The organism is Salinispora goodfellowii, assembly GCF_059570675.1.
Genome location: NZ_JCANTD010000018.1, coordinates 1 through 104,697, shown reverse-complemented (window position 1 = coordinate 104,697; position 104,697 = coordinate 1). Strand labels below are relative to the sequence as shown.

Annotated in this window: 101 protein-coding genes, 3 pseudogenes and 1 riboswitch; of the genes and pseudogenes, 40 read left to right on the top strand and 64 right to left on the bottom strand. The window is 70.2% G+C overall.

Annotation, left to right across the window (positions count from 1 at the left end; all coding sequences use genetic code 11):
• Positions 1-231, top strand: a pseudogene (locus tag T398_RS17330) (hypothetical protein); the annotation flags it as partial.
• 141 nt (positions 232-372) lie between these two features.
• Here T398_RS17330 and T398_RS17325 read toward each other — a convergent pair.
• Positions 373-1,368: an amidase family protein gene (locus T398_RS17325; RefSeq protein ID WP_496448193.1), complete on the bottom strand. Its 996-nt coding sequence runs from the start codon at positions 1,366-1,368 to the stop codon at positions 373-375.
• Between the two features lie 437 nt (positions 1,369-1,805).
• Between T398_RS17325 and T398_RS17320 the strand changes: the two genes are divergently transcribed.
• Complete coding sequence (locus T398_RS17320; protein WP_496448192.1) at positions 1,806-2,111, top strand: hypothetical protein; 306 nt, start codon at positions 1,806-1,808, stop codon at positions 2,109-2,111.
• Positions 2,108-2,509 (top strand): hypothetical protein, encoded by a 402-nt coding sequence (locus T398_RS17315; protein ID WP_496448190.1) that lies wholly within the window; start codon positions 2,108-2,110, stop codon positions 2,507-2,509. The genes T398_RS17320 and T398_RS17315 overlap by 4 nt, the downstream gene beginning before the upstream one ends.
• A 197-nt stretch (positions 2,510-2,706) precedes the next feature.
• Here the strand turns inward: T398_RS17315 and T398_RS17310 are convergent, their stop codons facing one another.
• From T398_RS17310 to T398_RS17285, 6 genes and pseudogenes are all read right to left on the bottom strand, one after another.
• A complete protein-coding gene (locus tag T398_RS17310) occupies positions 2,707-2,880 on the bottom strand; it encodes a hypothetical protein (RefSeq protein ID WP_496448214.1) in 174 nt (57 codons plus the stop codon).
• 19 nt (positions 2,881-2,899) lie between these two features.
• Positions 2,900-3,064 (bottom strand): annotated as a pseudogene (locus T398_RS17305) (DUF4158 domain-containing protein); the annotation flags it as partial.
• 155 nt (positions 3,065-3,219) lie between these two features.
• On the bottom strand, positions 3,220-4,608 hold the full coding sequence (locus tag T398_RS17300; protein ID WP_496448188.1) for a cellulase family glycosylhydrolase: 1,389 nt from the start codon (positions 4,606-4,608) through the stop codon (positions 3,220-3,222).
• Between the two features lie 136 nt (positions 4,609-4,744).
• Complete coding sequence (locus T398_RS17295) at positions 4,745-5,254, bottom strand: hypothetical protein (RefSeq protein WP_496448186.1); 510 nt, start codon at positions 5,252-5,254, stop codon at positions 4,745-4,747.
• Between the two features lie 8 nt (positions 5,255-5,262).
• Positions 5,263-6,342 carry a DNA polymerase III subunit beta family protein gene (locus T398_RS17290; RefSeq protein WP_496448185.1) on the bottom strand — a complete coding sequence of 360 codons (1,080 nt, stop codon included), beginning with the start codon at positions 6,340-6,342 and terminating at the stop codon, positions 5,263-5,265.
• 80 nt (positions 6,343-6,422) lie between these two features.
• Positions 6,423-7,037 (bottom strand): TetR/AcrR family transcriptional regulator, encoded by a 615-nt coding sequence (locus T398_RS17285; RefSeq protein ID WP_496448183.1) that lies wholly within the window; start codon positions 7,035-7,037, stop codon positions 6,423-6,425.
• Between the two features lie 68 nt (positions 7,038-7,105).
• Between T398_RS17285 and T398_RS17280 the strand changes: the two genes are divergently transcribed.
• A complete protein-coding gene (locus tag T398_RS17280; protein WP_496448181.1) occupies positions 7,106-7,675 on the top strand; it encodes a hypothetical protein in 570 nt (189 codons plus the stop codon).
• 22 nt (positions 7,676-7,697) lie between these two features.
• Positions 7,698-9,020 carry a dihydrofolate reductase family protein gene (locus T398_RS17275; protein WP_496448180.1) on the top strand — a complete coding sequence of 441 codons (1,323 nt, stop codon included), beginning with the start codon at positions 7,698-7,700 and terminating at the stop codon, positions 9,018-9,020.
• On the opposite strand, the gene T398_RS17270 is transcribed toward T398_RS17275, so the two are convergent.
• Both T398_RS17270 and T398_RS17265 read right to left on the bottom strand, forming a co-directional pair.
• Positions 8,969-9,595, bottom strand: coding sequence for a GNAT family N-acetyltransferase (locus tag T398_RS17270; RefSeq protein WP_496448178.1), 627 nt, complete (start codon positions 9,593-9,595; stop codon positions 8,969-8,971). The two genes, T398_RS17275 and T398_RS17270, sit on opposite strands and share 52 nt — an antisense overlap.
• Positions 9,596-9,705: 110 nt before the next feature.
• Positions 9,706-10,344, bottom strand: a complete 639-nt coding sequence (locus tag T398_RS17265) for a class I SAM-dependent methyltransferase (protein ID WP_496448176.1) — start codon at positions 10,342-10,344, stop codon at positions 9,706-9,708.
• Between the two features lie 148 nt (positions 10,345-10,492).
• Positions 10,493-10,573: riboswitch (ZMP/ZTP riboswitch) on the top strand.
• 16 nt (positions 10,574-10,589) lie between these two features.
• Here T398_RS17265 and T398_RS17260 point away from each other — a divergent pair.
• Positions 10,590-11,546, top strand: a complete 957-nt coding sequence (locus tag T398_RS17260; RefSeq protein WP_496448174.1) for a bifunctional 5,10-methylenetetrahydrofolate dehydrogenase/5,10-methenyltetrahydrofolate cyclohydrolase — start codon at positions 10,590-10,592, stop codon at positions 11,544-11,546.
• Here the strand turns inward: T398_RS17260 and T398_RS17255 are convergent.
• Positions 11,543-12,031, bottom strand: a complete 489-nt coding sequence (locus T398_RS17255; RefSeq protein ID WP_496448172.1) for an Lrp/AsnC family transcriptional regulator — start codon at positions 12,029-12,031, stop codon at positions 11,543-11,545. The genes T398_RS17260 and T398_RS17255 overlap by 4 nt on opposite strands.
• A gap of 65 nt (positions 12,032-12,096) precedes the next feature.
• Here T398_RS17255 and T398_RS17250 point away from each other — a divergent pair, with 65 nt between their 5' ends.
• From T398_RS17250 to T398_RS17235, 4 genes are all read left to right on the top strand, one after another.
• Positions 12,097-13,011, top strand: a complete 915-nt coding sequence (locus T398_RS17250) for an EamA family transporter (protein ID WP_496448171.1) — start codon at positions 12,097-12,099, stop codon at positions 13,009-13,011.
• 233 nt (positions 13,012-13,244) lie between these two features.
• Positions 13,245-14,072 (top strand): class I SAM-dependent methyltransferase, encoded by an 828-nt coding sequence (locus tag T398_RS17245; RefSeq protein WP_496448169.1) that lies wholly within the window; start codon positions 13,245-13,247, stop codon positions 14,070-14,072.
• A gap of 47 nt (positions 14,073-14,119) precedes the next feature.
• Positions 14,120-15,247 (top strand): hypothetical protein, encoded by a 1,128-nt coding sequence (locus T398_RS17240; protein WP_496448167.1) that lies wholly within the window; start codon positions 14,120-14,122, stop codon positions 15,245-15,247.
• 218 nt (positions 15,248-15,465) lie between these two features.
• Complete coding sequence (locus tag T398_RS17235; RefSeq protein WP_012013503.1) at positions 15,466-15,807, top strand: RNA polymerase-binding protein RbpA; 342 nt, start codon at positions 15,466-15,468, stop codon at positions 15,805-15,807.
• 150 nt (positions 15,808-15,957) lie between these two features.
• Here T398_RS17235 and T398_RS17230 read toward each other — a convergent pair whose 3' ends face one another.
• The 9 genes from T398_RS17230 to kdd form a co-directional block, all read right to left on the bottom strand.
• Positions 15,958-16,473 (bottom strand): FxsA family protein, encoded by a 516-nt coding sequence (locus T398_RS17230; protein WP_496448212.1) that lies wholly within the window; start codon positions 16,471-16,473, stop codon positions 15,958-15,960.
• A 166-nt stretch (positions 16,474-16,639) separates the two neighbouring features.
• Positions 16,640-17,428 (bottom strand): polyprenol monophosphomannose synthase, encoded by a 789-nt coding sequence (locus T398_RS17225; RefSeq protein WP_496448165.1) that lies wholly within the window; start codon positions 17,426-17,428, stop codon positions 16,640-16,642.
• Entirely contained in the window at positions 17,421-19,037 is a 1,617-nt protein-coding gene (lnt, locus tag T398_RS17220; RefSeq protein ID WP_496448210.1) for an apolipoprotein N-acyltransferase, read from the bottom strand. The genes T398_RS17225 and lnt overlap by 8 nt, the downstream gene beginning before the upstream one ends.
• Positions 19,038-19,569: 532 nt before the next feature.
• Positions 19,570-20,907 (bottom strand): glutamate mutase L, encoded by a 1,338-nt coding sequence (locus T398_RS17215; RefSeq protein WP_496448163.1) that lies wholly within the window; start codon positions 20,905-20,907, stop codon positions 19,570-19,572.
• Entirely contained in the window at positions 20,904-21,296 is a 393-nt protein-coding gene (kal, locus tag T398_RS17210) for a 3-aminobutyryl-CoA ammonia lyase (RefSeq protein ID WP_496448161.1), read from the bottom strand. The genes T398_RS17215 and kal overlap by 4 nt, the downstream gene beginning before the upstream one ends.
• Positions 21,293-22,075, bottom strand: a complete 783-nt coding sequence (gene kamE / locus T398_RS17205; RefSeq protein WP_496448159.1) for a lysine 5,6-aminomutase subunit beta — start codon at positions 22,073-22,075, stop codon at positions 21,293-21,295. Before kamE ends, kal begins: the two co-directional genes overlap by 4 nt.
• Positions 22,072-23,634 carry a lysine 5,6-aminomutase subunit alpha gene (kamD, locus tag T398_RS17200; RefSeq protein WP_496448157.1) on the bottom strand — a complete coding sequence of 521 codons (1,563 nt, stop codon included), beginning with the start codon at positions 23,632-23,634 and terminating at the stop codon, positions 22,072-22,074. The genes kamE and kamD overlap by 4 nt, the downstream gene beginning before the upstream one ends.
• On the bottom strand, positions 23,631-25,196 hold the full coding sequence (locus T398_RS17195) for an amidohydrolase (protein ID WP_496448156.1): 1,566 nt from the start codon (positions 25,194-25,196) through the stop codon (positions 23,631-23,633). Before T398_RS17195 ends, kamD begins: the two co-directional genes overlap by 4 nt.
• Positions 25,197-25,201: 5 nt before the next feature.
• Positions 25,202-26,260 (bottom strand): L-erythro-3,5-diaminohexanoate dehydrogenase, encoded by a 1,059-nt coding sequence (gene kdd, locus T398_RS17190; RefSeq protein WP_496448208.1) that lies wholly within the window; start codon positions 26,258-26,260, stop codon positions 25,202-25,204.
• A 148-nt stretch (positions 26,261-26,408) separates the two neighbouring features.
• On the opposite strand from kdd, the gene T398_RS17185 reads away from it, so the two are divergent.
• Entirely contained in the window at positions 26,409-27,812 is a 1,404-nt protein-coding gene (locus tag T398_RS17185) for a KamA family radical SAM protein (protein WP_496448155.1), read from the top strand.
• A gap of 135 nt (positions 27,813-27,947) precedes the next feature.
• Here T398_RS17185 and T398_RS17180 read toward each other — a convergent pair whose 3' ends face one another.
• Positions 27,948-28,145 carry a CsbD family protein gene (locus T398_RS17180; protein WP_496448154.1) on the bottom strand — a complete coding sequence of 66 codons (198 nt, stop codon included), beginning with the start codon at positions 28,143-28,145 and terminating at the stop codon, positions 27,948-27,950.
• A 154-nt stretch (positions 28,146-28,299) separates the two neighbouring features.
• Between T398_RS17180 and T398_RS17175 the strand changes: the two genes are divergently transcribed.
• A complete protein-coding gene (locus tag T398_RS17175) occupies positions 28,300-28,920 on the top strand; it encodes a histidine phosphatase family protein (protein ID WP_496448153.1) in 621 nt (206 codons plus the stop codon).
• On the opposite strand, the gene T398_RS17170 is transcribed toward T398_RS17175, so the two are convergent.
• Together T398_RS17170 and T398_RS17165 are read right to left on the bottom strand one after the other, a co-directional pair.
• Positions 28,841-29,356 carry an Lrp/AsnC family transcriptional regulator gene (locus T398_RS17170; RefSeq protein ID WP_496448152.1) on the bottom strand — a complete coding sequence of 172 codons (516 nt, stop codon included), beginning with the start codon at positions 29,354-29,356 and terminating at the stop codon, positions 28,841-28,843. The two genes, T398_RS17175 and T398_RS17170, sit on opposite strands and share 80 nt — an antisense overlap.
• Positions 29,357-29,438: 82 nt before the next feature.
• Positions 29,439-30,581, bottom strand: coding sequence for an acyl-CoA dehydrogenase family protein (locus T398_RS17165; protein ID WP_496448150.1), 1,143 nt, complete (start codon positions 30,579-30,581; stop codon positions 29,439-29,441).
• 169 nt (positions 30,582-30,750) lie between these two features.
• Here T398_RS17165 and T398_RS17160 point away from each other — a divergent pair, with 169 nt between their 5' ends.
• Positions 30,751-31,668 carry a 5'-3' exonuclease gene (locus T398_RS17160; RefSeq protein WP_496448149.1) on the top strand — a complete coding sequence of 306 codons (918 nt, stop codon included), beginning with the start codon at positions 30,751-30,753 and terminating at the stop codon, positions 31,666-31,668.
• Positions 31,669-31,736: 68 nt separating this feature from the next.
• Here the strand turns inward: T398_RS17160 and T398_RS17155 are convergent, their stop codons facing one another.
• Entirely contained in the window at positions 31,737-34,505 is a 2,769-nt protein-coding gene (locus tag T398_RS17155) for a DEAD/DEAH box helicase (protein WP_496448147.1), read from the bottom strand.
• 88 nt (positions 34,506-34,593) lie between these two features.
• Here T398_RS17155 and T398_RS17150 point away from each other — a divergent pair, with 88 nt between their 5' ends.
• Positions 34,594-35,355, top strand: a complete 762-nt coding sequence (locus T398_RS17150) for an HAD family hydrolase (RefSeq protein WP_496448146.1) — start codon at positions 34,594-34,596, stop codon at positions 35,353-35,355.
• Positions 35,356-35,362: 7 nt separating this feature from the next.
• Here T398_RS17150 and T398_RS17145 read toward each other — a convergent pair whose 3' ends face one another.
• The 6 genes from T398_RS17145 to T398_RS17120 form a co-directional block, all read right to left on the bottom strand.
• Positions 35,363-36,283 (bottom strand): diacylglycerol kinase family protein, encoded by a 921-nt coding sequence (locus T398_RS17145; protein ID WP_496448145.1) that lies wholly within the window; start codon positions 36,281-36,283, stop codon positions 35,363-35,365.
• Between the two features lie 72 nt (positions 36,284-36,355).
• Entirely contained in the window at positions 36,356-37,306 is a 951-nt protein-coding gene (gene tatC / locus T398_RS17140; protein ID WP_496448143.1) for a twin-arginine translocase subunit TatC, read from the bottom strand.
• Positions 37,307-37,324: 18 nt separating this feature from the next.
• A complete protein-coding gene (tatA, locus tag T398_RS17135) occupies positions 37,325-37,630 on the bottom strand; it encodes a Sec-independent protein translocase subunit TatA (RefSeq protein ID WP_018215406.1) in 306 nt (101 codons plus the stop codon).
• Between the two features lie 181 nt (positions 37,631-37,811).
• Positions 37,812-38,060 (bottom strand): hypothetical protein, encoded by a 249-nt coding sequence (locus T398_RS17130; protein WP_496448141.1) that lies wholly within the window; start codon positions 38,058-38,060, stop codon positions 37,812-37,814.
• Between the two features lie 10 nt (positions 38,061-38,070).
• Positions 38,071-39,084, bottom strand: a complete 1,014-nt coding sequence (locus T398_RS17125; RefSeq protein WP_496448140.1) for a helix-turn-helix transcriptional regulator — start codon at positions 39,082-39,084, stop codon at positions 38,071-38,073.
• A complete protein-coding gene (locus T398_RS17120) occupies positions 39,081-40,073 on the bottom strand; it encodes a helix-turn-helix transcriptional regulator (protein ID WP_496448139.1) in 993 nt (330 codons plus the stop codon). Before T398_RS17120 ends, T398_RS17125 begins: the two co-directional genes overlap by 4 nt.
• Positions 40,074-40,230: 157 nt before the next feature.
• Here T398_RS17120 and T398_RS17115 point away from each other — a divergent pair, with 157 nt between their 5' ends.
• Positions 40,231-41,316 carry a DUF3866 family protein gene (locus T398_RS17115; RefSeq protein WP_496448137.1) on the top strand — a complete coding sequence of 362 codons (1,086 nt, stop codon included), beginning with the start codon at positions 40,231-40,233 and terminating at the stop codon, positions 41,314-41,316.
• A 7-nt stretch (positions 41,317-41,323) separates the two neighbouring features.
• On the opposite strand, the gene T398_RS17110 is transcribed toward T398_RS17115, so the two are convergent.
• Together T398_RS17110 and pafA are read right to left on the bottom strand one after the other, a co-directional pair.
• Positions 41,324-41,509, bottom strand: coding sequence for a hypothetical protein (locus T398_RS17110; RefSeq protein ID WP_496448136.1), 186 nt, complete (start codon positions 41,507-41,509; stop codon positions 41,324-41,326).
• 55 nt (positions 41,510-41,564) lie between these two features.
• Positions 41,565-42,923, bottom strand: coding sequence for a Pup--protein ligase (pafA, locus tag T398_RS17105; RefSeq protein WP_496448135.1), 1,359 nt, complete (start codon positions 42,921-42,923; stop codon positions 41,565-41,567).
• Between the two features lie 115 nt (positions 42,924-43,038).
• Between pafA and rfbB (T398_RS17100) the strand changes: the two genes are divergently transcribed.
• Positions 43,039-44,013: a dTDP-glucose 4,6-dehydratase gene (gene rfbB / locus T398_RS17100; protein WP_496448134.1), complete on the top strand. Its 975-nt coding sequence runs from the start codon at positions 43,039-43,041 to the stop codon at positions 44,011-44,013.
• A gap of 27 nt (positions 44,014-44,040) precedes the next feature.
• Here rfbB (T398_RS17100) and prcA read toward each other — a convergent pair whose 3' ends face one another.
• The 5 genes from prcA to arc all read right to left on the bottom strand — a co-directional run bounded on the left by prcA (position 44,041) and on the right by arc (position 49,653).
• Positions 44,041-44,817 (bottom strand): proteasome subunit alpha, encoded by a 777-nt coding sequence (gene prcA / locus T398_RS17095; RefSeq protein WP_496448133.1) that lies wholly within the window; start codon positions 44,815-44,817, stop codon positions 44,041-44,043.
• A gap of 54 nt (positions 44,818-44,871) precedes the next feature.
• On the bottom strand, positions 44,872-45,711 hold the full coding sequence (gene prcB, locus T398_RS17090; protein ID WP_496448132.1) for a proteasome subunit beta: 840 nt from the start codon (positions 45,709-45,711) through the stop codon (positions 44,872-44,874).
• A 150-nt stretch (positions 45,712-45,861) separates the two neighbouring features.
• Positions 45,862-46,077 carry a ubiquitin-like protein Pup gene (locus T398_RS17085; protein ID WP_018219802.1) on the bottom strand — a complete coding sequence of 72 codons (216 nt, stop codon included), beginning with the start codon at positions 46,075-46,077 and terminating at the stop codon, positions 45,862-45,864.
• 104 nt (positions 46,078-46,181) lie between these two features.
• Entirely contained in the window at positions 46,182-47,699 is a 1,518-nt protein-coding gene (gene dop / locus T398_RS17080) for a depupylase/deamidase Dop (protein ID WP_496448131.1), read from the bottom strand.
• A 172-nt stretch (positions 47,700-47,871) separates the two neighbouring features.
• Positions 47,872-49,653, bottom strand: coding sequence for a proteasome ATPase (arc, locus tag T398_RS17075; RefSeq protein WP_496448130.1), 1,782 nt, complete (start codon positions 49,651-49,653; stop codon positions 47,872-47,874).
• 171 nt (positions 49,654-49,824) lie between these two features.
• Between arc and T398_RS17070 the strand changes: the two genes are divergently transcribed.
• Positions 49,825-50,118, top strand: a complete 294-nt coding sequence (locus T398_RS17070; RefSeq protein ID WP_018219805.1) for a ferredoxin — start codon at positions 49,825-49,827, stop codon at positions 50,116-50,118.
• Positions 50,119-50,240: 122 nt separating this feature from the next.
• Here T398_RS17070 and T398_RS17065 read toward each other — a convergent pair whose 3' ends face one another.
• From T398_RS17065 to T398_RS17055, 3 genes are all read right to left on the bottom strand, one after another.
• A complete protein-coding gene (locus T398_RS17065; RefSeq protein ID WP_496448128.1) occupies positions 50,241-50,813 on the bottom strand; it encodes a hypothetical protein in 573 nt (190 codons plus the stop codon).
• 81 nt (positions 50,814-50,894) lie between these two features.
• Positions 50,895-51,851, bottom strand: a complete 957-nt coding sequence (locus T398_RS17060; protein WP_496448126.1) for a tRNA (adenine-N1)-methyltransferase — start codon at positions 51,849-51,851, stop codon at positions 50,895-50,897.
• Positions 51,852-51,855: 4 nt separating this feature from the next.
• Positions 51,856-52,944, bottom strand: a complete 1,089-nt coding sequence (locus T398_RS17055) for a M50 family metallopeptidase (protein ID WP_496448206.1) — start codon at positions 52,942-52,944, stop codon at positions 51,856-51,858.
• Positions 52,945-53,082: 138 nt separating this feature from the next.
• Here T398_RS17055 and T398_RS17050 point away from each other — a divergent pair, with 138 nt between their 5' ends.
• From T398_RS17050 to T398_RS17040, 3 genes are all read left to right on the top strand, one after another.
• The gene (locus T398_RS17050; protein ID WP_496448124.1) at positions 53,083-53,994 is read left to right on the top strand and encodes a RecB family exonuclease; all 912 of its coding nucleotides are present in this window, start codon (positions 53,083-53,085) and stop codon (positions 53,992-53,994) included.
• A 370-nt stretch (positions 53,995-54,364) separates the two neighbouring features.
• Complete coding sequence (locus T398_RS17045; protein WP_496448122.1) at positions 54,365-55,132, top strand: ABC transporter ATP-binding protein; 768 nt, start codon at positions 54,365-54,367, stop codon at positions 55,130-55,132.
• The gene (locus T398_RS17040; protein ID WP_496448120.1) at positions 55,132-57,681 is read left to right on the top strand and encodes an ABC transporter permease; all 2,550 of its coding nucleotides are present in this window, start codon (positions 55,132-55,134) and stop codon (positions 57,679-57,681) included. Before T398_RS17045 ends, T398_RS17040 begins: the two co-directional genes overlap by 1 nt.
• 96 nt (positions 57,682-57,777) lie before the next feature.
• On the opposite strand, the pseudogene T398_RS17035 reads toward T398_RS17040, so the two are convergent.
• A pseudogene (locus T398_RS17035) lies at positions 57,778-58,410 on the bottom strand (HAD family hydrolase); the annotation flags it as partial.
• Positions 58,411-58,769: 359 nt separating this feature from the next.
• Here T398_RS17035 and T398_RS17030 point away from each other — a divergent pair.
• On the top strand, positions 58,770-60,167 hold the full coding sequence (locus tag T398_RS17030; RefSeq protein WP_496448205.1) for an MFS transporter: 1,398 nt from the start codon (positions 58,770-58,772) through the stop codon (positions 60,165-60,167).
• Positions 60,168-60,225: 58 nt separating this feature from the next.
• On the opposite strand, the gene rfbA is transcribed toward T398_RS17030, so the two are convergent.
• Both rfbA and T398_RS17020 read right to left on the bottom strand, forming a co-directional pair.
• Complete coding sequence (gene rfbA, locus T398_RS17025; RefSeq protein WP_496448119.1) at positions 60,226-61,098, bottom strand: glucose-1-phosphate thymidylyltransferase RfbA; 873 nt, start codon at positions 61,096-61,098, stop codon at positions 60,226-60,228.
• A 184-nt stretch (positions 61,099-61,282) separates the two neighbouring features.
• A complete protein-coding gene (locus tag T398_RS17020) occupies positions 61,283-61,738 on the bottom strand; it encodes a helix-turn-helix domain-containing protein (RefSeq protein ID WP_496448118.1) in 456 nt (151 codons plus the stop codon).
• 192 nt (positions 61,739-61,930) lie between these two features.
• Here T398_RS17020 and T398_RS17015 point away from each other — a divergent pair, with 192 nt between their 5' ends.
• Complete coding sequence (locus T398_RS17015; RefSeq protein WP_496448116.1) at positions 61,931-62,179, top strand: acyl carrier protein; 249 nt, start codon at positions 61,931-61,933, stop codon at positions 62,177-62,179.
• 18 nt (positions 62,180-62,197) lie between these two features.
• On the opposite strand, the gene T398_RS17010 is transcribed toward T398_RS17015, so the two are convergent.
• From T398_RS17010 to rfbB (T398_RS16985), 6 genes are all read right to left on the bottom strand, one after another.
• Positions 62,198-63,172 carry an LnmK family bifunctional acyltransferase/decarboxylase gene (locus tag T398_RS17010; protein WP_496448115.1) on the bottom strand — a complete coding sequence of 325 codons (975 nt, stop codon included), beginning with the start codon at positions 63,170-63,172 and terminating at the stop codon, positions 62,198-62,200.
• A 62-nt stretch (positions 63,173-63,234) separates the two neighbouring features.
• Positions 63,235-64,218, bottom strand: a complete 984-nt coding sequence (locus T398_RS17005; RefSeq protein ID WP_496448114.1) for an acyltransferase domain-containing protein — start codon at positions 64,216-64,218, stop codon at positions 63,235-63,237.
• The gene (locus T398_RS17000) at positions 64,200-64,445 is read right to left on the bottom strand and encodes an acyl carrier protein (RefSeq protein ID WP_496448203.1); all 246 of its coding nucleotides are present in this window, start codon (positions 64,443-64,445) and stop codon (positions 64,200-64,202) included. Before T398_RS17000 ends, T398_RS17005 begins: the two co-directional genes overlap by 19 nt.
• Positions 64,411-65,739 carry a ketosynthase chain-length factor gene (locus T398_RS16995; protein WP_496448113.1) on the bottom strand — a complete coding sequence of 443 codons (1,329 nt, stop codon included), beginning with the start codon at positions 65,737-65,739 and terminating at the stop codon, positions 64,411-64,413. Before T398_RS16995 ends, T398_RS17000 begins: the two co-directional genes overlap by 35 nt.
• Positions 65,736-67,076, bottom strand: coding sequence for a beta-ketoacyl-[acyl-carrier-protein] synthase family protein (locus T398_RS16990; protein ID WP_496448111.1), 1,341 nt, complete (start codon positions 67,074-67,076; stop codon positions 65,736-65,738). Before T398_RS16990 ends, T398_RS16995 begins: the two co-directional genes overlap by 4 nt.
• The gene (gene rfbB / locus T398_RS16985) at positions 67,004-68,020 is read right to left on the bottom strand and encodes a dTDP-glucose 4,6-dehydratase (protein WP_496448110.1); all 1,017 of its coding nucleotides are present in this window, start codon (positions 68,018-68,020) and stop codon (positions 67,004-67,006) included. The genes T398_RS16990 and rfbB (T398_RS16985) overlap by 73 nt, the downstream gene beginning before the upstream one ends.
• Before the next feature lie 176 nt (positions 68,021-68,196).
• Between rfbB (T398_RS16985) and T398_RS16980 the strand changes: the two genes are divergently transcribed.
• From T398_RS16980 to T398_RS16970, 3 genes are all read left to right on the top strand, one after another.
• Positions 68,197-69,453 (top strand): DegT/DnrJ/EryC1/StrS family aminotransferase, encoded by a 1,257-nt coding sequence (locus tag T398_RS16980; RefSeq protein ID WP_496448108.1) that lies wholly within the window; start codon positions 68,197-68,199, stop codon positions 69,451-69,453.
• The gene (locus T398_RS16975) at positions 69,434-70,465 is read left to right on the top strand and encodes a glycosyltransferase (RefSeq protein ID WP_496448202.1); all 1,032 of its coding nucleotides are present in this window, start codon (positions 69,434-69,436) and stop codon (positions 70,463-70,465) included. The genes T398_RS16980 and T398_RS16975 overlap by 20 nt, the downstream gene beginning before the upstream one ends.
• Positions 70,466-70,607: 142 nt before the next feature.
• Positions 70,608-71,342: a YdcF family protein gene (locus tag T398_RS16970; protein ID WP_496448106.1), complete on the top strand. Its 735-nt coding sequence runs from the start codon at positions 70,608-70,610 to the stop codon at positions 71,340-71,342.
• Positions 71,343-71,407: 65 nt separating this feature from the next.
• Here the strand turns inward: T398_RS16970 and T398_RS16965 are convergent, their stop codons facing one another.
• From T398_RS16965 to T398_RS16950, 4 genes are all read right to left on the bottom strand, one after another.
• Positions 71,408-72,421, bottom strand: a complete 1,014-nt coding sequence (locus T398_RS16965; RefSeq protein WP_496448104.1) for a Gfo/Idh/MocA family protein — start codon at positions 72,419-72,421, stop codon at positions 71,408-71,410.
• Positions 72,422-72,469: 48 nt separating this feature from the next.
• Entirely contained in the window at positions 72,470-73,081 is a 612-nt protein-coding gene (locus T398_RS16960) for a dTDP-4-dehydrorhamnose 3,5-epimerase family protein (RefSeq protein WP_496448103.1), read from the bottom strand.
• Between the two features lie 9 nt (positions 73,082-73,090).
• A complete protein-coding gene (locus tag T398_RS16955; RefSeq protein ID WP_496448200.1) occupies positions 73,091-74,077 on the bottom strand; it encodes an NAD-dependent epimerase/dehydratase family protein in 987 nt (328 codons plus the stop codon).
• Between the two features lie 84 nt (positions 74,078-74,161).
• The gene (locus T398_RS16950) at positions 74,162-75,088 is read right to left on the bottom strand and encodes a putative sugar O-methyltransferase (protein WP_496448102.1); all 927 of its coding nucleotides are present in this window, start codon (positions 75,086-75,088) and stop codon (positions 74,162-74,164) included.
• Between the two features lie 289 nt (positions 75,089-75,377).
• On the opposite strand from T398_RS16950, the gene T398_RS16945 reads away from it, so the two are divergent.
• The 3 genes from T398_RS16945 to T398_RS16935 all read left to right on the top strand — a co-directional run bounded on the left by T398_RS16945 (position 75,378) and on the right by T398_RS16935 (position 79,153).
• A complete protein-coding gene (locus T398_RS16945) occupies positions 75,378-76,385 on the top strand; it encodes a methyltransferase (RefSeq protein ID WP_496448198.1) in 1,008 nt (335 codons plus the stop codon).
• The gene (locus T398_RS16940) at positions 76,382-77,503 is read left to right on the top strand and encodes a glycosyltransferase (protein ID WP_496448101.1); all 1,122 of its coding nucleotides are present in this window, start codon (positions 76,382-76,384) and stop codon (positions 77,501-77,503) included. Before T398_RS16945 ends, T398_RS16940 begins: the two co-directional genes overlap by 4 nt.
• An 87-nt stretch (positions 77,504-77,590) precedes the next feature.
• Positions 77,591-79,153 carry an alpha/beta hydrolase gene (locus tag T398_RS16935; RefSeq protein WP_496448099.1) on the top strand — a complete coding sequence of 521 codons (1,563 nt, stop codon included), beginning with the start codon at positions 77,591-77,593 and terminating at the stop codon, positions 79,151-79,153.
• 83 nt (positions 79,154-79,236) lie between these two features.
• Here the strand turns inward: T398_RS16935 and T398_RS16930 are convergent, their stop codons facing one another.
• The gene (locus T398_RS16930; protein ID WP_496448097.1) at positions 79,237-80,034 is read right to left on the bottom strand and encodes a VOC family protein; all 798 of its coding nucleotides are present in this window, start codon (positions 80,032-80,034) and stop codon (positions 79,237-79,239) included.
• Between the two features lie 69 nt (positions 80,035-80,103).
• On the bottom strand, positions 80,104-80,514 hold the full coding sequence (locus T398_RS16925; protein ID WP_496448095.1) for a VOC family protein: 411 nt from the start codon (positions 80,512-80,514) through the stop codon (positions 80,104-80,106).
• A gap of 223 nt (positions 80,515-80,737) precedes the next feature.
• On the opposite strand from T398_RS16925, the gene T398_RS16920 reads away from it, so the two are divergent.
• The gene (locus tag T398_RS16920) at positions 80,738-81,058 is read left to right on the top strand and encodes a non-heme iron oxygenase ferredoxin subunit (RefSeq protein ID WP_496448094.1); all 321 of its coding nucleotides are present in this window, start codon (positions 80,738-80,740) and stop codon (positions 81,056-81,058) included.
• A gap of 89 nt (positions 81,059-81,147) precedes the next feature.
• Complete coding sequence (locus T398_RS16915) at positions 81,148-82,917, top strand: ABC transporter ATP-binding protein (protein WP_496448092.1); 1,770 nt, start codon at positions 81,148-81,150, stop codon at positions 82,915-82,917.
• Positions 82,918-82,982: 65 nt separating this feature from the next.
• On the opposite strand, the gene T398_RS16910 is transcribed toward T398_RS16915, so the two are convergent.
• Positions 82,983-83,384 (bottom strand): GNAT family N-acetyltransferase, encoded by a 402-nt coding sequence (locus T398_RS16910; protein WP_496448090.1) that lies wholly within the window; start codon positions 83,382-83,384, stop codon positions 82,983-82,985.
• Entirely contained in the window at positions 83,368-84,654 is a 1,287-nt protein-coding gene (gene purB, locus T398_RS16905; RefSeq protein ID WP_496448088.1) for an adenylosuccinate lyase, read from the bottom strand. The genes T398_RS16910 and purB overlap by 17 nt, the downstream gene beginning before the upstream one ends.
• A 307-nt stretch (positions 84,655-84,961) precedes the next feature.
• On the opposite strand from purB, the gene T398_RS16900 reads away from it, so the two are divergent.
• From T398_RS16900 to T398_RS16880, 5 genes are all read left to right on the top strand, one after another.
• Positions 84,962-86,317, top strand: coding sequence for an amidase (locus T398_RS16900; RefSeq protein ID WP_496448197.1), 1,356 nt, complete (start codon positions 84,962-84,964; stop codon positions 86,315-86,317).
• Positions 86,314-87,816, top strand: coding sequence for a type I glutamate--ammonia ligase (locus tag T398_RS16895; protein WP_496448086.1), 1,503 nt, complete (start codon positions 86,314-86,316; stop codon positions 87,814-87,816). Before T398_RS16900 ends, T398_RS16895 begins: the two co-directional genes overlap by 4 nt.
• Before the next feature lie 50 nt (positions 87,817-87,866).
• Complete coding sequence (locus T398_RS16890) at positions 87,867-88,661, top strand: DUF3050 domain-containing protein (RefSeq protein WP_496448084.1); 795 nt, start codon at positions 87,867-87,869, stop codon at positions 88,659-88,661.
• Positions 88,662-88,727: 66 nt separating this feature from the next.
• Positions 88,728-89,084 carry a 4Fe-4S dicluster-binding protein gene (locus T398_RS16885; protein WP_496448083.1) on the top strand — a complete coding sequence of 119 codons (357 nt, stop codon included), beginning with the start codon at positions 88,728-88,730 and terminating at the stop codon, positions 89,082-89,084.
• Positions 89,059-90,942 carry a hypothetical protein gene (locus T398_RS16880; protein WP_496448081.1) on the top strand — a complete coding sequence of 628 codons (1,884 nt, stop codon included), beginning with the start codon at positions 89,059-89,061 and terminating at the stop codon, positions 90,940-90,942. Before T398_RS16885 ends, T398_RS16880 begins: the two co-directional genes overlap by 26 nt.
• A gap of 67 nt (positions 90,943-91,009) precedes the next feature.
• Here the strand turns inward: T398_RS16880 and T398_RS16875 are convergent, their stop codons facing one another.
• The 6 genes from T398_RS16875 to T398_RS16850 form a co-directional block, all read right to left on the bottom strand.
• Positions 91,010-91,753, bottom strand: a complete 744-nt coding sequence (locus tag T398_RS16875) for an antibiotic biosynthesis monooxygenase family protein (RefSeq protein ID WP_496448080.1) — start codon at positions 91,751-91,753, stop codon at positions 91,010-91,012.
• A gap of 74 nt (positions 91,754-91,827) precedes the next feature.
• Positions 91,828-93,306 carry an FAD-dependent monooxygenase gene (locus tag T398_RS16870; RefSeq protein WP_496448079.1) on the bottom strand — a complete coding sequence of 493 codons (1,479 nt, stop codon included), beginning with the start codon at positions 93,304-93,306 and terminating at the stop codon, positions 91,828-91,830.
• Entirely contained in the window at positions 93,293-94,735 is a 1,443-nt protein-coding gene (locus tag T398_RS16865; RefSeq protein ID WP_496448078.1) for an FAD-dependent monooxygenase, read from the bottom strand. Before T398_RS16865 ends, T398_RS16870 begins: the two co-directional genes overlap by 14 nt.
• Entirely contained in the window at positions 94,732-95,694 is a 963-nt protein-coding gene (locus tag T398_RS16860; RefSeq protein ID WP_496448076.1) for an aromatase/cyclase, read from the bottom strand. Before T398_RS16860 ends, T398_RS16865 begins: the two co-directional genes overlap by 4 nt.
• A gap of 21 nt (positions 95,695-95,715) precedes the next feature.
• Positions 95,716-97,227 (bottom strand): FAD-dependent monooxygenase, encoded by a 1,512-nt coding sequence (locus T398_RS16855; protein WP_496448075.1) that lies wholly within the window; start codon positions 97,225-97,227, stop codon positions 95,716-95,718.
• Between the two features lie 53 nt (positions 97,228-97,280).
• The gene (locus T398_RS16850) at positions 97,281-98,294 is read right to left on the bottom strand and encodes a methyltransferase (protein ID WP_496448195.1); all 1,014 of its coding nucleotides are present in this window, start codon (positions 98,292-98,294) and stop codon (positions 97,281-97,283) included.
• Between the two features lie 213 nt (positions 98,295-98,507).
• Between T398_RS16850 and T398_RS16845 the strand changes: the two genes are divergently transcribed.
• From T398_RS16845 to T398_RS16835, 3 genes are read left to right on the top strand one after another with little or no spacing between them, the layout of a single operon-like run.
• Entirely contained in the window at positions 98,508-99,293 is a 786-nt protein-coding gene (locus tag T398_RS16845) for an SDR family NAD(P)-dependent oxidoreductase (RefSeq protein ID WP_496448074.1), read from the top strand.
• Between the two features lie 28 nt (positions 99,294-99,321).
• Positions 99,322-99,651: a TcmI family type II polyketide cyclase gene (locus T398_RS16840; RefSeq protein ID WP_018219858.1), complete on the top strand. Its 330-nt coding sequence runs from the start codon at positions 99,322-99,324 to the stop codon at positions 99,649-99,651.
• A 13-nt stretch (positions 99,652-99,664) separates the two neighbouring features.
• The gene (locus tag T398_RS16835; RefSeq protein WP_496448072.1) at positions 99,665-100,282 is read left to right on the top strand and encodes a mycothiol-dependent nitroreductase Rv2466c family protein; all 618 of its coding nucleotides are present in this window, start codon (positions 99,665-99,667) and stop codon (positions 100,280-100,282) included.
• A 73-nt stretch (positions 100,283-100,355) separates the two neighbouring features.
• On the opposite strand, the gene T398_RS16830 is transcribed toward T398_RS16835, so the two are convergent.
• Both T398_RS16830 and T398_RS16825 read right to left on the bottom strand, forming a co-directional pair.
• Positions 100,356-101,228 carry an NmrA/HSCARG family protein gene (locus T398_RS16830; RefSeq protein ID WP_496448070.1) on the bottom strand — a complete coding sequence of 291 codons (873 nt, stop codon included), beginning with the start codon at positions 101,226-101,228 and terminating at the stop codon, positions 100,356-100,358.
• An 84-nt stretch (positions 101,229-101,312) separates the two neighbouring features.
• On the bottom strand, positions 101,313-102,041 hold the full coding sequence (locus T398_RS16825) for an SDR family oxidoreductase (RefSeq protein WP_496448068.1): 729 nt from the start codon (positions 102,039-102,041) through the stop codon (positions 101,313-101,315).
• A 216-nt stretch (positions 102,042-102,257) separates the two neighbouring features.
• On the opposite strand from T398_RS16825, the gene T398_RS16820 reads away from it, so the two are divergent.
• On the top strand, positions 102,258-103,733 hold the full coding sequence (locus tag T398_RS16820; RefSeq protein ID WP_496448067.1) for an FAD-dependent monooxygenase: 1,476 nt from the start codon (positions 102,258-102,260) through the stop codon (positions 103,731-103,733).
• Positions 103,730-104,697 (top strand): FAD-dependent monooxygenase (locus T398_RS16815; protein ID WP_496448065.1); only part of this gene is annotated, 968 nt, incomplete at its 3' end. The genes T398_RS16820 and T398_RS16815, both read left to right, overlap by 4 nt.

Below are 104,697 nucleotides of genomic sequence, written 5' to 3'. Positions count from 1 at the left end.
CAGGGCCTGTTCCAGCAGCGCCCCTCCAGTGGTTGGGGCACGGTGGAGCAGATCACCGACCCCGCCTACTCCACCACCGCCTTCCTGGACGGATTGAAGCAGGTCAAGGGCTGGCAGGACCTGCCGTTGACCGAGGCCGCGCAGAAGGTGCAGGTGTCGGCGTACCCGTTCCACTACGCCCAGTGGGAAACCCAGGCCGCCGACCTCGTCGCCGAACACTGGACCAGCTGACCCACCGACACCCACAAACAAACCCCCACCCACAGACCTAACCCACACCAGGGGGAAAGAAACTGTTGGCCGGCACCCCGAACCGGGTGCCGGCCAACACGTCGATGGGACGTACGACCATGTCCCCATGCCCTTTCGTGGCTACAGATCGTTAAGGAACTGGGGGGCCCGCTGGGCGTATTCTTCGTAAGGGCTCGGCCACGGTTGGATGCGTTGCAGAGCTGCAGCCGTTCGCATAAGTAGGTCTTCGCGGTTGTGTTGGGCAACGATTTGGAAGCCCACAGGCGTGTTGTCAGGGGCGAAGCCGGCAGGGATGCTGGCCGCTGGATGGCCGCTGACGTTAAATGCCCAGGTCAGAGCTACATTCAGGCGCTTACCTGGCCCCGCATGGCCGTGAGCTGTGTAGGGGGTTGTCGGTGTGACCAGGATATCGGCAGCGGAGAACAGTTTGGCTAGCTGGTGGTTATTGTGCATTCGCGTTTCTTTGGAGTAAATTTTACCGGTCGATGTTCGTGTTCGGAGTTCCTTCCATACAGGTTCAGGGTCATTCAGGACTAGATCATGTTCGACCCATTGGAGGAAGCCATCATCGGCGAGTCGGTTTGCGGCAGCGTGGGCGATTCCCGCTATCTGCTGGTCGACCTCGGCGCAGCCAAGGTCGACTGACCACACTGCTTGGATTGGTTGTCCCCGGGGCGGGGCGGCGAGGTGTTCGGCAAGTCGTGTGCCGAGGATGGCGTCGAGGTAGCTGGTGGCGTCAGCGACGGTGCGGGCTAGCGGACCAGGTGCGTTGAGCGCGTTCACGGAGGGCAGCAGGCCATTGGTGGTCTTAACCCCGAGTACGCCGCACCAGGCAGCCGGAATCCGGAGCGATCCGGCGCCGTCGTTGCCAGTAGCCAGGGGTACGAGACCTGCGGCGACTGCGAGTCGGCTGACGACACCGCGTCCGACAAACCTGTGGGCTCCTACGACAGCGATGGATGGTGCGTCATGGGTGAAGGGTTGTACCACTCGCCAGATCCCTTCGGCGGTCGCACACACCTGCCGGCTGGATGCCTCGGTGAGGGCGTCGATGTCCTTCTGCGGTGCGATTCCCTGCACAAATTGGCGCAGCCGGGCCGGGACTGGCTGTTGCACGATGATTGCGGTTACAGCAGGGTTGGTGTTAGCGCTTTCGATGGCGGCGCTGAACTGCGCTGCGTGACGTGGGACGGAATAACTAGATGGTCGGCGTGTAGGCCAATTTTGGTAAAGTTTGCGACCTTCTGTTCGGCGGAGATCCGTGAGGCATCCGAGCGGATTTTCCAATCCGCAGAGTCGTGAGTTGGGCCTCGACTCGGATGATCGTTGCTATCGCAAGGCCCTCGAGGGGCGCGCAGAAGGAGACCACCATGACCACCAACCGCCCCGCCCGGCTCACCCCCGTCCGCGTCGGCCGCAGCACACCGACCCCATCACCTGCCGTATCTGCCAGCGCACCAGCCCCGGCCCCGTCCAACTGATCAACTCTGCCCTCCCGCGGCAGGAAGGGTGATGCGCTGCACTCCGCTGTCATACGAGAGTAGGCTGATGGTATGACAAAGCGTCGAGTGACGATATCCGTACCCTCGGACGTGGCTGAGGCCCTGGAGCGGCAGCCCAACGCCTCCGCATACGTCACCGAGACTGTGCGCGCTCGCCGGAACTTCGAGGAGTTCCGCGACCTAGTGGCCGAGGCCGGCGTGCACCTCACCGAGCAGGGCATGGCCGTAGCGCGGGCCCGCCGGCTGGCCGTGGAGGCCGAGTGGACCCCGGAACGGGTGGCGGCCTTACGTGCGCGGGTGCGTGACCACGCGGCGGCCGAGCTGTTCAACGGCAACCAGCAGACACCAGCCGCGTGAGCGTCGACGACGACCCTCCAGGCACGGTCACGCTGGTACTAGACAGGTCAGCGCTGCTGGCCTACCCCTACTCGGTGCACGTGGACGAACCGATAGGCGAGGTCATCAGAGACAGCAATCGATACGGTGTCACCGACATCACCGTGGCCGAAGTGCTGGCGTTGGTGACCGACCCCAAACAGCGCGAACACCTGCACCGACTGCTACGCCAGCAGTCCTGCGCAATTCTGCGCACCAGCGGCGACTGGCTAGAGCTGTCCTACTGGCGGGGACTGACCGGCCGCATCGACCTGGCCACCACGGTCATGGCATCACTGGACAACGGAGGGGCCTCAATTCTGACCGGGGAGGGTGCCTACTACGGCGAGCACCTGCCGGTCATCCACATGCCGCAGTGACCTCCCACCGGGGCCCCGGCGTGGGCGACATCCGCAAAGCCGGCGTGCTTGCCCGCGCCGCTGGCAGCGGACCTCGCCCCCGCCCGGTTGGCCATCGCCAACCAGGGTGCGTGGCGGCCTGGCCCGGCCCTCTATTCGGCCCCGCGCTTGGGTAGCTGCCCAGCACCGCAAATATTTGATCCTGGCGGTTAGCTGTCCTAGGAGACGGATCGGCGTCGCGCAGCGTTGTTCGTGCTGGCGGGGCCGTAGCGGTCGGGGTAGCGCAGGACGTCGGGGCCCTCTTCCCAGTCGAGGCGGTCGGGCCATTCGCGGTACTCGGCGAGGGTGATGGCGCGGATTGCCTGTTGTTCGCCGCTGGAAGCGGGTTCCATCGAGGGGGTCCTCGGTCAGGAAATGCCCCAAGAACCGCACCGTCCCGACCTGCAACCAAAGGCCGATCCTGTGATGATCAGCGCGCTTGTGCGCGATCAGATCCAACGCGGTGCCGTCGAGCAGGAAGAACCCCTCCAACTCCGAACGGCTTAACTCACCGACGAACCGCTCGTACGCGGCCACCGCTCTTCCTCAACCCCGCACTCCGGGACAAAAGCGGTGATCTCGAATTGGCCATGCCTCCTTCCAACGCTGGTCGAGGCACCCACCGCACACGAAACCGCCGCCCCGGCAGCGGATCGACCGGGGCGGCGGTTCTGAGCCGGGTGCAGGGGCGGTCAGAAGTCGTCAGCGGTACGCATGCGGTCACGGATCCAGCTGCCGGCCGGCTTGAGCGGGCCGGTGCCGCCGAAGTCACCACTGGCACACGTTCCCGTGGTGAAGACCGCGCCGGAGCGGAAGTCGTCGGAGTAGTTCCAGTTGACCCAACTGATCTTCTTGCTCGCCATCAGGTCGAGGTAGCGCTGGGACCTGGTGAAGTCGTTCGGGCCGTCGCCGGTGTACTGCTGGGTGCCGAACTCGGTCACGAAGATCGGGATTTGGTCGGCCGCCGCCGCCAGGGTGTTGTAGTACAGGTCGCCGTGCGATGCCGCGTAGAAGTGGAAGACGTACATCAGGTTGCTGGCCGCCACCGGGTTGGCGGTGATGGCGTCCACGCCGCCGCCGCTTCCGGAGACCCCGAGCGACGACCAGTCGGGGGTGCCGACCAGCACCACCGCCTCCGGGTCCCGCTCCCGGATCACCGGGATGACCTGGTCGGCGTAGCTCTTGACCGCGCCCCAGCTGACCCCGTTCGGCTCGTTCGCGATCTCGTAGAGGACGTTCACCTTGTCCCGGTGCCGGTCGGCGATCTCGGCGAAGAAGGTCTGCGCGCGCGACAGGTTGTAGTTGGGGTCTCCCGGCGTGAGCATGTGCCAGTCGACGATCGCGTAGAGGCCGCGAGCGGTAGCCATCTCGATGTACTCATGGACCAGGTCGGTGAAGCCACGCGGGTCGGTCTCGTAGCCACCTTCCTGGATGTACATCGAGATCCGCAGGACGTCGGCGCCCCACTGCTGGGCGAGGACGTCAAGGGAGGCGCTGGTCGCGCAGTTGGCGTACCACTGCAGACCGTGCGTGCTCATGCCCCGCAGTTGGATCGCCGTGCCGTTGTCGTTGCAGAGCTGTTCACCACAGACCCGCAGCTGTCCGTTCGCCTCAACCGGCGTGCTACCAGGGGGTGCGGTGGTCGGTGACGGTGCGGGTGGACTGGTCGTCGGAGGGGCTGTCGGCTGGCACGGCTGGCCGTTGAGTCGACAGCCGCTCGGACTGCCGGCGCCGGAGCCGAGGAAGCCGAACGTCACCGAGGCGCCCGGCGCGATTGTGCCGTTCCAGTGCTGGTTGGTGAAACGGTAGCGCTGCCCGTCGCGGTCCATCAGCGCGTTCCAGTACGTGCCGATGCTGGTGCCCGCTGGCAGGTCGAAGTCGACCTGCCACGAGTTCAGAGTGCTGCTTCCCCCGTTGGTGATGGTGTATCGGCCTTCCCAGCCACTACCCCAGTCGGAGACCTTGACGAACGTCGCGGTCGGCGCGGCCGCCGCGGTCGCGGTCGCGGTCACCACCATGGCTCCCGCCGTTATCACCGCGACGACGCCGACCAGGGCCGCGGTTCTCACGCCCAGCTTCATCGGTCCTCCTAGAGACATCGCCCGATCAGCTCGGCCGTGGCTGGTGTCGGGACAGGGACTCCACGTGGCGCGTTTTGTTAATCTACTTAACTGTATCGTGACCTGTCTATAACAAACTTGACATGGTTCTGCCGGGCTACGGTGTTGACGGATGGGAGTCGAGGCGCTCGGTCGAACCCGCCGCCAGAGCTTCAGAAACGTGCTGGAGGCCGCTGCGGATCATGCCGCCGTACTGGTTGTCGGGGAGGTCCGTAACCAGACTCTGGGCCTGGGCCAGATGGTTCCGCGCTCGCGTGAGACTGCCCAAGCGCCGGTGGTCGTCGGCGAGGTTGAGGTGCAGCGAGGGTAGGAGCAGCCGCACCTGCCACGCGTGGTCGTACCGCTGGGCACGGGCGTCGGTAAGCTCGCCAGCGGCGGCGAGGGCACGCTCGTCCCACTCGAGTTCAGCCAGGGTGGTGTCCTGCAAATCGGCCAGGTAGTGGGCGAGCGTGCATCGATGCAGCGCATCGCCGGTGGCCCCGATCTGCTCCCAGAGCGCGGTGAGAGCGTCGCGGGCCCGGACCCGCTGCCCGGACCGGCCGAGCTCCACCGCGGTCGCGATGCTCGCCATCGTCTCGTCGGGGGTGGTTCGCACGGAGTCTTCCATGGTTCTCCTCAGGTTTCGGATTGTGGGCTGGCCGCTACCGGCATCACCACCGTGGTGAAATCGCCGTCATCGGCGCAGCGAATGACAGCGGGCAGATGGGGTTGGCTGATCTGCAGCATCACGTCCGGCCCGACGCTGGCCGCTGCCAGCGCCGGGTACAGCGTGGCGGCGCGGAAGCTGATCGCCACCGGCACTCCGGTGAGGTCGGCGGGAACCGCTCTCGGCGTCCCCCGACCTGGCGACAACGCCACGGTCAGACCGCCGTGCACCACGAAGTCCAGGCGCGCCTGTGGACCAGCAGCGATGGCGGCCAGCAGTAGGTCCCGCGGCGCGACCACCTGGGTCCGCACCTCAGGTAGCCCGTCGAGGACGATCCGGTACGCGGGGAAGTCTTGCGCGACTGTCGGTAGCCGCTGTTGGCCGCCGGGACCGGTGAACTGGACGCACGAATCGGTGTACCCGAGTCGCAGGTGTTCCTGGTTACCGATCCACTGTCGCGCCCGGTCCAGCTGGGCTGCGTCTACAACGGCTGTCGCCGGCACCTGCCGCCGGTCGGTCGGCAGCGACCGGACCGCTAGCCGATACCGGTCGGTCGCCACCAACCGCAGCTCATCCTCGGTCGCCTCGATCAGGACCCCGCCGAGCGCGGGGATGCCGGCGCTGGCATCCGCGGCCGACGCCACCTGCCCAATCGCCTCGGCAAGTCGCCGTCCAGACAGGACCAGCGCGGCGTCTTCCCGATCTCGGATCAGACTCAGCGCGGTGGTGAGGGCAACCCGGGCATCCTCGACCGCGCGTTCCATCGAGCTCAGGTGAGCCGCCAACAGCTGCTCGGCCACCCTGGCGGGGCCGGCAAGTACCCGCCGTACCTCCCCCAACGGCAGCCCCACCTTCCGCAGCTGACGGATCAGGGTGACCTCGTCGAGCTGATCCGGCGAGTAGTACCGGTATCCGGTGATCGGGTCAACCGCACGGGGACGCACGAGACCGCAGTCGTCGTAGAAGCGCAGGGCGCTGGTGCTGACCCGCGCGGTCCGCGCGAAGACCCCGATCGTCATCCGATCATCTTGTGCTGCCACGCCGACCATCCTGAGCCTTCAACCAACCTGAAGGTCAACGGCCAAGGACTCACGAAATGCCTACCCGCGCTGCGCGCCGGTGATCGGGGCTACCGGGCCGCGTCGTCGTCCCGGGCAATCGTCACGCTGTCGAGGTGCTCGGCGAGCAGCACGCGGAGGCGGCCCGGCGGCATGAGCTCCGTACGCACCAGCGCGTGCAGGGTGAGCCCGTCGAGCAGGGCATGCAGTCGGGCCTTCTCCGCGCCGAGGTCAGCGCCCCGAGCCACCAGCCCGGCCGCCGCGAGGGCGTCGACAGCGATGCCGACCACCCGCCGCACACCGTCATCGGCCTCACTGAGTCGCGCCTGGGCCGCCGGGTCGACCTGGGCGTGCAAGGTCAGCCACAGCCACACCTCAGCGGCTCGGCGGCGCTGTCGATCCAGCGGCAGGAACTCCTCCAGCACCCGCTGAACGGTCTCGCGGGGCGGCCCGGTCCAGCTCTCCGCGGCGAAGCGCTCGGTCACCTTCGCTATCACGTGCTCCATGGCGAAGATCAACAGATCGGCCTGGGTGGCAAAGTAGTGCCGCAGCGCACTGGGTGACCAACCGGCCTCGGCAGCGATGGTACGCACCGTGGCCGCGGCGACACCATCGCGGTAGACGACGCGCCACATCGCCTCGGCCAACTCGGCGCGGCGCGCCTCGTGGTCAACGATCTTCGGCACGGCTCCTCCGACAGTCGATGACACCCCTGCTACTGTGATCGTACAGCGTACTAAAAAGGGGGTCTGGGGTGCTTATCGCGGTGATCGTCGCCTGTGAGGTGGCCTTCTGGCTGCTACTCGCGGCCGGACTGCTAGCCCGGTACCCGCTTCGCCTGCCCCGCCTCGGCGCCGTCCTGCTCCTGTTGGTTCCGGCGATCGACCTCGTTCTGCTCGCCGCCACGACGATCGACCTGCGCGGCGGCGGGACCGCCACCGCCGCGCACGGCCTCGCCGCGGCGTACCTCGGTTTCTCCGTGGCGTTCGGTCACCGCATGGTTCGCTGGGCCGACGTACGCTTCGCGCACCGTTTCGCCGGCGGGCCGCCGCCGCCTCGGGCGCCCCGCTACGGACTGGAGCGCACCCGACACGAGTGGCGCGAGTGGGGCCGCGGCCTGCTCGGCTGGGCCGTTGCCTGCGCTCTCCTGCTCGCTGGTATCGCCTTCGTCGGTGACGCCGAGCGGACCCAGGAGCTCTGGGGGTGGATCGGGCGGCTCAGCCTGGCAATGGCGATCTGGCTCGTCTTCTGGCCCCTCGCGTACACGGTGTTTCCCAAGCGGGAACCACGCCGCCCCAGCAGCGCTGCGGGCCCAGTCGGATGAGTCGTCAGCCGGGGCAGCTCCGATGCGGGTCGGACCAGACCAGCACGCCACCACCAGCGCGAAACGGTCAGGTATGACATCAGCCCACCAGGACCCCAGCAGTTCGATCTTGTCGGTGTTGGAAGAGTTCAGCGCCAACTGGCGCTGGGGAGACCCAGCGACGCTACTCACGATCAGCCATCGGCCGCCGAAGCCGACCGTGCCCGCCGTCCTCGCCAGTGGTGTCGACGGGGATGGCCCGCTCGAACTCCTGGCCCACTGGCTCGACCAGTGCCGCCGTCATCGTGGCATCGGCAACACGCAGCGGGACCTCGGTGTTGACGCGGTCGCCGTCTCGGGTGAGATCGACGGCCAGCACGTTGGCTACGGCATGGACCGCACCGGCCGGGAGTACCTCGTGCGGGGCCAACGACACGGTGCCGAACCGCACCGCGACAGCGGCACGGATGTCGCGGCCCGCACCCACCTTCCTGCTCCTCTCACCGAACGGCTCGCCGAGTTGGTCTGGCGGCTGGCGGGCCCGCCGCCGCCCGCCGCCGGTGCTCGGATCCGCGACATGTGGCCCACCGCCGGGCTGATCGACCTGGACGAGGACGAACTCCACGAACGCTACGCGCTGCCCTCCCACACCGAGAGTCACGTACGCCTCGTCGCGGTGTCGAGCATCGACGGTCTCGCCGCGGTGAACGGTTCCAGCGCCGCGCTGACCAGCAGCGGTGACCAGCGGGTCTATCGCCTGATCAAACGAGACGCCGACCTGCTGCTGCTGGGGGCGGGCACGATCCGTGCCGAGCAGTACGGCCAGACCGCCCTGTCGGCTCCCGAGATCGCCCGTCGACGGGCCAACGGCCTACCGCCCTATCCGGCCGTCGCGGTTGTCACCCGCAGCCTCGACCTCGACCTCAGTGGCCCGTTGTTCCAGCCCAGCATCGGAGGTCATAGCCAGCCACGGCCGATCCTGATCGTCCCCGCCGCTGCGGCGGCCGGGGCCAGCACGGCGATAGCCGAAGCCGCCGAACTCCTGGTCGCCGGCGACTACAACGTCGACCTCAACCAGGCTATCCAGCTGCTGCGACAGCGGGGGCACCGACGCATCGTCTGCGAAGGTGGCCCCTCGCTGGCCGGCCAGCTGGCCCAGGCGGACCTGCTCGACGAGATCTGCGTGACGGTCACCCCCCAGCTACCGGCGGTGGCCGGTCCGCGGATCACCGCCGGCCCGGCGGGGCGACCCGCGGGCGGGCAGTGGCAGCTCCACCGGTCCCTCCTCGACGAGCAGGGCAACCTGTTCCTCCGCTACACCCGCCCTGGCCCGTCCGACCGGGCCGACGGCCCCCCGACGGTCTGACGGTCCTGGACGCGGCCGCACGCCGGAGGACGTTCGTTCAGGATTCGCTGAAAGATCAGATGGTCCTGCCAGGCGCCGTCGACGTGCAGGTAGTTGGGCGCGGTGCCGATCCGCGTGAACCCAGCTTTGGTAAGAACGCGCTGACTTCCGGTGTTGCGCACGTGGGTGCCGGCCTCAAGCCGGTGAAGGTCGGCCACCTCGTCGGCAAGCCGGCAGGCATGCGCGACAGCCTGGGTGGCGAGCCCCTGCCCGGCATACCCATGGTCGATCCAGTAGCCGATGTTGGCGCTGCGGAACGGTCCGAGTGCGACGTTGGACAGCGTCAACGTCCCAACAACCCGACCCCCCTCGTCCAACACCCAGGGCAGAGTCTGGCCTGATTCCAGGAGCCGGAGCTGATCCTGAACCGAACTCCGCTGCCCCGCTAACGTGAAGAAGGCATCCGCCCGCCGTGGCTCCCACGGCTGGAGGTACTCACGATTGAGAAGGTACGCCTCGCTCAGCGGCCCCGCATCGGACTCCTCCAGCAGACGCATCACGATCGCACCGGCCAAGGGGGTGGGACGGATGTTCACACTCGTCAGCGTAGTGCCCCGGCGGCGAAGTGCCAGAATCGGCGGCGGCGAAGACCGCCACCGCCAGCCCGCGACGCACCGTGACCCACGGGTCCGCTGCTGCCGGACCCTCAGTCGCGGTCCGGACGTCGCAGGGTCAACGACTGGAAGCAGTAGCCATAGCCGGTGTCGACCAGGTGGAAGTCCACCACGTCGAACTGCGCGGCGGTGGCAAAGCCGAGCAGTTGTTCGTCGGTGCGCCACGAGAAGAAGCGCGGTGGCACGTGCCGGTCATCGTCGCTGGGCCCCTCGGTGCTCTCGTCGCCGCCGTACACGCCGATGAAGTAGAGGCCACCGGGACGCAGGACGGCCCGGATTGCGGCCAGAACCGCACGCAGATCGTGGTTGGGTACGTGCAGCAGGCAGTTCATCGCGAATACCGCGTCAAAGGAGCCGGCCGGAAAGTCCAGGTGCAGAAAGTCCATCACGTGGGCGTCGATGCCCTTGGCCCGGCAGTGCTCGACCATCACCGGTGATAGGTCGGCCGCAACGACGACCAGCCCCTCCTGCTGGAAGAACGCGCTGTCCTGCCCAGTGCCCGCGCCGACCTCCAGCAGCCGCGCACCCGATGCCAGCCGGTCCCGGAACGCCTGACGCTCCGCCACCTTCCACGGTTGCTTGGTCAGCCCGTCGCGCCATGCCGCGCGAATGTCATACGCCTGCCGCAGCGGGTCGAGAACCTCGTCATATCGAACGTCCACGTCGGTCATTGTCTCGGGTACAGTCCAGCGGCCCGCGTACCGCCCTCCACGCCCCTGCCGCGGTCCGGCAACGGCCAGCGCACGCACCCGATCCGATCGGCGGTGACAGCTGCGCCGGCCAGGACTTTCTCACCCTGGGTGGGCTGTGGCAGGCTGAATCGACGCGACTGGCGGCACCGAGGATGGGATTTACCATCGGGGAGCTCGCCGCGGAGGGTCGACCGCCTGGGCCTTCCGCGGGGGCGAGGTGAGCCATGTCCACGTCGATGTCGATGTCGGTCGCCCGGTCACTGCCGGGTGGACCGGTAGCCGAGCAGATCCTGGCCGAGGTGGCGCAGGAGGTCACGCAGTTACGGGCGGCCGGGATGACCCCGGCCCTGGCCACAGTGCTGGTGGGCGACGACGACGCGAGCGTCGGGTACATCCGGATCAAGCAGCGCCAGGCCGAACGGTTGGGGTTCGCCTCCCCACATGTGCAGCTGCCGGCGTCGGCGTCGCAGGCGGACCTCCGGGCGGTGGTGACGCAGTTGAGTGCGGACACGGCGGTGCACGGGGTGTTGGTGCAGCACCCCGTTCCCCGGCACCTGGACTTCGACCGGGCGATGCAGGCGTTGGATCCGGAGAAGGACGTGGATGGGATGCACCCGGTGAACCTGGGCCGGTTGGCGTTGGGGCTGCCGGGACCAGCACCGTGCACGCCGGCGGGAATCGAGGCGTTGCTGGCGTACCACGGGGTGCCGGTGGCCGGCCGGGAGGTGGTGGTGCTGGGCCGGGGCGCCACGTTGGGGCGTCCGCTGGCGATGTTGCTGGCGCAGAAGCGGCCGACGGCGAACGCCGCGGTGACGGTGGTGCACACTGGCGTGACGGACTGGCCGCGGTACACCCGCCGAGCGGAGATTCTGGTGGCGGCGGCGGGGGCGCCGGGTCTCGTACGCCCGGAGCACCTGCGTCCAGGAGCGGTTGTCGTCGGTGGTGGCGTGCGGTACTCGGGGCGGCGGCTGCTGCCGGACGTGGACGAGGCGTGCGCGACGGTGGCGGGGGCGATGACCCCCCGGGTCGGCGGGGTCGGCCCGACGACGGTGGCGATGGTGTTCCGCAACGCGGTGCGGGCGGCACGGCAGGCGCTGACGCCACCGCGCCGTGACAGCGACGAGCACTCGACGCGGGCACCGGTACCGCCCTCGGGTTCGGGCGCGTCGGACGGGAGCTAGCTTCGTCCGGGGGTGCGGGGTGCCACCGGGGTGGAGACGATGAAGGAACTGGTGGTCTGGCCGTGGAGCAGGAACTGGTCGAGGACCGCCGCCAGGGCGTCGACAGCGGCTACGTGCACCTTGAGGAGGAAGCAGTCCTCGCCGGAGATCCGGTGGCACTCACTGACCTCGGGGACGCGGTCGGCCAGGTCTGCGATCTTTGACAGCTGGCCTGGACCGGGTTGGATCCGCACCCAGGCGGCGACGGGGAGGCCCAGGGCCGCGGGGTCGATATCGACGCGGTAGCCGCGGATGACGCCAGCGTGTTCGAGCCGGTGCAGCCGCTCCCGCACCGCCGGCGCGGACATGCCGACCTGCCGGGCCAACTCGGCGGCGCTGGCGCGTGGGTCGTCGCGCAGTACGCCGAGCAGGCGGCGATTGGTGTCGTCGAGCAACGAATTTTCATCTGGAAGGCCGGATTGGGGTCTCGGTTCACGATGCGTCATCGTTATGCTCCTTTAGCCTTCGATCATGCATGGTCCTAGGCGCTGGTGCCTTCGACAATAGGGCAATGCCACGATCAGTTCTCCGCTCGGACACCCGGACTTCGGCGGCGGTGGCCGCACCGCGGATACCACCGCACGCCTACTTTGTCGTCGGTGCGGTGTTCCACTATCTCGGTCCAGCCTTCGCGGTACTGCTCTTCGTCCGCGTGGACGCCCTGGGTGTGGCGTGGCTGCGGATCGCCGCCGCCGCCGCGGTGTTCGCGTTGTGGCGGCGGCCGTGGCGGCGCTGGCGGCACCTGGACCAGGCCACCCGCCGGCTGCTGATCGGGTGGGCCGCCGTCCTGGCGGCCATGAACAGCGTCTTCTACCTGGCGCTGGAGCGGCTGCCATTGGGCACGGTCGCCGCAGTCGAATTCCTACCGGTCATCGTGTTGGCGGCCTACGCGGCCAGAACCCGCCGAAACCTGATCGCGTTGGTCTGCGCGGTTGCCGGGGTGTATCTGCTCGCCGACGTCCGCCTGGTCGCCGAACCGCTCGGTATCGCCTTCGCCGCGGCCAACGCCATGCTGTTCGCCGCCTACATTGTGCTCGGGCACCGCGTCGCCCGCGGTCAGCAACTGCCCGGCATCGACGGTCTCGCGCTGTCCATGCTGATCGCCGCCGTCCTCGCGCTGCCAGTCGGCATCGTTGACGCCGCACCCGCCGCCGTGGACGTGGTCGCCCTGGCGGCCGGGGTCGGTGTCGGCATCACCTCGTCGGTCATCCCGTACGTCATCGACCAGTTCGCCATGGCCCGGCTGTCCCGGGCCACCTACGCCCTCCTGGTCTGCCTGTTCCCGGCGACCGCGACCGTGATCGGAGTCGTCGTACTGGCCCAGATCCCCACCGCACCGGAGATCGTCGGGGTCGGTCTGGTGATCGCCGGTATCGCCGTCCACCAGGACGGTGAGCCGCCGCGACGACAGCGGGCCCGGGTGTGAGGCTGAAGCCCACGCGGGGAGGCGGTGCTACCACCGCGGGGCGTCGCGCGGTTGGCGCCTGGCACCGGGTATCCCGACGAATCGCCTTTCCGCGGACGTTCTCGGCCCGCCTGTGGCACGGTGAAGCCACAGCTTGATGGCGGTCCGGAGCCGAAGACAGGAGGGCCCCTACTCACGCGGGGTTCCGGTGGGGCAGTGCAGCCAGGTGAGAGGCGTGAAGCCAGGTGAGCAACATGAATGCGCACCGATTCCTCGAGTCGAATCGGGGGCTGTGGGACGAGTGGGCGGACATACACGCCCGATCAGCGTGGTACGACCTGGAGTCGGTCCGCCGGGGCACCTGCAAGCTGCGGTCGTACGAGGTCAACGAGGTGGGCGAGGTAGCGGGCCGGAGCCTGCTCCACCTGCAGTGCCAGCTCGGCACCGACACGGTCTCGTGGGCACGGCGGGGCGCGACGGTCACGGGGGCGGACTTCTCCCCCCGCGCCGTCGCCGTCGCCCGCCAACTCGCCGCCGACACCGAAGTCGACGCCCACTTCGTCTGCAGCGACATCCTGACCCTGCCGGCTGTCCTGACTGGAACCTTTGACCTGGTCTACACCTCGCGTGGGGTGCTGGGTTGGCTGCCGGACCTGACCCGGTGGGCGCAGGTGGTGGCGCATTTCCTGGCACCCGGTGGCGTCTTCTACGTCACCGACATCCACCCGATAGCCGAGGTCCTGGACTCATCCGCGCCCGAGCTTCGAGTCAGCCGGCCCTACTTCCCCAGAACCGAACCGGTTGGCTACCCGGTGCAGGGCAGCTACGTTGATCGGGGCGCTCAGGTCGCCACCGAGGTGGAATACCTGTGGCCACACAGCGTCGCGGAACTGATCACCGCTGTCGCGCGGGCAGGGCTCGTGATCGAGTTCTTCCACGAGTTCCCGTGGCTGGATCGACCCCGGCCGTTCCTACACAAGCGGGAAGGGCTGGGATGGGTCCTCCCCCCTGGTGGGCAGGGCGAGTTGCCGCTGTTCTTCTCACTTCGAGCCGGTAAGCCCACAGCCGGCGATGACCGATAGCCCACCGCGCCAGCGGCCGCGATGCCGGCATCTAGACTCGGCGTCCGATGGACGAGCAGGCCGCACCCGCCGACCCCCGCCCCTGTGCCCACTGCGGACGCCCGGTGCCGCAGCGAGCCGGAGCGGGTCGCCCCTTCCGCTACTGCCGGGACAACGACGGCGCCTGCCAACAGGTCGCCCGGACCAGCCGGATGCGACACCGCAACGCCCCCGGGCTACCCGGGCAGGTCGCCCGCACGTGGGAGGCGGTGGACCGACTCGACCAGATCGTGGTGTCGCTCACCGAGACGCTGCACACACAGCTGTCCCCGGTCGGGGTGGAACAGCAACTGGCCCAGGCGCGCGCCGACGCGGCCAACCAGGTGGCGGCGGCGCAGACCGATCGGGACGAGGCACGCCGCGCCGCCGAAGATGCCGCCGCCGCCGCCGTCCAGGCCCGGGAGCAGGCCCGCAGCGCCACCGCCGAGCAGGAACGAGCCCGCGCCGAAGCGGCCGGCGCCGTCGCGGAGGCCACCGCCGCCGCGGATCACGCCGACCAGTCCCGTAAGGCTCGGGACCAGGCCCGCCAGGAGGCGAGCGCGGCACAGGCCCTACTGGGGCAGGCCCAGCAGGACCGCGACGCCGCGCGGGCCAGGGAACTCGATGCCCGTACGCAGCTGCGCAGCACCGACGCCGCACTCACCGCCCAACGGCAGCTCGCCGCGGACCTGGTCGCGGAACGCGACGCCGCCCGCGCCGACGCCCAACAGGCCGCGCGGGCGCAGGCCACGGCGACCGAGCAGGCCCGCGGACACCGCGCCGACGCGCAGCAGGCCCGTCAGGACGCGCAACGGGCGCAGGCGCAGGCCGCGGCGGCGATGCAGGAGCGGGACCGGGCGGTGGCCGACCGGGACCAGGCCGAGGCGCACCGTCAGCAGGCGGTGGGGGACGCGGAACGGGCGCACGCGGACGCGACGACCCTCGCCGAGCAGGGCCACGCCCTACGCGGGCAGCTGACCGCCGCCCAGCAGGACGTGACCGCCGTGCAGGGCCAGCTGGCGGAGCTGACGGCACGGCTGCGGGCCACCGAGAGCGACCGGGACGAGGCGCATCGGCGAGTCGCCCAGCTCGCCGACCAGGTCGCCCAGCTGGCGGCTGCCCTAGCCCAACGGGAGGCGTCCCCGCCCGTACGCTGACGCGCGGGCGACATCACCTCGTTCGGTCACCTCGCGAACCTTCGGCCAGGTCGCGACGATCGAACTTTCGGCCAGGTCGGGGCGACCCCCGCCGGGCCGAGCTACCCTCCGGCTACCCTGGTTGCCGGCCCGTCACGTGCCACCGGGCGGGAATGGCCCGACGGACACCGACTGTTACACCGAAACAGACCAGCACCACAACCGAGGGGAAGACGATCATGGGCGAGCGCATGCTGCGCGGAAGCCGTCTGGGCGCGGTCAGCTACGAATCCGACCGTAACACCGAGCTCGCGCCGCGTCAGACCCGCGAATACCTGTGCGCCAAGGGTCACCAGTTCGAGGTGCCGTTCGCCGTTGACGCCGAGGTCCCGATGACCTGGGAATGCAAATTCGACGGCAGCGTCGCCCGGCTGGTTGACGGCAACGAACCGGAGCAGAAGAAGGCGAAGCCGCCGCGCACCCACTGGGACATGCTGTTGGAGCGGCGCTCCATCGCCGAACTGGAGGACATTCTTGCCGAACGGCTCAAGGAGGTCCGCACCCGCCGCGGGCGCGCCTGAACCATCCGACGCCGCACCCGCCCTGGGCCATCCCGCCCGGGGCGGGTGCCGTGGTCTCACGGGTCGGCCCCAGGCAGGGCTGCGGCCGCCCGGGGCGCCGGTCGCGGTCAGCCGGGCCGCAGTCGGCGGGTGCGGGCGGAGGTCCGCAGCTCAGCCCTGCCGGGGCTCGACGATCTCGCCCTCGATGGGCTGGCCGCCGTCAACCACGGTCGGCTCCGCCGCCGGCTGCTGCTGCGGGGCGCCTCGGTGCACCCGCACCCGGCGCGGCCCAAACAGGTCACCGGCGACCATCGACGACACTCGCCGCTCCGTCGTGCGTCGTACCCCCGCGCGGGCCAGTTGGCGCACCGGCGGCACCAGCAGCACCAGCCCCAGCGCCCCACTGAGCAGACCCGGAGTGGCCAACAACAGCGCGCCGAGCAACCCCACCAGCCCATCGGTGACCTGCGTGCCCGGCGGTTGACCAGACCGCGCGGCGGTCTGGAAGCCCCGCCACGCGCGCATCCCCTCCCGGCGCAGCAGCGCCATGCCCAGCAGCGACGCTGCGAACACGGCCAGCACCGTAATCCCGAACCCGGCAGCCCGGCCCACGGCCACGAACACCGCCAGCTCCACCAACGCCGCCAGCAACAACGCCAACGGTACGAACCTCAGTCCCCGGCGCATCCTCACCTCACCACCCGACCGCCACGCCCCCACTACCCGGCTCCCCGGGTGGAGTACGTCGTCCCGCCCGTCCAGCATGACACGGCCGCGCCGCCGCCAGCCCACACCACCAGCCGGCCGGGGCGCGGGCGCCACCGGGCAGCGGAGGGGAACCGGCGCAGTGGCACTACGGCCAACGCACCTGCCCCGTGGGGGTGCCGTGCAGCCCGCGGCGCAAGGCCAGCCGCCGGTCCGCCACCGCCCACCCGGTAATCCGCCACAACGCCTCGGCCACGATGAACGGACTCATCTTGCTGCTACCGCGTTCGCGCTCGGCGAACGTGATCGGCACCTCCACGATCCGCGCACCGGCCCGGTGCGCCAGCCGCGACAACTCCACCTGGAACGAATACCCCTGCGAGCACACCGACGCCAGGTCCAACGCGTCCAGGGCACTGAGCCGATACACCCGGTAGCCGCCGGTGGCGTCGGAGACCGGCATTCCCAGGGCCAGCCGCGCGTACAGGTTGCCGCAGCGCGACAACAGCAGCCGCCGCAGCGGCCAATTGACCACCTGCGCGCCCCGGGTCCACCGGGACCCGATCACCACGTCCGCATCCCGGGCCGCGGCCAGCATCGCCGGCAGGTCCTCCGGGGCGTGCGAGCCGTCGGCGTCCATCTCCACCACCGCGTCGTAGCCGCGTTGGCGCGCCCACCCAAACCCGGCCAGATAGGCGGCACCGAGCCCCTGCTTTCCCTCCCGGTGCAGCACATGCACCTGCCGATCCCGCCCGGCAAGGGCCTCAGCGACGGCACCGGTGCCATCCGGGCTGTTGTCGTCGGCGATCAGAATGTCCACCGACGGCACCGCCCGACGCAACCGTTCCACAATCCAGGTCAGGTTGTCGGCCTCGTTGTAGGTCGGGATGACCACGAGCACCCGCTCCACCCCGGGATGACCGGTCTCGTCATGCACCGTCCTGCCTCCCTCGTGCCGGCGTACCGGCCGTCGCCGCACCGCGGGCACGTCGCCGCACCCCGGCTGCGGCCAGGGCCGCCACGGCCAGGACCGTCAGCGCCACCTCCGGCCACAACCCGACCCGGGTCGCCAAGGTGTCTCCGTCGGCCAGGTACAGCTGCCGCACCACGATCGCGCGGGTGTTGAACTCGGTGGCATCGCTTACCCGCCCATCCGGGGAAACGAACCCGGAAACGCCCACCGTCGAGGCCATCAGCGCCGGACGACCATGCTCGACCGCCCGCAGCCGTACCATGGCCAACTGCTGCCGGGCCTCAGCCACATCGAAGGTGGCGTTGTTCGTCTGCACCACCAGCAGCTGCGCCCCACCGGTAACAGTGTCCCGGACCACCTCGTCGTAGGCGACCTCGAAGCAGATCACATCACCGAGCACCACCGGACCGGCGGTCAGCACACCCGGGGTGCTACCCGGCACGAAATCAGACCGCACCCGGTCAACCTGCTTGCTGACCAGGCGGGCCACCTCACGAAACGGCACATACTCGGCGAACGGCACCGGATGCCGCTTCGTGTACAACTGGTCGAGGTCCGGGCCGGTCCCCGGCCGCCACAGCAGCCCCGCGTTGCGCACCTGCCCCTCGCCCGGGCCGCGCAGCACCGCCCCGATCAGGATCGGCACCCCCACCGCGTCGGCAGCAGACTGGATCCGATCCCCGGCGGAAGCGTCCTGCAGCGGATCGATGTCGCTAGAATTTTCCGGCCACACCACCAGGTCAGGGCGGGGCCGGGCGCCGGACGCCACCTGGTCGGCCAGCTCGACGGTGGCCTGGACGTGGTTGTTCAGCACCGCCTGCCGTTGGGCGTTGAAGTCCAGTCCCAGCCGCGGCACGTTACCCTGCACGATCGCCACCGTCACCGCCTCCCCACCGGCGTCGGCGCGGATCGGCACGAGCAGCCCCACAGCCGGCACCGCCAGCGCCGCCACCACCGCCCCCGCCACCGGCGTCCACCGTCGGCCCGGGTGGCGATACGCCGCCCAGCCCGCCCAGGCGGCGGCCACCAGAAGCCCACCGATCACCGCGACCACGAAGGTCACCAGCGGCGCCCCGCCCAGGACAGCAAACCGCAACAGCGGCGACCCGTCCTGGCTGAACGCCAGCCGACCCCACGGGAAACCACCGAACGGAGTGCGATCACGCAGCGCCTCCTGCGCCACCCACAGCACCCCGGTAAACACCGGCCACCCCCACCGGAACCGGTCAACCAGCGGAGAAACCCACGCGGTGGCCGCGCCGAGCAGCGCCAGATAGCCGGCCTGCAACAGCGACAGCAGCACCCACGGCAAGGAGCCGGTGTGCAGGTTCGTCCAGCCCAGCAGCGGGGCGAAAAACGCCACCCCGGTCAGGAACCCGAGGCCGGCGCCGACGCGCGGACGCCGACGGTGGGTGGCACCGGCCAGCAGGGCCACCCCGACCGCCGCCAGCGGCCACACCCCGTACGGCGGAAACGCCAGCAACATCGCCACGCCCCCACCGACCGCCGCCACGATCGCAAGCGGCAGCGGCAGCCGACGTTCCCGCATCACTCCCACAGCCGTCGCCGGCATGTCCACGATCACCTGCCGAAGGGTACCCGGCCTGGTCCGCGCCGCTTCGCCAGTGCGGACCACGGCGGCCGCACCTCGACCGGCACCCCGGGTAAACGGAAATCGGGGCGCGGCAACCGCCGCACCCCGATGCTCCCAGGCCCTTCCCGGCCGGTGGGGCGAGAATGGGACGCGCCGACCTTCGGACCGACCGGACGGCAGACTGGCTGCCCCCGCCTGGCCGTTGTCTACTGGCCGTGCCTCTCACCCTGCCCGTACACCGGTAACCGCGGCCGGTCCGCGCCGCCCCGCCGACCCCCGCCCGCTGGACCTGGCCGCCGCGACCACACACTCGGTGTCGCTCGGCCAGCGGACGAAGGGACGAAGCGAACAACAGCCGCTTCCCGTAGTAGGACTCAAAGACGGTACGTGCTCCCCCCGGGGCGCTGTCAACCCGGGGCCGACGAGTCGTCGCCACCATCCGGCGTGTCGCGCCAGCCGCGCCGGCCAGCCCGCACCGAGCGACCCGCAAATCGGGCAACCAGGGGCACGCCTAGCCCCCCGCGCGCAACCGGTCAACAAGAGCACGGGCCGCGACCGGTTGCGTGCCGCCGAGCAACCCGGCGGCGGCCAGCACATAGTCCACGTCAACCACCGGCCGGGCGGCACGCGGCAACGGCCACCCGCCAGCGTGGTCGGCGAGTACCCCCGCGAGCACCCCCGCGGCGTCCACGGACCCGGCATGCCGGAGCACCCCACCCGAACCGACCAGCAGCCGGACATCCCGCAGATCCCGTCCCGCGCGCTCACCGGTGGCCGCCCCGCGGGCGTGCCGCCGCAACGCCACCGTGGCCGCCAGAGCAGCCAGCCGGGTGTCTGTCGCCCGCTGCGCCCCACCCACCGCAAGATAGGCGGGGTCGTCGGCGCGCCGCTGCGCCGCCACCGCCAGCACCTCGGCGTCGGCCGCGTCGAGCAGCCGCTCCGCCACCGCCGCCCGCACCACACCCGGGGCGCTCCACCGCACCCCCAGGTCCCCCTCGACGGTACGGGCCCGCCACAGGCTGCCCGCCGCCTCCCGACCCGGCCCGCTCTCCCGCTCATCCGGCGTCAGCACCGAGTACACGTCCGTGGTCGCCCCACCGACATCCACCACCGCCAGGTCACCGCCGAGCGTGTCCGCAAGCAACTCCACGCCGGTCAGCACCGCATCCGGAGTGGCCGCCCGCACCAGCCGCGGAAACCGCGGACCCCGCGACAGCCGCTTACCGCCGATCACATGCTGCAGGAACACCGCACGGATCGCCGCCCGCGCCCCAGCCGGCGCCAACGCCCCGATCCGGGGCAGCACATTCTCCGCCACGGTCACCGGCACCCGCGCCGACACCAGCATCGACACCAGATCGTCGCGGACCTCGGCGTTGCCGGCGAAGACCACCGGAACCCGCCAGCGGGCCCGCGCCAGCCGGGTCGCGTTGTGCGTCAACGTCTCCGCGTCGCCGCCGTCGGTGCCGCCGACCAGCAGCAGCACATCCGGGCGGGCCGCCCGCACCGCCGCGAGACCCGCCGCGCCGAGCCGACCCGCGGCCACATGCACCACATTCGCCCCCGCCGACAGCCCCACCCGACGGCCCGCCTGCGCGGTCACCAACTGTTCGTAGCCGACCACCGCCAACCGCAGCCCGCCCCCGGCAGACGAACACACATACCACGGCGCGTCCCCCACCGGCAGGCCGTCGGTCGCCGCCGCGACCGCCGCGTCCAACCCCCGCAACACGTCACTGCCCACCGTGGTGGGCGCCGCCGCCGCCGCCACCAGCCCCGCGCCGTCGAGATCGACCACCGCCACCTTCGTGTACGTGGAGCCGACATCCGCGCAGATCGCGACGTTCACGCCACCGGCGGCACGACCACCGTGCCCGTCGCAGAAACCGCCACGATCGGCGGATCACACACCTGCGCGGCGGACTCCCCCCGCTCCGGACAGGCCCGACACACCACCACACAGCTCAACTCCAGCGTGCGGCTGCGCGTGCCCACCCGGGTGACCCGACCCGTCACCTCCACCACGTCACCGGCGCGCACCGGCGCCAGGAACCGCACCTCCGCGTAGCCGGCGAACAACCCCTCATCCCCGTCGGTCCGGATGCAGACCTCCGTGGCGACGTCCCCGAACAGACCCAACGCGTACGCCCCGTCGACCAAACTTCCCGCGTAGTGCGCATGCGAGTAGGGCACATACCGCCGGTGCGTCACCGTCACCCCGACCCTCGGGTCACTCATACCGTCACCGCCCTCCGGCTCGTGATCAACGCATGAACCAGGTAAGAGGCCACCTCACCCGGAGTGGTACCGCGGCCGAAGATCCGGTCCACCCCCAACTCGGCGGTCATCGCCTCGTCGAAACGCGGCCCACCGACAATCAACAACGGCCGCTTCCCCGCCGGCCACGCCTCCCGAACCGCCGCCGACATCTCCCGGGTGTTGTGCAGATGCGCATCCCGCTGCGTGACCACCTGCGACACCAACACCGCATCCGCCCGCTCCGCCCGAGCCGCCGCCACCAGATCCGGAACCCCCACCTGCGCGCCCAGATTGCTGACCCGCAACTCCCGGTAGTACTCCAGCCCCTTCTCCCCGGCGACGCCCTTGACGTTGAGAATCGCGTCGATCCCCACGGTGTGCGCATCGGTGCCGATACACGCCCCCACCACCGACAGCTTTCGCCGCAGCTGCCGCTTGACCACCGCATTGACCTCCTTCGCCGACAGCAACGGAAAGTCCCGCTCCACCACCCGCACCGCCGAGGTGTCCACCAGATGGTGCACCCGCCCGTACACCACGAAGAAGGTGAACCCGTCCCCCATCGGCCGAGCATGCACCAGCATCGCCGGGTCGATGCCCATCTTCCCGGCCAGCTGGATCGCCGCACCCTCGGCTCGCTTGTCATGCGGCAGTGGCAACGTGAACGACACCTGCACCATGCCGTCACCGGTCGTGTCCCCGTACGGCCGCACGACCTGCTTCTCCGGCACCGCCGCCTGCTCCGGCACGACTGTCACGACCCCGCCCCTTCCAGGATCTCCACCGCCGGGTTGTAATAGTCGCCCTCGTGCCGCGCCACCCCGTCCAACCCCCTACCCCGGTCCGCCGGCCGCTTCATGATCCCGAACGTGCCCTCGCCGATCGCCGTCAGCAACGACTGCTCCCCGACCCGCTCCAACAACTCCACCGCCGAACCCAGCACCCGGTGTGCCCGCTGCTGAATGAACCCGCCCGGCGCCGGCACGAAATCCTCGTGCAGCCCACCCGCGGCACCCAGCACATACCGGACGTTCTGCAGGGCGATATCCCGATCCGACAACCACGGCGTCACCACCGCCTCGGTCATCATCCCCACCAGCAGAATCCCCTGCCCAGACAGCGCCCCCACCAGGTTGAAGAAGCCGTCGAGCAAGTTGCCCCGAAACACATCCCCGGTCATGTGCTTCGTCGGCGGCATCCACTTCAACGGTGCATCCGGGAACAACTCCCGCGCCAACAGCGCGTGTGCCAACTCCAACCGCAACGACTCCGGCACATCCGGGTTGACCTCAAACGCGTGCCCCAACCCCAACTGCCAGTCCGCCAACCCCGCCTCATGCGCGAAGTACTCATTGAGCAGCTGCGACACTGTCACCGTGTGCGCCTCGTCCACCGCATCGGCAGTCGTCAGGTAGTTATCCTCACCGGTATTGATAATGATCCCCGCCCGGGCGTGCACCTGCCGCGAGAAACGCTGATCGACGAAGGTACGAATAGGATTGATATCCCGGAACAAGATGCCGTACATCGAATCGTTCAACATCATGTCCAGCCGCTCAAGGCCCGCCAACGCCGCCATCTCCGGCATGCACAGCCCCGACGCGTAATTCGTCAACCGCACGTACCGGCCCAACTCCCGCGACGACTCGTCCAACGCCGCCCGCATCAGCCGGAAATTCTCCTGCGTCGCATACGTACCGGCAAAACCCTCCCGAGTCGCCCCCTCCGGCACATAGTCCAGCAACGACTGCCCCGTAGACCGGATCACCGCGATCGCATCCGCCCCCGCCCGAGCCGCCGCCTGCGCCTGCGGAATATCCTCGTAAATATCCCCCGTCGCCACGATCAGATAGATCCACGGCCGCCGCCGCGGATCCCCGAACCGCCGCACCAACCGCTCCCGCTCGGCCCGCCGCCGATCAATCCGCCGCACCCCCGCCGCGACCGCCCGCCGCGCCGCCCGCCGCGCCGCCGTCGCCGCCCGCCCCGCCGGAACCTCAAACCGCACCGACCCGGCCGCCGCCTTCTGCGCCAACAGCGTCACATCCGCCAACTGCTCCCGCGCCAGGGCATCGAAGACCGGAGCAGCCACCCCATGCCCCAAGCCCACATCCGCGACCACCGCATCCACCAACCGGTTCACCCACGGAATCCCATCCGGATCCGCACCCTGCACCCCGGCCAGCCGCAGCACCGCCCGCTCCACCGACACCGTCGTGTGGCTACGCGCCAACTCCACCACCGGCGCCCCAGCCCGAGCAGCCAACTCCCGCGCCCGCGCCACCAACACCGGATCCAGATCGAGCTTCCCGGTCACAAGCCGCCCTCCCCATAGATCACGGCACCACGCAGCACCGTGCGTCGACACACCGGCAACGGCGTCGGGTCCGATGCACCCCGCGCCTCCGGATCCTCCGCCTGCAACACCGGCAACCCCCGCTCCACCCCCGCCGGGGTATCCCACACCGCGAACGTCGCCGGCGCGCCCAACGCCAACACCCCGTCACCATCGCGCCGCACCGCACGCCAGCCACCCCGCGAATGCGCCGCGAAAGCCGACCGAACACTCATCCGCTGCGCCGGATTGTGATGCGCCACCGCCGCCCGCACCGACCCCCACGGATCCACCGGAGTCACCGGGGAATCCGACCCGAACGCCAACGACACCCCCACCGAATGCATCGCCCCCAACGGATTAGCGGCCAACGACCGATCCAGCCCCAACCGCGACTCATACATCCGACCCGCACCACCCCACAACCGGTCAAACGCCGGCTGCACCGACGCCACCACGCCATACTCCACAAACCCGGCGATCATCCGCTTGTCCACGAGCTCCGCGTGCTCCACCCGATGCCGAGCCGCCCGCACCCGATCCGTGCCCAGCCGCTCCGCCACCGCCGCGAACCCCGCCAACACCGTCGCGATCGCCGCATCCCCAATCGCGTGAAAACCGCCCTGCACCCCGTACCTCGCGCACCCCAACAAGTGATCCCGCACCTGCCCCGTCGACAGATAGCCGTACCCGCACCCACCCGCATCCACATACGGCACCGTCAGCTGCGCCGTCTGCGCCCCCAACGCCCCATCAGCGAAGACATCCCCACCAGCACCCACCGCACCCAGCTCCCGCGCCCGCTGCGCCCCACCCAGCTCACCCCAGTACCCGTACACCTCCGGCACCCCCACCCCGGAGATCCCCAACAACCCCGTGAAATCCTCCTCGCCGGAAATCTCCGGCCCACCACACTCATGCACCGCCGCGACCCCCAACGACGCCGCATGCGCCAACGCCGCCCGCTGCGCCGACGCCCGCTGCACCCGACCAACCGTGCCAAACGCCGCCTCCCGCACCAAATGATGCGCATCCCGCTGCAACCACCCCGACTCGTCGAAACCAGCCGCGGCAACCACCCCGGGACACGCAGCCAGCAACGCCGTCGACACCAACGCCGAATGCATCGACGCCTGCGACAGGTACACCTGCCGCCCGGCCGCCGCCCGGCCCAACTCCTCCGCCCCCGGAGGCACCGGCACCGGCCAGATCGACTCGTCCCAGCCATGCCCCAGCACCACACCATCAGGCGGCAACCCCTCGGCGAACGCCGCCACCGCCGCCAACAACTCCCGCCCCGACCGCACACCCGACACGTCCAGCCCCGACAGCCCCAACCCGGTGGCGGTCGTGTGCACATGCGCGTCAACGAACGCCGGCGTCACCAACGCCCCATCCAACTCCACCACCTGATCGGCCACCGGCGCATCAGCGTCCGCACCCAACCAGACAATCCGGCCATCGGCGACCAACAAGGCAGTCGCACCCGGGTCAGCAGGAGAATGCAGCACACCGCCGCGGTACAGCGTTGAGGGGTTCGTCATGGCAATCAGTCTGCCGCCAGCCGCGCCTCGAAGAGACGACGCACCCCCGGTTCGCCCCGCACCAGATCCAACGCGAACTCCGCGTGCCCCGGCGCGTACCCGTTACCCACCAACATCGTCACATCCGCCGCCAGGCCCTCCGCACCCAACGCCGCCGCAGCGAAACTCGTCGCCATCGAGAAGAACACCACCGTGCCACCGTCACCCGTGGCCAACACCGCCCCATGCTCACAACCCGGCGCATCCACACATACCACCGTCACATCCGCCGGCATCCCCAGCGCCGACGTCACCGCCGTCGACAGCGCCACCGGATCCCGCGCATCGGCCAACACCACCACATCCGCCAACCCGGCCGCCACCAACGCGTCCCGCTCCCCCGCCGCCGGCACCACCCCGACGGTCCGCGCCGCGCCCGCCCGCCGCGCCGCAGCCAGCGACAGCGACCCACTCTTGCCCGCACCGCCAATCACCGCGACGCTGACCGGCCCCGCCGCCCCCTCCCGCGCCCGCTCGGTCACATACCGCTCCACCACCCGTGCGGTCAACGCCGGAGCCCCACACACATCCAGCGCGGCGAGCGACAACTCCGGATGCAGATCCGCCGGCAGCACCGCCGCGATGGAGCGGGCAAACAGGATCGCATGACCATCACACGGGACCTGCTCACTGCGCCCATCCCACCGGGCCAGGCCATCCGCGACGGCCAACGGGGTCAGCGTCAGCGACACCAGAGTCGCCACCCGGTCACCCACCCGCAGCCCCAGCGGCGACCGCCGACCAGCCTCCTCAACCGTGCCGATCAACATGCCACCCGAGCCGGTCACCGGGTTCTGCATCTTGCCCCGCGCGGCGATGATCTCCAGTACCTCGGCGCGGACCCGCGCGCCGTCCCCGCCGTGCTTCTCCCACAACTGCCGGAAGCTCGCCGCGTCCAGGTTCAGCCGCTCCACCCGGATCCGTAACTCGTTCGGAGCGATCGCCGGACTCGCGTCCAGTCGCCAAGCCCCCTGCGGCAGCACTCCCGCGGGCTCCAGAACGCGGTGCAAACCCACCGGTGAAATCACGCCGACCTCCCTGTCCAGCCGCCTGAAGCCCGGACCTCGACTCGCAAAGCGGGAAAACTTACGGCAGAATAATTACTTTGCCGGATAATTTCCAGACCCTACGGGAATGTTGATCATGAACACCGCCACCCACGAGGAGGGGCCCGTGACTCAGATCCACCCCGCGGAAACCATCTCCGCAGCCCAGCCTGCACCCGCCGCCCCCACCACGGGCCAGCCCTACGAATACCGACGAGCTCCCCTCGTCGAACCCGACTGGACCCGCTTCCCCGGCTGGCGCCACATCAGCCGCGACCAGTGGGAATCCGCCCAATGGCAACGCACCAACTGCATCAAGAACATCAAGCAGCTCCGCGCCGTCCTCGGCGACCTCGTCGGCGAGACCTTCTACGCCGACCTGGAAGCCGACCAGAAGGCCCTGGCCACCATGTCCATGCTGGTGCCACCCCAGATGCTCAACACCATGGTGCCCTTCGAGGCGATGACCACCGACGCCCTCTACGCCGACCCGATCCGGCGCTACATGGTCCCCGTCGCCTCCGACCGACGTACCGACTGGCCCTCGCACCCGTACGCCAGCCGCGACTCCCTCCACGAACACGACATGTGGGTCGCCGAGGGCCTCACCCACCGCTACCCCACCAAAGTCCTCGCCGAGCTCCTCTCCACCTGCCCGCAGTACTGCGGGCACTGCACCCGGATGGACCTGGTCGGCAATTCCACCCCCGCCATCGACAAACTCAAACTCACCCTTAAACCCGTCGACCGCTACGACGCCCACATCACCTACCTCCGGGCCCACCCAGGCGTCCGCGACGTCGTCGTCTCCGGCGGTGACGTGGCCAACGTGCCGTGGAAGAACCTCGAGTCGTATCTGATGCGCCTGCTCGACATCGATACCGTGCGCGACATCCGGCTCGCCACCAAGGCTCTGATGGGCCTGCCCCAGCACTGGCTCCGGGCTGATGTTGTCGAAGGCCTCGAGCGGGTCGCCCGCACCGCCGCCCGCCGCGGCGTCAACCTCGCGATCCACACCCACGTCAACCACGCCCAATCCCTCACCCCACTGGTCGCCAAAGCCGCCCAGACCGCCCTGAACGTCGGAGTTCGCGACGTCCGCAACCAGGGCGTGCTGATGCGCGGCGTCAACGCCACCACGCCCGACCTACTTGATCTCTGCTTCGCGTTGCAGGGCGAAGCCGGCATCCTGCCGTACTACTTCTACCTGTGCGACATGATCCCCAACGCCGAACACTGGCGGGTCCCGGTCAGCCACGCCCAACAGCTCCAACACGACATCATGGGCTACCTGCCCGGCTACGCCACTCCGCGAATCGTCTGCGATGTTCCCTTCGTCGGCAAGCGCTGGGTACACATGCTCACCGAATACGACCGAGAGCGGGGCATCTCGTACTGGACCAAGAACTACCGCACCTCCATCGAGTCCGCTGACCTGGAGGCGCTCAACAAGCGGTACGCGTACTACGACCCGATCGACACCCTGCCCGAGACCGGTCAGACCTGGTGGGCGGCCCACCGCGACGACTGACCCACCACGATCCGCCGCCCGTGTGACCCGTGGGCGGCACCGGGCTACGGCGATCCGGCCGTGGCCAACACCAGTCGCCACAACGACGGGCCCGGCAGCACCTTCCTGCCGGGCCCGCGTGGTCAAGCGGTCACGTCACTGCGCCCCAGTCCGATCCCACTCACGATCCGACTGCTCAGCGCGCTCCTCCCTGGCCTGGCGAGCACGGGCGTCGTCCCGCTGCCGGACCCCTTCGACCCGCAGCCGCTCGTCGCCGCAGACATCGCCCACCCGTTCCTTGGTGGCGCCGGTCAGCTCGTCCACCAGGTTCTTCGTCTTGGTGGCGAAGCCCATCTCCGCTCTCCCCTCGTGGCGTTTCGGCCATCGACATCGGGTTTCCCGTGTCGATGGTGACTATTCGTTTGGGTTGGTGTGTTGGGGCACGTCGCGTAGTGCGTCCTAGGATGCTAGCCAGGAAGAAACCGGCACCCAGTGATTGACTGAAGGCATGGGTGAGCTCCTCCTGATCAGACACGGTGAGACCACGTGGAGCGCCCGTCGGCGGCACACCTCCCACACCGACCTCGCGCTGACCCCCGACGGCGAACGGCAAGCCCGCGCACTCGGCCCGATGCTCACCGGCCGGCGCTTCGCCACCGTCCTGACCAGCCCCTGCGCCCGCGCGGTACGCACCGCTCGGCTCGCCGGCCTCACCCCGACCGGGACAGACAACGACCTTGCCGAGTGGAACTACGGGGAGATCGAGGGCCGCACCACCGCCGAGGTCCACGAAGAAGACCCCGACTGGAACCTCTGGACCGACGGCTGCCCCGGTGGGGAGTCTCCCCACCAGGTCGGCGCGCGGCTCGACCGGCTCCTCACCCGACTGGGCCCCGTCCTCGACCACGGAACCGTCGCCGTAGTCGGACACGCGCACAGCCTCCGGGTGCTCACCGCCCGGTGGCTCGGCCTACCGCCCTCCGCCGGGGCGCTGTTCCGGCTGGAAACCGCGACCGTCAGCGTGCTCGGCCACGAACACGGCCGGCCGGTCATCCTTCGGTGGAACCAGCCGGCTCCCCCGGACCCCGCGGACCCCGCGGCCGCAACCGCCCAGTCGCCGCGACACTGAACTTCGGTGGCCGGCCCTCGTAGGGCGTGGACAACACCACCGTGGTCCGCGTGGTCACACTCGCCGCCATCCGGATCTCCTGCAGCACCCGCTCCAGGTCGGTCGGCCCGGCCACCCGCAGCAACAGCAGGTAGAAGTCCTCCCCCGCGACCGAGTAGCACGAATCGATCTCCGGTAGGTGGGCCAGCCGCTCCGGCGCGTCATCCGGCTGCGAGGGATCAAACGGCCGAATCGCCACAAATGCCGTCAGCGGTAGGTCCAGTGCCTCGAAGGACACCCGGGCCGCGTACCCGCCGATGACCCCACGCTGCTCCAGCCGGCGGACCCGCTGGTGCACCGCGGAGACCGACAACCCCACCCGCTCCGCGAGGTCGGTATATGACAGCCGGCCGTCCACGGCCAGCTCCGCGACGATGGCCCGGTCGATCTCCTCCACGGCGAGCAACCTACCGGGAAACGGCCCACCACGCGACGCTGGGCGCCAGAAACAGCGGCGCGGCCGCAGGCCCGCCCCTCCGTCAGCCCTTCGCCAACGCCCGGGAGATGACCAGACGCTGGATCTGGTTCGTCCCCTCAACGATCTGGAGCACCTTCGCCTCGCGCATGTACCGCTCCACCGGGTGATCAGCGACGTAGCCCGCCCCGCCCAGCACCTGCACCGCGTCGGTGGTCACCCGCATCGCCACATCGGTGGCGAACAGCTTCGCCTTCGCCGCCTCGATCGAGTACGGCCGGCCGGCGTCGCGCAGCCGGGCCGCCGTCAGCATCAGCGCCCGGGCCGCCGAGATCTGGGTGGCGGCATCGGCGAGCAGGAATCCCAACCCCTGGAAGTCGACGATCGCCCGGCCGAACTGCTGCCGCTCCCGGGCATAACCGACCGCGTAGTCCAGCGCCGCCTGAGCCAGGCCAACCGCGCAGGCCGCGATCCCCAGCCGGCCCGAGTCCAGCGCGGACATCGCGATACCGAAGCCCTTGCCCTCCCCGCCGATCAGCCGCTCTGCCGGCACCCGCGTCCCATCGAAGACGACCTGCGCCACCGGGGAAGCGTGCAGCCCCATCGTGCGCTCCGGCAACTGCGGCTCGATCCCGGACAGGTTCCGGTCCGCGAGCAGGCAGGAGATGCCCGACGCCCCGGCACCGCCGGTACGGCAGAAGATGTTGTAGAAGTCCGCCACGTGGGCGTGTGTGATCCACGCCTTCGTGCCGGAGACGACGTACTCCCCGCCGTCGAGGACGGCCCGGGTGGTCAGACTCGCGGCATCCGAACCACCCTGCGGCTCGGAGAGGCAGTACGCGCCCAGCAACTCCCCACCGATCAGCTCGGGCAGCGACTTCCGCTGCTGCGCCGTGCCGTACTCGGCGAGCGGGAAGCAGGACAGGGTGTGGACGCTGATCGCCTCGGCGACCGCGAGCCAGCGGCTGGCCAGGATCTCCAACACCTGCAGGTACACCTCGTACGGCTGGGCGGCGCCGCCGTACTCCTCCGCGTACGGCAGGCCGAGCAGGCCCGACCGGCCCAGGGTGCGCAGCACCTCCCGGGGGAACTCGGCGCGCTCCTCGTGGTCGGCGGCCTTCGGCGCGAGCTCCCGGTCGGCGAGTTCGGTGGCCAGGTCCAACAGGTCGTGGGCCTCGTCGGTGGGGAGGATCCGGTCGACAGTCATGGGTTGATGAGCTCCGTGGGGGTGGGGTTGAGCCGTCGCACCGACCAGCTTAACGGTCGTTCGGTTCGCCGCACCGCCGCGGCACCGGAACGCGTAGCGGACGCCGTCGACCCCTCCCCCGCTGCCCGCATCCACGCCGATGTCGGTGCGGTGTGCCAGGCTGTTGCGCATGCCAGCCCCGCTGATGCTCGTGGACGCGCCCAGCCTCTACTTCCGGGCATACTTCGGCATTCCGGAGTCCGCCGCCGTCGGACCCGACGGCCAACCGGTCAACGCGGTCCGCGGCTTCCTCGACATGTTGGCGAGCCTGGTCCGCACCCGCCGGCCGGGCCGGATGGTGTGCGCGATGGACCACGACTGGCGACCCCAGTGGCGGGTGGCCCTCCTGCCGTCATACAAGGCACACCGGGTGGCGCCGGAGGGGGGTGAGGTGGTTCCCGACACGCTGAGCCCGCAGGTCCCGGTGATCCTCGACGTGCTCGACGCGCTCGGCATCACCAGCGTCGGCGCCACCGGCTACGAGGCCGACGACGTGCTCGGCACCCTCTCGGTCACCCAGCCGGGCCCGGTCGAGGTGGTCTCCGGTGACCGCGACCTGTTCCAGCTGGTCGATGACGCCCGCCGGGTGCGGCTGCTCTATGTCGGGCGGGGGGTGGCGAAGCTGGCAGACTGCGACGACGCCGCCGTCCAGGCCCGATACGGGGTGCCCGCCGCCCGCTACGCCGACTTCGCCGCGCTGCGCGGTGACCCCAGCGACGGTCTGCCGGGGGTTCCCGGCGTCGGCGAGAAGACCGCGGCGCGGCTCGTTGACCGGTACGGCGACATCGCCGGTGTGCTCGCCGCCCTGGACGATCCGGCTGCCGGTTTCGCACCCGGGCTACGGGCGAAACTCAGCGCCGCGCGGGACTACCTGGCCGTCGCCCCGACGGTGGTCCGGGTCGCCCTCGATGTGTCGCTGCCCGCCCTGCCCACCGACCTGCCGGCCGCACCGGCCGACCCCGCTCGGCTGCTCGACCTCGCCGAGCGGTGGAACCTCGCCGGCGCCGTCCGGCGCCTGGTCGACGCCCTGGCACATCGCGCCGACTGACCGCCGCCGCCAGCCGCACCACGCGGGCGGTGCTGGGGACGGTACGGTGCCGGACGGGAGGTGACCCGTCAGGCGGTGGCCTGGTAGGAGAGCACCCCGCGGTTCACCGCGACGATGGCCTGCCGCGCGGTGCTGCGCAGCTCGGAAGAGGCACCGCCGGATTCGGCCAACTGGCCGAGCAGGTCCACCACCTGCCGGGCCCAGCGGACGAAGTCGCCGGCCGGCATCTCGCCGTCGATGTGGCCGCTGACGAGGACCTTCGCGAGTGGCTCCCCACGGGCCCAGCGGTAGACCGGCCAGGCGAAGCCGAGATCCGGCTCCCGGGTCACGGTCAGCCCCTGTGCCGCCTCGTCGGCTTCGATCTCCCCCCACAGCTTCAACGTCTCGTCAACCGCCGTCGCCACCGCGCCCCGCGGCAGCGACGCGCGCTCGTCAACGTCCCGGCGTGCCTCGAAGACCACCACCGACACCGCCGCCGCCAACTCGGCCGGGCTGAGCCCATTCCACACGCCACGACGTAGGCACTCGGCGACCAGCAGGTCCGCCTCCGTCCAGATCCGGCTCAACATCCGACCGGCGTCGGTAACGCCCCCGTCGACGGCCAGGTAGCCACGGGCCGTCAACAGCGCCACGATCCGGTCGAAGGTGCGGGCCAGGGAACCGGTCCGGCCGGTCACCCGCTGCCGCAGCTCCTCGGTGTCCTTCTCCAGCCGGCGGCGACGCTCCGCCCAGCGGGCATGCTCCTCCCGTTCCGGGCAGGCGTGGCACGGGTGGCGGCGCAGCTCGGCGCGGAGCTGCACCAGCCGGTCGTCCTCCCCACCACCGCGCCGCGACCGGCCACCCCGCCGGCTGCCGAGCCGGTTCAGCCCGGTGCCGCTGACCGCGGCGGCCAGGTCCCGGCGCGCGGCCGGGGAGCGGTGGTTGAAGTGTTTGGGCACCCGAATCCGGGTGAGTACCTCCGCTGGGGTGGTGAAGTCACCCGGGCCCACCCGGCCCGCCCAGCGGTCCTGGGTCAGCACCAACGGACGGGGCTCCCCGAAGCCGGCGGCCGCCGGGTCCAGCACCACCGCAAGGCCAGCGCGCCGGCCGGACGGCACCCGGATCACGTCACCGACCCGCAGCCGCTCCAGCGAGACGATCGCCGCCGCCTTCCGCTGGCTCTGCCCCTGCCGGGCCAACTCCCGCTCCCGGTCGGCGATCGCCACCCGGATCGCGAAGTAGGCGTCGAAGTCACCGTGCTGGCAGGCTGCCTCCACGCCGTATGCCTGGACCGTCTCGGTGTTGCGCTGGACCTGCCGCGCCAGCCCGACCACCGACCGGTCCGCCTGGAACTGCGCGAACGAGGATTCCAGCAACGCCCGGGCCGGCTCCGCGCCCACGCTGCCGACCAGGTTGACGGCCATGTTGTACGACGGCCGGAAACTCGACCGCAGCGGGTAGGTACGGGTGGATGCCAGGCCGGCCACGTGCCGCGGGTCGGTCTCCGGGGACCAGACCACCACCGCGTGCCCCTCCACGTCGATGCCACGGCGGCCGGCGCGGCCGGTGAGCTGCGTGTACTCGCCGGGCGTCAGGTCCACGTGCGCCTCGCCGTTGTACTTGACCAGGCGTTCCAACACCACGCAGCGAGCCGGCATGTTGATGCCCAGCGCGAGGGTCTCGGTGGCGAACACCGCCTTCACCAGCCCGCGGACGAACAACTCCTCGACGACCTCCTTGAACGCCGGCAGCATGCCGGCGTGGTGTGCGGCGAGGCCCCGCTCCAACCCGTCCAGCCAGTCCCAGTAGCCGAGCACCGACAGGTCCTCGCCCGGGATCGTGGTGATCCGGCTCTCCACCACCCGACGGATCTCGGCCCGCTCCTCCGGACCGGTGAGCCGCAGCCCGGCGGCGAGACACTGCTGCACCGCCGCGTCGCAGCCGGCACGGCTGAAGATGAACAGGATCGCCGGCAGCAGCCCCTCGCGGTCCAGCCGGTCGACGATGTCCGGGCGCATCGGCCCCCGCCAGCGCGGCCCACGCCGACCCCCGTGACCTGCACCGCGCCCCTCCCCCAACTCGAGGCGGCGCAGCGTGTCCCGGGTGTAGCGCAGCAACTCCGGATGCACGTCGTGCTTGCGCGCGGCGTCGGCGTCGTGGAACAGGTCGAACATCCGCCGGCCAACCAGCATGTGTTGCCACAGCGGCACCGGCCGGTACTCACTGACCACGACCTCGGTCTCGCCGCGCACGGTGACCAGCCAGTCGGCGAACTCCTCCGCGTTGGACACCGTCGCCGACAGCGACACCAGCGTGACCGAGGCGGGCAGGTGGATGATCACCTCCTCCCACACGCCGCCGCGGAACCGGTCGGCGAGGTAGTGCACCTCATCCATCACCACGTACGCCAGCCCCTGCAGCGTCTCCGAGCCGGCGTAGAGCATGTTGCGCAGTACCTCGGTGGTCATCACCACCACCGGCGCATCACCGTTGATGGCGTTGTCGCCGGTGAGCAACCCGACCTGGTCGGCGCCGTGCCGGTCAACGAGATCGTGGTACTTCTGATTCGACAACGCCTTGATCGGGGTGGTGTAGAAGCACTTGCGGCGCCCCACGTCAGCCGAGGTCCCACCCCGCAGCGCCAGGTGGACGGCGAACTCGCCGACGACCGTCTTGCCGGCGCCGGTGGGGGCGCAGACCAGGACGCCGCTGCCGCGCTCCAACGCCTGGCACGCCTCCCGCTGAAAGTCGTCGAGGTCGACGCCGAGGTCGAGGGCGAACTCGTCCAATGCCGGGGACAGGGGGGCCTGTGCGGCCCGGCGGCGGGCCGCGGCGTACCGCTCGGCGGGGCTCGACATGGGACCAAGATTAGTGCGTACCGCGCCGGTACGGCCCACGAGGCCATCCCGTCCGGAGCCGTCCGGGGCGATCGGTAGGGTGCACGGCGTGCCGGACCGTACCGAACCCGCTCAGACAACCGCCCCGGGTCGTGCTGTTGCCCCGACGGCATCCCGCCGTCCCGTGGAAGCGGTGCTCTTCGACTTCCACGGGACGCTCGCGCAGGTGGAGGAGGCCACCGCCTGGGTGACCGCGGCGGCTGCCACCTGTGGAACCATGCTGGAGCGGATCCGCGCCACCGCCCTCGCCGACCGGCTGGTCACCGCCGGCCGGGCCGGGGGGCCACTGCCCCAACGGGTCCCGCCCGCGCTGGCCGAACTCTGGGCCGACCGGGACCTGTACTCGCATGCACACCGCGGCGCGTACACCGGACTCGCGGCGACGATCGACGCCGGGATCGACGGGCTCGCCGACGCGCTCTACGAGCGGTTGCTGGTGCCCGACGGGTGGGTCCCGTACCCGGACACCGCCCCCACCCTGGCCGCGCTGCGTGACGCCGGGGTACGGGTGGGTGTGGTCAGCAACATCGGCTTCGACATCCGGCCGCTCTTTACCGCCTGGGGGCTCGCCGACCTGGTGGACGGGTACGTGCTGTCGTACGAGGTGGGGCGCTGTAAGCCCGACCCGGGTATCTTCCTGCACGCCTGCGGGACGCTGGCTGTTGACCCGGAACGGGTGCTCATGGTTGGGGACACCCCCGCCGACGCGGGCGCGGTGGCGGCCGGCTGCGCGGTGCTGGTGCTCCCGCCCGGCGAGGCGGGCCGGCCGAACGGGCTCGGCGCGGTGCTGGACCTGGCGGTGCCGGGCTGACCGGCGATCAACGCAGCAGCCGCACCGCCGCCGGGGCCGCGGTGATCGTCACCGGCAGTTCGGCCACCGGCTCCCCGTCCGCATAGCTGGTGATGCCCGTGGCGGCCACCTCCACCGTCCGCGCCCGGAAGCTGCGTACCAGCGGGTGGTCAACGTGCGTCCCCGGATAGATGCGGCGTTTGATCCGCAGCAGCGTCCGCCGGTTGAACCGCCCGCCGACCACGACGTCGAGCAGCCCGTCGGTCGGGTCGGCGGCGGGGCAGATCCGCATCCCGCCGCCGTAACGGGCGCAGTTGCCGACCGCCACCAACACGGCGTCCAACTCGTGGGTCACCCCGTCCAGGCGCAACGTGTAACGGCGGGGCCGCAGCCGGGCCAACTCCACCAGAATCGCCAGGTCATAGCGGCGCGGGCCACGGGGCCACCGCATCCGGTTGGCCCGCTCGTTGATGATCGCGTCGATGCCGGCGGCGAGCACCGCCCCGTACCACCGCTGCGTGCCGTCCGCCGCGGTGGTACGGGCCAGGTCGATCGGATGGGAGCGGCCGTGCCGCAGTGCGGCGGCGATCGCGTCGGCCGCGGCGAGGGGGTCGGCCGGGAAGCCGGTGTCACCGGCGAAGTCGTTCCCGGTCCCCGCCGGCACCACCGCGAACGGCACCGCAGTGCCCGCCACCGCCTGTAGCGCCAGGTGCGCGGTCCCGTCACCGCCGACCGCGACCAGCGCCGCCGGGCCATCGGCCACCGCCGCGCGACAGGCCGCCTGAGCCTCCGCCGGAGTCCCCGCCGCAAGCACGCGCACCGGATGACCGCCGGCCGCCAGTCGCTGCACCACAGTGGGCAGCAGCCCGCGGTGGCGCCCCCGGCCGGCGCTCGGGTTGGCCAGGACGGCCACCGGACGACCGGTACCGGTAAAATCGACTGCGGTCACGGCGTGCACCGTACCGGGACGGGACCGGGCCCGCACCCCCACCCGACGCCGCCGGCGGGCAGGGCACCAGCGTCAGGTCATGTCGTCGTAGCGGCGCTCGACCGGCGTGGGTTTGGCGACCGGCTCCGGCTCCGCGACCGAGTCCGGCGCCCCAACCGGCACGCTCGCCTCGATCGGGTCACTCCCCTCCGCCAGCGGCGACGCCTCGTCGTCGGCGAGGCCGGCGTAGCTCTCCTTGCCGCGGCCCCGACGCTTGTCGTTGAGGAACGCGACACCGACGGCCGCGAAGTAGAGGGCACAGAGGCACAAGGCCAACGCGGTCATCCCGAACGGGTCGGGCGTGGGCGTGACCACCGCCGCGAAGGCGAAGAACACGAAGACCGCCACCCGCCACCAGCCCAACAACCGCTTCGCGCTGGCAACGCCGACGAAGTTGAGCATCAACACGATCAGCGGGAACTCGAACGCCACCCCGAACAGCAGGATCAGGTTGGTGACGAACGAGATGTACCGGGTGATGTCGAGGGTGGTGTTGATCTCGGGGCCGGAGACCTGCAGCAGGAACTCCAGGCCCTTGGCGGTCACGAAGTACGCCAGCACCGCGCCGGCGGCGAACAGCGGCGCCGCGAGCGCGGTGAAGGCGTACGCGTAGCGCCGCTCGTGCTTGTGCAGGCCGGGGGCGATGAAGGCCCACAGCTGGTACAGCCAGACCGGTGCGGCGAGGATCAGCCCCACCCACAGACCGATCTTGAGGTTGAGCAGGAACAGGTCAGCGGGACCGAGCTGCACGAAGTCGCAGGCGCCGTCGGTGGTCTGCGCCTGGGGTAGCTCGCAGTAGGGCCGCTGCAAGACGCCGCGCACCGGCCCGGCGAGCCAGAGGCCGACGCCGAAGCCGACCAGGATCGCCAGCGACGCCTTGAACAGCCGGTTGCGCAGCTCGCGGACGTGCTCGACCAGCGTCATCGAGCCTTCCGAGGCCCGTTGGAAACTGCTCGGGCCGCGTTTACGCAGGGCGAAGGCCACGGTGGTGGGGCCCCTCGATCAGTTGTCGCGGGTGCGCTGCACCGGGTCAACGACCGGCTGCTGCTGCGGCGGGGCCGGGTAGGTCGGCTGCTGGGGGTACGGCTGCCCCTGCTGCACCTGCGGCGGCAGCGGCTGGTGGCCGGCCTGGGCGTCGGCCTTCTCGGCCAGGTCACGGTCGTCGTCGTGCAGGCTCTTCGTCTCGGCCTTGATGATCCGCAGCGAACGGCCCAGCGAGCGGGCCGCGTCGGGGAGCCGCTTCGCGCCGAAGAGCAGGATCAGCACGACCACGAGTACGGCGATGTGCCATGGCCTTAGGGCACCCATGGGAAGCTCCGGTCTCTCGGTGTCGGGCAGGTGGTGTCGCAGCCATCGTACGTGCGTCCGGCGGCGTTGCCACCCGCTGGGCGCTACGGGACCATGCCGGCTGGGTGAAGTCTAGGCCAACCGCGGATGTCCCCAACAGGCCGCTTCGCCCCGATCCGGGCCGCCGTGGACGGCGCGGGTGCTACCCGCCGCGGCGGGACCGGACCGCTGCGGCCCGGTGCTGGATGGTCGCCAGCTGCTCCTGCAACCCTTCGGCCCGCGCCTGCAGCGCCACCGCGGTCGTCTGAAGCGCCGCGGCCTCGTCCGCGTGCCGTTGCAACGCCACCGCGGCCCGCCGCAGCCGACGCAGCCGGGTCAACACCGGCCGCACGGCCAGCCCGAGCAGCACAAACGGGAGCAGCACCAGCGCGACCACGATCCACACCACCACGGCGCCCAGCCTACTGGCCCTGCCATGCCGTCGCCGGGCCGGCCACCGCGCCCGGCGGCGGGGTCGCGTACGCCGCAAGGGCTGCGGTCGCTGCGCCATGCACCTGTGCGGCCAGCTCCGCCGGCGCCACCACGGTGACCTCCGGGCCCAGGCCCAGCACGAAGCGGCGGGCCCAGCCCAGGTCGGTGACCCGGAGCGAAACCAACCACTCGCCCGCACCTGGCTCGACCCGCTCACACGGGTAGTACTCGGTGATCCACCGCTCACTCCGACCGATCCGCAGGGTGACCAGCGGCAGATCCGCCGTGGGCCGGAAGGCACCGCCGGTGAGGTCGTGCGGCACCGCCTGCGCCGGCACCCGCGCCGGCTCGTCCAACCGGGTCACCGCGTCGATCCGGTCGACCCGGAACATCCGCATCCCCTCCGCCCGGCGGCACCATGCCTCCAGGTACGCCCGGCCGCCGATGACGAGCATTCGCAGGGGGTCGACGGTCCGCTCGATCGTCTCGTCCCGGGCCACCGAGTAGTAGGTGATCCGCAACGCCCGGCCGCTCTCCACCGCCGCCCGCAGCTCCGCCACCCGGTGGTTGTCCGCCGGCAGCCGTACCGCGACCGGGGTGCCCAACCCGTCACCCGCGGCATTCTCGATCTTGACCAGAGCCCGCTCCACCGCTTCCCGGTTGGCCACCCCCGGCGTCTCCGCCAACATCCGCAGCGCCACGACCAGCGCAAGGGCCTCGTCGGGAGTCAGCCGCAACGGCCGATCAATGCCGGCGTCGTAGGTGATCGTCACCCGGTCCCCGTCGAAGGCCATGTCGATCAGGTCCCCCGGGCCGTAGCCCGGCAGCCCGCAGACCCAGAGCAGCTCCAGGTCCTCCCGCAGCTGCCGCTCGGTCACCCCAAGGTCACCCGCCGCCTCGGCGATCTCGATGCCGGGCCGGGCCAACAGGAAGGGCACCAGGTTGAGCAGCCGGGCCAACCGGTCCGCAGAGGTACGGGACCCGGGCCGGGCCGACCCGGTCACCGGGCACTCCCCGCAACGACGTCGTGGCGCGCGGCGATCTCCTTGAGTCGCTGGATGACCGCCTCCCGCACCTCCGGTGGGTCGAGCACCCGCACGTCCGGGCCGTAGCCGACGAGCTGACCGGCGAGCGCCTCCGGATCCGCGTACGGCAGGACGAGCTGGTCACCGGTAGCTCCCGAGGTCGTCTCCACCGCCCACCGGCGCAACCCGGCGGCCCGGTTGGGCGCGACGAGCACCCGGGCGCGGCCGGTACGCTCCACCCGACCCGACGAGCGAGCGACATAGCTGATCAGGTCCACCTCGCCCGGCGGCTCATACGCCCCCGACGGGCCCACCGTCCGAACCGCCCCCACCACCCGGGAGAGGCGGAAGCAGCGGGCCGCGGCCCGATCCAGGTCGTGCCCCACCACATACCACCGGCCCCGCCAGCAGACCACCCCCCACGGCTGCAGCCGGCGGGCAGACGGCTCGTCCCGGTCCGGCACCCGATAGTCGAAGGCCACCTCGCGGCGGTCCCGGGCCGCCGCGGTCAGCGGCGCGAAGGCCGGATCCACGGTCACCATCGGCTCCAGCCCGAGCGTGGCCTGTGGGTCCACGTCGACGCCGGCCGCGCGCAGCTTCGCCAACCCGGACGACGCGGCGGCGGCCAGACCAGCGTGCTGCCACAGCCGGGCGGCGATGCCAACCGCCGCGGCCTCGTCCGGCTCGAGCGGGATCTCGGGCAACGCATACTGCCGGCGGGCGATGCGATATCCCGGCTCGAGGTCGAAGGCACTGGCCGTCCCGGTCTCCAACGGGACACCGAGCTCGCGCAGCTCGGCCTTGTCCCGCTCAAACTTGCGTTGGAACGCCTCGTGGTCCCGCACGTCGTGCGGATCATGCTGGTAGCCGGGCACGGTCGCGGCGATCTGCACGGCGGTCAGGAACCGTCGCGTGGACAGGAGACAGATCACCAGGTTGACCAGGCGTTCGGTACGGGTCCGCGACACGGTACGACGCTAGCAGCCATCGCTGGCGAACAAATGTACCTATCACGCCGCGCGTCTCGCCCCGGTCGGTCACCGGGGCCGGTCAACCGGAGGGGTCCCGCCGCCCAGGGCACCCCGGACGTCGGGCCCACCCGACTCGACCGCTAGCGTCGCGCGCATGGTGCGATGGCGGTCGGGAACGGTAACGGCGGTCCGGCGGGAATGGAACGGCGCGGTCGAGTTGGCCGTCACCCTCCCCGACGACTCGACGATGCGCGCGCTCGCCTACCCCGAGTTGGTGGGTCAACCACGCGTCGGCGATCGGGTGCTGCTCAACGTCGGCGCCCTGCTGATGGGCCTCGGCACCGGCGGCTACGCCCTGGTCGTGGCCCTGCCGGACCGGCTGCCACCGGATCCGCCCGCACCGGCGGACAATCGGGCCGGCGGCCACCTGGTCAAAGCGCGCTACACCCCGCTACAGCCGATCCTGCTCGGCGTGGACGAGGAGGCGTCGCCGCACCGGGCGGCCCTAGCCGACGCCGACGACCTGGACGGCCTGCCCGTGGTTACCGCCGACCTACACTCCGCTCTCCCGGCGGTACTCGCCGGGATCTGCGCCGACGCACCCGACGCACGGGTGGCGTACCTGCTCACCGATGGGGGCGCGCTGCCGGCGTGGTTCTCCCGCACCCTTGCTGGGCTCCGCGGACACCTCGTTGGCACGATCAGCGTGGGGCAGGCGTTCGGCGGCGACCTGGAGGCGAGCACCCTACACTCCGGCCTGCTCGCCGCGCGGCATGTGCTCCACGCCGACCTGGCCGTCGTCGCCCAGGGCCCCGGCAACCTCGGTACCGGCACCCGTTGGGGCTTCTCCGGGGTGGCCGTCGGCGAGGCGGTCAACGCGATCGCTGCACTGGGTGGGCGGCCGGTCGGCTCCCTCCGCATCTCCGCCGCGGACCCCCGCCCCCGACACCACGGCGTCTCCCACCACAGCCTGACCGCGTACGGCCGGGTAGCCCTGGCCCCCGCTGAGTTGGTCGTGCCCGACCAACTCGAGCCGGCGCTGGCCGCTGCGGTCGAGACGGCACTGGCCCCGCTCACCGCCCGGCACCAGGTGCGCCGGGTACCGGTGACCGGCCTCGACGCCGCGCTGCGGGCCAGCCCGGTGCCGCTGTCGACGATGGGTCGCGGCCTGGATGCGGACCACGCCTACTTCCTCGCCGCCGCCGCGGCCGGACGGCACGCCGCGCGGCTCGCCCGCTGACCCCCGCTCAGGCCATGATCAACAAGATGGCCAAACCCACCACCATCGCGACCAGGGCGAGCGCCAGCACCCAGGTGGGCACCGTGTACTCGCCGCGGCGGTTTCGCTCGATCTCGGCACGAATCTTCTGGCGGCGGCGCTCGGTCCAGCTCTGCTTCTCGGAGCCGGAACCGCCCGGGTGACTTGGCATCATGGCCTGGCCAGCCTACCCGGCAACCGCCGGGCAGGCTCACCCGCGCCCGTCCCGCTCACATGCTGGCGATCAGCCGCTCCACCCGCTCGTCGTACGCCCGGAAGGGGTCCTTGCACAACACGGTGCGCTGCGCCTGGTCGTTGAGCTTCAGGTGCACCCAGTCAACGGTGAAGTCCCGCCGCTTCTCCTGGGCGTGCCGGATGAACTCGCCCCGCAGCCGCGCGCGGGTGGTCTGCGGCGGTGTCTCCTTCGCCTCGAAGATCTCCGGGTCGGTCGCCGCCCGGTCCACCTGGCCCCGCCGTTCCAGCAAGCCATACAGACCCCGGCCGCGACGGAGGTCGTGGTAGGCCAGATCCATCTGCGCCACCCGCGGATGCGACAACGGCAGCTCATGCTTGCGTTGATACCGCTCGATCAGATGTAGCTTGGTCACCCAGTCGATCTCCCGGGCCACCGGCTCCAGATCACCGGTCTCCACCGCCCGCAGCACCCGACCCCAGAGCTCCACCACCCGCTTCGCCGTCTGATCGCCGCCGCGTCGTTCGACGAACTCCGTGGCCTTCGCCAGATACTCCTGCTGGACCTCCAGCGCGCTGATCTCCTTTCCGGAAGCCAGCCGGACCTTCCGCCGTCCAGTGATGTCGTGCGACACCTCGCGGATCGCGCGGATCGGGTTCTCCAGCGTCAGGTCCCGTATCACCACCCCGGACTCGATCATCCGAAGCACGATGTCCGCGGCGCCCACCTTCAGCAGGGTGGTGACCTCGTTCATGTTCGAGTCGCCGACGATCACGTGCAGTCGGCGGTACCGCTCCGCGTCCGCGTGCGGCTCGTCCCGGGTGTTGATGATCGGCCGGCTCCGGGTGGTCGCCGACGAGACCCCCTCCCAGATGTGCTCGGCCCGCTGCGACAGGCAGTAGACAGCCCCCCGCGGCGTCTGGAGGACCTTCCCCGCACCACAGATCAACTGCCGGGTGACCAGGAACGGGATCAATACATCCGCCAACCGGCCGAACTCGCCGTGCCGGGAGACGAGGAAGTTCTCGTGACACCCGTACGAGTTCCCGGCCGAATCGGTGTTGTTCTTGAACAGGTAGATCTCACCCGCGATGCCCTCATCGTGCAACCGCTTCTCCGCATCGACGAGCAGCCCCTCCAGGATCCGCTCGCCGGCACGGTCGTGCGCCACCAGATCGGCCACCGAGTCGCACTCCGGTGTCGCGTACTCCGGGTGCGAGCCGACATCCAGGTACAGCCGGGCGCCGTTACGCAGGAAGACATTGCTCGACCGGCCCCACGACACCACCCGCCGGAACAGGTACCGCGCGACCTCGTCGGGGGACAACCGGCGCTGCCCACGATAGGTGCAGGTGACGCCGTACTCGGTCTCGAGGCCGAAGATTCGCCGCTCCATGATGAGACACTAGCCGCACAAGGCGACATCTGGGCAGTGCTCACCACACCCGTCCCCACCGGCTCGCGGCCGACTGTCGCCCGCGCCGCCCCGACCCCCAGGTACGGTGCAAGCCGTGAGGATCCTCGTCACCGGCGGGGCCGGCTTCATCGGTTCAGCGTATGTGCGCCGGCTACTCCGCGACCCCGAACCGGTTCCCCGGCCAGACCGGGTAACCGTGCTCGACTCGTTCACGTACGCCGGCACCGACGGCAGCCTCGCCCCCGTCCGAGACGACCCCCGCCTACACGTCGTCCACGGCGATGTACGCGACGTCAAGCTGGTGGACACCACCGTCGCCGGACACGACGTCATCGTCCACTTCGCCGCAGAATCCCACGTGGACCGTTCCATCCACAGCGCCAGCCCGTTCGTCAGCACCAACGTGGACGGCACCGCTGTCCTGCTCGACGCCGCCCTGCGGCACCGCACCGGACGGTTTCTCCACGTCTCCACCGACGAGGTGTACGGCTCCATCGACCAGGGCTCATGGCCCCCCTCAGCGCCGCTGAACCCGAGTTCCCCGTACTCGGCCAGCAAAGCCGCCGCCGACCTGCTCGCCCTCTCCTACCACCGCACCCACGGGTTGGACGTGATCATTACCCGGGGCGCCAACAACTATGGTCCCTTTCAGCACCCCGAGAAGCTGATCCCCCGCTTCGTCACCAACCTTATCGATGGACACAACCTGCCGCTGTACGGTGACGGCGGTGAGATCCGGGACTGGCTACACGTGGAGGACCACTGCCGCGGCATCGCGCTGGCACAGCGGGACGGCCGGGCCGGAATGGTGTACCACCTCGGCGGGGGCACTGCCCTGACCAACCGGGCACTGACCGGCGCGCTGCTCACGACATTCAACGTCGGTTGGGATCGGGTGACACCGGTAACCGACCGAAAGGGCCACGACCGCCGGTACGCCCTCGACACCACCGCGACAAAGCGCGATCTCGGCTGGGAACCCACCGTCGACTTCGATCAGGGTTTGGCCGCCACCATCGACTGGTACCGGGAGAGCCGGGCCTGGTGGGAGCCGCTGATCGAGGCGTGAACGGCCGCATCCGTGGCCCTGGCGGGCCTAGGAATCCCGACGTTGCGCCGCCTCGGTCGAATCCGCCGCCTCGGTCGAGACTTCCGCCGATGCGGCCGCGGCCTCGCCATCGTCGAGCAGGGCGGTCAACGCCGCGCCGGTGACCCGCCGGAAGGTCCGCCCGGCCCGGCCACGGTCCAGGATGGCGACCTCCAACTGGTCGGCCGCGATCGTGCGGGCAGCCCCGCCCTCCCCGCCGACGCTGCCCAGGGCCTGTACCGCCACCTTGACCGCGTCGCCCAGCGACATGTCCGGACGGTGGTTCGACTTCAGCACCCCAGCGATCGCCTCGGTCTGACCGCCCATCGCCATCCGGCCGGGCTCATCGTTGACAGAGCCGTCGTAGGTCAACCGGTACAGCTCGTCCTCCGCCGCGGTTGTCCCGACCTGGGCGACACAGATCTCCACCTCAAACGGCTTGGACTGCTCGGTGAAGATCGCCCCAAGCGTCTGCGCGAACGCGTTGGCGAGCGCCCGCCCAGTCACATCCCGCCGGTCGTAGCTCAGACCGTTCAGGTCAGCCATCCGCACACCCGCCCGCCGCAGGTTCTCGAACTCGTTGTATCGGCCCACCGCGGCGAAGCCGATCCGATCGTAGATCTCACCGACCTTGTGCAGGGCGCTGGAGAGGTTCTCCGCGACGAAGAGCACCCCGCCGACGTAACTCAGGACCACCGCGCTGCGCCCGCGGGCGATGCCCTTGCGGGCCAGCTCGGAGCGGTCGCGCATGATCTGCTCGGGCGAGGCGTAGAACTGCATGGCCACGACAGAAGTTCTCCTTACGGCGCTGTGCTGGTCGATGGGGGTCGGGTAGCGGGCTCAGCCGCCTGGATTCTCCATCCGGCCGGCGACCACACTTTCGGCGATCGCCGCCGTCTCCGCCTCGGTGAGTCGGTGTGTGCCCTCGGCCGTGGCGGACATCACCACCGGATAGATCCGCCGGGTCAGGTCCGGCCCGCCGGTCGCGGTGTCGTCGTCAGCCGCGTCGTACAGGGCCTCCACGGCCAGGCGCACCGCATCGTCAACGGAGAGCCCGTACCGGAACCGCTTCTTCAGCGCCGACTTGGCGAACAACGAGCCGGAGCCCACCGCGTCGTAACCGGTCTCCTCGTAGGGACCGCCGGTCACGTCGAAGCTGAAGATCCGACCGGCCTTCGCCGGGTCCGTTGCGGCCAGGTCGAACCCGGCGAAGAGCGGGACCACAGCGAGCCCCTGCATCGCCGCGCCGAGATTGCCCCGCACCATCGCGGCCAACCGGTTGGCCTTACCGTCGAGCGAGAGCATCGCGCCCTCGATCTTCTCGTAGTGCTCCAGCTCGACCTGGAAAAGTCGGATCAGCTCGATCCCGATTCCGGCGGCACCCGCCATACCCACCAGGGAGTACGCGTCCGCCGGATACACCTTCTCGATGTCTCGCTGGGCGATCAGGTTGCCCATGGTGGCCCGGCGATCACCCGCCAGCACGACCCCACCGGCGGCGGCGATGGCGATGATGGTGGTGGCGTGCGGCGTCAGGTCCGTGGCCATCCCGGGCGGCAGCGGCCGTCGTCCGGGCAGCAGCTCCGGCGCCGCCTGGCTCAGGAACGTGGAGAAGGAGGACGTTCCCGCGCTGGTGAACAGATCCGGAAGACGCCCGGATGGGTCGAAAGCCACTGCCACGTGGTTCCTCTCAGGTACGTGATCGTCCTGGTCGGTCTGCCCGGACCTCTCCGGAACCAGCCAGGACCACCGTTGCGGTTTAAGCAGGGTATCCCGCACCCTTCCGGCGCGGTGATCGTGTCCAGGTGGTGGCGAATCCTGCCCCGACTCCTATTCGCCACCCTTTTGCACGTAGCCCCGGACGAACTCCTCGGCGTTTTCCTCAAGGACGGAGTCGATCTCGTCGAGTAGGTCGTCCACGTCCTCGGTGATCTCGGCGTGGCGCTCGGCGGCCTCCGCGCTCGCCTCCGTCGTGACGTCCTCGATCTCCTCGCTCTGCTGGGACCGGCCGGTCTGCGACTGCCCACCGCTGTCACGGCTCGCCATGGCTGCCTCCTCCACGATCGTCTGCGACGAACTTACCTCGCGCGGACGACGAAATGGCCCGTCGCGCGCCAGTCACGTGACCCCGGGCCACCGCGTGGGACGGCTCAACCACCGGTGAGCGTCTCCAGCAGATCCTTGGCGCTCTCGCAGCGGTCAAAGAGGGCACCGACGTGCGCGCGGGTGCCGCGCTCCGGCTCCATCATCGGCACCCGCACCAGCGACTCCCGGCCCACGTCGAAGATGACCGAATCCCAACTCGCCGCAACCACCTCGGAGGCGAACTGGGCGAGGCAGCGGCCCCGGAAGTAGGCCCGGGTGTCCTCCGGCGGCTCGGTCATCGCGACCTGGGCCGCCTCCTGGGGCAGCAGTGTCCGCATCGCACCCCGCGACACCAACCGGTGGTAGAGCCCCTTCTCCGGGCGAACATCGGAGTACTGCAGGTCGACCAGTTGCAGCTTGGACGCCCCCCAGCCGAGCTTCTCCCGCTCCCGGTAGCCCTCCAGCAACCGCAGCTTCGCCACCCAGTCGAGCTCCTCAGCGCAGAGGAAGACGTCCCGGCCCAGGCGGTCCAGCACGCTCTCCCACCGTTCCAACACGTCGGCGGTCTGCTCGTCGACGTCGCTGCCGTACCGGTCGTCCACGAAGGAGCGCACCCGCTCGTAGTAGGCCCACTGAACATCCAACGCGGTGAGCCGCCGCCCGTCCCGCAGCCGCATGAGGTGGCCGAGGGAGGGGTCGCGGCTGACCGCACGGAGCTCACTGACCGGGTCCGCGATGCCGAGGTCAGCGACGAGCGCCTTCTCCTCGATCATGGTGAGAATCAGCGCGGTCGTGCCGACCTTGAGGTACGTGGAGATCTCCGACAGATTGGCGTCGCCGATGATGACGTGCAGCCGGCGGTACTTGTCGGCATCGGCGTGCGGCTCGTCGCGCGTGTTGATGATGGGCCGCTTGAGCGTGGTCTCCAGCCCCACCTCGACCTCGAAGAAGTCGGCGCGCTGGGAGATCTGGAAGCCACTCTGCCCGCCGTCCTGGCCGAGGCCGACCCGCCCGGTCCCGGCGACGATCTGCCGGGTGACAAAGAACGGGGTCAGATACGTGACGATGTCGGCGAAAGGGGTCTGCCGCCGCATCAGGTAGTTCTCGTGGGCGCCGTAACTGGCGCCCTTGTTGTCGGTGTTGTTCTTGTACAGGTGAATGGGGTGGCTACCGGGGATGGTGGCGGCCCGTCGGGCCGCCTCGGCCATCACCAGTTCCCCCGCCTTGTCCCAGCGCACCAGGTCCCACGGGTTGGTCACCTCGGGAGTGGAGTACTCCGGGTGGGCATGGTCCACGTACAGCCGGGCGCCGTTGGTGAGGATCACGTTGGCCAGGCCGAGATCCTCGTCGGCGAGGGCCTCGGCCGGGTCGTACGCGGCACCGGAATAGGTGAAGCCACGAGCGTCGCGCAGCGGCGACTCCTCCTCGTAGTCCCAGCGAGCGCGCCCCCCGCGGTTGAGTTCGGGGCGCGCCCCGTAGGCGTTGACCACCTGCGAGGAGGTGACCATCGGGTTGGCCCCGACCTGACTGGGAACGGAGATGCCGTACTCGACCTCGGTGCCCATGATCCGTCTAACGCTCATCAACCTACCCGCTTCACTCGCCCCGACCGATCCCTTCGTCGAGAGTAGTCGGCATCGCACCCGATCGTGACGTCGCGGTGCGGAGCAATTACCCAGCGAACGGTACGGACCCGCACCCAGCGGAGGTTACGGGCCCGGGTCCAACCACGACCCGGGCCCGTAACCTCCGTCGTCAGAGATACTGGCCGGTGTTACTGGCGGTCTCGATGGACCGGCCCGCATCGGCGCCCTTGCCGCCGGAGACGAGCGTACGGATGTAGACGATCCGCTCGCCCTTCTTTCCGGAGATCCGCGCCCAGTCGTCGGGGTTGGTGGTGTTGGGTAGGTCCTCGTTCTCTCGGAACTCGTCAACGCAGGCATCGAGGAGGTGTTGCAGCCGCAGGCCCTTCCGGGCCGAGGTGAGGAACTCCTTGATGGCCATCTTCTTGCCCCGGTCCACGATGTTCTGGATCATCGCCCCGGAGTTGAAGTCCTTGAAGTAGAGGACGTCCTTGTCGCCGTTGGCGTAGGTGACCTCGAGGAAGCGGTTCTCCTCGGTTTCCGAGTACATCCGCAGAACGACCGCGTCGATCATCGCCGCCACGGTGGCCTGCGGATCGCTGCCGTGCTCGGCCAGGTCGTCCGGGTGCAGGGGCAGGCCGGGGAGGATGTACTTGGAGAAGATGTCCTTCGCCGCCTCGGCATCCGGCCGCTCGATCTTGATTTTGACATCCAGCCGACCTGGCCGCAGGATCGCCGGATCGATCATGTCCTCCCGGTTGGAGGCGCCGATGACGATGACGTTTTCCAGGCCCTCCACCCCATCGATCTCGCTGAGTAGCTGCGGGACGATGGTGTTCTCCACATCCGACGAGACACCGGAGCCCCGGGTACGGAACACGGAGTCCATCTCGTCGAAGAACACGATCACCGGCGTGCCCTCGCCGGCCTTCTCCCGGGCCCGCTGGAAGACCAGCCGGATGTGCCGCTCGGTCTCGCCGACGTACTTGTTGAGCAGCTCCGGACCCTTGATGTTGAGGAAGTAGCTGGTGTGCTTCTCCTCGCCACGTCGCTCGGCGATCTTCTTCGCCAGCGAGTTGGCCACCGCCTTGGCGATCAGCGTCTTGCCGCAGCCCGGCGGGCCGTAGAGCAGAATGCCCTTCGGTGGCCGAAGCTGGTGCTCCCGGAACAGGTCGGCGTGCAGGAACGGCAGCTCCACCGCGTCGCGGATCTGCTCGATCTGCGCGTGAAGACCACCGATGTCGGTGTAGTCGACGTCCGGCACCTCCTCCAGGACCAGCTCCTCGACCTCGCTCTTCGGAATCCGCTCATAGGCGTACGCCGAGCGCGGCTCGATCATGAGGGAGTCACCCGCCCGAATCGGGGCCTCGATCAACGTCTCCGCGAGGTGCACGACGCGCTCCTCGTCCGAGTGGGAGACCACGAGGGCGCGGTCGGCGGGAGCGCCGTCCGGCCCGGCGAGCACCTCCTTGAGCATGACCACCTCACCGGCCCGCTCATAGCCGAACGCGTCAACGATGTTGAGCGCATCGTTGAGCAGCACCTCCTGCCCCCGGCGCAGGTCGGTCACCTCCAGGGACGGTGAGACGGCTACCCGGAGCTTCCGGCCACCGGTGAACACATCCACCGTGCCATCGTCGTGTCGCGCCAGGAAGACCCCGTAGCCGCTCGGCGGCTGGGCGAGCCGGTCGATCTCCTCCTTGAGCGTCACGATCTGCGCTCGCGCCTCCTTGAGAGTGCTCACGAGCCGCTCATTGTTCTCAGTCAGCCGCGCCAGTTGCGCCTGGGCGACCGCCAGCCGCTCTTCGAGCTGCCGGACCTGTTGGGGGCTTTCGGTCAACTTGCGCCGCACCAGAGCGAGTTCCTCTTGCAGGAACGCGACCTGCGTGGAGAGATCGTGGGCCTCCTTCTCCCACCGTGCGGCGCGCGAGTCCACGTCGTCGCTGCGTGCCACGTCCCACCTCCCCGGGCTTGAACGTTCTGCCCTAACACTAGCCGCTATGAGGCCGATTCGGTCCCATGCGACACCCTCGTCACCGAACCTTGATCGCTCCGGGTGGGCCCGGGAACACCTCCGACGGTTCGGGTACCGTCAAGGCGAACGACGGACGAACCTGGGGGAACGGTGATCGAGGTCGCGACGGGCCAGCTACAGGTCTGGGTGGACCAGGACCTGTGCACGGGCGATGGGCTCTGCGTCCAGTACGCGCCAGAGGTCTTCGAGTTCGACATCGACGGCCTGGCCTACGTCAAAGGACCGGATGGTGAGCTGGTGCAGGCCCCGGGTGGCCGGGTAGAGGTGCCGGAACACCTCCGCCTTGAGGTCATCGACTCGGCGAAGGAGTGCCCGGGCGAGTGCATCCACGTGCTCCGCACCGGCGACGGCACACCAGTCGCGGGCCCGGAAGCCGAAGACTGACGGCCACCGCCGGGTGGACGCCACCGCCGGTCGTGGTGCTGCCGCACCGAGCCGCTCCCGGCCGAGCGCGAGCAGTCAGCCCTCAGCCGCGAGCAGTCAGCCCTCAGCCGAGTGGGCGCTACTCAGCGCAGTGGCCGACCGACGGCCGAGGCGACCAACCGGGCGAACTCCTCCAGGCGGGCGATCTGCCCGGCGCCGCCGTCGTCCAGGGTCTTGCCGAAGCGTAACGCGTCGTGCCGGGGAGAACCGGCCCCCTCCTCGCCCGACGGCACCTCGTCCAGCGACCTCAACAACAGGTATACATCGATGCCGTCCACCCGCACGGTCCCGTCGTCGGCGCGGGTGAGTCGCCGCCGGCAGCCGACCTCGGTGACCGAGGAGACCGGAACCACCCGCAGCGAAGAGGTCATCGAGCCAGGTGGGCCGTCTCCGGGCGGGATGTCCTCGCCGTGCCACAGGACCAGGCGGCTGCCATCACAGATGACCACCTCCTGCCAGACGCCGTTGACCTCGTTGACGAACCGCTCCAGGGTGAAGCCGAGCACGGAGGCGCCGCGGAGCACCCCGCCGAGAGCCTCCAGGGCCACGTCCGGGTCGCGCAGGTAGGCGCGTGCCGCGGACTCGAGGTCCCGATACGGCGACCAGTCCGGAAACACCGCTGGTACGTCACCACCGCCCAGGCCCGGCCGTTTCATTCCGCCTCCCCGCACCACCGGTCCACGCCGGTCGGCCGCTGTTGCGTCATTCCCCGCCGTCCTGCTCGACCGTCATGACCGTCAATCCTCCCGCGCCGAGTCGGCCTGGGCGGCCGCCGCCTCCCGCAGCGCTGCACGGCGCTGCGCGTAGGCCTCCATCCCCTTGCTGGGCTTGCGTCGGCGAGGTGGGGCGGTAACCCCCGGGGCGAGCTTACGCGCCGACACCAGGAACGCAGTGTGCGCGATCATGCGGTGGTCGGGCCGAACGGCCAACCCCTCCGCGTGCCAGTCCCGGACCAGGGATTCCCAGGCCCGTGGCTCCGTCCAGCCACCCCGCTCCCGCAGCGCCTCCACCAGCTCGGAAAGCTGCGGGGTGGTGGCGACGTACCCGATCAGCACCCCGCCGGGCACCAGGGCCCGCTCGACCATGTCGAGCTTCTCCCAGGGCGTGAGCATGTCCAGGATGACCCGGTCGAAGCCGGTCTCCGGATTCGCCGCCACGTCCCCGACCCGCAGCCGCCAGGCCGGGTGCGGGCCGCCGAAGAACGCCTCGACGTTCCGTCGGGCGATCTGGGCGAAGTCGTCGCGCACCTCCCACGAGTGCAGCTCTCCGGTGGGGCCGACGGCACGCAGCAGGGAGCAGCTCAGCGCGCCGGACCCGGCCCCCGCCTCCAGCACCCGCGCGCCGGGGAAGACGTCACCCATCGCGACGATCTGGGCCGAGTCCTTCGGGTAGATCACCTGGGCGCCACGCGGCATCGACAGGACATAGTCGGCGAGCAGCGGGCGCAGAGCCAGAAACGCCGTACCACCGCCGGCGGTGCTGACGACGCTGCCGTCGGGCTGACCGATCAGTGCGTCGTGGTGCAGGATGCCGCGGTGGGTGTGAAACTCCTTACCCGGCTCGAGGGTGACGGTGTGCATTCGACCCTTCGGGTCGGTCAGCTGCACCCGGTCACCGGGCTGAAACGGCCCCCGGCGCGCTGGAGGCGGGGCGGGGACGTGCTGGTCGGGCACGTCGGAGGGCGGTGCGGTCACGTGTTCATCTCCGGTGGGGTTCGAGCAGTTGAGCAAGATCCGCGAGGTACAGGATGCCGACGACATCTTCGCCTGAGGTCACCACGAACTGTGCGCCCGGGTGCTGCCGCACGGTCTCCATCACCTGCTCGCCGTCGAGGCCGACCGGCACGGTCGGCACCTCGGCCAACGGCCGGGCCACCTCGTCCACCGGCAACCAGGGCCGACGGTTGACCGCGACCGCCGCGGCGGCAGCCGGATCGACCAGGGCGTGTGGGCAGCCCGCGGAGTCGGTGACCAGCAGTGCGGCCGGTGGGTCGGTTCCGGCGGCGCGGCGCTGCGCCTCGGCGAGTGGAGTGCCGGCCGGAACGGCGCAGACCGGACGGGCCAGCCGGGGGAGATCGATCAGCGGAAGCCGGCGGGTGATCCGAGCCAGCCGAATGGACTGCCCGGCGCCGCGCCAGAGGGTGAACGCGACCAGCAGCATCAGCGGCATCGCGAGCAGCACCAGCGGCGTCGGGGGACCGGTCAGGGCTAGTACGACGGCGGCCCCGCCCGTGCCGGCGGCGACAACCCGACCAACCCAGCCCGCCACCTCGGTGGCCCGATGCCGGTCCCGGGTGGCGGCCCAGACGGCGGCCCGCAACGCGCGGCCGCCATCGAGCGGCAACCCGGGCAACACGTTGAACACCGCGACCACGACGTTACTCACCGCGAGCTGCAAGGCTAGCTGATGACCCAGCGTGTGATCGGGTAACGCCAGGGTGACGGCGACCGCCGCCGCACCGAGTACCGCGGAGACCGCCGGCCCGGCGAGGGACACCAGCAGATCGATCCGGGGCGTCGGCGCATCTCGGTCCATCTCGGTGTAGCCGCCGAGCAGTTCCAGGGTGATGCCCTTGACCCCGATCCCGAATCTACGGGCGGTGAGGGCATGACCGAGCTCGTGCAACAGCACCGACCCGAGCAGGGAGACGACGAAGCCGAGGCCGATCAGATAGCCACTGGCCGGAGGCAGGGCGAGTTCCTGACGGGCGAACTCGGCGTACAGCACGGTCACGGCCAGGGTGAGCAGCAGCATCGACCACTCGAGGTGCAGCGGCACCCCGATCACCCGGCCGACGGTCACCCCGGCCGGCCGGTGCCGGACTCGCCTTCTGGACTCCACCGGCCCGATGCTACGCGGGAGCGGATCATGCCCTGCAGACGGCGCGGGTCAGGCTGTCACCCCGGTGCCCTACCCTTTCCGGTCATGACAGCGGATCCGGTGGCAGCCCAGCAGCTCTCGCCCACGGCGGAGGTACCGGCCACGGTACGGGCTTCGCTGTCCCCCTCCCGGGCGGCCGACTTCAAGACCTGCCCCTTGCTCTACCGATTCCGCAGCATCGACCGGCTGCCCGAGCAGCCCAGCGTGGAGCAGGCCCGGGGCACCCTGGTCCACGCCGTACTGGAGCGCCTGTTCGACCAGTCCCCCGCGGACCGCACCCCGAGGGCGGCCAGCGACCTGGTGGCTCCGCAGTGGGAACGGCTGGTCACCGAGCAGCCGGAGCTGGCCGCCCTGTTCACCGACGACGCCGAGGCCCGGTCGACGTTCCTGCGCTCGGCCGCGGGGCTGCTTCAGGGCTACTTCGCGGTGGAGGATCCGCGCCGCCTGGAGCCGGCCGAGCGGGAGAGTCTGGTCTCCGCGGTGGTGGACGAGGAGTTGCTGATCCGGGGCTACCTGGACCGGTTGGACGTGGCGCCGGACGGCGCGCTGCGGGTGGTCGACTACAAGACCGGCGGCGCACCGCGGGAGGCCTTCGAGGCGCGGGCGCTGTTCCAGCTCAAGTTCTACGCCCTGGTGCTGTGGCGTACCCGCGGCGTGGTGCCACGGGTACTGCGGCTGCTCTACCTGAAAGACGCGGAGGTCTGCGACTACACCCCGGACGCCGACGAATTGGTGCGATTCGAGCGCACGGTGGTGGCGCTGTGGCGGGCCATCGAGGCGGCCACCGCCGCCCGGGACTTCCGCCCGCGGCCGAGCCGACTCTGTGACTGGTGCAGCCACCAACGGTTGTGTCCGAGTTTCGGGGGCACGCCACCGCCGTTCCCGGTCGGCCCGGACCCCGCCGACTCGCTCCGTGACTCACGGCCCCGGCCGATGTCGCCCGGCGCCGACGAGTGACCGGCGCCGGGGGTTGAGTGGACACCGGGTGCCGGCGGTGGTGCCGGCGTACGGGTCCGGGCTGATCCAGCCCCGGAGCTGACGGTCCGCCCCGCGCCGCGAGGTTGTCCCGCTCACCTACCGTGACCAACAGCGGGCAAGACGGGTTGACCATCACTGGACCTCACCATGCAGGGTCGAGCCGTCGCGACGCGGTTCGAGTTCACGGACGCTCAGGGACAACCCGGAGTAGCGATCGGGGGTACCCGCAGCACAAAATCCGCCACGGGTCCGCCCCAAGTCGGAGGGATCCGGGCCGGGTAACGCCCATGATGGGACTGCCGCGCCGGCCGAGGGGGACGGCGTGGACCGAACGACAGAGGGAGAAGACGTGACCGCGACGGTAGGCCGTCAGGCGCAGGCCGCGGCCCGCGCGAGCGAGGTGTGGAAGGTGTACGGCAGCGGGGAGGCACAGGTGATCGCGCTTCGCGGGGTCAGCTGTGAGTTCGAGCAGAGCCGGTTCACCGCGATCATGGGGCCATCCGGTTCGGGCAAGTCGACGTTGATGCACTGCCTCGCCGGGCTGGACTCCGTAACCCGAGGCACGGTCTCGATCGGCGAGACCACGGTCACCGGCCTGGGGGATGCCGGTCTGACCAAGCTGCGGCGCGATCAGGTCGGGTTCATCTTCCAACAGTTCAACCTGCTGCCGACATTGACCGCAAAGGAGAACATCCTGCTGCCGCTGTCGATCGCCGGGCGCAAGCCGGACCCAGCCTGGTTCGACACGGTGATCGAAACCGTCGGCCTGCGGGATCGGCTGGATCACCGGCCGGCGCAGCTCTCCGGTGGGCAGCAGCAGCGGGTGGCGTGCGCGCGGGCACTGGTCAGCCGCCCACAGGTGATCTTCGCGGACGAGCCGACCGGCAACCTCGACTCCCGGGCCGGCGCGGAGGTGCTGAAGTTCCTCCGCAACTCGGTGCGGGAGCACGGGCAGACCATTGTCATGGTCACCCATGACCCGACCGCTGCCGCCTACGCCGACCGGGTGGTCTTCCTCGCCGACGGACAGATCGTCTCCGAGCTGATCGAGCCGACGGCGGAGACGGTGCTGGACACGATGAAGAAGCTCGACACCCAGGTCGAGGTGGGCGACTGATGTTCCGGGCGACCCTCAAAAGCCTGCTGGCACGCAAGCTCCGGCTGCTCCTGTCCGGGTTGGCGGTGGTACTCGGCGTCATGTTCGTCTCGGGCGCGTTCGTGCTCACCGACACCCTCGGCCGTTCCTTCGACGCCGTCTTCGCCGACGCGTACGAAGGGGTGGACGTCAACGTCTCCGCGAAGCCAAGAATGGAGGTGGGTGACTTCGAGGGCGAGGCGGTGGCGGCGCCGGTGCCGGCCGAGACGGTGGAGCGCATCCGGGGTGTCGCCGGGGTGGCCGATGCCACCGGCATCGTGGCCGCCGACGGCGCGCGCCTGATCGGCAGCAACGGCAAGGTGGTCACCTCCTTCGGGCCGCCCCAAATCGGTGCGAACTGGGTGGGCGTGAGCGATCTCGTGCAGCTGCGCGAGGGCCGGGAGCCGCAGGCAGCTGACGAGATCCTGGTCAATGCCGCCCTGGCCACGGCCGGCCGGGTCGCCGTCGGCGATCGGGTGGGCGTGCTCACGCTCGAGCCGAAGCAGGAATTCACCATCGTTGGCGTCTTCGGCTACAGCGGAGGCCGCGACTCCATCGGCGGCCTCAACGAGATCATGTTCACCACTCCGGTAGCGCAGCAGTTGATGCTCGGCCAGGGCGACGCCTTCACGAACGTCACGGTCACCGCCGCGGACGGCGTCGCCAACGATCGGCTGCGCGACGACATCGCCGCCGCGCTCGGGGCTGACTTCGAGGTGAAGACCGGTGCCGAGCTCTCCGCGGACGCCGCGGCGACGCTGAAAGAGGGCTTGTCCTTCTTCAACCGAATCCTGCTCGGCTTCGCCGCGGTGGCACTGCTGGTGGGCACGTTCCTGATCATCAACACGTTTTCGATCATCGTGGCGCAGCGCACCCGGGAGTTGGCGCTGATGCGCGCTGTCGGGGCGGGCCGCCGCCAGATCATCGGCTCGGTGATCCTGGAGGCGGTGGCGGTCGGCCTACTCGCCTCCGTGCTCGGCCTCGGCGCTGGCGTCGGCATCGGCGCGCTGCTGGCGTACCTGTTCGGCAACCTCTCCGGCGGGCTGGACCTGGCGGGGATCGGCGTACCCCCGGCAGCGGTTATCGGGGCGTTCGGCGTCGGCCTGATCATCACGGTGGTGGCGGCGCTGCTGCCCGCGCTGCGGGCGTCCCGGATCCCGCCGATCGCGGCGATGCAGGATGTCGCGACACCGGACCGGCCCCTGACCAAGGTCACGGTGGCGGGCGCAGCGGTAACCTCGACCGGCGCTACGCTGCTCTTCCTGGGCCTCGGCGGGCATGCCGGCGGCAACACCCTGATCACCATCCTCGGTGGCGTGCTCTTCGCCTTCATCGGGGTGGCGTTCCTGACCCCGATGATCAGCCGACCGGTGGTCGGTCTACTCGGCGGGATCTTCTCCTGGTGGATGCCGGGCAAGCTGGGCCGGCTCAACTCCGGACGAAACCCACGCCGTACGGCGATCACTGCGGCCGCGCTGATGGTCGGCATCGCCCTGGTCACCGGGGTCACCGTCATTCTGGATTCCACCAAGAGCAGCATCAGCGGCCTGGCCCGGGACACGATCAAAGCCGAGTTGGTGATCGCCGGCGCGCAGACCGGGCCCCGACCGTCGACGTTCGACCCGGCGGTGCTGGAGGAGACCGCGGCGCTGCCCGAGGTGGCGCTGGTCGGCGGATCATACGGCGATCTGGCCCAGGTCGGCGACGAGCGCACCTGGGTGGGCGCCAACAGCGACGTGTCGACGTTGACGCAGATCTTCGGCGCGCGGGCCACCGCCGGGGACATCAGTCGACTCGGGCCGGATCAGATGCTGGTCAGCTCGGATGTGGCGGCCTCGCGCGGACTCTCCGTCGGCTCCACCGTGCCGGTGCAGTTGGCCCGCGCTGAGGCGAAGACCTACACCGTCAGCGGGATCTACGAAGCCGCTGAGTTCCTCGATCCGATCACTTTGCCGGTCACCGCGGCGCAGGGCTTCACCGTTCCCCAGCCGATGGCGGGTTTCATCCAGCTCCAGCCTGATGCCCAGGCCGCTGACGTGCTGCCGCGGGTGGAGACACTCCTGGCGGACAGCCCGGAGGTGTCGGTAGCCGACCGGGACGCGTTCGTCGAGCAGCAGACCTCCCAGCTCGACGGCCTGTTGCGAATGATCCAGATCCTGCTGCTGTTGGCCATCGTGATCGCGGTGCTCGGCATCATCAACACCCTGGCCCTGTCAGTGCTCGAACGCACCCGGGAGCTCGGGCTACTCCGCGCGGTCGGCCTCGGCCGGGCGCAGACCATGGGCATGATCACCGTGGAGGCGGTGGTGATCTCGGTGTTCGGTGCGCTGCTCGGCATCGCCGTCGGCTCCGGCCTCGGCGTGGCCGTCGTCGAGGCGCTGCGCGACGAGGGCATCACCGACCTGGTGTTGCCCTGGGCGGACATGGGGGCGATGGTCGGCCTCGGCGCACTCGTCGGCGTCCTCGCCGCGGTGATTCCCGCGGTGCGCGCCGCGCGCATCGATGTCCTGGGCGCTATCGCCCACGACTGAGCCAGCTCGGAAGGGCCCCGGGCACCGGGGCCCTTCCGCACACTGTGGAAAATCGCCGGAGCGGCCGCGCGCTACCGAGCGCCGAAGGCGGCATCTGGCGAGCGGTCCCCCGAGCAGCGCCGCCAGGAGCTCCAGGTCGGCCGCGGCCAGGCTCGCCAGTTGGTGTACGTCGGCGCAGGGCTCCACCGGCACCTCCGCCGGTACCGCGAGGACCGCCGCACCCGCGGCGAGGGCACTCGCCACCCCAGCCGGGGAGTCCTCGATCGCCACGCAGCGGCCGATCGGCACGCCGAGCAGCCGGGCCGCGGTCAGGTAGGGCATCGGGTGTGGTTTGGCCGCATCCACCTCGTCCCCGCACACCACCGTGTCGAAGCTGTCCCGCCCCAGGGTGTCGAGGGCAACCTCCACCAACGCCCGAGCGCTGGAGGTGACCAGGGCCGTCGGGATCCGCGCGGCACGGACGGCGCGCAGCAGGGTCAGCGCGCCCGGCCGCCACTGCAGCCCGTCGCGGAACAGCTCCAGGATCCGTGCGTTGATCCACGCGGCACTGGCCTGCAGGTCGCGTTCCGGCTGGCCCAGGTCCTCGTGGAGGAGTTGCATCGAGGCCGCCATACTCGTTCCGATCATGGCCTGGCGGGTGGTCGCGGAGAGCACGCCGCCGTAGGTGGCTGCCAGCTCGTGCAGCGCGATGTCCCACAGCTTCTCGCTGTCCACCAGGGTGCCATCCATGTCGAAGAGGACGGCGGCAGGATGTTGGGCGCTCAGGGTGGCCTCCTCCGGCTTGGCAATAGCACCGATGCTGCCAGCCGCTGCCCCGGCCGCAACACCGATCCCGTGGACCAGTGACATTCGCCGCTGGCCGGGAAGCGGCCGGGCAGGGCACACCCCGTTCGGCGGCGGACCAATCGACCACGTGCCAGCACCGGTGCGTCGGCCGCAAGGAGCCTCCCGCGCGGCCAAGCTCCGCCGCGGATCGTTATTGCGTACATGACCCTTCGCTCAGCTCTTCGGGCAGCCCTGTCGTGACCACGGAGCATCAGCGGGGACTGCCCCGGACCGGATCGGGTCGTCCGGTGCCGCGGGTTCCGGTGGTGGCGGTGAGTACGCTGATCACCTTCATCACCGGGCTCAACATCGCCCTGGTGGTGATCGCGATGCCAACGATCCGCACTGCGCTCGAGTTGGATTCGAGTACCCAGCAGTGGCTGGTGTCGGCGTTCTACCTGGCGATCGGCCTGGTGCTGGTGCCTGCGGGCCGATTCGGTGACATACACGGCCGGCGCAACATCTTCGTGACCGGCGTGGTGGCGTTCGTGGTGGCGAGTGCAACCGCGGCGTTGGCCACACACGAGGCGTGGCTGATCGCCTCCCGATTGGTCCAGGGCGCGGGCATCGGGCTGGCACTCGCCCAGGCATTCGGGACAATTCAGCGGATATTTCCCCCCCGGGAACGGGGACTTCCGTTCGGAGCGGTCGCCGCCGGGATCAACGTCGCCCGGCTGATCGGCCCGGTACTCGGCGCCGGGCTGATCGCCGTCGGGGGTGCCGAGTGGGGCTGGCGGTGGGCCTTTCTGGTCAACGTGCCGATCGGGATCGTCATCGCGGTTCTCGGGTGGCGATTTCTCCCCGTCGCGGAGCGGGCCGAGCGGCCACGGATGGACCTGGTGGGCGCCGTCCTGTTGATGGTCGGGCTGGGCTTTCTGTGGCTGGTCCAGGGTGAGCAGATGCCGGGTTGGTTGACCTGGACGCTCCTGGCCACGGCGGTGGCGGTGCTGGTTGGGTTCGTGCGCTGGGAGACGCGATCCGCCCGTCACGGTGAACCGATGTTCAACATGCGGCTGTTCCGGTTCCGCTCCTTCTCGGCGGGGATCATCATCGCCATCTGCTACGCCGCCGGCTACGACGGCATCTACTACCTGATGTCGGAATATCTACAACACGGACTCGGGCATGACGAGTTGGTGACCGGGATCGCGCTCACCCCACTGCCCCTGGGAGCCGCCGTCAGTGCGGTGATCGCCGGGTCCAAGGCGGGACGGCTCGGCAAACCGTTGGTGGTTTCGGGCCTGCTCCTCGCGGGGATCGGGCTCACCGCCCTCCTCGTCGCCGACCTCTTCCTTCCCGACCCGGACTCCCCGCACGCGGCCACGCTGCCGCTGCTCGTGGTCGGGCTGGGTGGCGGACTGATCACCTCGGGGGTGGCCGGCGGCCTGGTGATCGCTCCGAACCTGACCGTTGCCCTCTCTCCCGTGCCACGGACCCAGGGCGGCAGCGCTGGCGGGATGCTCGAGGCCGGGCAGGCACTCGGTGGCGGTCTGGGAGTTGGTCTCGTCGGCACGGCCCTCTTCGCGAGCCTCGATCGCACCGGCGACTGGTTGACCGCCTTCCGCATACCAGTGCTGGTCATCGTCGGGCTCTTTGCCATCGCCCTGACCGCAGCCCTGATCAATCTCTGCTCGCCCGACCGGTCCGTTCCGTCCGCATGACCAAACCGACCAGGACCACCGACACCGCGCCGGCTCCGCCGGCCAGGAGCAGCGAAACTCAACGTGCTTCCGCCGCCACGTTCAGGACGTACCGACCGTAGTCGGTATGCGCCAACTCGGCACCAAGAGCATGGCATGCCTCAGCGTCGATGAAACCCATCCGCAGGGCCACCTCCTCGAGACAGGCGATATGAATGCCCTGCCGCTGCTCCAGGGCCTGCAGGTAGTGACTCGCCTGAAGCAACGAGTCGTAGGTGCCGGCGTCGAGCCAGGCCAGCCCACGGCCCAGATCGACCAGTCTCGCCTTACCCCGCTCCAGGTAGACCTGGTTGACTCGGGTGATCTCGACCTCGTTACGTGCCGACGGACGAACGTTTTTGGCGATATCGACCACGTCGTTGTCGTAGAAGTACAACCCGGTGATCGCCCGATTCGACCGGGGCACACGTGGCTTCTCCTCGATGGAAATGAGCCGCCCCGTCGCGTCGGTCTCCCCCACCCCGTACCGCTGCGGATCGGTGACCGGGTAGCCGAACAACACGCACCCGTCGATGTCCCGGCTCTCCGCCTGCAGCTGCTCCGAGAACCGGTAGCCGTGGAAGATGTTGTCGCCCAGGATGAGGGCGACCGGGTCGGGTCCGACGTGCTCCGCACCGATGATGAAGGCGTCGGCCAGGCCCCGCGGAACCGGCTGGGCGGCGTACGAGATCGACAGGCCGAACCGGAAGCCGTCGCCGAGGAGCCGCTCGAACAGCGGCAGGTCCCGTGGCGTGGAAATGATCAGGATGTCCCGGATCCCGGTGAGCATGAGCACCGAGAGGGGGTAGTAGATCATCGGTTTGTTGTAGACCGGCAGGAGCTGTTTCGACAGCGCCAGGGTCACCGGGTGTAGCCGCGTCCCCGAGCCGCCGGCCAGGACGATGCCCTTCACCTGAGTCCTCCTCACGACGGATGGCTCCGTGTCGTCCCGCCGGGCAGTGCCGCGGGCGGGCGCCGCCACCCCTCGACCTGAAATCCGGACACACCAGGACTCCCAGCCGGCCGGTGGCTACCTGGCCGAAGTCTGGCCGGCGGTGCTCCGGCAGCGCTCAAGCCGGGCTCGGGTCGTCCCGGTTTCAGGCCGGCTGCCGCTCCCCCGCCGGTCGGCTCCGCACCGGCCGAGTCACCTGCTTCGACACACACGACGGCATCCCCGCCGTCGCCTCCGAGGCCATCCGTCGGTACGTGCTGGGGGGCACGCCCACCAGTTCGGTGAACCGCGTGCTGAACGTCCCCAGCGAGGAGGAGCCGACCGCGAAGCAGACCTCCGTCACGGTCATGTCGCCGCGGCGCAGCAGCGTCATCGCCCGCTCCACCCGCCGGGTCAGCAGGTACGCGTACGGCGACTCACCGTAGGCAAGGCGAAACTCACGGCTGAGATGCCCGGCGGACATGTTCACCCCGCGGGCTAACGCCTGCACGTCCAGCGGCTGCGCGTACTCCCGGTCGATGCGGTCCCGAACCTGCCGCAGTCGCGCGAGATGGCGCAGGCGGGCTCGGACCTCGTCCGGGTTCGGCTGCTGAGCACGCACGCACGTATTCTGCAGAGACTCCCCGGCTCCCGTCCAGCCGTTCGCCGCCGACTCGCCGGGACGAGGTTCGATTCGCCCTCGAGCGCACCCGGAGGTCGGGGCCGCAGGATCGGCACGACGCGATCCAACAATGGTCCGGATGCGGCACCGGGTGCCGGCAGCCGCATCGACCGCTGGGCGAAGGAGTCGTTCGTGCCGCCGATCACCTTGCAGGAGCTCGAGCTCCTCATGCGCCAGTACGTCTGGGACGGGGACTGGCAGTCGTTCGAGCACGCCCCAGACCAGCCCTTTGACGAATTGGGGTACGACTCGCTGGCGTTGCTGGAGACGCACAGCCGAATCAAACGCGACTACGGCGTCCCGATCTCCGAGGACGACCTGGAACGCGTCCACACGCCCCGGGCACTGGTCGATTTCATCAATGACCACCTCGGGTCGTAGCGGCGGAACAGCCCGCCGTCAGTCCCCTGGCCGGATGATCCGCTGACGCGCCACAGCGAGCAGGCTGCCGTCCTGGCGGCGACGGAGGCTCACATCGACCACCTCCTCCCCCGAAAGATCTCGGTACATCATGACGTCGACATCGAGCACGTCGTCGGCGTTGGCGTTGGCCACCAGACAGACCTGCCGGTCCAGGACCCGCCGGCGCAGGAAGCTCGCCACCGACCGGCCGAGCGAGCGCCACAGCTGCAGGACGGCCCAATCCACTATCGAGAAGTACGACGCGAAGTACAGGAGGCCGACACCGTTCAGATCGCGGCTGGCGCTCACCTGATAGGTCAGCGCCACGCGAACCTGGGGCGGTGGCTCCCCCACCGATCGGAACCCGGCGGCCCGGCGGACATTCGACACGATTCGCCGCGGTGTGTACTCGTCGGCGATCTGCTCCAGGTGATCCACCCGGAAGCCGACCGGCGTGGCCCGCCGCAACCCGTGGTTTGTTCCCGCACCGGAGCGCTGGATCCACCGGTTGAACGTCTCGACGTGCAGGCAGCCGGGCGTGTCGTACCTGAAGAAGTCGTCGGTGCGGGCGGCGCCCCCGCTCCGGGCCGTGCCAGATGCCCCCTCGTGGCGGCTGACCTGATGCACGGTCAGCACCGAATCACCGCCGCAGGAGAAGACCTTGGAACGGACCCGCAGCCGGTCACCGAAGGTCAACTGCTCGACGGACAGCTCCCGGCAGGCCTGAACCCGGAAGTACGCGAAGGAGAGATAGACCGGGTTACCGTCCGGATCCACCGCGGAGTAGGGGTCAAGGTGGCAGGCGGCGCCCACTGCGTCCCACGTCCAGTCCCCGAGCTGCCCGACAAAGAGCGAGTTGGGGCCGCACATCGCCGGGGTGATCAACTCGACGCGTCCCCACCAGTCGCCCGGGCCGCGAACCAGCGCCGGGCGGCCGACCTGGGTGAACGGGGCCGGTTGGTAGGTCACCATCTCGCCTCCACAATTCTGGAGGGGCATGTCCCCTCCGTGGCTGGTGTTCGGAGAAAGCCTGGTCAGGGCGGGGATAGCCCGAGGCGGGCAGCGGCGGCGGCGAGTTGCTCGGCCTCCCGGGACGGGCCCGCCGGCGGGCCGAGCAGCGCAAGTACCTTGCTGTGCCCGGAGCGAACCTGCGGCAGCCGCCGCGCGAGGGTCGCCAGGCCGTTGCCCGGGCCACACTCGACCAGCAGCTGCGGCCCGGCGTCCGCCAGGGTCGTCAGGGCCGGCCAGAACAGCACCGGGTCCACCGGCTGACGCGCCCAGTACCCGGGATCCCCCGCCTCGGCGTCGGTCAGGTAGCCAGCGGTGTACCCGGAAACCAGGGGTATCTGTGGCGGCCGAGCCGGCAGGCTGGCCAGCAACGGGCCGGCGGCGACGGCCACCGGACGGAGTAGCTCGCTGTGGAACGGCACCGTTGACGGCACCGGCGCCCAGGTATAGCCCGCACGCCGGAGCGCGTCCAAGGTGGTCCGCAGTGGTTCGGCCGCACCCGCAATCACGGTCTGCCGGGGCGCGTTGACCGCACCGATGTCGACCCCCGGCCGGAGGTGGGGCTGCACCTGGTCCCGGGACGCGGCGACGGCGGCCATCCCGCCCGCCGGCACCGTGGCGAACTGGCCAACCCGATGCCGCACGATCCGGACCGCGCTGGCCGAATCGAAGATCCCGGCCAGAGTCGCCGCGGCCAACTCGCCGATGCTGTGCCCGAGTAGAACCCCCGGCCGCAGTCCCCAGTCCATCAGGAGCCGGCCGAGCGCATAGTCGATCGCGAAGAGCAGCGGCTGGGAGCGATCGGCATGGTCAATCGGCACCCGGGGCGAAGCGGCGAGCCAGTCCGAGCGGAGCTCGTCTCCGGCCGCCCCCATCAGCAGGAACAGCTCGTCCATCACCCCCGCGAATGCCGGTACGTCGCGGTACAGCCCGGTACCCATCCCCTGGTATTGGGCGCTCTGGCCCGGCATCAGCAGGGCCAGCGGGCCGGTCAGGCGGCCAACAGCCATCGGTTCACGAGGTCAACCAGCTGCTGCGGCGTCTCCGCCGTGCTCACCGCCTGCTCGGAGAGGTCAACGCCGTACTCGCGCCGGATCACGCTCTGGGTCTCCAAGAGCGCGAGGGAGTCGTAGCCGAGGTCAGCGAAGGCCCGTTCGGGGGCTTGTTGGAACGAATCCGTGGACTCGTCGTCCCCCGCGCACCTATGCATGATCTCCTCCAGGGCCGACAGTGTCATCTGCTTCATGCCGTTTCCCTCCTGATCGGGTGAGTGCTTCGCGGTCGGTGGCTCCGGCTGCTCCGGTGCGGCCGGGGGCCGCGGTGCCAGGCCGGAGCACCATGGCGGAGTTGAAGCCGCCCCGGCCCCGGGCCAGCACCAATGCGGGCCCCGGCTGCCAGGGCCGGGGCAGACCGGTGACGAGGTCCAGCCGCACGCCCGGGGCCACCGTTTGCACATTGACCGTCGGCGGGATGAGCCCGTCCCGCATCGCCAGCAGCGCACCGGCGAGGTCGACCGGGGCACCGCCGGAGCTCATCCGTCCAGTCATGGTCTTCGGGACCGTGACCGGCACCCCCTGCGGACCGAAGACAGCCGCGATGGTCTCGGCCTCGGCGCGGTCGTCTTCCGGCCAGCCGGAACCGTCCGCGAAGACCACCCCGACCTCCCGGGGGGTCACCCCCGCATCGGCGAGAGCGGCCTCCACCGCACGGCCCAGACCCCGCTCACCGCCATGTCGGGCCGCGGCATCGAACGTCGCGGCGTACCCGGCGATCTCCCCGTAGATCCGGGTACCGCGACGGCGGGCCGCGGCGGCCTCCTCGACCACCAGGACCGCGCCTCCCTCGCCGGGGACCTGGCCCCGGGCGCGGAGGTCGAAGGGAAGGTAGGCGGTACGCGGATCCTCCTCGGTGCTCAGCGTCCCGTCGCTGACCCGGGCGACCCACCCGTACGGACAGAAGGAACTGTCGAAACCGCCGGAGAGCATCAGCCGTGCCCCCTTGCGGATGTTGCGCCGGGCCTGCGCCACCGCGTCGAGCCCGCCGGCCTGGTCACCGACGACGACGCCGGCCGGGCCACGCATGGCGTGTCGGATGGACAACTGCCCGGTGTTCACGGCGTAGAACCAGGCAAACGACATGTAGACGCTGACCCGCTCCGGGCCGGAACACCAGAGGTTCTCCAACTCCCGCTGGCCGTACTCGAAGCCGCCGAACGCCCCGGCCATCGCCACCCCGGTCTCGCCCGGGTCGTAGGTGCCCGGCTCCACCCCGGCGTCGGCCAGCGCCCACGCCGACGCCGTGAGGGCGAGCTGGGTCATCCGGTCGGTCTGCGGTAGCAGCCGGCGGGGCAGGTGCTCAGCCGGATCGAAGTCGTCGATCTCGCCACCCAGCCGGGCCGGATAGCCCCGTGCGTCAAAGCGGCGGATGGGCCCGATGCCGGATTCACCGCCGAGCGTAGCGGCCCAGAAGTTCGCTGTCCCGGCGCCGTTCGGCGCCGCGACGCCGATGCCGGTGATCACCGCTGTGGTCATGCCGGGCCCATGCCCAACCGGGTGAGCACGATCGCGCTCTGGAAACCGCCGAAGCCGCTGCCGACGCTCAACACCGTGTCCAGCCGCTGCTCCCGGGCGTGCAGCGGGACGTAGTCCAGGTCGAGCTCCGGATCCGGCTCGCGCAGGTTCGCGGTGGGTGGGACAACGCCCTGGTCGAGGGCGAGGGCACAGGCGGCGATCTCGATCGATCCGATGGCCCCGAGCGAATGACCGAGCATCGATTTAATCGAACTGACCGGGGTCCGGTACGCGTGCGGACCGAGTGCCCGTTTGAGCGCGGCGGTCTCATGTCGATCGTTCTGTTTGGTCGCCGTGCCGTGGGCGTTGACGTAGTCGACGGACTGGGGCGAGCGCCGGCTCTCGGCCAGGGCAGCGGTGATGGCGGCGGCCATCTCGGCGCCGTCGGGCCGGAGGCCGGTCATATGGTAGGCGTTACTCCGCGAGGCGAAGCCGGCGATCTCGGCATAGATCCGGGCGCCGCGGGCCCGCGCGTGGTCCTCGGTCTCCAGCACCAGCGTGGCGGCGCCCTCGCCGAGAACGAAGCCGTTCCGGTTGCGATCGAAGGGCCGCAACGCGTGTGCGGCATCGTCGTTACTCGGGGAGGTCGCCCGAATGGCATCGAAACAGGCGACCGTGATCGGCGAGATGGGCGCGTCGGTACCGCCGGTGACCATCACGTCGGCGGCGCCCTCCCGGATCAGGTCAGCCGCGTGGCCGACCGCGTCCAGACCGGAGGTGCATCCCGCCGAGACCACAGTGACCGGCCCCTGGGCGTTGCACTCCGCGGCGACTTCCGCCCCCATCGAGCCCGGCATGAAGTAGTCGTAGAGGTGTGGGCTGGCATACCGGTGGTCCAGGACCCACTCCCGGCCGGTGTCGCTGAGGGCAAGATATTCGGACTCCAGGTTGCAGGTGGCACCGACGGCGGTACCGAGACTCACCCCAACCCGGGTGGGATCGAACCGGTCCGGCTCCAGGCCACTGTCGGCGATCGCCTCCCTCGTCGCGACCAGGGCGAACTGGGCGGCTCGGTCCAGTCGACGACGCTCTCGGTGGGACAGATCTGCCTGCGCTGCCTCGAAGTCCACCTCGGCCGCGATCCGCGACCGAAACGCGGCAGCGTCGAAAGCGGTGATCGGCCGGGTCGCGGTCCGGCCGGCGGTGATCAGATGCCAGAACGCCTTCGTACCCACACCCCCCGGCGCCACGACACCGAGGCCCGTGATCACCACTCGCGGGGCGCTCACCGGGGCACCGCCATGCTCGAGCCGGCGCTCTCCCGGTCTGGTCGCGTGCCGCGCGTACGCTCCGCCCACCAGTCGCGGTTGTCTCGGTACCAGTTCACGACCGCGGCCAGGCCCGATTCGAACGACACCTGCGGGGCATAGCCGAGTTCGTGGCGGGCCTTGCCGTCGTCGAGGCTGTAGCGCCGGTCGTGTCCCAACCGGTCGGCGACGAACCGGACCGCGTCCCAGCTGGCCCCGCAGAGTTCCACAAGGAGTGCGGTGAGCTCCCGGTTGGTCAGCTCGACGCCACCACCGATATGGTAGACCTCACCCGGGCGCCCCTGCTCCAGCGCCAGTTGCACCCCCCGGCAGTGGTCCGCGACGTGCAGCCAGTCCCGGACATTCTGGCCATCTCCGTAGAGCGGCACCGGCTGGCCGGTCAGCAGGTTGGTGACGAACCGCGGGATCACCTTCTCGACATGCTGGTACGGCCCATAGTTGTTCGTGCAGCGAGTGATCACCACTGGCAGCCCGTAGGAGCGGTGATAGGCGCGGGCGAGCAGATCGGCCGCGGCCTTCGAGGCGGCGTACGGGGAGTTCGGCCGGAGCGGACACTCCTCCGTCCAGGCGCCCTCCGCGATGGTGCCGTAGACCTCATCCGTCGAGACCTGCACGATCCGTTCGATGCCGAGACGCAGGCAGCACTCCAACAGGGTCTGGGTGCCCAACACGTTGGTCGCCAGGAACGGCGACGCGTCCTGTAGTGACCGGTCCACGTGGCTTTCGGCCGCGAAGTGGACGACTGCGTCCTGCCCCGGCAGCAGGTCGAGAAGGAGGCACCGGCTACCGATGTCGCCCCGGACGAAGGTCAGCCGACGGTCGGCAGCCGGCAGGTTAGCCCGGCGCCCCGCGTACGTGAGGAGGTCCAGGACGGTGATCTCCGCGTTCTCGTACCCCGGATAGACGCCGTCGAGGAGGTTGCGTACGTACTGCGAGCCGACGAAGCCGGCTCCCCCGGTCACGAGGATTCTCATGTCTGCGAGCCTCGCCGGAGACGACCGACCCCGGGTGGAGCTCCACTGGAACGGCGGTGGAGCGGGTCCACCGCACCACCCGTCGCCGCATGCCACCAGCCGGGCTCCACCGGGGTACGAGCACGGTGCGCGACGGTGCTCGTCCGACAGGTCGTACGGCTTTTGGAGGCCCGCGCGTGAAAGACACGGTCGCTGATCTCGCCATTCTCGGCGGGACTCCGACGTTCCCACGGATGCTGCAGGTGGGAACGCCCAGCGTGGGAGAGCGGTCGCGGTTGTTCGAGCGGCTGCGCACCGCGTTGGACAACAAGTGGCTCACCAATGGCGCCCTGGTCCGGGAGTTTGAGGAACACATCGCGACGCTGGCGGGCGTACGGCACTGCGTGGCGACCTGCAGCGGCACCATGGCGCTGCAGCTGCTCTACCAGGCCACCGGGCTCACCGGCGAGATCATCATGCCCGCGATGACCTATGTGGCCACCGCACATGCCGCCTCGATGCTGGGGCTGACGCCGGTCTTCGCCGACGTCGACCCGGAGACCGGATGTCTCGACCCGCAGCGGGTCGAGACGGTGCTGACCCCGCGCACCTCGGGCATCGTCGGGGTTCACCTCTGGGGCCGGCCCAGCCCGGCCGGTGAGCTGGAGAAGGTAGCTGCCGCGCACGGCCTCACGCTCGTGTTCGACGCGGCGCACGCACTGGGGTGCAGCCACCAGGGCCGCCGGATCGGTGGTTTCGGTAGCGCGGAGATGTTCAGTTTCCACGCCACCAAGGTGGTCAACTGCTTCGAGGGCGGTGCGGTGGCAACCAACGACGACGCTCTCGCCGGGGAGCTTCGCGCGCTACGTACCTTCGGGATCACCACCGACGGCCGTAGCGTGGGGGTCGGCACCAACGCCAAGATGACCGAGGCATCCGCGGCGATGGGACTGACCTCGCTGGACGCAATGGCCACCACCGTGCGCCACAATCGGGCCAACCACGCGCGCTACCATGCTGCGCTGCGCGGACTGGGCGGCCTGGCCGTCGTCGACTTCGACGAGGCCCAGGAGCCCAACTGGCAGTACGTCATCCTCCGGATTGACGAAGCGGTGACCGGCATCCATCGCGACCTGGTGATGCGGATACTCCGAGCGGAGAATGCGGGCGCGCAGCGCTATTTCTCCCCGGGCTGTCACCAGCTGGAGCCCTACCGGTCCCAGCGGCCGGTCTCCCTGCCGCACACCGAACGACTGGCGGAGCAGGTCCTCGCCCTGCCAACGGGCCCGGCGGTCGGCGCGGCGGACATCGACCGAATCTGCCGCATCGTGCGCTGCGCGATCTCCCACGGACCGGAGCTCACCAACCGGCTTGACCCGCGCCCCACCCGCCCTTTCGCCACCTCCCAGAAAGCACCTCAAATCGATGAAATTCATGTTCACCGTCGGGGGTAGTCAGTCCACCGTGTTCTGCATCGCGCCACTGGCGACCGCGGCCCGGAACGCCGGTCACGAGATCCTGCTGACCGCCGACGAACCGCTGCTGGAGACCGCGGCGGCGATCGGATTGCCGGCGGTCCCGACGCCCCATCCGGGAAAGCCCGCGGCCCGGTTGCGGGCCCTGGTGGAGTTGGCGGGGCAGTGGCCGCCCGATGTGGTGGTCGGTGGCCTGTCATACGTCCCCGGCCTCGTCGCCGTGGAGACCCGGGCGCTGTACGTGCGCCACTACTGGGACATCGTGCCGCTGCGGCCAGAGCCGGGAATCATCCCCGATCTGGAGCGACTGGGCCTGAGCGGGCCACCGGCGGCCGACCTGTTCATCGACGTGTGCCCGCCGGCCCTCCGGCCGTCGCCCACCCCCGGCGCCTGGCCGATGCGCTGGATTCCGAAGAACCGGCAGGGTCGCCTGCAGCCATGGATGTACACCCGGCCCGCCGACCGCCCGCGGGTGCTGGTCACGGCGGGTACGCGCAACCTCTTCCTGCATTCGCGCAGCAGCGTCATCCGACAGCTGGTGGACCAGCTCATCGCGGCTGGCGCCGAGGTGGTGATCGCGGCTCCGGAGCGCGCCGCCGCGGAGTTCGGCGCGCAGTTCCACGATGTCCGGGTCGGCTGGGTACCGTTGGATGTCGTCGCCCCCACCTGTGATCTGGCGGTACACCACGGCGGGGCGGCTACCACGATGACGGTGCTGAACGCCGGCGCACCGCAGCTGGTCGTCCCCGACAACGACTACTCCCGGTCCGTCGCGAAGGCCCTCACCGACGTCGGCGCGGGCCTGACCGCCGCCCCGGTACCCCCGGACGGTGACCGGGCGGCGGTCGAGGCGATCGCCGCGGGTTGCCGGCGAATCCTCGCCGACCCCGGGTACACCGAACGCGCGCGGTTCCTGGCCGCCGGAGTCGCCGAACTTCCCCCGCCCGCCGAGGTCGTGCACACGGTCGAGAAGCTGGTCGCCAGCCGATAGCCGGGGCCCAGCCTTGGCCCGGGTGCCTTGGCCCGGGTGCCTTGGCCCGGGTGCCTTGGCCCGGGTGCCCGCCGCCCCGACCAGGGATCGACGCTGGTTATCCTGAACCACACCAGCAGGCCCACACCGGAGGAGTTCCGTATTGACCACGAAGGTGGGCATCCTTCTGCACAGTCGTCACCTCGAGACGGAGGCGTGGGAGGACCTGGTCCTTGGTCGCCCCCGGGACGACCGGTTGGGCGACGCGGCCACGCTGGCGCGGGAGGTCCTGACCCTAAGCCATGATCACGAGCTCAGCTGCATCGTCATGGGCAGCGGCTTCTCCCAGCGCGACGGCATCAGCGAGGGTGAGTACACGAAGCGATTCTTCCTGGCGAACCTCGCCCGGCTCGAGGAGTTCCCCCGGCTACGCCCGCTCCTGGCCCGGCTGTCCGGCCCGCAACGGGCCGCCTTCCAGCAGTCGGTACGGGACAGCATCATCATGCCGCGGGCCGGCAACACGGTCTCCGAGTTGGAGACCGCGGCCGGTATCTTCGCCGCGCACGGCGTGCACCGGGTGCTGCAGGTCACTGCCGCCAGTCATGCTCCCCGCTGTCTCCGGGAGCAGACCGTCGCCCGGGCGTACGGTCTGATCGCGACCGAACAGCAGTGGTACACGGTCGCCACCGACATGGCCTACTGGGGCACCCGCCCCGAGGATGTCTGCGTCATCGAGCCGCTCCACCGGCGTGACCAGCCGATGACCTTCGTACGGCCCGGGCTCTCCGAGGTCATCGCGCCGTACTTCTTCCTTCCGGATACCGACAAGAAGGCGTTCGTGACGATGGTCGCGGAGTTCATGGCCGCCCGCGGCAGCACTGCCCAACCACCGCGGTAGTCCCACCTGGGCCGGGAGTAGCTGCGGGAGATCCTCCCCGAGCGCGGCACCCGGTGCACGGCCTGTCAGCCGATCCACCCGCTCCGGGCGTCCGCGTGCGACGCGGGGGCGCGCACCGCGCGCGTCCGCACCTTGTCGATCAGTTCCGCCTGCAGGTTGATCGCTTCCGCCTGCGGACGGTAGTCCGCACCATCGAGCACGGACCGGGCGAAGAACTCTGCCATGTTCCGGAACTGATGATCTGCGGGGAGCAGCACCTCCTCGGCATGGCCCTCAGCCTCGATCCGGATCACCGGCTGCCGGGTGGCCGGCGGAGTGAAAGCCCGGTCAAGGGTGAGTCGCGCCCGTTCACCCCAGAACGAATAGCAGGATCGGTACGCGTGCTCGAAGCCGAAGGAGAGTTCGGCCGTCACGCCCGACGGGGTGGCCAGCAGGACGTGGCCGGCCAGGTCAACGCCGCTGACCGGACTCGTCCGCAGCACCGAGCCGACGACGTCGAGCTCCGGGCCGAGGAAGTAGGTGGCGGCGCGCAGCGGATAGACGCCGACGTCGAGCAGCGCACCGCCGCCGAACTCGCCGCGGTAGCGCCAGTTCGTCGGGGCCAGTGGCGGGATCCCGAAACGTGCGGTGAGGAGCCGGGTCGTGCCGATCCGGCCCGCAGCGACAAGGTCGCGCACCACCTCGTGCTGACGGTGGTGGAGAAACATGTAGTTCTCCAGTAGCCAGAGTCCCGCCTGCTCCGCCTGGTTCACCAGCTTGCGGGCGGTGACATGGTCACTGGTGAGCGGCTTTTCGGAGAGCACGTGTTTGCCGGCCGCCAAGGCCCGGCTCACCCAGTACGCGTGCAGCCCGGTGGGCAGTGGGATGTACACGGCGTCAATGTCGGCCCGGTCCAGCAACTCGTCGTACCCGTCGGCAGCCCGGCATCCGAACTGCCCGGCGACCATACGAGCCCGGGCGGGGTCACGGCTCGCGACCGCTCTCAGCTCGATCCCGGTCACTTCGGTCAATGCTGGTAGAAACCGACGGAGCGCGATGCTGGCACACCCCAGAACTCCCAGCCGGATGAGAGCGGGCATCCGGCACCTCCCTTCACTGGAGCCGGCCGGTAGCCGGCCTGGCGGCGATCAATGGGCCACCTGATACAGCTGCTGCTCCAGCACCTGGCACTGCTGGTAGTCGGGGAGCAGGCCGGCCTCGGCGGTCTCGGCCAGACTCGGACCCACCCGGTCGCGGTCGGAGACGATCGGTTCCAGGTCCGTGGGGATCGGCAGCCCCAGAGCGGGGTCAAAGGCGGAGACCACCCGCTCGTGCTCCGGGACATACGCCCCGGTGAGCATGTAGGACATGATGGTGTCGTCGGCGAGCGACACGAAGGCGTGCCCGACCCCGACCGGAAAGTACACCGCCCGGAACTCCCGCGAATCCAGCTGCACCGCGTCCCAACGGCCGAATGTCGGTGAACCGACCCGGACGTCCACGACGATGTCGATCGCCGCACCGGCAGCACAGTAAACGTACTTCGCCGTACCCGGTGGAGCACTGGTGTAGTGGACGCCGCGGACCACACCCCGTCGGGACACACTGTGGTTGGTCTGCGCGACGGGCAGGCGCGGGCCGCCGTTCGCCGCGGCGAACGGCGCTCGCTGGAACGGTGACACGAACAGCCCACGGCGGTCGGCGTAAACCTCGGGCGTAAACCTGAACGCACCCTGGACCGCGAGTCTCTCGACCTTCACCTGATCCTCCTAGAGCCGGTCACTTCCGTCGAGCAGGGCCGCCACGGTGCGGTGTACCGCCTCCGCAAGCTCCGTGCGCGCGCACCATCCCGAGACCCGCTGGAAGGGCGTCGGGTCGATCTGCATGCTCTGAAAATCGATGACAGGAGCGTGGGCCGGCGCCGGCACCGAGACCACCGGTACCGCCGGCTCGCCGGTCTGCGCCGCGACCGACCTCGCGACCGTACGGAAGACCGCGCCCAGCGTGTCCGGGCGGCCGGAACCCACCAGCCAGTGTCGACCGCTCAGCGCATCCGGGCAGCGCATGGCGGCCAGGAAGGCGTCCGCGGCGTCCTCGACATACACCAGGTCCCGCCGAACGGTGCCGTCATGCCACATCGTCAACGGCTGACCGGCGAGGGCCCGGCGGGCCATCGTGACCACCACACCCTGATCAGCCACCCGGGACAGCGAGCTCTGCCCGAACACGGTCGGCAGCCGCAGGCTGACCCCACGCAGTACCGACGCCGCGCTGGCGGCCTTCAGCAACCGTTCGGCGGTCAGCTTCTGCCGGCCGTAGGCGGTCTCCGGGCGGTCCGGTTCGCTCCCGATCATCGGCCGATTCGGGGGCTGTCCCACCTGCAGGGTGGTCGCGGCGAACACTACCAACGGAGCGGTCCGGGTCGGCCGGCGCCGGCCGAGAATCTCGATGAGTTCGCGCACGATGCCCACGTTCACCCGTTCTCCCTCCGGAGTGTCGGCGTCACGCCACCCACCGCTGTGTTTACCCAGGTGGAGAATGACGTCGGCGCCCGCGACGGCATCGGCCAGGCACTCGGTCTCGGTGAGGTCCCCGGTGCAGACCTCCACCTCGGCCACCACCTGCTCCGGTAGCGGGCTACGACGACGCGAGGCGGCTCGCAACCGGATCGGAAGCTGCGCCAACCGGGCGGTGACGACCGACCCGAGGTAGCCGGACGCTCCCAGTACGCTCACCACGGGTGGGTCACCGCCCATCGCCAGCTCCCAGTCCACCGCTCCTCCGATCTCCGGTGTTCGCAGGTTGTCGCGCCCCTCCGGCTTCATCGCCGGTCCGGCCGGTCAGCCACCACTGTCCGGTCGTTTCCGGCGATAGACGGCCTGCCAGTAGAAGCTCCACGGCACGGCCCACGCATCAGTGACATCGCGCCATTCGGGGCCGGGCCGATAGGCCGCGAGGAACCCCGGCACGGCGGCCCGCACCGCCTGGTTGTCGTGGATATCCAGGACCTGACGGAGTAGACCGGTCTCCATCGCCCGCCACCGGGCCTCGTCGCCCTCCACGTGCCCGTCCAGGCTCCGATCCTGGTACTTGCCGACGGGGTTCTTCACATAAAGGGCCGCGCACCGACGGGCGATCAGATCGAGGTAGCAGCGTACGGTCTCCGGGGTCATCTCGGCGAACGAGTTGATGTTGATGCCGAGGTCGAAAACGCTCTCGCTGAGGGCCAGCCCCACGTCCCCGTCCTCCACCGGGACGAAGCGGAGCTTCGCGAACTGGGCATCGTCCAGGACCACCCGCAGATAGCGACGGCTGAACCGCATGGTGCTGCGCAGATCCACGATGCAGTACGCAGCGACATCATGGTTCGACAGCAGGGTGTGACAGGTCCGCCCGTAGCCGGCTCCGATCTCGAGCACCCGGGCGCCCCGCAGGTCGACGCTCCGCTCGATGAACCCGACCTCGAGCGTGGCCTGCAGGTAGTCCAGGCAGACCGGCATTCCGTGCCACCGCACCGCGACCGGATCGCCCACCTCACGCCGGGCCGTCCGACGTAACCGCGCCCAGTCCTCCGGACCAAGTGTGTTCGCCAGATTGTGCACCAGCGTCTTGAGATACCGCACGCCGTTCACCTCGGGGTCCCACAACGACATCTTGTGGTTCGGCCGCTCCGACTTGAAATGCGAGAGATCTACTGCCGCGTCCTCGGTGAACCAGTGCCGAATGATGCGTTCCCACTGTCGGCTCGCTCGGTATACGCCTGTCATCTCGACCGTCTTTCACCCAGGGAAGGATTCGAAAACGCTTTTACCCGCTCGACGGTGTGGACGTACTCGATCTCGACGGATTCTGACATCTGGTCCGGCGCGCCGCAACGCAACCGTTGCGGCGGGACCCACGTTCAACTGACCGCCGTCCCCAGATGAACAGTTTCCGCGGCCCCACAATCAGGGGTTGAACGCATTCTCGAACGAGTAACAGCACGCCGATAATGGCCTCGAAGCGGGCCGCCGCGGGCCACCCCAACAGTGGAGGGACGACGCAGTGCCAGAAAAGGTGGATGTCGACTCACTCAGCGACCTGGCGACGCCGTGGAGCCTACGCGTGGTGGTAACCCTGGGCGTGGCCGAGCAGCTGGCGGCTGGCGTCACCGAGATCGGAGAGCTCGCCCGCCACATCGAGTGTGACCGGGACTGCCTGGCCCGGGTCCTGCGCCATCTGGTCGGCAAGGGCGTCTTCGAAGAGCCGGTCGAGGGCGAGTTCGCCCTGAACGAGGCGGCCCGTTCCCTGCTGAGATCCGGCCGGCTACGCGGCCTGGCTCTGGACGGCCACGGTGGCCGCAGCGCCGCCGCCTGGAACGGACTGCTGGCGACGGTGCGGACCGGACAACCCGGATACCAGACCGTCTTCGGACGCCCCTACTGGGCCGACCTCGACGCCGACTCCGACCTCGCGGCCAGCTACGACGCGAACATGGGTCGGCGGGCCGGCGAGGCATCGGATCCGGCTGTCCTCCTCGACGACACCTGGGCTCAGGTCGACCACGTCGTGGACGTGGGCGGTGGGACCGGCGAGACGCTCGCCGAAATCCTGCGGGCCCGGCCGACGGTCCGCGGCACCCTGGTTGACCTGCCCCGAACGGTCGCCCGGTCCACCGAGGTCTTCGCGGCCGCGGGGGTTGCCGACCGGGCCGCCGTCCGGGGGCAGAGCTTCTTCGACCCGCTGCCCGCCGGAGCCGACGTCTATCTGCTCAAGCGTCTGCTCCTGGACTGGCCGGACGAGCAGGCTGTCGCGCTGCTCACCCGCTGCGCCGAGGCCGCGGCACCGCACGGCCGCGTGGTCGTGGTCGGCGGGGTCTCCCCAGGACGGTCGGCCGCCTCGGCCGGGCTCCTGATGATGGTGCAGACCGGCGGCAAACCCCGGACCCTGGACGAGTTCCGGGACCTCGCCGCGCGCGCCGGCCTCACCGTGACGGCATCCGGCCACAGCCCGTCGGGCCAGTTCGTCACCGAATGCCGCCCCGAGGCCGGCAGCACCGCACGGAACACCAGCGCCCGGCGATGAGGTTCCTCTTCCTCACCACCGGCAGCCACGTCACCGTCTATGCGATCGCCGCCCTGGCCCATGCGGTACGCAACGCGGGGCACGAAGTACTGGTGGCCACAAACGAGCCGCTCATCGACGCGGTGGAGACGGTCGGCCTACCCGGGGTGTCGATCACGTCGACGTCGATCCGGTCCTTCCTCGCCACCGTCGACTCGCCGCACGAGATGGTGGTGACCGGCCGCGGACTGGGAAGGATGGCCGCCGCCACGCTGGCGGGCCTGAGCGAGCTGGCGCAGGACTGGCGGCCGGACGTCGTCGTCGGTAGCTCGATGAGCTACGCGGCAGGGCTGCTCGCCGCGGCACGGGACGTCCCCTTCGTACGGCACATCGAGTATCTGCGAATTCCGATGGCGGAGATCGACCCGGTAGCGGCGAAGGAGCTTGCGCCGGAGCTGAGCCGCCGGAGCCTGGGCGGGCTACCCAAACCCGACCTGGTGGTTGATGTCAGCCCGCCGTCGCTACGGTCGTCGCCCGCCGCCGACGTGCACCCCATGCGCTACGTGGCCACGAACCCCCAGCGCCGCCTCCAACGGTGGGCCTACACCCGGCCGCCGGGCCGCCCCCGGGTGTTGATCACCTCCGGGACGCACCATCGCATGCTCGCCGGCCGCTCGTTACGGCGGCTGGCAGCGCAGCTCACCGCCGTGAACGCCGAGGTGGTGATCGCGGCGCCCACCCGGGTCGCCGAGGAGTTCGGTGCGACGGCGGACCACATCCGCATCGGTTGGATCCCGTTGGATACCGTGGCACCCACCTGTGACCTGGCCGTCCACCATGGCGGCGCCACCACCACGATGGCCGTCATCGCCGCGGGAGTGCCGCAGGTGATCACTCCCCCGAACACCCACACCAGAGCGATCGCCGACGCTCTGTCCAACTTCGGCGCCGCCGTGACGGTCCACGCTCCCCGCCCGGCCGATCCCGACCTGGCGGACGTCCTGGCCGCCCGCAGCCGAGAGCTACTCGCCGACCGGCGGTACGCCCGGCAGGCGCAGGCCCTCGCCGCCGAGCTGGCCGTGCTACCGACCCCGGCCGACATCGTCCGGCGGATGGAAACGCTGACCGCCGCCCGATGAAACCCCAACAGTCCGAATGATCCGGCCGACGAGTAAGGCACTCAACAGGTGTTGGGCACCAAGCCCACGAGCAGTTTGGGGGGAATAGTGAAAAGACTCTTCGCTGGTGCGACCGCAGTCGTACTTGGTCTCACGGCACAGGTCATCGCCGTCGCTCCGGTCGGGGCGGCACCAACGGTGGGCAGCACCGCCTGGCCGGCCAGCACAATCTCCTGGTCCCCCTGCCCGGCCGACGACCCGGTGATGGAGGACTACCTGGTCGGGCTGGAGTGCGGCTCACTCGCGGTGCCGCTTGACCACTCCCGGCCGACCGGCCGGAAGATCACCCTGGCGCTCACCCGGGCCAAGCACACCGCGCCGGAATCCGAGTACCAGGGCGTTGTCCTACTGAACCGGGGGCAGTGGCCCGGCACCATCGGAAGGGATCTGCCAACCCGGTTCGCCAAGGGCTGGAGCGGGCTGCCGACCGAGGTGGGTTCGACCTACGACTGGATCGGGTTCGACCCCCGCGGCGTCGGGGCGAGCGAGCCGTCGATCACCTGCGACCCCACCTACCTGTATCCGGGCGAAGCACGGCCCGACTACGTTCCGGGCAGCCGCACTGAGGAGAAGGTGTGGACGAAGCGGGCCCGCGCGTACGCGGAGAGCTGCGGCGAGAGGTACGGCGACACCCTCCGGCACTTCCGGACCACCGACACGGCGCGGGACATGGATCTCATCCGGGCCGCGCTCGGTCAGGAGAAAATCAACTATCTGGGCTACTCCTACGGCACCTACCTCGGCTCGGTCTACGCCTCCCTGTTCCCGGACCGGGTGCGCCGGATGGTACTGGACAGTGTGGTGCAGCCGAGCACAGTCGGGTACACCGCACTGTCCCGAACGAATGCGGCCTTCGAGCGGCGCGCGCAGATCTTCTTCAGCTGGATCGCCGAACACGACTCCCACTACCACCTGGGCGACACGGCCGCGGCGGTCGAGGCGAACTACTACCAGGGCATGGCCGCACTCCGGGAGGCGCCGATCGACGGCCAGATCGGCCCGGCGGAGTACAGCGACATCTTCGCGGTGAACGTGTATCGCAGCTACGTCTGGACCTACCACGCGCAGGTGCTGGCCGACTGGGTGCTGCGGGGTGACCCGGCCGGGCTGCGGGCGAACTTCGGTGGCGAGCCGGGCTTCCCTGCCCAGAACACCCATGCCACGTACCGCACCGTGCAGTGCGTCGACGGCTACTGGCCCCGGCGCTGGAGCCGCTGGCACACCGACCTGAGCCGCCAGTACGACCGCGGAGACCGCTTCATGACCTGGAACAGCGCATGGTACAACGCTCCGTGCGCATTCTGGCCGGTGCCAGCCCGCCGCCCGACGAAGGTCGGCGACCGGAGCGCAAACATATTGCTGATCCAGGCGGAGCACGACGCGCTCACCCCGGTGGCCGGGGCCTACGAGGTGCACCGGCGGTTCCCGGACTCCCGGCTGGTCCTGGAGCGCGGCGGCGTCTTCCACGGCGCGTCCCTGACCGCCAACGCCAACGAGTGCCTCAACAACCACGTCACCGCCTACCTCCGAGACGGTACCCGTCCGAGCGCCACCACCGGCGTTGACGCCACCTGCGACGCGAATCCGCTACCCGCTCCGGAAGCCGGCTGACCGGCACACCCAACGAGTCCGCCGGCCGACACCTCGGGCCGGCGGACTCGGATCCGCGGGGGCTGACCCGGCCGAGCCCGCCACTACCCAGAGGTCACCTTCCACAGAAAGCCGTCCGGATCGGTGAAGTAGCCGGCATAGACTCCCGACCCGGATTTCGCAGCCGGGGCGACGACCCGGCCGCCGGCAGCGGTCACTGCCGACAGGAGGGAGTCGACCTCGTCCGGCGAGGGCACCAACCGTTCGAAGGCCGCCGCCCGGAAGTCGGCGCGGTCCTCCTTGGTGCCGACATCCTTGGCCAGCACCTTTCCGTCCATCAGGCCCAGCCGGCAGCCGGCCGGACTTGGCTGGAAGTCGATGTACTTGCTGCCGTAGTCCCGGTCGACCACCATGCCCAGGGCCGAATAGAACGACTTGGCGGACTTCGTCGCGGCGACGCCGAGGAGGATACCGACCTCATTCGGCACCGGTGTCTCCTGAGCTGGCCCGGTCGGCTTCGCCTTCGCGGAGGTCAGCTTCCAGACCGCACCGTCCGGAGCCTGGAAGGCACCGGAGAAACCGGCGAACATGGCCTTCTTCGCCGGTTTGAGAACGCTCGCGCCGTGCCGGGCGGCAGCGTCCAGGATGCTCCGCACCTCGTCGGGCTGGTTGACGATATAGCTGAGGACGTAACCGCGATAGTTCGGTGCCGTGGGCTCCGCATGCGCCTGTGCCGCCAGCTCCGTGATCGGGCACACGGCGAGCCGGGCCACGCCGTGCAGATCCAACTCCACCCGCTCGTCCTGATGGCCTACGGCAGTAGCCGCGAACACGGACTGATAAAAGGCGGGTGCGGCCTGCGCGTCGGTTGCCCCGAGCGTGATCGTGTCGGGCAGCAGCATGATGGTGATGGCCTCCTTGGCGTCAGTGGGCTTGCGATCAACGAGGGAAGTGACGCTTCCGCGCCGCGGTCAACCCGCCTGCTGGATCCGGATCAGATTGCCGGCCGGGTCCCGGAAGGCGCAGTCCCGGACCCCGTAGTCCTGGTCGATCGGCTCCTGCACCACCTCGGCTCCGCTGGCCTGCACCCGCTCGAACACCTCGTCGAGGTTGGCGGCGGCGAGGAGAACACCGGCGTACGTGCCCTTCGCCATCATCTCCTCGATCGTGCGCCGCTCGCCGTCGGTGATCCCGGGGTCGGCCGCCGGCGGTTGGAGCACGATTGAGGTCTGCGGCTGGTCGGCCGGACCCACCGTGACCCACCGCATCCCGTCGTAACCGACATCGTTTCGAATCTCGAAGCCCAGGACTTCCCGGTAGAAGGTGATCGACGCCTCCGCATTCTCGTGCGGCAGAAAGCTCGAGTGAATGGTGATGTTCATAGCACAACGCTAACGGCCGTCCGACCCCGACGCTTCTTGATTCCTGATCCATTCTTCCTGGTCACCGGCGGGAGCCGGTGGCTCCAGCAGGTTTCGACTCCCGCTCAGCTCCGGCCTGAGGACCGCCACGCAAGGTGGCGGAAGGCTCCCGTCCGGCGGACCAGCCCCGGCATCCGGCATCCGGCATCCGGCAGAAACGAAACGTGGTCGAGAGGAGTGGACGATGGATTTCGTCAAGGTGTGCCCGGTGACGGCGCTTCCGGCCGAAGGCGCGATCGAGGTGAAGGTCGAGGGCCGAGCGGTGGCCGTGGTCCGGAGCGGGGGACGGGTGTACGCGATCGACGACCGGTGTTCCCACGCGGAGGTTTCGCTCGCCGAGGGAGAGGTGTACGACGGCACGATCGAGTGCTGGCTGCACGGCTCCTGCTTCGATCTGCGCACCGGTGAGCCGACCAATCCCCCGGCTACCCGACCGGTCGACACCTACCAGGTACGGGTCGAGGACGGGGACGTCTACGTCGCCCCCGGCGGAGCCCGGCCCTGACCGGCGCGGCGCCCCGGTGACCTGCCGCCGCCCCACCGCCACCAGCCGGGACGACCCGCCGTGCCGCCCGCGCCGACTGAGGAGGCTGGGTGACCACCACCGCCCCTGATGTGCCGGTACGGCGCATCCTCCGGTTGTTCCGCCCGTATGGATGGAGCCTGGTGGTCGTCGCCGGCCTGGTCGGCCTCTCCTCCCTGTTCTTCCTGGTCAACCCGTTCCTGATCCGAGAGATCCTGGACGTGGCCCTACCGGAGGGCCGGACGGGTCTACTGACCGTCCTCGCTGGTTGCATGCTCCTCGCGTCCGTCGCGAACAGCTCGGTCGTCGTCTGGCAGACCTACCTTTCCACGAAGGTCGGCGAGCAGGTGATGCACGATCTGCGCGCCGCCGTCTACGGACGCCTGCAGCGGATGCCGCTGGCCTTCTTCAGCCGGACCCGCTCCGGCGAGGTGCAGTCGCGGATCACCAACGACATCGGCGACATGCAGGCCACCGTGACCACCACCGCGACGACATTGGTCTCCGACGTGACCGTGGTCGTGGCCACGATCATTGGGATGTTGGTGTTGGACTGGCGTCTTACCATCGTGTCGCTGGTACTGGTGCCGTTCTTCGTCTGGGTCGGGCGACGGGTCGGCAACCAGCGCCGCCGCATCACCCGCGAGCGGCAACGCCAGGCCGCCGCGATCTCCGTGATCGTGCAGGAATCGCTCTCCGTCAGCGGTGTGCTGCTGGCCCGGACGATGGGCCGCTCCCGCTCACTGACCGACATCTTCACCGCGGAGTCGCGACTCCTGTCCGACCTGGAGATCCGCTCACACCTGGCCGGCCGCTGGACCCAGGCGACAACCTGGATCGTGTTGGCATCGATGCCGGCGGCGACGTACTGGGTGGCGGGACTGAACGGCCGCGGCGGTCAGGCGGCGATCTCCATCGGCACCCTGGTCGCCTTCACCACCCTGCAGCAGACTCTGCTGCGACCGGCGGTCTCCCTGGTGGAGGTCGCCGTGGAGGTGCAGACCTCACTCGTCCTGTTCGGCCGGATCTTCGAGTACCTCGACCTGCCCGTCGACCTCGACGAGGCGGCGGGTTCCGCCCCCCTCGCGAAGCCACGGGGGGAACTCCGGCTCCACCAGGTCGGCTTCACCTATCCGGGCGCGGACCGGCCCATGCTGTGCGACATCGACGTGGCGGTCCCCGCCGGCCGCAGCCTGGCGATCGTCGGTGAGACCGGGTCCGGCAAGACCACCCTCAGCTACCTGATCCCGCGGCTGTACGACCCGACGTCGGGACGGGTGACAATCGACGGCACCGACGTGCGGGACCTGCCCGCGGAGACGCTGGCGGCGACGGTCGGCATGGTGTTCCAGGAGACCTACCTGTTCCACACCTCGGTCGCCGAGAACCTGCGGTTCGCCCGGCCTGACGCGACCGACGACGAGTTGGTGGCGGCCGCCAGGATCGCCCATATCCACGACCACCTGCTGTCGCTGCCGAACGGGTACCACACCGTGGTGGGCGAACGGGGGTTCCGGTTTTCCGGCGGGGAACGGCAGCGCCTGGCGATCGCCCGGGCGGTCCTGCGCGATCCGCCGATCCTGGTGCTCGACGAGGCGACCAGTTCCCTGGACAACCAGACCGAGGAGGCCGTCACGCGGGCCATCGATGCGGCCAGCGCCGGTCGTACCACGATCACGATCGCGCACCGGCTGTCGACGATCCGCGAGGCGGACGAGATCATCGTGCTGGATGCCGGCACCATCGTCGAACGCGGCACCCACGCCGAGTTGGTGGAGTTGGGGGGGCACTACGCGATGCTGGTCAACCGCGAGGCCGAGGTGCCGGCCGACGCCCGCTAGCCGCGGCGCACACCGGGCACCACGGGGGCGGTCCACCGCCGCCCGTCGTTGGTTACCGTGGCCCGCTACGGGTTCCACACCCAGGCCGAGTGGTGCGGGGTGAACCCGATGTGCGGGTAGTAGTCGGCGGCGGCCGGCGCCGACAGCAACACGATCTTCGCCGGCGGCGCCTCCTGTTGGGTCGCCGCGATGAGGGCCTTGCCGATGCCGGACCGCTGGTAAGCCCGGTCCACGGCGATATCGGAGAGGTACGTCACGTAGGAAAAGTCGGAAATGCTCCGCGCGATTCCCACCAGCTCACCCCCGACCCGACAGGTCAGCACCAGGTTCGCGTTTCGCACCATCGCGGCCAGCCGGCCGGCCTCCGCGATCGGCCGCCGCGCGCCGAGCCCCGACGACCGGTACAGCGCCCGGACCGCAACCAGGTCGAGGTCGACGCCGTTCTCGCGTTCAATGTGCCAGGTCACGGAGATCTTCCAATCGCTTGCGAATGACGGTGTGGTGAACCAGGAAACGCTCCGGGCGCAGCGGCGCGACATCGATGCCCTCGGCTCGCAGCAGGGTAACGAAATCTCCGTCGCCGGCGGCGGCGCCGTTCGCGGCGGCCTGCACCGACCGGTAGGCGCGTTCCCGCTCGGTGCCGCCCGCCAGCAGGTCGGCCAGGACAGCGGAGCTGTAGACCACGCCGCCGTTCCCCTCGACCGTGGCCCGCATTCGATCCGGGAAGACCTCCATCCCCGCCACCAGGTCCGCGGCGCGACTCGCCTGGAAGTGTGCGACGATCATCGCGTCGGGCAGGACCACCCGTTCCACGGCGGAGTGGGACAGATCCCGCTCGTGCCACAGCGCCACGTTCTCCACCGTCGTACCCGCGTACCCGCGGAGCAGCCGGGCCAGCCCCACCAGACGTTCACTGGAAGTCGGATTCCGCTTGTGCGGCATGGCGCTGGAGCCCTGGTAGCCGACCGTACGGCGCTCCTCCACCTCGCGGACCTCGCTGCGCGAGAGCAGCCGGACCTCGGTGGCGACCTGCTCCACGCAGGCGCCGAGCGTGGCGAGGGCGTGCAGCAGCTGCGCGTGTCGATCCCGGGCCACGACCTGGGACGGCGCGGGCTCCACCGCGAGGCCGAGCTCGGCGCAGACGTGCTCCTCGACGAAGGGATCAATGAGCGCATAGGTCCCGACCGATCCGGAGATCGTGCCAACCGCGACCTCGGCACGCGCCGCTCGTAACCGCCGCACGGACCGGTCCAGCGCGAAGGCGAAGCCCGCGAGCTTGTGCCCGAGCGTGGTGGGCTCGGCGTGCATGCCATGGGTACGGCCGATACACACCGTCTCCCAGTGCGCGAGCGCCTGATCCACCAGCACGCCGCGCAGCCGCACCACCGCCGCGAGCAGCACGTCACAGGCGCCGGCGAGGGTGGCCCCCAGCGCGGTGTCCACCAGGTCGTAGCTGGTCATGCCGAGGTGGACCCAACGGGCCGAGTCGGCCGGAATGTTCTCGCAGAAGGCCGCGAGGAAGGCGAGAATCTCGTGGTCCCGCTGGCGCTCGTGCTCGGCCACCCGCGCCACCGACGGCACCCGGGCTTGCTGGATGTCAGCCAGGGCCGGCTCGGGGACCCGGCCCAGCAGCGCCTGCGCCTGGGTCGCGAGGAGCTCCACCCTCGACCAGGTGGCGTAGCGCGCCTCATCCGACCAGAGGTCGGCCATCTCCGGCAGAGAATAACGAGAAATCATGACCATGAACCCCCAACGAGAACCGGACCCACGAGCCGCAGAGTAACGATTCCCCCGGCGCGCAGTACAGCACTGATCCAAAACTTATCCATACTTGCCATCCAGGTTTTCGTAGCTTTTCGTCAGTTGAACGAGCCGGATCGGAGGAGCACCGGAGGTCTTTTCTTCGGAGTTGCCATCCGGACCACCGCACCCCTCCCAAAAACTTGCCCAACGAGCGACTACGGCCTTTATTGGGGTGGTGCCCGCATTAACGCTTCCCGCCATTCGAACGCCGGTTTGCCGGTCTGTCCGGGAGACGAGACAACTGTTCCTCACTGGCGGTTCGACAGTTGCCGAGCATCTGGAGGACGTACTCGCGGCGATCCGGGAGACCGACCCGACGATCGGGGCGTTCGTCGCGGTCGCCGACGACCGCGCCCGGGACGAGGCGGACGCGGCCGACCAGTTCCTCTCCGCTTTCGGTACGGCCGCCTTCCGAGACCGGCCGCTACTCGGAGTCCCGATCGCGATCAAGGACCTCATCCAGACCCGGGACCTGCCCACCCGGCGCGGGTCGCTGGTGCCCAACCGCCGCCCGGCGGTGGACGCACCGGCGGTGGCCCGCCTACGGGCGGCGGGCGCCATCCTGGTGGGCAAGACCGCGACCTCGGAACACGGATGGAGCGCCAGCACGGTAAGCCGGGTCGCCGGCCCGACCCGCAACCCGTGGGCACCGGAGCGGACCGCCGGCGGGTCGAGCGGCGGCTCGGCCGCTGCGGTGGCAGCCGGGCTGAGCACCGCGGCGATCGGGACCGACGGGGCTGGATCGATCCGCATCCCCGCAGCGTTCTGCGGCGTGGTCGGGTTCAAGCCCTCCTTCGGCCGGGTCCCCTACGTGCCACCCGGCGCCGAACGCCTATCCCACCTGGGGCCGCTGGCAACCGAGGTCGCCGACATCACCACCCTGATGGCGGTGCTGGTCGGTCCGGACCACCAGGACCCGGACTCGGTGGCGGGAGCGATCGCGCCACCGGCCGCTCCGGCCGCGCTACGGATCGGCTGGCTCGACTTCCCTGGGACAACCGAGGCGGTCCGTGCGGTCACGGACCTGGTGGAACCGGCACTGGCCCGACTGGGACACCGGGTCGAGCGCATCGCGGTGCCGTTCACCGATCCCTACGGCGCGCTCGTGGACCTCCTCGCCGCCGCTGAGGCCGCTGCAGCGACTCCGGCGGCGGAGGAGCGGCTCTGCGATCCGGGCCGGCTCGCGCTCATCCGGTACGGGCGCACGCTCACCGGCGCCGCCGTCCTCCGCGCCGAAGAGACCCGGATGGCCCTGCGGGCCCGGCTGCACCACGTGATGCAGCGCTACGACCTGCTGGCGATGGCGACCGTCCCGATCACACCCTTCGCCGCTGACGCCGTCGCCCCGCCCGCCGCCGCCGATCCGGACGGTCTGCGGTGGCTGGCGTGGTCACCCGCCACCTATCCGTTCAACCTCACCGGCCAGCCGGCCCTCTCCCTGCCCGCCGGGGTGACGCCCCACGGGCTCCCGGTGGGGGTTCAGCTCGTGGGTCGGGTCGGCGACGACGACCTGGTGCTCCGGGCAGCCACCCGGCTGGAAGCGGAGCTGGCCCGCCCGACGTCCCGGCCGGGCAGCGACTTCCAAGGAGAGCGATGACGATGTCCAGGACCTGGTCTGTGCCCGACCACAACAGCGGCGTCGGGCGGCCCTCGTTCGTGGCCGAGTTCGGCCACTGGAACGACGAACAGATCGCCGCCGCCGAGAAGGTCGAGGCGTCACTCGACGAGGTCGACCTGGTCCGGGTCGTCTTCAGCGACCCGCACGGGTTGGCCCGCTCCAAAACCGTTCCGGCGCACGTCTTCCGTACCGTGCTGCGCAACGGTCTGGACTTCAGCCCCGGTCCGTTCCTCTTCGACACCGGGCACGCCGTCGCCGTGGACTTCCGCACCGACCCGGGCGTCGGGGTGGCGGAACTGCTCGGCGCTGGCGACTTCGTCCTGGTCCCGGACCCACGCACGTTCCAGGTGCTGCCCCGCGGGGACCGGCGGACCGCGTGGGTGGTCGGCGACGAGTACCTCCGGGACGGCTCGCCACACCCGCTGGCGACCCGTCACCTCCTGCGCCGGGTCTGTGCCCGCTACGCCGAACGCGACCTGGCACCCGTGATTGGACTTGAGGTCGAGTGGTACCTGACTCGCCTGGTCGCCGGGCCGGTGGGGAACGCGGGCAACGGGTTCGGCCGGCAGGGGGCCGCCCCGGCGGTGGCGGCGATGAACGCCGGATACCAGTTCAACCTGGACAGCTACTACGACGCCGTGGCCGACCTCGCCGACCCCCTGGCGGCCATGCTCATGGCACTCGGCCTGCCGTTGCGCACCATCGAACACGAATCCGGGCCGGGGCAGTTGGAGACAACCTTCGACCCGATGCTGGCGCTGGCGGCGGCGGACGCCATGTTGCTGTTCCGGACCCAGGTCAAGCAGGAGTGCCGGCGCCGCGGCTACCACGCGTCGTTCATGACCCTCCCCGGGCTGGAAGGGTTCGACCCGAGCGGCTGGCACCTGCATCAGTCGGTCGTCGACACGACCACGAACCGCAACCTGTTCGCGCCGGACGACGGCGCTGCAGGCCCGCTCTCCGCCGCCGGTGCGGCCTACGTGCGGGGGCTGCTGGCCCACGCCAGCGAGTTCTGCCTGCTGTCCGTCCCGACCGTCAACGGCTACCACCGGCTGTCGCCGCGGTTCCCGCTCTCCCCCACCTCCGTCGACTGGCGCGAGGAGGACCGCGGCGCCATGGTCCGGGTGTTCAACGCCGGCAGCGCAACCCACGTCGAGAACCGGATCGGGGAGCCGTGCGCAAACCCGTACCTGGTGATCGCCGCGCAGTTGCACGCGGGCCTGGCCGGGCTGGACTCGACGGACGCCGACCCGGCTGGTGCGCCGGCCCCGACGCTGCCGGCTTCCTTTGCCGCGGCACTGGCCGCGTTCGGCGAGAGCACCCGGGCGGAGGAGCTGCTCGGCGCGCCACTGAAGAACTGCCTGCGCAAGCTCAAGGAGAGCGAGGCGTCCCGGTTCCGCGCCTGGTGCGCAACGGAGCACCCGGCGACCGACTCCGTCACCGAGTGGGAGCACCGCGAGTACTTCGGGGTCTTCTGACCACCCGGCCCGGTGGGCCGGACCGTTAAGGCGAGACGAGAGGAAAGGCGATGTCACGGTACGACTGGGGCGAATCGACTCCGGCCATCGACATGCTCAAGGACACCATCGAGCCGGCCCGGCAGAAGGTGCTTGGCCACCCGGTGTACGGGCAACTGGACAGTGTCGACGCGGTGGTCACCTTCATGGAACACCACGTATACGCGGTCTGGGACTTCATGTCCCTACTCAAGTCGCTGCAGCGGCAGCTCACCTGCGTCGAGGTGCCCTGGGTGCCGTCCGGGCAGCGCAGCAGCAGCCGGCTGATCAACGACATCACCCTGGTCGAGGAGAGCGACGAGCTGGGCGACGGCTTCATCAGCCACTTCGAGCTGTACGTGGACGGCATGCGCCAGGCCGGCGCCGACACCCGCGGGATCGACTCCTTCATCGGCCTGCTGCGCGCCGGTGTGCCGGTCCCCGCGGCGATCACCAAGGCCGGCGTCCCCGGCCCAGCGGCCGAATTCATCGGCACCACCTGGCGGTTCATCGAGCACGCCCCGGTGCACTGCCAGGCCGCGGCGTTCGCGTTCGGCCGGGAGGACCTGATCCCGGCGATGTTCGACCAGGTCGCCGCGCTCAACACCGGGGTCGGCGGGCTCTCCACCTTCGTCGACTACCTCCGGCGGCACATTCAGGTGGACAGCGAGGAGCACACGCCGATGGCGATGCAGATGCTCGCCGACCTGTGCGGAGACGACAAAGACCGGTGGGAGCAGTGCAAGGACACCGTCAACACCGCTATGGCCGCGCGGACCCAGCTGTGGGACGGCATCTCCGCGCAGCTGAGGCGGTCCGCCCATTGACCGAGGGGAGCTCCGCTCCGGGCCGCCGCTGGTCGGCCCGGAGCGCCCCGGCAGGAGGTGAGCAGGATGCCGTGGACACGAGAGGCCGCTGCCCAGGCAGGCGCCGCGCGGGACGCGCGGATCACGCAGCGCACCCGCAACGAGGCGTGGAGGAAGCCACCACGCCGGATCGAGAAATCCGAGTGCATCACGTGCGACACCTGCCTGCGCAACTGCCCGCCCGAGTTCGGGGCGATCTTCGATCGGGGACTCGACGTCGTAATCATCCCCGAGCTGTGCTCCGGCTGCCCGGTGTGCGTACTGGTCTGCCCGGTCGACTGCATCTACCCGGATCCGCAGTGGACACCAACCGAAGGCCAGCTCTGGGATCACATCGGCCTGACCACGGAGGATGGGCATGACACTGCCAGTAGAGCCGGATAGCGGGCTGTCCCGCCGAGCTGCCCTGGCGAAGGCGCGGCAGAGCCGACGGCCGAGCCGACTCGGCCACAAGGCCGGCGCCACCGCCACACCCGACTACCCGGTCGGCAACGATGCCGGCTTCCCCGGCCTGCTGGGCCGGGTCTGGCAGCAGGCGACAGCCGCGCCGGACCCGGCGATGGCGGTGGAGACGCTGCTGACCCTCGGCGGGCACGTGCCGGCCGAGATCCAACTACGGGCGCTGCCCACCGCGGCGGAGTGCGCGGTCCGGGTGCTCTTCGGACGATCATGGCGCGGGGACGATCCCCCGGCCCGACCGGCAGACCCCGCCGGTACGGCCTTCCTCGGCGAGGTGGGGCTGACCAGGAGCGGCCGGATCGCCGTACGGGTTCCGTCCCAGGGGCCGCTGACCAGTACGGACGACCTGGTCGGCGGGGTACTGCGGGTGCCGTGGTCGACCCGGGATCTGGCCGCCTACCAGGCCGAGCTCACCGCCGCCACCACCCGGCTACACGACTCGGCCGCCGACGGTCGCCGCTGGCTCGCCGAGGCCGGGTCGGACGGTCGGGCGAAGCTACTCGCGGAGCTGACCGAGGCGGTTCGCCGCACCGCTCCGGTGGTGTTCTACTGCGGTGACCGGCAGTACACCAACTTCCGCGACCGCAACACCCTGACCGGCAAGACGCTGTGGCCGGGACATCCGGACTGCGCACTGAGCGCGCTGGTCAGCGTCCCACTCGACCTGTGGGCCGACGACGACGTGCTGCTGGTGGTGTCGCTCACGCTGCTGGTCCGCTCGGCGGGGTACGCCCGGATCGAGGAGGCGAACGGTACCCAGCTGACCCTCGACCACGTGGCCCACCTCCTGGAACGGACCCGGGTGGCGTACAACGAGATCCCCGGTGGTGATCCGGTGCCGGCAGCCGGCTCGGCCACGGTGACGGTACTCGATGCGCTGGCGGTGGCGATAGCTCGCCGCCGTCGGGAGATCAGTACCCGGGTGCAGCTCTACCGGGACATCCACGGGCCCCTGATGCACAAGATCGAGCGGGTCGCCGGGCCCGACCCGGGGCGGGCCCGGCGCGCGGAGGCAATGCTCAGCGCCCACCTGCGCGACCGGCTCCCCATCGCTGGCGAGACCCTGCGCGAGCTGGGTGCTGCGGTGGCGGCGTCGCCGGGCTGGCTGGCCGAACCGCGGGGCGACTTCGGGACCGGGTTGGAGTCCCTGGTGTACGAAACTGTCGCCGCGGCGACCGCGGTCTTCGACGCCGACTTCGCGATGAGCCGGGGGATGCGGTCGTTGACCAGGCTGATCGCGGCGCTGCGGGACGAGCGGTGGGCCACGATCGTCTCCTGGGACATCCCGCATTTCTTCTGCTGCGTGGTGCCGGCGCCAGCGGCCCGGCGGCACTTCGGGAACTCCGTCGCGCACCTGGCCGACGCCGCCTGGTCGATGGCCGCGCGCATGCAGTACAACTCGTGGCACTTCCTCGCCGGCAACCTGCCGCCCGTACCGGAGGTGGTGGATCGCGACTATTTCGCCCCGCCCACCATCCCGGATCTCGCGTACCACTCCGACCAACACCACCACGGTCACGTCGCCACCCGGGTGCGGTTCAGCATCCGCAGCCCGCAGCCGGTGGTGGTGCTGGGCCGCGCCTTCACCGGCTTCGTCGACCTGCGACTGCTGCGCTGCGCGGGGCGGCCCTTCGACGAGCAGGACCTGCTCGCCGCGCATCGGGCCTCGGACTTCATCGCCACCGCCACGACCCAGGCGGCCATGCTGGTCGCCGCCGGCACCGCCCTCGAGGTGGCCGCCTTCGACAGCCCGTGGCACTGGGCGAGTATCACCGGCCAGTAGCGCGGTGCGGCATCCGGTCGCGGCCCGTGCCCCCGCCACGGGCCGCGACCAAATACCAGGTGGAAGGTCAGGCCGACGCAGGTTGGGCGCTGGACCGGGTGTGGACGACCCGATAGGTGTTCCAGCTGGTGGTGGTCGTGAGGGAGTTCCGCTTCTCCAGCGACCTGCGGCGGGCCGCGGGCTGGTCGCCGGCGGGTCGGGTGCGAAACGCCTCGAATGCCTTTAGGCCATCCCACTGGGAGTAGACCACCACGAAGTCCCGCTCCTCGCCGACGGCGGCCAGACCACTGCCACCGCCCTGGACGCCCCGGGCCCGAATGCCGCGGAGCAGGCTCTGCGAGCGATAGCCCGGTACGTCCACCAGCCACTGATGGGCCGCGCCCAGGGTGCCGATCAGCTCGTCCTGATCAGCGGGGGCCACGCCGAGGATCTCAATCACCGTGTAGTCGTCGCGGTCCGGTGAGATCTCCGTGACCGCACCGAGCGTGGGGTGGCGCTGGCTCACCTCCACCTCGGTCTGCAGCAACCGGATGAAGGTGGCGATCTCGTGGAACACCGGAACCGTACGATGCTTGAACTCGTCGCCGGCGTACCGCGACTCCAGATCCTGTTTGCCACGCCACTGGATGAAGTTGGCGGTCCCCGGCTCGGTCCGGCCCCGGTGCACGGTACTGGAGATCCAACCGGGGTAGTTCGCGGTGTCGACGATCGCCTTCATCTCGCCGACGAGTCGATCCACTCGCTCGGGGGTGTCGGTCTTGAACAGGTTGATGACGGTCAGGTAGCCGTTCTCGGGGTCGATGAAGGGCATGCGTCGTCTCCTCGCTCCGCTGGGACACGCGGCGGGCCGGCGCCGCGCGAGAACTTCCGGGCTGGGTGGGCCGGTCAGGGCCGGCCACACCACCGGATGAGGGCCTCCGACAGGCCGCTGCTGTCCGCAGCTTTCGCGCCGAGCCAGGCGACGTAGCCGTCCGGCCGCACCAGCGCGGCGTTGACCTCCGCCAACACACCGGCGGGCCGCGCGGTCACGGTGACCACGTCCACCCGGTCCTTCCACGGCGCCGCTACCGCGCGCAGCTCGGCGTCGCCGGCCAGGTCGAGGAGGACGCTTCGGCCGCTGTGCAGGAAGCTGAAGGCCCGGGCCGTGCCGGCCGGCCCGAAATCACCGGTGAGCTCGGTGTCGGGCAGCCGCCGGCCGAGTAGCGTTTGGCCGCCCACCCCGACGTCGTAGCGGATGTCCAGCCCGGTGACCATGCCGACCAGCAGCTGCTGGGCCTCCTCGTAAGCGAGCAGCTCGGTCATCACCGCCCGCATCGGATCCAGTTCGTCGCCGCCCAGATACAGCATGCGCTGCGCGAGGGTGTTGGTCAGGATCCGGGCGGCGACCGGGTGCCGCTCGGTGTGGTAGGTGTCCAGTAGACCGTCCGGAACATGACCATTGATCGCCGCGCCGAGCTTCCAGCCGAGGTTGACGGCGTCGCCGATGCCCGCGCTCATCCCCTGCGCGCCGACCGGCAGGTGGATGTGCGCCGCGTCGCCGAGCAGGAACACCCGGCCACGCCGGTACTCCGCGGCCTGCCGGCTGGCGTCGGTGGTCCAACTGGTCCACAGCGGCTTCCCACCGCTGATGTCCTCACCGGTCAACCGATTCCAGGCGGCGGCGATCATCTCGAAGCTCGGCGCCCCCTCACCGCGCCGGGTCATGCCGCGTTCGTAGACCACCACCCGGTTGACCTCCGGGCCCAACGGAAGCACCATGACCATCCCGCCGGGTACCCGCTCCCCGGAAAATCGGGGCCGCAGCGCACAGCCGGCCACATCGGCGAACCACATTTCGATGGTGGCGTCGGTGCCGGGGAAGTCCACTGCGACCAACTTCCGTACGGTGCTGCGGCCACCGTCGCAGCCGGCCACGTACCGGGCCCGCAGACGCGTAGAGCCCGTCGGGGTGTCGACGTCCAGCTCGACGCCTCCGTCGATCTCCCGCAGCCCGGTCACCTCGTGACCCCGGCGGAGTTCAGCGCCCTGTTCGGTGGCCCAGCCGGTCAGGATCCCCTCGGTGAGCGACTGCGGCTTGCCCCGGGCCCCGTACGAGCCGCCGGGCACCACCTGAAAGTTCAGCGGCAGCCCACCGAAGTGGCCGAAGGGGATGGTCTGTAGCTCGCCGAAGCGGGGCAGGAGCCCGCGCTGGTCGAACTCCTCGATCGTCCGGGCCGAGAAGCCGAGCGCGCGAGACTGCTTCGTCGGCTCGGTGAGCCGGTCCAGGACGAGCGCCTCGACTCCGGCGAGGCGCAGTTCGCCGGCGAGCATGAGCCCGGTGGGACCGGCCCCCACAATGATGACATCTGCGTCAAAGTCTGACATTTTCCTTCCTACCTTCCACCCACAGCAGCTTCTCGATTGCCTGTTCCAGGCCCTCCTCCTCGTCGTCGCCGGCCCAGGCGATGTAGCCGTCTGGGCGCAGGAGGAGGGCGGTGGCGTCCAGGGGAGGACCACCGTCACAACGGGCACGCACCGTCCGCACCGTGCTGCGGTGCGGACCGTCCGCGCCGGATCTGAGCCGGACAATGACGGGCTCGGTGTCAGCCAACGGAAGCGGCCCCGAGTCGGTTCGCAACCGCAGCGTCGTAGCCCGCCGCCCGATCGGCGACGGGCCAGATGGACCCGACCGGCCCCCCAGGTTGGCGGCGGTCTCGGCCAAGTGATCACGGACCGGCCGCAGGCCGACGAGCTCCGCCAGGATCGCCCGCAGCGGCTCGACCTCCGCTCCGCCCAGCAGCAGCGTCTCCTGCGCGGAGACGTGATCCAGCACCCGCGCCGCGACCGGGTGCCGCTCGTCGTGGTAGCTGTCCAGGAGCCCGGGCGCGGCCCAGCCGTGCACCGTCGCCGCCAGCTTCCAGCCCAGGTTCACCGCGTCCTGGAGTCCTACGTTGAGCGCCTGGCCACCGATCGGAAGGTGCCAGTGGGCGGCGTCCCCGGCCAGCAACACCCGCCCCCGTCGATACGCACCGACCTGCCCCCGGGAATTGTCGAAGGCATCCAGCCAGACCGGAGTCCCACCGGAGAGGTCCTCGCCGGTCACCGCCGCCCAGGCCCGGACGACCGCGCCGAACTCCGGCCGCCCCACCCGGGCGGGCACCAGCTGGCCGGCCACATGCACCATCACCCGGGTGACACCGGCTCGGGTCGCCGCCACTGCAAGCCCGCCGGGCCACCGCTCGAACCTACGGTCGCGGATCCGAAGCCCGGTCACGTCCGCCCGCAACAGCTCCCTCGTCGCCGCCGCCGCCGACACCGGGAAGTCCCACAGCCGGCGCACGGCGCTGTCCGACCCGTCACAGCCGACCACGAAACCCGCATCGAGGCGCTGCCGACCCGCGGGCCCCCGGAGCTGGCAGACCACGTGGCCCGACCCGGCGGTGAGCCCGGTCAATTCGTGCCCCCGCAGCACCGTCGCGCCCCAACGCCGGGCGTACCCCGCGAGCACCGCCTCGGTCCGGTACTGGGGCACCTTCCAGTTGCCCGGGTACGCACTGTCCAGTCCGGACAACTCGAATCCCAGGCCGGCGAAGTGGGCCCGCGACTCGTGCCCGGCCTCGGCGAGCAGTGCATCGAGGCCCCGCTCGTGCAGCAGCTCGGCGGTGAGCGTGGAGAGCTGACTCGCCCGTGACTCGGTCATCGCCTCGGCCAGCCGCTCCACGACGACGACCGGCACCCCGGCCCGCCCCAGCTCGCCGGCGAGCAGGAGCCCGACCGGGCCGGCGCCGACGATGACGACCGGGGTGACCGTCACGGCACTACCCGTCCCCCGTCAGCGCCCTCGGCATACGCCTTCGCGGCCCGCAGGGTCGTAAGACTGTTGGCACTGAGGGCGTTTCGGACGAACTCCCGCGCGGCCGGCAGGTCGGCCTCCGGCCCGAGGACCTCGGCGATCCGCACGGTATTGATCCGCACGGTGTGCCGGGAGGTGACCAGCACCCGCCCCGGGCCCTGCTCCTCGATCAACCAGCGACCGAGATGCAGCGTCAGCAGGGCGGGCGGGACGATCTGCTTGTAGACGATGCCGCGGTGCGGCTCGCAGACCCGGACCGAGCGCGTCGTGTGCACCGGCCCGTCCTTGGTTCGGGTATCCATCTCCAGCACCTGAAGCCCCGGTGTCTCCTCCCCCAGCACCACCCGGGCGACGTGCGGGAGCCGCAGGGGCCAGCGCCGGGCGTCGTTGAGAAAGTCGTAGACCGCCGCGGCACTACCGGCGACCGGCACGGTGTCGTCGAAGGAGAAGCGCTGGCCGGCGACGAGTTCGGCAGCCGTCTTGAGCGCCGCCAGCTCCGACGTGCTGTTGCGGTCCACCGCTCGCCGGATCCAGGCCAGATCGGCGGGGTCCTCGCTGGCCGCGAAGAAGTCGTGCAGCAGCCGCACCCGGCAGGCGCCGGCGGAGACCGGCTCGATCACCCACGCCCCGCCCATGCCGCCGACCGGATGCTGCGAGCGCTCCTGCCGGAAGGAGACAGTCCACCGCTCCCGGTCGTGCCGCCGCCGCGAGGTCCACGTCTTGGCGGCGCCGTTGGCGGTCGCCCAGATCCGGATCAGCTCGGCCTCGCCGTCACGTTCGAGACACTCGGCGTGGACCGTCGGTGGGAACACCTCCGGCCACCGGCCGACCTCCTCGATCAACGCGTACACCCGCTCGGCGGGCGCGTCGACGACGACCTGATGCTCCGTCTCGTGCACCGTATCGGTGGTCACGTTCACCCCTTCCCTGGGTACGGCTGTCTAGTGGGCGCGCGCGAGACGGTCCGGTTCCGTGGGCTCACCGGTGGATCGGGCCGCACCGAACCAACGCCGCAGGGCGTCAACCAGCTCGCCCCCGCCCGGCGCGACCCAGGCGAGATAGCCGTCCGGGCGGACCAGCACCGATTCCGGGGGCGGGCCGTCCACGCCCAGGTTGGCGGGCATCCTTCGCACCCGTACCAGGTCGACCCGATCGGACCAGGCAGCGGCTGACCGCTCCGTCGACGCGGAGTCCGCAGTGGTGATCAGGACACCCCGCGCCGACTGCAGCAGCCGGGCGATCCGGTCCCGGCCGCCCCCGACCAGCTCCAGTTCGCGGTCCGGAATCCGCGCGCCGACCAGCGGTGCGGCCTCCGGGTCCGGGTCGTGTCGAATATCGAGTCCGCTCACCATGCCGGAGAGGTGCCGCGCCACCACCGGTAGCGCGATGAGCTCGGCCACCACGGCGCGCAGCGGTTCGACCGAGCTCCCGCTGAGGTTGAGAATGCCCTGGGCACGGGTGTTGCGCAGGACCCGAGCCCCCACTGGATGGCACTCGCGGTGATAGGTGTCGAGCAGCCCGGCGGCCGCGGTGCCCCGGACCGTGGCCGCCAGCTTCCAACCGAGGTTGACCGCGTCCTGCACGCCAATGCTCATTCCCTGCCCACCGGCGGGCAGGTGAATGTGGGCGGCGTCCCCGGCCAGCAGCACCCGCCCCCGCCGGTACTCGGTAACCTGGCGGGTGGCGTCGGTGAACCGGCTCACCCAGCGCGCCGTACCGTGCTGGATGGACTCGCCGGTGAGCCGCTGCCAGGCGTCCGCCACGTCGGCGAAGGTGACCTGCCGGTCCCGATCTGGTGGGGTACCGGTCTCGCAGACGATGATGCGGGAGTAGCCCTCGCCGAGCGCCCCCGCCATGACCATGCCGTTCGGCAGCAGCTCGCCGATCATCCGCGGCCGGATGTCACAGCCGGTCACATCCGCCAGGTACATCTCGCAGGTCGCGTCCCGGCCGGGAAAGTCAAAACCGGAGATCTTGCGGACGGTGCTCCGGCCGCCGTCGCAACCCACCAGGTAGGGGGCCGAGTACTCAATCCGGCCGTCCGGTCCCTGCACGGTCGCCGTGACGTGGTCGCCGGTATCGCTCAGCTCGATCAGCTCCTGCCCCCGGCACAGGGTCGCCCCGAGCTCCAACGCTCGGTTCTCCAGCATCTCCTCGACGGTGAACTGCGGCGCGCCGCGGACTCCGAAGTGCGAGTCCTCCAGCACCCCGAAGTCGAGCGGAATGCCACCGAAGTGCCCCTGCCGGGTGATCTCGGCGTTCTCCAGCCGCTCCAGCAGACCTCGCTGCGCGAAGACCTCCGCCGCGCGCGCCGTGAACCCGATGCCGCGGGACTCCCAGCTCCGCTCGCCACGCCGTTCGACAACGGTGACACTCGCGCCGCCGAGCCGGAGCTCGGCCGCGAGCATCAGTCCGGTGGGTCCGGCGCCGATGACGATTACGTCCGTATCCATCTGCTGACCTCAGCTCCTCAGTGGCGGCGGTGGGAGCGGCGGTACGGCGAGTCTCATACCGGAACCGCCTCAATGATCGAGACCGGCGAGGCGGTCGGGATGACCCGGGTAACCTTCAGGCCGGCCTCGGCGAACAGCTCGGTGTACTGCGGCCGGGTGCGCTCCTTGGCGCCGAGCAGCAGCAGGAGCCACAGATCAATGATCTTGCCAATGTGGGGCTCGTTCTGCTCCTCGAGCACATACTCGATCACGAGCATGGTCCCGTCCGGGGCAATCGCCTCCCGCACGTTGTGCAGTAGCTGCCGGCAGGCGGGCTCCGGGAAGTCGTGCAGGACGTGCTTGAGCACGTAGGCGTCGGCACCGGCCGGCAGCGGGTCGAACTGGCCGCCGTGCTCGATCTTCACCCGGTCACCGACCCCGGCCGAGGCGAAGACCGCCGACGCGTCCGCGGTGGCTACCTCGTTGTCGAACAGGACGCCGTTGGCGCCCCCGGTCTGGGCGAGGATGCCGGCCAGCAGCGTGCCGCGCCCACCGACGACATCCACCACGGTGCGGAACCGCGAGAAGTCGTACGCGGCGAGCACCGGGGCGGTCTCCGCGCCGGAGAGGCTCCCCATTCCCTGGAAGAACTCGGCCGCGTACGCCGGGTTCGCCATCAGGAATTCAAAGGCGCCCATGCCCCGCAGTTTCGGTAGGTTGGCCGCACCGGTACGCACCGACTCGATCAGGTGTCCCCACTCCTCCCAGAGCAGCGGATGCCCCATGAGCATCGCTATGCCGCGCATGGAATCCGGCGCGTCATCGCGCAGCGCCTCGCCCATCGGGGTGAGCGCGAAGCAGCCATCCGGTCGCAACGTGAACACCGAGCAGCCGGAGAGCGTACGCAGCAACCGATAGGTCGCCTCCGGATCGGAGCCCACGCGTTTGGCGATCTCCGCCGCCGGCAACGGGCCGGCGGCGAGAACGTCGGCGACGCCAAGCGTGGCCGCGGCCGAGATCGCCTGCGTGATCACCGAGCCCTGAATCAGGTCAAGTAACTGGTAGGCAGCGGAATTGTCCCGCACCACGGGAGCGGCAGGAAATGCGGACATAACCCTTTTCCTCCGAGGCAATAGTGAGATGCCAGACGATAGGCCGGGCCGTTTTCCGGTGGCAAGCCCGACCAGGTCGTTCAACTGACGAGTCGACGCGGTTGGAACAGCATTTCCACCGAGACTCGAGCGATATTTCGCAACTCGTTGACACACTGCCGCGACACCGTATTCGGGAAAGGCGGCCCCATGGCAGAGCACGAACAGCGAGTAGCACTGATCACCGGTGCAACCAGTGGAATCGGCTTGGCGGTCGCCGAGACCCTCGCCCGCCGCGGCCTCAAGGTCTTCCTCTGTGCGCGAACTCCGGCGGCTGTCGAGGAGACCGTCGGCAAGCTGCGGGCCGACGGTCACCAGGCCGCCGGCGTCGGCGCGGATGTCCGGCGCCAGGCCGACGTCGCGCGCCTCGTGGGCGCTGCCGTCGCGCAGTACGGACACGTTGATGTCCTGGTGAACAACGCCGGGCGCAGTGGCGGCGGGGTGACCGCCACCATCGAGGACGAGCTCTGGACCGACGTCATCGAGACCAACCTGAACAGCGTCTTCCGGGTCACCCGCGAGGTACTCCGGTCGGGACAGCTGCTGGAGCGCGGCTGGGGCCGGATCATCAGCATCGCGTCCACCGGGGGTAAGCAGGGGGTGGTGCTCGGTGCGCCCTACGCCGCGTCCAAGCACGGGGTGATCGGCTTCACCAAGGCGCTGGGGCTGGAACTCGCCAAGACCGGGGTCACGGTCAACGCCGTCTGCCCCGGCTACGTCGAGACGCCGATGGCGCAGCGGGTCCGGCAGGGGTACGCCGCGCACTTCGCGACGACCGAGGCGGAGATCCTGGAGCGATTCCAGGCGAAGATCCCGTTGGGCCGCTACTCCACCCCCGAGGAGGTCGCCGGCCTCGTCGGTTACCTGGTCAGCGATGCGGCCGCTCCGGTCACCGCGCAGGCGATCAACGTCTGTGGTGGCCTCGGAAACTACTGATCTCGCAGCTGAGGGCGGTGACGCGACAATGTACAGCACTCTGATCGTTGGTCGGATGCGTCCGCAGTGGTCGGCGGAGGTCGCCGAGCTCTTCGGCGTCTTCGACGGAACCGAGATGCCGCACCGTATGGGCACCCGACGCCGCGAGCTGTTCCACTACCGAGGGCTCTACTTTCACCTGCAGGATTTCGACGGCGAGGACGGCGGCGAGCGGATCGCCCAGGCCCGCACCGACCCCCGTTTTCTGCAGATCAGCGACGACCTGAAGCCCCTCATCCAGCCCTACGACCCCGCTACCTGGCGTTCCCCCACGGACGCCCTGGCCACCCGGTTCTATCACTGGGCCGCCAACGGCTGAAAGGAGGCCGGCGATGCCGGACGAGGTCCGCACCCCCGTGGATTTCTGGTTCGACCCGACCTGTCCCTGGGCCTGGATCACCTCCCGGTGGCTGCTCGAGGTCGCCCAGCAGCGGCCGATCACGCCATGCTGGCATGTCATGAGCCTGACGCTGCTCAACGAAGGACGCGACGACCTGCCAGCGCGCTACCGGAGCGGGATGCCGGGCGCGTTGGAGGCGGTACGGGTCTGCGTCGCCGCCGAGCAGAAGTACGGTGCCCCTGCCTTGGGTCGGCTGTACACCGAGCTGGGCACTCGGTTCCACCTCGAGAACGCCCCCCGGCAGCGCTCCACCTACGCGGCGGCGCTGGTCGCCGCGAACCTGGATCCCGGGCTGGCTGCAGCAGCGAATTCCACTGAGCACGACGGCGCGCTCCGCGCCGCCCACGACGACGGTGTCGGCCGCGTCGGCACCGATGTCGGCACGCCGGTGATCGCGGTGCGGGACGCGGCGTTCTTCGGTCCGGTGGTGTCGCCGGCACCACGGGGCGCCGCCGCACTCCGGCTCTGGGACGGCCTGCTGGCGCTGGCCACGACCGAGGGGTTCTTCGAGCTCAAGCGCAGTCGTACCCAGGGGCCGGTCGTCGGTTGACCGCGACCACGGCGGGCGCCGGCACCGGGACGAGTGCCGGCGCCCGCCGGAGCGCCGGCGGCCCGGCCGTCGGTCACCGGCCCAGCGGCGGCGCCGTCCAGGTGGACCGGAGGAACGCCTCCAAGCTGACCAGATCCGGCCGAGTCCGGCGCAACGCCGGCAGGTCAGCGCGGTATCCCCCGTCGTTGAAGAAGTCGAACATGGCCGCCAGATCCGGACGGGCGGCGCGGAGCTGACCGATCGGCAGCTGCTCGTAGCGCGCCGGTAGGCCAGCAACCCGCCCAAACGCCGCCGCCATCTCGGGTCCGGTGAGTTCGTCCCCGGCGAGCTCCACCTGCCGCCCCAGCCAGCTGTCCGGGTCGTCGAAGGCGTCCGCCGCGAAGGCGCCGATGTCGCTGGTCGCGATCAGCTGTAACGGCACCTCGGGGTGCAGCCACAGACCGAGGACCAGCCCGCCATCGGCCAGTCTCGGACCGGTGTCGTGAAAGACCTCGTGAAACATGGTGGGCCGCAGTACCGTCGCCGGGATGCCCAACTGCTGGATGTGCTGCTCGACCTGCCACTTGCTCGCGAAGTGGTCGACGCCGTTGGCCCGCTCCGCGCCCCCGACGGAGCTGTAGACCAGGTGGTCCACGCCGGCGCGGGCCGCGGCGTCGGCGACCGCCTTACCCTGCCGTTCCTCGGTGACCACACCGCCCGGGGTCCGGAACGTCTGGACGCTGAACACCCCGTGCAGACCGGTCATCGCCGCTGCCAGCGACGCCTCGTCGTCGAGATCTCCGGGCACCAGCACGGCGCCGGCGGCCGCCAGTGCCCGGGCCGCGGGCTTGCCCGGATCGCGGACCAGGACATGCACCGTCCACCCTCGGCGCAGTAGTTCGCGGGCCGTCGCCCCACCCTGTCGGCCGGTACCGCCCAGCACCAGAATCGCCGCATCTGTCGGCACGTTTGCTCCTTCGTGCAGCGCGCACACCCGCGGTGTCCGCGAGGAAGTTCGGTCACCACCCGCGGTGTCCGCGAGGAAGTTCAGTCACCAGGGCACGACGCCGTCCGCGGAGAGGCAGTAGCCGGAGGGTCCCACCTCGTCCAGCAACGCCAGCCGGACCGCGATCGCCGCGCCTTCCGCGGGAGTCCGGTTTCCCCGGTGGCCGTTGAGGTCCGTGGCCACCATTCCGGGGCTCGCCGCGTTCACCTTGATCGGCGTGTCGCGCAGTTCCTTGGCGTACCCGACGGTGATCGCGTTCAGGGCGGTCTTGGAGGACTGGTACGCCAACAGGTTGACCCCGGCCAGCGGCGAGTCCGACTGCGAGTTCAGCGTCAGGGAGCCCAGGTGGCTGGAGACGTTGACCACCCGCCCGGCCACCGCCCGAAGCAGTAGCGGAAGCATGGCGTTGGTCACCGACACCACCCCGAGGACGTTGGTCTCGTATACCTGGCGGAGGTCATCGGCGGGCACCGTGCTGGGCGCACCGGTGGTCGCACCAGCGATGCCGGCGTTGTTGACCAGGATGTCCAGGCGGCCAAAGCGCTGCTCGACCGCCGCTGCAGCTGCCGAGATCGAGGCCGGATCCGTCACGTCCAGGCGCACCGGGACCGCCCTGATGCCCTGGGCCACCAGGGAGTCCACCGCCTGCTTGCCCCGGGTCTCGTCCCGGCACCCGACGAGGACGGTGTGCCCTCGCTCCCCCAACTGGCGCGCGATCTCGTACCCGATTCCCTTGTTCGCGCCCGTGATCAGCGCGATCTTCTCGACCGGCACGTCCGCAATTCCTTTCCGTCGCCCTGTCGCGTCCATGCTGAACGGCCGGCCGGAATCCGGCATCTCTGAAATTGCCATGCAATAAGGCGGGTTCAACCGAGCCGAATTCCGCAGTCGAACAATTACCTCCACGCATCAACCAATATTGAACCGGGGAGCGTCCGCGGATATTTTGGCCTCGCTACTATCCGGCCGCGAGGCGGAAAGGTCCGGGAAATGGAAACCGATGTGATCGTGGTGGGTGCGGGACCGGTCGGCCTGATGCTCGCCGTTGAACTGCACCTCGGCGGCGTGCGGGTACGGGTCTACGACCGCCTCGCCGCAGCCACCGGCGAGTCCCGTGCTCTCGGCTTCAACCGGCGTGCCGCCGAATCGCTGGACCAGCGCGGCCTGCTCGCACGGTTGGCGGGCATCCGCTGGGGCCCGATGGGACACTTCGGCGGCGTACGCATCGACCTCAGCCGGCTCGACGACGACCACAGTGGCGTCCTGGGCCTGCCGCAGGCCCACACCGAGCAGATGCTCACGGACTGGCTGGCCGAACGGGGCGTTCCGGTGATCCGACAGCACGAGCTCACCGGCGTGCGGGAAGCGGGTAACGGCGTCGTCGCCACCTTCGCCGAGCCCGGCGGAGGCACCGAGGTGCGGGCCCAATACCTGGTCGGCTGTGATGGCGCCCGGAGCACCGTCCGGGCGCTGGCCGGGATCAAGGCATCCGGCACCGCAGCCACCCGGGGCATGTACACCGCCGAGGTGACCGGAGTCGAGTTGCGCCCTCGTCCGATCGGCGAACGGCGGCCCGGCGGCAGCATGGTGGTGTGCACACCGGTGGGAGAGGGTCGCTACCGCATCGTGCTCCACGACCGGGGACTACCGCCGAACCCGGATCCGGGCGCATTGACGTTCGCCGAGGTAGCCGACGCGTGGCAGCGCCTCACCGGCGAGTCCCTGCACCAGGGGTCGGCATCGTGGTTGTGGGCCTGCGGCAACGCGGCCGCGGTGGCCGAGGAGTACCGGCGCGGCCGGCTCTTCCTGGCCGGCGACGCCGCACACGAGATGCCGCCGCTGGCGGCATGGGGACTCAGCGCCGGCCTGCAGGATGCGGTGAACCTGGGCTGGAAGCTGGCGGCGGCGGTGCACGGCTGGGCGCCACCCGACCTACTCGACACCTACCACACCGAACGCCACCCCATCGGACGGCAGCTGATCGCCGACGCGCAGGCCGCCTCGTCGCTGTACCTCGGGGACGAGGCGATGGAACCGATCCGCAGCGTGCTGGCGGAGTTGGTCACCTACCCCGACGCGGCCGAGCACCTCGCCGGGCGCGGTAGCGGGCTCGGCATCCGCTACGACCTCGGCCCGGGCGAGCACCCCCTCCTCGGCCGACGCCTGCCCCCACACCACCAACTCACCCTCCCCAACGGCGACACCCCCCGCATCACCGACCTACTCCCCCCCCCCCCCCCCCCCCTCATCACCACCACCACCACCGCACACCCCACCGCCCACGCCTGGACCGACCGCATCGACATCATCACCGGCACCTGGACCCACCAACCCCACCCCACCCTCCACACCGCCCTCATCCGCCCCGACGGCTACCTCGCCTGGACCGCACCCGGCAGCACCAACCACCTCACCCATGCCCTCACCCGCTGGTTCGGCGCCCCCCAGAACGGAACCGCCCGATGACCCGGGACGTGATCGTGGTCGGTGCCGGCCCGGTGGGCCTCATGCTCGCCGGGGAACTGCGGCTCGGCGGCGTCGATGTGGCGATCTACGAACGACTGGCGGCGCGACCGACCGAGTCCCGGGGCGCCAGCTTCACCCGCCGTACCGCGGAGTGCTTCGCGCAACGCGGGCTGCTGGACCGGCTGGGCCCGACCGAGCCCGCGGAGAGTCACTTCGGCGGGGTGCCGATCGACCTTGGCCAACTACCGGAGGACCATGCCGGCGCCCGGGGTATCTCCCAGTACCGGACCGAACGGATGTTGGAAGGCTGGGTGACCGAACTGGGGGTGCCGGTATTCCGCGGCCACGAGGTCACCGGCTTCGAGGAGGGCCCCGACCGCGTCGTCGTCACCGTCGACGGCCCCACCGGCTCCGGCCGGGCGGCCGCCCGGTTCCTGGTCGGCTGTGACGGCGGGCGCAGCACCGTCCGCGCGCTGGCCGGGATCGACTTCACCGGCTCCGAACCCACCCGTGGGTTCTACACCGCCGATGTCACCGGCATCGACACCCGGCGGCGGCGGATCGGCGAGAATCTGCCCGACGGCAGCATGGTCATGGCGATGGACCTGGAGGACGGTGTCACCCGGGTCGTCGTGCACGAGCGTGGCATGCCGCCGAGAGACCGGAGCTCGTTGAGCTATCAGGAGCTGGCCGACTCCTGGCAGCGACTCACCGGTGAGTCCATCCAGCATGGATGCTGCCGCTGGATCAGCTGCTTCACCGACGCCTCCCGGGTCAGCTCCGAGTACCGGCGCGGCCGGGTCTTCCTGGCCGGTGACGCCACCCACGTGCAACCGCCGGCAATGGCACAGGGATTGAGCGTGGGCGTCCAGGATGCGGTGAACCTGGGCTGGAAGCTGGCGGCGGCGGTGCACGGCTGGGCGCCACCCGACCTACTCGACACCTACCACACCGAACGCCACCC

Bases quoted from the DNA above. Each gene is read 5' to 3' on its own strand.
- T398_RS17320 (WP_496448192.1), top strand. From the start codon at position 1,806: ATGACAAAGCGTCGAGTGACGATATCCGTACCCTCGGACGTGGCTGAG.
- T398_RS17310 (WP_496448214.1), bottom strand. From the start codon at position 2,880: ATGGAACCCGCTTCCAGCGGCGAACAACAGGCAATCCGCGCCATCACC.
- T398_RS17300 (WP_496448188.1), bottom strand. From the start codon at position 4,608: ATGAAGCTGGGCGTGAGAACCGCGGCCCTGGTCGGCGTCGTCGCGGTG.
- T398_RS17295 (WP_496448186.1), bottom strand. From the start codon at position 5,254: ATGGAAGACTCCGTGCGAACCACCCCCGACGAGACGATGGCGAGCATC.
- T398_RS17290 (WP_496448185.1), bottom strand. From the start codon at position 6,342: ATGGTCGGCGTGGCAGCACAAGATGATCGGATGACGATCGGGGTCTTC.
- T398_RS17275 (WP_496448180.1), top strand. From the start codon at position 7,698: ATGCGGGTCGGACCAGACCAGCACGCCACCACCAGCGCGAAACGGTCA.
- T398_RS17265 (WP_496448176.1), bottom strand. From the start codon at position 10,344: ATGACCGACGTGGACGTTCGATATGACGAGGTTCTCGACCCGCTGCGG.
- T398_RS17260 (WP_496448174.1), top strand. From the start codon at position 10,590: ATGTCCACGTCGATGTCGATGTCGGTCGCCCGGTCACTGCCGGGTGGA.
- T398_RS17255 (WP_496448172.1), bottom strand. From the start codon at position 12,031: ATGACGCATCGTGAACCGAGACCCCAATCCGGCCTTCCAGATGAAAAT.
- T398_RS17250 (WP_496448171.1), top strand. From the start codon at position 12,097: ATGCCACGATCAGTTCTCCGCTCGGACACCCGGACTTCGGCGGCGGTG.
- T398_RS17245 (WP_496448169.1), top strand. From the start codon at position 13,245: ATGAATGCGCACCGATTCCTCGAGTCGAATCGGGGGCTGTGGGACGAG.
- T398_RS17240 (WP_496448167.1), top strand. From the start codon at position 14,120: ATGGACGAGCAGGCCGCACCCGCCGACCCCCGCCCCTGTGCCCACTGC.
- T398_RS17235 (WP_012013503.1), top strand. From the start codon at position 15,466: ATGGGCGAGCGCATGCTGCGCGGAAGCCGTCTGGGCGCGGTCAGCTAC.
- T398_RS17230 (WP_496448212.1), bottom strand. From the start codon at position 16,473: ATGCGCCGGGGACTGAGGTTCGTACCGTTGGCGTTGTTGCTGGCGGCG.
- lnt (WP_496448210.1), bottom strand. From the start codon at position 19,037: ATGCCGGCGACGGCTGTGGGAGTGATGCGGGAACGTCGGCTGCCGCTG.
- kal (WP_496448161.1), bottom strand. From the start codon at position 21,296: ATGAGTGACCCGAGGGTCGGGGTGACGGTGACGCACCGGCGGTATGTG.
- T398_RS17195 (WP_496448156.1), bottom strand. From the start codon at position 25,196: ATGACGAACCCCTCAACGCTGTACCGCGGCGGTGTGCTGCATTCTCCT.
- T398_RS17180 (WP_496448154.1), bottom strand. From the start codon at position 28,145: ATGGGCTTCGCCACCAAGACGAAGAACCTGGTGGACGAGCTGACCGGC.
- T398_RS17175 (WP_496448153.1), top strand. From the start codon at position 28,300: ATGGGTGAGCTCCTCCTGATCAGACACGGTGAGACCACGTGGAGCGCC.
- T398_RS17165 (WP_496448150.1), bottom strand. From the start codon at position 30,581: ATGACTGTCGACCGGATCCTCCCCACCGACGAGGCCCACGACCTGTTG.
- T398_RS17160 (WP_496448149.1), top strand. From the start codon at position 30,751: ATGCCAGCCCCGCTGATGCTCGTGGACGCGCCCAGCCTCTACTTCCGG.
- T398_RS17155 (WP_496448147.1), bottom strand. From the start codon at position 34,505: ATGTCGAGCCCCGCCGAGCGGTACGCCGCGGCCCGCCGCCGGGCCGCA.
- tatA (WP_018215406.1), bottom strand. From the start codon at position 37,630: ATGGGTGCCCTAAGGCCATGGCACATCGCCGTACTCGTGGTCGTGCTG.
- T398_RS17115 (WP_496448137.1), top strand. From the start codon at position 40,231: ATGGTGCGATGGCGGTCGGGAACGGTAACGGCGGTCCGGCGGGAATGG.
- T398_RS17110 (WP_496448136.1), bottom strand. From the start codon at position 41,509: ATGATGCCAAGTCACCCGGGCGGTTCCGGCTCCGAGAAGCAGAGCTGG.
- pafA (WP_496448135.1), bottom strand. From the start codon at position 42,923: ATGGAGCGGCGAATCTTCGGCCTCGAGACCGAGTACGGCGTCACCTGC.
- T398_RS17085 (WP_018219802.1), bottom strand. From the start codon at position 46,077: ATGGCGAGCCGTGACAGCGGTGGGCAGTCGCAGACCGGCCGGTCCCAG.
- dop (WP_496448131.1), bottom strand. From the start codon at position 47,699: ATGAGCGTTAGACGGATCATGGGCACCGAGGTCGAGTACGGCATCTCC.
- T398_RS17065 (WP_496448128.1), bottom strand. From the start codon at position 50,813: ATGAAACGGCCGGGCCTGGGCGGTGGTGACGTACCAGCGGTGTTTCCG.
- T398_RS17050 (WP_496448124.1), top strand. From the start codon at position 53,083: ATGACAGCGGATCCGGTGGCAGCCCAGCAGCTCTCGCCCACGGCGGAG.
- T398_RS17040 (WP_496448120.1), top strand. From the start codon at position 55,132: ATGTTCCGGGCGACCCTCAAAAGCCTGCTGGCACGCAAGCTCCGGCTG.
- T398_RS17010 (WP_496448115.1), bottom strand. From the start codon at position 63,172: ATGGTGACCTACCAACCGGCCCCGTTCACCCAGGTCGGCCGCCCGGCG.
- T398_RS17005 (WP_496448114.1), bottom strand. From the start codon at position 64,218: ATGGCTGTTGGCCGCCTGACCGGCCCGCTGGCCCTGCTGATGCCGGGC.
- T398_RS17000 (WP_496448203.1), bottom strand. From the start codon at position 64,445: ATGACACTGTCGGCCCTGGAGGAGATCATGCATAGGTGCGCGGGGGAC.
- T398_RS16995 (WP_496448113.1), bottom strand. From the start codon at position 65,739: ATGACCACAGCGGTGATCACCGGCATCGGCGTCGCGGCGCCGAACGGC.
- rfbB (WP_496448110.1), bottom strand. From the start codon at position 68,020: ATGAGAATCCTCGTGACCGGGGGAGCCGGCTTCGTCGGCTCGCAGTAC.
- T398_RS16975 (WP_496448202.1), top strand. From the start codon at position 69,434: ATGTTCACCGTCGGGGGTAGTCAGTCCACCGTGTTCTGCATCGCGCCA.
- T398_RS16965 (WP_496448104.1), bottom strand. From the start codon at position 72,421: ATGCCCGCTCTCATCCGGCTGGGAGTTCTGGGGTGTGCCAGCATCGCG.
- T398_RS16955 (WP_496448200.1), bottom strand. From the start codon at position 74,077: ATGGGCGGTGACCCACCCGTGGTGAGCGTACTGGGAGCGTCCGGCTAC.
- T398_RS16950 (WP_496448102.1), bottom strand. From the start codon at position 75,088: ATGACAGGCGTATACCGAGCGAGCCGACAGTGGGAACGCATCATTCGG.
- T398_RS16940 (WP_496448101.1), top strand. From the start codon at position 76,382: ATGAGGTTCCTCTTCCTCACCACCGGCAGCCACGTCACCGTCTATGCG.
- T398_RS16930 (WP_496448097.1), bottom strand. From the start codon at position 80,034: ATGCTGCTGCCCGACACGATCACGCTCGGGGCAACCGACGCGCAGGCC.
- T398_RS16925 (WP_496448095.1), bottom strand. From the start codon at position 80,514: ATGAACATCACCATTCACTCGAGCTTTCTGCCGCACGAGAATGCGGAG.
- T398_RS16920 (WP_496448094.1), top strand. From the start codon at position 80,738: ATGGATTTCGTCAAGGTGTGCCCGGTGACGGCGCTTCCGGCCGAAGGC.
- purB (WP_496448088.1), bottom strand. From the start codon at position 84,654: ATGATTTCTCGTTATTCTCTGCCGGAGATGGCCGACCTCTGGTCGGAT.
- T398_RS16895 (WP_496448086.1), top strand. From the start codon at position 86,314: ATGACGATGTCCAGGACCTGGTCTGTGCCCGACCACAACAGCGGCGTC.
- T398_RS16890 (WP_496448084.1), top strand. From the start codon at position 87,867: ATGTCACGGTACGACTGGGGCGAATCGACTCCGGCCATCGACATGCTC.
- T398_RS16885 (WP_496448083.1), top strand. From the start codon at position 88,728: ATGCCGTGGACACGAGAGGCCGCTGCCCAGGCAGGCGCCGCGCGGGAC.
- T398_RS16880 (WP_496448081.1), top strand. From the start codon at position 89,059: ATGACACTGCCAGTAGAGCCGGATAGCGGGCTGTCCCGCCGAGCTGCC.
- T398_RS16875 (WP_496448080.1), bottom strand. From the start codon at position 91,753: ATGCCCTTCATCGACCCCGAGAACGGCTACCTGACCGTCATCAACCTG.
- T398_RS16870 (WP_496448079.1), bottom strand. From the start codon at position 93,306: ATGTCAGACTTTGACGCAGATGTCATCATTGTGGGGGCCGGTCCCACC.
- T398_RS16855 (WP_496448075.1), bottom strand. From the start codon at position 97,227: ATGGATACGGACGTAATCGTCATCGGCGCCGGACCCACCGGACTGATG.
- T398_RS16845 (WP_496448074.1), top strand. From the start codon at position 98,508: ATGGCAGAGCACGAACAGCGAGTAGCACTGATCACCGGTGCAACCAGT.
- T398_RS16840 (WP_018219858.1), top strand. From the start codon at position 99,322: ATGTACAGCACTCTGATCGTTGGTCGGATGCGTCCGCAGTGGTCGGCG.
- T398_RS16835 (WP_496448072.1), top strand. From the start codon at position 99,665: ATGCCGGACGAGGTCCGCACCCCCGTGGATTTCTGGTTCGACCCGACC.
- T398_RS16820 (WP_496448067.1), top strand. From the start codon at position 102,258: ATGGAAACCGATGTGATCGTGGTGGGTGCGGGACCGGTCGGCCTGATG.